Consider the following 115,343-nt stretch of genomic DNA (forward strand, 5'->3'; position numbering starts at 1 on the left):
ATAAATATCTAGAACAGCTTGGCGTCAATGATGCTATCAATATGAGCCCTGAGGATATATCTCAAGCCGTTGTCGATATTGATAATCAAGCGCGTTTTAATCAATCGCAAAAGATGCTACTTAAGCAAGCGAAGAAAGCGGCTTCGAAGAGAGGAACTAAATCACTCTCTGGCGGACTGGCTTTAGCAGGAATGAATGTTATGAACCCAACAATGGGACTACTAGCCGTCAAACCTTAATAACTAAGAATGGCGGGATGCCCCGCCATTTTTAATATAGCGATTAGTCAAACTTAATGCTGATATCTCTTTCGATACTCCACCGGAGTCATACCCACAAATTTTTTAAATAATTCCCTAAAGTAACGCACATCTTCATATCCAACGAATCTAGAAATTTCCTCGACAGTTTGCTTGGTCTTTTCTAATTTATCTTTCGCTGTTGATAGACGAATCTGTTGAATATACTGTATCGGCGTCTGTCCCGTTGCCAGTTTAAATCTGCGTTTCATTTGCCTTTCGCTCAAATGAATATGTTCACTTAACTCAACTATAGAAAACTGTAAGCTATGATGGTTATGCATCCAGTCCTGCAATTGATGAATAAGAGCATCACTGTGCTGACGATATGGGAGAAACTTTGCCAATGATTGTTGCTGTACTTTATTAGTATCGCCAAAAATATGCTGCTGGCACCTACCACGAATAGATAAACCAAATAATTGCTCCACGACGAGCATCATGACGCCATTGTAGCCGTTTGTGCATGAGGTACAGTAATAGTTGCCATCACGAGTCATCTTACGTTCGACACGCAATTTAGTATCGGGGTACATTTCTCTAAAGAGGTTGGCATACTTCCAGTGTGTCGTTGCATTTCGTTTGGAAAGTAGATTAGCTTTGGCTAACGCAAATGCACCTGTGCAGATTGAAATAATAGGGATATCTTTTTCTGCAAATCCTTCTAGCCATTGTAGGGCTTTATCGGAGCAAGCAGTCAGCTCGCTAGTTGGTTCACCCAATGAGCCTACTAGCAAGATATCAGTGTTATTAATACTCTCCATTTTGACTGTTGGAGTAATAATTATTCCACCTTGTGCTGAAATCGGGTTATTATCCTGCGTTACGATATGGATTTCAGGGGGAGCGACCCCTGCAAGGCTGGCTGCTGTAGTCAACGCTTCAATTGGCCCTGTAATTGAAGTGGCCGCCCCTCCGGAAAATGCAAGCGCAGTAAAGGTTATCTGTTTCATAAATACCATTAATAATAGAAGGCTATGAAAATAATCGTGGTGAGGTAGATTATATGTGTCATGTCTTTTTACGGATTACAATTTCAATTGTATATAAGACGCCTTACCTGTATGCGCTCAAGTTGAGGATAAAGGAGCAATCTAAGCACTTTATGAAATAGACAAAAGTCTTTTCATTATTGATAAAAGCTAATATGTCAATGGTTAGTTAGTTTGATGTGGCTTTATTCATAGCGGTAAAGCGAACTTTCGATTATGTAAGTCCTCAACTATTTTGCTTGTTATAGCGTTGTACAGTAAGGCGTCATTCAACGAAACGCAAAGATTAAGCAAGCCTAAAATTAAACTTGAATCGACAAAACGAATAGCAGTTTCATGATAGGCAAAATGTCGCTAATTTGGGACTGTCCCTTTAGTCTGGTTCAGTAAACTAAAATCATGACTAATGTTATGCCTTAAGAAGTGGACCCCAATGGTTGGATACATAACAATCCTTTAAGTGGTTGAGCCAGCTCATGCAACATATCTCTGTCAGCCAAAGTGACTTTATCGGGGTGAAGTCATTGAGTCCCTGATGGCTACGCTCCTCATTATAAAACACCATGCAGTGGCCGATTTCAAGCTCAGCTTCACGGGTCGTGCTACAAGCTCCTCATATTTCAGACTTCGCCATAATCGCTCAATAAAAATGTTGTCGACCCTGCGACCTTCTCCGTCCATGTTAATTCGTATCTCCCGATCGAGCAAATTCTGTGTGAATTCAGTACCACTAAACTGGCTGCCCAGAACGGAGTAAAAAATATGGCGGTCCGTAGTGTTGGAGCGCTTCTTCGAGTGCCTCGATAAAAAAGCTTATATCCACGTTGTTCGATAAGCGCCAGGACAACACCTTACAACTATACTAGTCAATAATGGCAACCAAGTACAGAACCCCTTTAGCTATTGGGATGTACGTAATATCAATAGCCCAAGCTTGGTTCGGATAAGTGACTTCGATATCTCGCAGCAGGCACGGATAAACCTTATGTACTTTGTTCGTCAGTGTCGTGTTTGGCTTGGGATAAATCGGCCCAAGGCCCATATCACGCATGATCCGAGAAATACGCTTACGATTAACGTTATGGCCTTTTTAGCTAGTTCAGTTCGAATACGTCTACTGCCCATGAACGAATGCTGAAGGTGAATTTCGTCAATCATGCGGCGCAATTCAATCTCCTCAGCAGAGAGTTCGAAGTGCTCGGCCTAACGACCGAGCACTTTGGCCAAAAAATAATTTTCCATGGTTAATTGAGTGATTCTGGCGTGTAGGTTTTACTTTTGTGCCAGCTTTATCACCTTTAGCAGCAGATAGTGCCACTTTAGCTTTAAATTCGAGAGAGTGGTTTCTACGTTTTCTGATCATAATCTGTTCCAGTATTGTGGGTACTATCAAAAAACAGATCAATCACTTAAAGTTATGTCCGAAAATTGAGGGTCACTTCTATGGTTACAGGTTGTAGTCTATCCGACAAAAATGAGTTACAAAGGATTTGTAATTACTGTGATCACCAATATACTTTGTCACTACGTTAACTACCGAGCTCATCGATAGTTTTTTCTGATCGAACTTTATTGTTCGAATATGAGTGAAAATAAGTTAAGAACTGAAGATAATGATCAAACTATAAAAGCGAAAAATTCAATATTGGAGCATTTTCGCTATTAAATCGATCAAACTTTATTGTTCACCGACAGCATAGACAATAGAAAGCCCATCTAGAGATGGGCTTTTTTGTGTCTGTTAGTTAACGATCAGCGTTAGATCTAGCTTTCCTGTTATTAAGCATTAAGCATTAAGTGCTTGCTCTAGGTCAGCCAAGATATCGTCAATGTGTTCAATACCGACTGAGAGGCGAATCATCTCAGGTGATACACCCGCTTGTTTCTGTTCTGCTTCGCTTAGTTGACGGTGCGTTGTCGAAGCTGGGTGACACGCGAGAGATTTCGCATCGCCGATGTTCACCAAGCGCTTGAAGATTTGTAGCGCATCATAGAAACGAACACCTGCTTCATAACCATTTTTCAAGCCAAAAGATAAAATGCCAGACGGCTTACCTTGCATGTATTTCTCAGCCAGCGGATAGAACTCAGACGTTGGTAAACCAGCGTAGCTCACCCAACTTACTCTCTCATGTTGCTTGAGATATTCAGCCACTTTTAGCGCGTTTTCTGTGTGTCGCTCCATGCGTAACGACAACGTCTCTAAACCTTGCATCAGCATGAAAGCATTCATTGGCGACAGTGCTGCGCCTGTATTGCGCAGTGGAACCGTTCGAGCGCGGCCAATAAACGCGGCGTCACCAAAAGCCTCGGTATAAACCACACCGTGGTAAGAAGGTTCTGGCTGATTAAATACTGGGAAGCGATCTTTGTACTCTGCCCATGGGAACTTGCCTGAGTCGACAATCACGCCACCCAATGTTGTTCCGTGACCACCAACGTATTTTGTTAGCGAGTGCACCACGATATCAGCACCAAATTCGATAGGTTTACACAGTACTGGAGTCGCTACTGTGTTATCAACAATCACTGGGACACCTTGTGCGTGTGCAAGCTCTGCCACACGTTCTAAGTCGATGATATTCCCCGCTGGGTTACCGATACTCTCACAGTAAACCGCCTTGGTTTTTTCATCGATCAGTGCTGCTAAGCTTTCAGGTTTGTCGTCTTTGGCAAAGCGAACTTCTATCCCTTGATTTGGCAGCATGTGAGCAAATAGAGTGTAAGTACCGCCGTAAAGCTGAGGCGTTGAAACGATGTTGTCACCAATTTGTGCCAACGTTTGAATAGCGTAGTTGATCGCGGCGCTGCCTGCACTCACGACTAAGCCTGCAATCCCGCCTTCTAAGGCCGCCATGCGTTTTTCCAACACATCGTTGGTTGGGTTCATTATACGAGTGTAGATATTGCCCGGTACCGCTAGGTTAAACAGGTCGGCGCCGTGTTGTGCATCATCGAATTCATAAGCAACGGTTTGATAAATAGGAGTCGCAACTGATTTGGTTGTTGGATCGGTTTCGTAGCCGAAATGAATCGAGAGTGTTTCGTCTTTCATGTTTCTTCCCTGAACTATTGAACGATTTATGTACGTTCATATTGCCGTTTTTTCTATAAAAGAAAAGTAAGCTTAGTCACAGAGAGGCAATTGGAATTGTGTGCGGGACGATTCATTGTTTGTAGGAAATATAGCGGTGAGTTGTACCGATCTAGAAAAGCAAAAAGCCAGAGCATGCGTGAACTGTTCTGGCTTTTCTAATTTGGTGGCCCCTCCCAGATTTGAACTGGGGACCGAACAATTATGAGCCAAGCTTTAGCCCTGCAATCAACATAGTACCCTTGCCCCGAATTACTTTGAAATCCACTAGCAAAATCACATCACCTAATTATCCGCATGAATTGCCTGACGTCGACGACGGGTTTGATGGTGATGACTGAGTACGACGATACCGTTGACGATACCGTCGACGACAGGCATAGACCTAAAATTAGGGTGAAGACCGTACCGACGACGCCGTCAACAAAACCTAGGGAAAGTGATTACTGAGGAAATCAGCTAGAGCAAGGGCTAGAGGGAGATTACAGGGCCAGTCTAGAGTGACCGACCCAGCGACTTAGGATTTTAGGTTGGGGATGTGTGGGGAGAGAGGTTTTCCCCAATAATACCCTTGCATAAACTCAACGCCTAAGTTGGTTAAGGTATCTGCCTGTTCTTTTGTTTCAACACCTTCAACAATAACAGTAGCGCCCTCATTTTTAGAAAATGCTATAGCATCAACAAGTGTGGGATCGTCATGTTCCATATAGTTATCTAAAAGGGACTTATCTAACTTAATGTAATCAGGGCTCAATAAGCGGACTCTTTCTTCGTTGGAAAAATCAACACCAAAATCGTCAATAGCAATATGAATACCACAACGTCTGAACTGATCAACACCAGAAATTAAACCTGAGACATGCTTATCTTCAAACTCGGTCACCTCAAATACAATGTCATTCAATAGCAAGTCTTCTTTACGTAATCTATCTATTGCATCTTTTATTGAGGTAGGGTGATTATAAGTCGTTGAAAACATAACAGGCGGAATGTTTATGAAAAGTTTCAATCTATGATGTGATGATTGAGCAAAGTTACGAACATGAATACCAAAGCAAACTGTTCCAAAATTTGTTGTATCAATATCGGACTTCAAAGATTGAAAAAAACAGTATGGGTTTATGCTTTCACCAGTAATTATATTTTTGATCCTAACTAAAGCTTCAACACCTAAATATTGGCCTGTAGAGCATACTATTGGTTGAAATACGCTCTCAAAATAGAAGCCACCGTACTTAGCTACATATAAGCCCTTTACTCGTTCAATAGAGCTTTCGACGTCATATTTTCTAATTAAACAATCCAAAAAAACACCACCATCCACAACATTGACATAGGGTATGTATCATTATTAAGACTAACATCAATTCATAATCTCATATGAAATAAGATAGAAGGAAATTATAAAATTACGAACTAGGTACCATATACGACAATCATCCCTATCTGGCAGGGTAGTTGTCACTGTTAAAATTTAACCAGTTTGGGCGATAAAGAGTAATTGTGTCTCGTATCTCAGTAGAAAGAAAAGAAGCTATATTGAAGAAGCTGTTGCCTCCCTATTCGATGTCAGTGAAAGAAGTATCGGAAGAGGAAGGAATTAGCACTGCGACCTTGTATCATTGGCGTCAGCAACTCAGACGTTCAGGAGCCGCCGTGCCAAATAGCCATACTTCATCAGAGCAGTGGTCTGCTCAAACTAAACTTGCCATTGTCGCTGAAACCTACTCAATGACAGAAAGTGAACTCAGCCAATATTGTCGTGAAAAAGGTCTTTTCCCAGAACAAATCCAAAGCTGGCGCAGCGAATGTATGCAAGGGTTTAAGTCGAGTAAAGAGCAGGAAGCTGAAGCAAAGAAGCAGACTAAAGCTGACAAACTTGAAATCAAAGAGTTGAAGAAAGATTTACGACTCAAAGAAAAAGCACTCGCTGAAACGGCCGCCCTCTTGGTGCTAAGAAAAAAGCTGAGAGCCTTTTACGGGGAAGAGCCAGAGGACGACTAACCTCAACCGATGAAAGGCAGACCATAGTGACTCTTATCCTTGAAGCGAAGCAATGCGGATGTCGTTTAGAGCCAGCTTGCCATGAAGTTCAAATCGACTTGAGAACGTATCGCCGCTGGTACCAGCAAGGTGAAGTGCAAGCTGACAAAAGGACAATATGTCTCAGGCCTGAGCCTGCTAACAAGCTATCTCAACAAGAGCGTGATGCGATTATTGAGGTGTGTAACCGCTCTGAGTTCGCAAGCTTACCTCCGACTCAAATAGTCCCGACACTGCTTGATAGAGGTGAGTATATCGCCTCTGAGTCAAGTTACTATCGGATACTGAGTGCACAGGGGCAACTAAACAAACGAGGTCGTCATAGAAGTAGGCAGAAGCGTGCGAAACCAACAAGTTATACAGCTACAGACTCGAACCAAGTCTATACATGGGATATCACTTACTTACCTTCAAAAGTTCAAGGCCAACACTATTACCTGTATGTCATCGAGGATATCTACAGTCGAAAAATCGTGGGTTATGAGGTGTATGAGCATGAATGCGGTGAGCTGGCGTCACAGCTTCTGCAACGAACGATGATGCGAGAGCAGTGCTTCAATCAAGCGCTGGTTCTTCACTCAGATAATGGTGCGCCGATGAAGTCGTTGACGTTCAAAGCCAAAATGGAAGAGTTAGGTATTACCTCATCGTATAGCCGCCCAAGAGTCAGTGATGATAACCCGTATGTCGAGTCATTGTTCCGTACAGTAAAGTACATGCCTAACTGGCCAACAAAGGGCTTTGAAACTCTCGATAGTAGCCGAAGTTGGGTTGAAGCCTTCGTACGCTGGTACAACACCGAGCACAAGCACAGTAAGCTAAATTACGTTACGCCTTCAGAGCGTCACAATGGAAAAGATAAAGAGATCTTGAAGCTCCGAGCAGAGGTACTACTCGCTGCAAAAGAGCTAAATCCTGAACGCTGGCCAGGTGATATCAGAAACTGTGCGCCTGTTGGTGACGTTCACCTAAATCCAGAAAGAGAAGTTGCTTAATAAGCAAGCAAATGATGACAACTACCTTGAAAAACACCGTCATTGTAGCGCTTATGTTTTGGTTTGATTGATAAATTGTAAGTATCATTATGAGTAGCTCCGTAAGAGTATCTTTGTTTAGAGGCAGACCCAGGGGGATGAAATGTGATCTGCACCAGAAGTGTCGGACACTGAGCTAAGTGAGTACAATCACTAACGAGGTGAACAATGATGACCGATTACCCTCAGTGGTAATCGGTCTGATATCTCTTAAGTGATTTAGGTTAGTAGTCAGCAGCAGTGAACCAAAAAGCTAGAAACGAAGGCTAATCACTTGACTGGTATTCATACTGGAATCGGTAGTCTCAACGCTAGGAGTTGTTCTAGGGCGAATGTCGTATGCGTTAGGGTGAGAGTTTGGGTTAGCGAATGGGTTGGTGGAATCAGATAGAAATCTAGCGTGGGAATCCCGTCGACGACTACGGCAATAGACCTAAAATCAGGGTGAAAGACCGGACTAGGACCGGACCGACGACGCCGTCAACAAAACTTAGGGAAAGTAATTACTGAAGAGGTTAGGTAGAACAAGGGCTAGAGAGAGATTACAGGGCCTGTCTGGTGTGACCGACCCAGCGACTTAGGATTTTAGGTTGGTTGTTCTGGGGGTGATGGTTAGCCCTTTTTAGGAGCAGTCAAAACTGGAGAAATCATGTTGGTTTGTTTTTGAACGGATGGCTGGCTGCTATTAGTTTGTAGTGATTTCGGGGTAAGAATGCTTGGTCTTGAAGATAATGAAGATGCTATACCATCAGAAAACTTTTTGATGAGACTATCACTATCACCATATGCCAAAGTTAGCATACCAAATGAAAATACCAAAACAATGACTTGTGCAATAAGTCCAGAGAAGCCCCCTAATAACCATTCACCACATTTTCGCCATCCAGATTTTTTAGGCGTGTCATCAACTGTAATCTTAAATCTTTCTAAGAGTTCAGCTTTAATTTTAGTTTTTTCTTTTTTTAAGGTTTTTTGAAATTCTTTTCGGTCTTTTTCAAATTGGGCTTGGTTTTTTTCTAAAAGGCTCTGTTTCTTACTTAGCTCTTCCGTTTGGCTTTTTATAAGAGCTTCACCTGCTTTTTGGCCGATTAATTCAACAACAGTAACAGCTTTGGAGCGGAACTGTTCTAGAGAGCTGTTAGTGCGGAGTGTGTCGTCGTGAAAATTGGACAGACGTTTTGTAATCTCTCCTTCATCCAGACCTTCTGAGCGTAAAGATTGACCAATTTCGTCTTTTTGGAATTTATAAAGCGCATACGCTAGCAAACCAATGGGATCATTTTCTGATTTTACTAAAGCGTTAAAAACCCATTTTTTTGCCATGTTGTTTGCAAACCTTAAAATAGCACCGAAAGGTGCTATTTTAGATAAAAACCACAATCAAATCAAAGCTATTTATTAGCTAGTTGCAGCGACCCTGAAAACATTCTGGAAGACTTTTATAGCGTTAAAGCCATTCAAGCGTGGTTCTTGCGATCGTTTCAATTTTTCATCACGTAACAACTCAGAGATATTGATAGAACTAAGGCTTTCAACTAGTTCTAACATTTCTTCCTCAGACAGTGCGGCTTGAGGTGGAGTGGCGATTTTCGCATGGAATTTGCTCATATTGACCTCCTTTGTACGTGTGTGAATTTAGGGCGCAGGATTGTATCCTAACCTAAGTAGAGTTGCAATAAACTCATCGAAGTAGTTTTAATATATATTTAGTATATAAATCTGTCTAGAATAAAAATGTTATTTTTCACAAATAAACAGACACTTAGAGTCTGGTTTGTTTTCAAGCTATTGATGTGAATTGTTTTTTACTTGTGATTGAAGTATTTAATTCAATCACAAGTAAAGTGTACATAGAGCCACTCTATGTCTTTAATCTTGATAGCGGCCGCTTTTTTAAAGATAACAACACCGACTCGCTACTTTCTTCCTTAACGACTCACATCTCCCACCAACTCTGACACATTTGCACTTACTTCTCTTAGCCTAGAACTAGCTAAATGAGCATACCTAGTTGAAGTTTGAGAGCTCTGGTGCCCAAGTAAATGCTGAACATCATAGAGCGTGGCGTTACCACTGTTTATAAGGATCGAAGCGAAAGAGTGCCTGAGGTCGTGTATGCGGAAATCATCATAGATCCCTGCTGCTTTCTTGATTCGGGCGAATGCCTTCTTCGGATGTGCGATAGGTCTACCGGGTGCATCTCCGGCAAAGATATAGGGGTTCTTACGTATCTGAAATCGTCGTTGGTCATGTATTACCTCCTTAGCTAAATTATTGAGTAAAACCGTCCTTGATAACCCCGATTTTGTGTGTGGTAGGAATAGGCTCCAATTGCCGTCGTCGTCGACGGTAAGACAGTCCCACTTAGAGTTAGTAATTTCACCTATGCGCATCCCAGTAAGCAGTGCGAATTTTAAGGCATTCCCTTGGGTGCGATTGGGTTCCTCGTTACATGCCTTGATGTAGGATGAAACCTCTTTGCGGTTCAGGAATCTGTTTCTTAAATTATTCTCCTTGAGTTTCCTTATGTACTGTCCCGGATTCTTGTCCACGAATCCCCACTCCATGGCTAATCTGAACATTCTAAGAACTAGGGACCGCAATCTATTTACCGTGGATGGCTTCCTTGTTTCTAAAACTCCATCGAGTAGCTTTTGAATGTCTTGTTGGCTGATATCGGTGATGCTTTTCTTGCCCCATTTAGGGTAGAAATGTAGCTTTAAGTTACCGAAATCATTCTTAGCTGTTAGTTTGTTCATTCGGGCATACGGTAGGTAATGCAGCTCCGCAAATTCTTGAAACGTGAGTACATTGGATTTTTCATCCCTCATAGCCTTGGGGTCATTACCTAGTGCTATCTCTCGCTTATGGTCATTGGCTATCTGCCTAGCAGTGTTGATATCTAGCGCAGGGTATTCACCAATTTGTAACGATTTCTTTTTCCCGAAATAGGTGTACCTGAATAAGAAGCGCTTTCTCCCTTGTCTGTTGATTATAATTTTCAGGCCACTACAGAGTTCATCCGTATACTCCGTTTCTTTACTTCGACTTGTCGACGGCGTCGGCGGTAGTGAATCAAGTTGGCGTTTATTGAATTTGAATTTACGTGATTGCATTAGTCCCCCTTACTCATCAGAGATTGAGAAATGCTGGTGTGATTCAGTGCGGAGTGCCTTAGACATCAGTAGGTAGATACCCTTGCCACTGTCCTCGACAATGCTTAGGGATATAGAAGCTCCGTAATCTAGAGCATCTTCGAATTCGGTATAGGTTAGGGCCCGTTTCAGTAGTTCGATATCGTCGACGACGACAGCGTTTAGCTCATTAATTGAGGTGAGGAACCAGAGTTCACATTGCAGTTCATCCCATGCCTGTTGGGTTTCCGTTTCATCATGAAATGGTTCTGTGAGTATGGCTTTGACTTGTTCTTGTAGGGTTGTGGTGATTGGTAGGTCGCTTAGGTCTTGAATTTTGGTTAGTTTAATCATAATTAACTCATTGATAATCAGTATCATAGAGTTAATATGTGTTCATCTTATATATTGTTTCGTTAAGTTGTCATGAAGAAAAAATTAGCAAGAATTTGTTGGAATAGTAACGGTTGGAAGTCACCGTCTGGCCCTGACTATAAAAGTAAAGATCCCAACTCATTTGAATGTAAATATGGTTATGGGCATGAAGAATGGCTAGCAGATATGACCAAAGAGATTTCAGGTTATAAGTATGCTTTTTTGCAACCCATTAATACGCCATTAAAAAGCCATCAAGGGAAAGAGTATGAGATATGGTTATTTACAATTAAGAATAGTGAAAAGTTGTGTATAGGTAAGATAAATCAAATCTACTGCCTTACAGAAAAAGAAGCGATATATGCGGTGGAGCAGTATAGAAAAAAAGGTTGGCATCAAGAAATGTGTAGCCAACTCGAAAGGTTATCCATTAGTGCCGTTAACTTTACTGAAGAAAATGCTCTCAATAACTTTAACATTAAGTTTAAACCCGAAGATATTGAGTGGTTCAGCGAGCCAATACATATTACAGATCAGTATAACTGCACTAGATATAACTTGCTAAATATGCATTCTGATATCAAAGGAATAATTGCCGAAGATAGTGATGATCTTGCCATTGACTTATTAGATATCGGCAGTAGCGCTCTATCAGACTCTGAGAAGGAAACCTTGGTAACCGCTAGAATTGGGCAGGGTAAATTTAGAAGAAACGTAATTGATACTTGGGGTGGTGAGAATTGTGCTGTAACACTAACGAACACAAGAGAGATGTTAGTAGCATCGCATATAAAGGCATGGAAAGATTGTGAAACTACAGATGAAAGGCTGGATGGCGCCAATGGGATATTACTTTGTTCTCATATAGATAGGTTGTTTGATTGTCACTTGGTGACCTTTAAATTAAAGCGATCCGAGTATTTTTTGGAGATATCTAAATCGTTAGATCAGAAAGAGTTGACGAGGCTAGGTATAGGAAAAGGTATAGAATTGAATACAGCCATGTTGAAGCCTGAAGATGAAAAAAGGCTGAAGGAGTATATGGATTATCACAATCACATCTATTCGGTTAAGGAAGAACAACGAAAATATAGATAATTGGCCACACCAACCTAAAATCCTAAGTCGCTGGGTCGGTCTCTCTAGACTGGCCCTGTAATTTCTCTCTAGCCCTTGCTCTACCTAACTTCTTCAGTAATTACTTTCCCTAGGTTTCGTTGACGGCGTCGTCGGTCCGGTCCTAGTCCGGTCTTTCAGCTTGATTTTAGGTCTATTGTCGTCGTCGTCGACGGGACTCCCACGCTAGATTTCCATCTGATTCCACTAACCCATTCGCTAACCCAACTTCTCATCCTAACTCATACGAGATTCACCCTAGAACCACTCCTAGCGTTGAGATTACCGATTTCAGTATGAATACCAGCCCAGTGATTAGCCTTCGCATTCTGGCTCTGAGGTTCACTGCTTCTGACGATTAACCTAAATCACTTAAGAGATATCAGACCAATTACCACTGAGGGTAATTGGTCATCATTGTTCAACAGTCATCTGGTTCTAATCTTCGGTGCTGAGTCTCCTGACTGATCTCAGCTAGAACTCCATTTAGGTATCTCATTTATATCTATATAAATTACTGAATGGACAGGATGTTGGTTATATTTTTGTTGGTTTAGTCGAGAAGTTTTTCTGGGCTTCTGTTCTGGTGTTGAGTGGCATGTATTTAGCGAAGAATCTTGCTGTACAGATAAGAGAGGTTACTGATGGTTGATATCAGCCTGAGATAGATTTACGGGTTCTGTGGTGATTAGGTGGAGTGTTTCACTGGCGCTAATGGAATCCTGCTTACAGGAAGTAATCGAAGACCGGATATGGAAAGGACTAGAAAAGATAAAGGCCCATGAATTTCTTCATGAGCCTTATCGGAATTTGGTGGCCCCTCCCAGATTTGAACTGGGGACCGAACGATTATGAGTCGTGCGCTCTAACCACTGAGCTAAGGGGCCGTAGGGCATAGATTATAGGGGAACCATTCAGTGGTGTCTAGACACTATAAGGGTCAATTCCGCTTACATCTTAGCCACTTAAATCACGTAGGCACAAAAAAGGTGAGCCAACGCTCACCTTTTTTATTTTATGCTTAAAAGCTAACCACACTAAAGCGTGTAATTACTCGTCTAGGAAGCTACGCAGAGTTTCTGAGCGGCTTGGGTGACGAAGTTTACGCAGTGCTTTTGCTTCGATCTGACGGATACGTTCACGAGTAACGTCGAACTGTTTACCAACCTCTTCAAGAGTGTGGTCAGTGTTCATATCGATACCGAAACGCATACGCAGTACTTTCGCTTCACGAGGTGTTAGGCCTGCAAGAACGTCTTTAGTTGCGCCGCGTAGGCTTGTTGCCGTTGCTGAATCTAAAGGCAGTTCTAGCGTTGTATCCTCGATGAAATCACCTAGGTGCGAATCTTCGTCGTCACCGATTGGTGTCTCCATTGAGATTGGCTCTTTAGCGATTTTCAGTACTTTACGGATCTTGTCTTCAGGCATTTGCATGCGCTCAGCCAGTTCTTCCGGAAGTGGTTCACGCCCCATCTCTTGTAGCATTTGACGAGAGATACGGTTGAGTTTGTTGATCGTTTCGATCATGTGAACCGGAATACGGATAGTACGAGCTTGGTCGGCAATCGAACGAGTGATTGCTTGACGGATCCACCAAGTAGCGTAAGTAGAGAATTTGTAACCACGACGGTATTCAAACTTATCTACAGCTTTCATAAGACCGATGTTACCTTCTTGGATTAGATCCAAGAATTGTAGGCCACGGTTTGTGTACTTCTTAGCAATCGAAATTACTAGACGTAAGTTCGCTTCAACCATCTCTTTCTTCGCACGACGAGCTTTCGCTTCACCGATAGACATACGACGGCTGATATCTTTAATGCTTTGAACAGTAAGAGACGTCTCTTTCTCGATCATATCCAGTTTTTGGATTGAGCGACGAATATCGTTCTCGTTACGTTTGATCTTTTCTGCGTATGGCTTGTCTGAAGCTAATACTTCGTCCAACCATGCTTCGCTAGATTCGTTGCCAGTAAATAGAGCAATGAAAGATTTCTTCGGCATTTTGCCGTACTCAACCGTTTGACGCATGATTAGGCGTTCTTGAGTACGTACGCGATCCATTGAAGTACGCAGTTCTTTTACCAGGTAATCAAACTGTTTTGGCGTTAGACGGAATTCTTTGAATACGTCTTGCATCATTGTTGTTGCAAGTGTTGCTTTCGGGCTTTCGTGGCCGTATTCATTGATTGCTAGTTGACGGTTTTGGTAGCTAGTTCGAAGTGCTGTGAACTTCTCAAGAGCAAGCTCAGGATCAATACCTGTATCTTCCTCTTCTTCTTCCTCGTCGTCTTCTGCTTTGTCTTCGTCTTCGTCTTCTAGATCAGTTTTAGCAAGTTCTGAACCGATGTGAGTCGCCGTTGGCGCAGCTGTGCCATCGTCGTCTGGGTCAACAAAGCCATTGATTAGGTCTGTTAAACGAATCTCTTCAGCGAGTACGCGGTCAAACTGTTCCAAGATGTATGGAATGGTACCTGGGTATTCAGCAACAGATAGTTGAACGGTATTGATACCATCTTCAATGCGCTTCGCAATGTCGATCTCGCCTTCACGAGTCAGTAGCTCAACCGTACCCATTTCACGCATGTACATGCGAACTGGGTCAGTAGTACGGCCAATCTCGCTTTCTACGCTTGAAAGCGCAGCAGCAGCAGCTTCAGCTGCATCTTCATCTATATTGGCATCGTCATCATTAAGAGCTAGGTCATCAGCGTCAGGTGCAGTTTCTACTACCTTGATACCCATGTCGTTGATCATTTGAATGATGTCTTCTACCTGTTCAGAATCCACGATTTCTGCAGGTAGGTGGTCGTTTACTTCGGCGTAGGTCAGATAGCCTTGTTCCTTGCCTTTAATAACAAGTAATTTAAGCTGTGACTGCGGATTTTGATCCATAGATGATATCCAACTTCAGGTCTGGTGAAGGACGTTGCATTCTCAAATGCAAACCAATTATGTTAACAAATTTATTAAATGCTGACTAATCAAACAGGGTTACGCTTTTAGATCTAGCATTAAAGCTAGTAGCTCCCTTTTTTCTTCGGCTGATAAACCGACGCTTCTTGCTTTGGCCTGCAGGTTTTCAATTTGTTTTTCAACGCACTGGGCAAGTATGTTGTCCAATGAATCTAAAAATATGTCTTCTTGATTGTCTTCGTCGAGGGGGATTTCCCAGCTCGCGAGACGAGACAGAAGAGCCTCATGTTTATTGTGTCGCCAATGCTCTAATAATTGGCCTGTGTTGATATGGGGATGCGCGTGGCATTTATCAAGTACTTCGACGAATAAACTTAGTCCAGGCAACTGTAAGCCTTTGACACTTGATAAATCCGGTACCATATCAGCATAGCTCGGATTTTGGATAAGCAAAGCGATAACTTCTCGCATTGGCGTGCGTTTCAGCTCTTTATGCGGTTGAGGTGTCGGGTTCTTAGTATGAACACGAGCTCGTCTCAGTTGGTTATCAAAACCAGTACGCTCATCCAGTAATTTTTCGAGCAGTTCTTGGAAGTAACTGTCAGGGATTTTGTTAATCAAGGCGCTTGCGTGTGCTCGCAGTGCCGATTTCCCTTCCGTTGTTCCCAAGTTCAACTTGTGTATCTCAATAAGGTTATCGAACAAGTAAGTCGAAAGCGGTGTCGCATTCTGTACCAGTTGTTCGAAGGCTTCTTGGCCATTCTCTCTTATATAGCTATCTGGGTCTTCGCCGTCTGGCAAGAACAGAAACTTGAGCGTATTACCTGTTTTCAGGTACTCAAGCGCATTTTCTAGTGCGCGCCACGCAGCTTCTTTACCTGCTCGGTCACCGTCATAACAACAAACCACTGTGCTGGTTTGGCGGAACAACATTTGAACGTGGTCACCGGTTGTCGAGGTGCCTAGTGATGCCACTGAGTAATCAACACCATATTGCGCTAATGCCACGACATCCATGTAACCTTCAACCACAAGTATTTGCGGCGGTTCACGGTAGGCTTGCAGCACTTCATAAAGGCCGTAAAGCTCTTTACCTTTATGGAAGATAGGCGTTTCTGGTGAGTTCAGGTATTTCGGTGTACCGTCTTCTAAGACACGACCACCAAAACCAATCACTCGACCACGACGATCGCGAATCGGGAACATGACACGTCCACGAAATCGGTCGTATCGGTTGCCTTTATCGTTTTCTATCAACATGCCGCCAGTAACGAGCATGTCTTGAGCTTCTTTTTGTTGGCCAAAGTTCTTACGAACCAAATCCCATTCATCAGCAACGTAGCCAATACCAAACTTCTGTACGATTTCACCAGACAGGCCACGATTCTTTAGGTAATCAATCGCTGGCTTGTTGGCTGAGATTTTCAGTTGAGAGCGGTAAAAATTACTGATGCCGCCCATCAAATCGTAGAGGTTGCGTTTTTGTTCGCTGTTGGCTCTTGGTGCCGTGGATATTTCACCACTGCGCTGTTCTCTAGGAACATCAAGGCCTAAAAATGAGGCAAGTTCTTCAATAGCTTCAACAAAGTCGAGACGTTCGAACTCCATAATGAAGTCGATGGCATTGCCATGCACGCCACAACCAAAGCAGTGATAAAACTGTTTTTCTTGACTTACGCTAAAAGAAGGGGTCTTCTCGTTGTGAAATGGACAACAAGCACCATAGTTTTTGCCTTTTTTCTTAAGTTTCACGCGTGCGTCCACAATATCGACAATGTCGAGACGCGCTAGGAGATCATCGATGAAACTACGCGGGATGTGTCCTGCCATAAAACCTTAGAAAAATGCACTAACTGAGAGTGTGGATAATAATAGTTTGAATAGGTTACAGATACAAACAAGCCGTGCGTTCCGAAGGATTGCACGGCTTGTTGCAATTTGATTTGGGATTAAGCGAGTTTAGAACGAACTAAACCACTAACTTTTCCCATATCTGCACGCCCTTGAATTTGTGGTTTCAAGATAGCCATTACTTTACCCATGTCTTGCATGCCCACTGGTTGAGCTTCCGCGATTGCGCTATCAAGTAGTGCAACAACTTCTTCTTCAGTTAACGGTTGAGGCATAAAGCCTTCAAGTACAGTAATTTCTGCTTTTTCCACGTCAGCAAGATCTTGACGATTTGCTGATTCATATTGAGCAACAGAATCGCGACGTTGCTTAACCATTTTAACTAATATAGCAATTATGTCGTCGTCGTTCAGAGTGATCCGTTCGTCAACTTCACGTTGCTTAATTGCTGAAAGAGCTAAGCGGATAGTGCCAAGGCGCGGTTTGTCCTTGGCTTTCATCGCTAATTTTTGCTCTTCTTTGAGTTGTTCAATAAGAGCCATAACTCAGTCCTTATGGATTAAGTTATTAGTACAGGCGAACGCGACGTGCGTTTTCGCGAGCTAGCTTCTTAGCGTGACGCTTTTGAGCTGCTGCTTTAGCGCGTTTGCGAACTGTAGTTGGCTTTTCGTAATGCTCACGACGACGCACTTCAGAAAGGATACCTGCTTTTTCACAAGAGCGCTTGAAACGACGTAGTGCAACGTCGAACGGTTCGTTTTCACGTACTTTAACTATTGGCATATGCCTTTCACCTCAGGGGTTATTCATTATCGCTGGTCATTCAGTACCAAATCAGAGAAGTTACCCATCGAGCTAACTCTCTATTCGCGTTTGGCCATTAACCAGCTTGATCAAAAATGGTGCGGAATTTTAATCCGATCACAGTGGCTTTGTAAAGCACTTTGTCGATTATAGTCTGTACAATATTTGTTTGAAGAGCTTAGGCAGGGTAATATTGCGCTAATTTCCCATTTTAGACGAAAGCGTGCCGAGAAAATTATGCGCATTATTGGTATTGAAACCTCTTGTGATGAGACAGGAATTGCGATTTATGATGATGAGCAAGGCCTGCTTTCTCATCAATTATACAGTCAAGTAAAGCTGCACGCCGATTATGGTGGTGTGGTTCCTGAGTTGGCATCGCGTGACCATGTTAAAAAGACCATCCCACTGATTAAAGCGGCATTGGCTGAAGCTAATCTGACGTCAAAAGACATTGATGGTGTGGCTTACACTGCTGGTCCTGGTTTAGTCGGCGCTCTACTTGTTGGCGCAACGATTGGTCGCAGTATCGCTTATGCTTGGGGTGTACCAGCGGTACCAGTTCACCACATGGAAGGTCACCTTCTTGCTCCGATGCTAGAAGATAACCCACCCCCATTCCCATTTGTTGCTCTGCTGGTTTCTGGCGGACATACCATGATGGTAGAAGTGAAAGGCATCGGTGAGTATCGAATTCTTGGTGAATCGATTGATGATGCTGCTGGTGAAGCATTTGATAAAACCGCGAAGTTGATGGGCTTAGATTACCCAGGTGGTCCATTGCTGTCTCGTTTAGCAGAAAAAGGCACACCAGGTCGTTTTAAGTTCCCGCGTCCAATGACTGATCGCCCGGGACTCGATATGAGCTTTTCTGGTTTGAAGACATTTGCTGCGAACACCATTCGTGCGAATGACAACGACGATCAGACGCGTGCTGATATCGCTTACGCTTTCCAAGAGGCCGTTTGTGCGACCTTGGTAATTAAATGTAAGCGTGCCTTGGCGGAAACGGGCATGAAACGTATAGTGATTGCTGGCGGTGTAAGTGCCAATAAACAGCTACGTATAGAGCTTGAAGCGCTAGCGAAGAAAATCGGTGGTGAGGTTTACTACCCACGAACTGAGTTCTGTACTGATAACGGTGCCATGATTGCTTACGCTGGTATGCAACGCCTTAAAAATGGTGAAACAGCTGATTTGTCTGTTCATGCCACGCCGCGTTGGCCAATTGACCAACTAGAGCCAATTGCTTAACTAGTAGCAATCGTTCAACGAGAAACAGTCGTTCAACAGCTAAGCACAGAATAAACCAGTGTGTTTCGATAAACGGTCGCCTTGTGCGACCGTTTTTATATCCTAGCTTACCGACTATATGTCGATAAATAATTGCTGATAGAGATTAGGGAAGAAAATGAATAAGTTCACTGTAGATAACCAGTCGATGACGTACCTAGATGAAGGTCAGGGCCCTGTTGTTGTATTCGGTCACAGCTACCTTTGGGATAGTGCAATGTGGCAGCCACAGGTTGAGGCTCTAAAAGCTCAGTATCGCTGTATTGTTCCAGAGCTTTGGTCTCATGGTGAATCACAAGCTGCGCCGAACTCGATGCGTAACCTGAAAGATTACGCTCAACACATTTTAGAGCTACTTGATCATTTAGAAGTTGAAGAGTTTTCCGTTGTCGGCTTATCGGTGGGCGGTATGTGGGGAACAGAACTGACGGAGTTAGCACCAGCACGAATCAAGTCTCTGGTACTTATGGATACTTTCGTTGGCCTAGAACCAGAAGTTGCCCATGCTAAATATTTCAGCATGCTAGACACCATTACTCAAACCAAAATGGTACCTCAACCGATTGTTGAAGCCGTGGTGCCACTGTTCTTCGCCAATGATGCTCAAACAAACTCACCAGCTTTAGTCGAAGGTTTTACTAAACAGCTATCGTCACTCGAGGGTGAGAACGCAGAAGAAGTGGCACGAATTGGTCGAATGGTGTTTGGGCGTCGCGATATGATTGAAGCGGTAGAGAACTTTGCACTGCCAGTTTTGATTGCTGTTGGACAAGAAGACAAGCCGCGCCCGGCACTGGAATCATACCTAATGCATGATTGCATTACGGGCAGTGAATTGGTGATTATTCCTGGAGCTGGTCATATTAGTTCGCTTGAGCAACCAGAGTTTGTTAACTCTATGCTGAAGATGTTTTTAGATAAGCATCTACTGTGAGTTCTTAAAGACTGAATAGTATTGCTCGACTGAGATTTATGTCGGTTTGAATTTATCTCGGTTTAAAAATGATTCGGCTTAGACATGACAGTTTAAGCCGATTTTTTTTGTCCGAGTTTTGGCTCGCTGCCATCGAGGAGGCGGCGGATATTCTGATGGTGGCGCAACACAATCAAGCAACACAGCATCGCGACTGGCAGCGTGTATTGTGGTTTGACTAACCAAGCGTAGAAAGGCGCAAGTAAGACGGTGACCAGTGCCGCTAACGAAGAGTAGCGAAACAAAAATGCTACCACTAACCAAGTCGCCATGATCATGCCTGTTAAATCGAACCCAATTGGGGCGATGGCTCCGAGTGCCGTTGCGACGCCTTTACCACCTTTGAAGTGGAAGAATATTGGGTACATATGGCCAAGACACGCCGCTATCGCGACAACACCTAAAATGATTGGGTCGATTTTGAGATAGTAGCCAAGCCAGACTGGAATGGTACCTTTAAGCATGTCACACAAAAGGACGGCAGCAGCTGCGCCTTTACCGCCAACACGCAGAACATTGGTTGCTCCAGGGTTGTTAGAGCCTACCGTTCGAGGATCAGGGAGTCTTAAAACTCGGCATATCAAGACCGCACTCGAGATTGAACCTAGCAAATAGGCAGCAATGATCATGATGAGAGCCAAAGGGGTCATGTCTGTCCTTAACGGTTATAAGCCTAACGATGGGAAAATAATGCTCAATCCCAGAGTAATTGATATCATATCCGGAATTACGCAAATAATACGTTTTTTTCCCCAATATGGGTATCCGACCTCTAAAAGGACAAGTCATGGCACTGGATAAAGTTTTTATTGAACAGCTAGAAGTAATTACAACGATCGGTGTTTACGATTGGGAACAAGAGATCAAACAAAAACTTGTGCTTGATATTGAAATGGCTCATGACAATCGCCCTGCAGGTAAGAGTGATGATGTTGTCGATGCTTTGGATTACTCGACAGTCAGCACTGCCGTACTTGACCACATTGCGAATGGCCGATTCCTATTGGTTGAGCGTGTGGCAGAAGAAGTCGCTGAACTAATCATGACTCAGTTCTCAGTGCCTTGGATTAAAATCCGTTTAGCGAAGCCTGGCGCAGTGCCTCAAGCAAAATCTGTGGGCGTGATCATCGAACGAGGCCAAGCATGACAGTAGCCTATGTTGGTGTTGGCACGAACATAGACCGCGACAAGCATGCAAAGGTGGCATGGACAGAGCTTCAATCGTTAGGGACGAACCTTAAATGCTCTAAGATCTATCATTGTGAGCCTGTAGGGTTTGAAAGCCATTCGTTTTATAACTTTGTGATAGAGCTCGACACATCACTCTCATTGACTGAATTTTCACAGCAACTTCGTAAAATTGAGTTTAAATGGGGTCGCTCTCAAGATGCTCATAAACTTCAAGACCGAAAGCTCGATCTTGATATTGTGCTGTTTGGAGACGTGGTTTCTGAAAGCGAACCAGAATTGCCACGCAGTGATATCTATAAATATCCTTTTGTAACACAACCACTTTATGATCTCTGTCCTGCGAGAGTGATCCCGCAAGATGGAAGAACCGTCAGTGAAATATGGCAGAAGATGCAGCAATTAGACTCGCTCTCTGTCGTAGATATAAAACTATAATTTTTAAGGTAAGTAATGAGTTATTTTGAAGCGTTTATGTTGGCGTTGGTGCAAGGCTTTACTGAGTTTTTACCTATTTCCAGTTCTGCACATTTAATCCTTCCTTCTGCTGTATTAGGTTGGGAAGATCAAGGCTTAGCCTTTGATGTGGCTGTCCACGTTGGTACTCTGGCCGCAGTCGTTATCTATTTCCGCAAAGAAGTGGTCTCTCTTTTGAGCGCATTCTTTGGTTCCGTGTTTAAGGGTGATCGCAGTAAAGAAGCGAAGCTTGCGTGGATGATCATTCTCGCGACGATTCCAGCGTGTATCTTTGGTTTGTTGATGAAAGATATTGTTGAGCTTTATTTGCGCAGTGCGTGGGTAATTGCGACGACAACGATTATTTTTGGTCTGTTGCTATGGTGGGTGGATAAGAACTCAAGCCTGCGTGATGACGAATACCAAGCGGGTTGGAAAAAGGCGCTGTTTATCGGTCTTGCTCAAGCAATGGCGATCATCCCTGGCACGTCTCGTTCTGGTGCAACCATTACCGCGGCACTGTATCTTGGTTTTACACGTGAAGCGGCAGCTCGATTCTCTTTCTTGATGTCTATCCCAATCATCACCTTGGCGGGTGGTTACTTGGGTCTTAAGTTAGTGACCAGTGGTGACCCAATCCATGTCGGCACTTTGCTGACTGGTGTTGCGGTGTCTTTCATTAGTGCTTATATCTGTATTCACTTCTTCTTGAAGCTTATCTCGCGTATGGGCATGACACCGTTTGTTATCTACCGCCTGATTCTAGGTTTTGGTCTATTTGCTTTCTTGATGATGCAGTAACAAGCGCTTATGCAGCACCCTACAAGTTGAAACGAAAAACCCGCTTAGTCGCGGGTTTTTTAATGCGTGGTAATCAGCATTGTGAAGATCAAATCAATGAGTTGCGAGTTCTGATAACGCGCTCTCAATCGCGGCAGCTCTACGTTTCTCTTGTTCTTCTCGAATATCTTTACCTTGAAAACCATCGGCAATGATCGCTTTGACTTCGACTTGAAGCGCTGCTTGGTAAGCGACTTCAAAACGCGCTTTCTGAGGGTAAGGCTGATCTTCTAATCCTTTACGGCCAGCATGATCGGCTTGGCAGCAAAGCAAGATGTCGTTGAGCCTGTCTGGTTTACGCCAAACATCAAACTTGTTCAAAACCTTGAGGAAAGTAGTGGGCTTGAGCTCGCCAGCGCGATGGATATTTGAGTGTTGCTCACACACTAACAGGGCGAGATCTCTGAATTCATTAGGCACTCTTACTTTTTCACATAGCTTCTTAATGATCTTCAAGCCAGTATGACAATGCATTTTGTGGCTTGGCCATTCGGCTTGTGGTGTGACGCCTTTACCCAAGTCATGCACTTGAGCGGCAAAGCGTACTGGTAACGATGAGCTTAATAGCGCAGCTTGCTGAGCAACCATCAGAGTGTGAATACCCGTGTCGATTTCTGGGTGCCACTTTTCAGGTTGAGGTACGCCAAATAGAGCGTCAATCTCAGGTAAAACGACCGCTAATGCGCCACATTCTCTTAAAATGGAAAGGAACACCTCAGGGTGTGGCGTACTAAGAGACTTGTGCCACTCTTGCCAAACACGCTCCGCCGTAAGATGTGCCAGTTCACCAGATTGAACGATCTCACTCATCATCACCATGGTTTCAGGAGCAATGGTAAAATTGAGATGATGAAGTTTGGCGGCGAAGCGAGCAACGCGGAGTACACGAAGAGGATCTTCAATAAAAGCGTCCGAGACGTGCCTTAGAATGCGGTCATCAAGATCTTGCTGACCATGATAAGGATCGCAGAGCTCACCTTTATCATCCTGAGCGATGGCGTTGATCGTCAGATCGCGGCGCATTAGATCTTCTTCTAGACTGACATCCGGAGCGAAGTAACATTCGAAGCCTGTGTAACCAGAGCCTGATTTTCTCTCAGTGCGAGCCAGTGCGTGCTCTTCTTTGGTTTTTGGGTGTAAAAATACAGGGAAATCTTTCCCGACAGCAGTAAAGCCAAGGCTTTCCATTTCTTGAGGGGTACTTCCTACCACGACCCAATCTCTATCATAGCTATCAATATTGAGCAGCTTATCGCGTACCGCTCCACCGACTAGGTAGCGCTGTAGCCCACGCTCTTTTGGTAGGCTATCGTATATTTGCAACTTATCACCTCGAAATGTTTTATCACTGCTGGACTTTACTGCGAGCAATGGTACTTTCCATTAATCGTAATTATAGGGCAGCACATGTATAAGGAATATTTTGGCTTCGTTGAGATGCCATTTTCGATTGTACCAAATTCTCGCTATTTGTTTTTGAGTCAGCGTCACCAAGAAGCGATGCAGAACCTACAAGCCGGTTTAGGCGAAGGTGGGGGCTTTGCGATGCTTACCGGTGAAGTGGGTACAGGAAAAACAACGGTCGCCAAAGCGATGTTGTCATCACTCGATAATCAGACTCAAGCTGGCCTTATACTTAACCCTACGTTTTCCAATACGGATTTACTGGAAGCTATTTGTGATGAGTTCGAGGTCGAGTACCCTGAACGAGCATCGCTAAAACAGCTCAGCCAAGCGATTCATTATTTCCTGTTGGATAGCCACGCTGAAGGCATTCAAACCTTACTGGTGATTGACGAGGCTCAACATCTCGCAGCCGATGTGTTGGAACAGCTACGCCTTTTAACCAATCTAGAAACAGACAGTCGTAAGCTGTTAAAAGTACTGTTGGTTGGTCAACCGGAATTGCAGCAGCATCTACAGACCACTCAGCTACGTCAGCTTGCACAGCGTATTACGGGTCGTTACCACTTACTGCCTCTTAATACTGAAGAGACAGGCAAGTACATCGCGTTTCGTTTGGAAACGTCGGGTGGTGAGCAGATGCTATTTTCGAATCGTTCTATCAAGCTGATCGCTCAATATACTCATGGTATCCCAAGACTTATCAATTTGGTGTGTGATAAAGCACTGCAGCTAGCTTTTCATGATGGAGAGAAAACGCCCTCGACTGAGACGGTTAACCGATCTTGCCAGCAGATCATGGCCTTTCAGGCTGATGTCTATCATGTTGAAAAACAGCACGCAGTTACCGTCGCGTCAAAACTACTCAAATATGCCGGTTTAGCGACGTTAAGCATTGGCTTGGCCTTGACTACTTTTAACTTTGCCCCGTCATACATAGACGCATGGCTATCGACTAACACTTCAAACGAAGCTAAAACCGAAGTGTTGGCACATGCACAGCGCTTATTGGTGGAAGATACGTCTAAGTTAGCGGCAGAGGCTAACTTAGCAGCAGAGCCGAAGCCTTCAAAGTTTGCACTACCACAAGATATTCAACAGCATTTAATGCAAGGGACTAACCGTTCTCTTGCGATTAAAGATCTCTATACCTTATGGGGATATCAGTCTTCTTTGCGTGATGGTTTGTGTTTAAGTGAACCTCAAAGCGTGTTCGTGTGTGAGCAACAACAGTCCAACCTAATGGATTTGTTGGAGCTTGGGATGCCTGTGGTTCTCAATCTTGAACTCGATCAAGAGCCGGTATTCGCCGTGCTTTATGGGGAGTCTGACGACTCGGTTGAACTCCTCATTAACGAGAAGTTGCTGGTGATGCCTAAACGCTCGTTAGAACAAGTGTGGCAAGGCGATTATGTCGCGATTTGGAAACAACCACTGAGAGAAACCCTAAAAGAGGGTTATCAAGGCGAAGCCGTAACATTATTGGATTTACTGTTGTCGGAAGTGTTAGGTGAAGTCGTTTCAGGAAATGATGTGTTTGATAATGAATTGAAAATGAAAGTCGAAGCCTTTCAAACTTGGCAGGGGATGTCTGTGGACGGCATTGCGGGTAAGCGTACACTGGCAAGATTACAAAGGTTAGCTCAACTGGATTCACCTAAGCTGATGTCACTCGATGGAGGAGCCAGCTAATGTCGCGTATTATGCAAGAGCTCAAACAATCTGAGCTTAGAGGCTATCAAAGCCATCATGTCCCTAATTCTGCTGTGGCGATCAGTAAAAAGAAAGGTTCATCGCTCGCTATGGGGCTTCTTCTACTATTAGTCCCTTCTTTGTTAGTCGGTGGTACGCTGGCTTATCAGTCTTATACTTCCTCTGCTCAAGCGCTCAGCCAGTCGACGGAGACAATGCCTCTTAAGTCTGAAGATAAAGCGACCGCTTCAAAGGCGCCAGTAACGAATGAAACAGTGGCAGTTACACAAGATGAGTCGCTATTTTTGATTCGTACAGCACCTACACATAACGAATTAAAAGTATTGCCGCGCAAAGAGGTGTACGCCCAAGTGAATATCAACAATGCCGCTGATATGCATGACTCGAACGTCATGTTTGCACGAACTGATGTTTCTGAGCCAAATCCAGAGTTAAATTCTGAGCCAAGTACAGAGAGCTTCGAACCTTCATCGCCACAGTCAAGCTCACCTGAGCGCAGCAATGAGTTGCATTCGGACAGTGATTTACTGCAAGGGCTAGACCTCAGTGAGTTACCACCTGATTTAGCATTGAAGCTTGAATCGATTATGGGTGACCAACAAAGCACACCTGAGCCAATGGATTCTAGACCCGCTCGAAGCATGGAATCTCCGGTCATTGAGTTAGAGTATCATGGAAGTAGTTTGTCTGGGGTGCTACCAAAGTTAGACCTACAAACTCATATGTACTCGAGTAGTGAAGCGAAACGTTGGATCAAAGTGAATGGTCATGAAGTGGCACAAGGGGATTGGATTGAACAAGGCATTCAATTGCTAGAGATTAAATCACAGTCGGTGATTATTGAGTTCAATCAGCAGAAGATAGAAATCCCAGCTCTATACGAGTGGAAAGGCTAATTAATAGGGATTAGCGCCGCGACTTGAATATGAAACCAAGACAAATAAAAAGGAGCACCTCGGTGCTCCTTTTTGATATTCGATACTGAATTTACTCTGTTTAGCGCAAGACAAGCCAAACAGGAAAAGCGATCAGCTTACGACCAGCCGTTTGGTGACTTTCTACGACGAGGCATAATGTGCGGAAGGATAAGGCCAAGAAGTAGACCAATACCAGCAACACCACCACCGTACATGAAGTACTTCAGTAGTAGATCATCTTTTTGTGTGTCTAGCTTAGCGCGTAGCTCACGGTTCTCTGTTTGAGAGCTCGTTAGCTGTTGGCTAATCTCGCTGTAGTTTTGCTCAAGTTCAGCAATTTGCTTGTTACGAGAGTCTAGAGAGCTCGCTAGGCCAGCTTTCTCGCTGTCTGCACTTTGGCGAGCATTTGCAAGTTTGCCTTTTACGTCAGTCAGTTCTTTCTCTAACTTAGGCATACGCAAGGCCATGCTTTCTTGTGTGCTTACAAACTTGCTTTCAACCCAACCTTTACGGCCACGGTTGTCTTGAATCTGGGTGTACCCCGTGCTCTTGTTAGTTTGTAGGTAAGTAATCTTTTCACCAGCATCAACACTACCGATGATACGGAATGTGTTGTTTGGGCCGGAATGCATATAAGCAAATAGTTTGTCAGCAATATAACGGTCTTGTGCAAAGGCAGCTGGAGCCGCAAGCATTGCGAGCAAAACTAAGCTAATCAGTTTTTTCACAGTAAATCCCTTAACGATTCAAATTGGGTAGGCGTATGAGTCAGCCTCAATGAGCAAATAATATTTAGTTTCTTTATGCGGTGCAACAAAGAAGGGAGGCAAAGCCTCCCTTTCTGTGCGTTTGAGTCAATAATGAGATGGTATTTACATATCGTTACCGAAGCTCACCGTTTTCTGACGCTAATATTTACTAACGTCAGGGCTATTACATGGTGAACATAGCCTGAATTGCGTAGAAGAACACAACAGCAAGTAGAGCACCTGCAGGTAGCGTTACAATCCAAGAAGCAACGATGTTACGCACAACACCTAGGTTTAGAGCTGCGATACCACGAGCAAAGCCAACACCCAATACCGCACCAACCAATGTTTGTGTGGTTGAGATTGGAAGGCCAGTACCTGAAGCAAGAACAACGGTACATGCAGTTGCAAGTTGAGCTGCGAAACCACGGCTAGGTGTTAGTTCTGTAATACCAGTACCCACAGTCGCCATTACTTTATGACCCATGGTAGCAAGACCAACAACGATACCAAGACCACCTAGTGGAAGAATCCACCATGCGATAGTGCTCTTACCAGAGATTTCACCCATGTGTTCAACCGTTGAAACAACAGCAGACAATGGACCAATCGCGTTAGCTACGTCGTTTGAACCGTGTGCGAATGCCATTGCACAAGCTGTGATAACCATAAGTACGCTGAAGATACCTTCAACGCCTGCAAAGCCATGGTCTTCTTCGCGATTAGCAAACTTCTTCTGAATGTATAAGTAACCGCCAATCATGACTAGAGCAGAAACACCTGCTGCCCATAACCATGCTTCAGTACCGCTTAGGTGAAGACCAACGTGTTTAAGACCTTTCTTGATCGTTACAAGTGCAATGACCATGGTAGTAATGAACATGTACACAGGCACAAAGCACTTAGCGTTAAACAACGGATTTTCTGTATCGAATATCAATCGTTGGGCACTTACAAAAATGAGATAGGCGAAGATGCCGGAAATCAACGGTGTGACAATCCAACTACCCACAATACCTTGAACGCTGTTCCAGTCGACTGCTTCTGTACCTACAGACACACAAGCGAAACCGATGATTGCACCGATGATTGAGTGAGTCGTTGATACTGGCCAGCCCATGTATGATGCTAGAAGCAACCATGTACCAGCAGCTAGTAGTGCAGACATCATGCCGTACACAAGTACATCAGGTTGATGAGCGAATAGAGATGTTTCGATAACACCTTTACGGATCGTGTCTGTTACTTCGCCGCCCGCAAGGTAAGCACCTGCGAATTCAAAGATCATTGCGATAATGATCGCTTGTTTTACGGTTAGAGCTTTAGAGCCTACTGAAGTGCCCATTGCATTCGCAACGTCATTTGCACCAATACCAATAGCCATCAAGAAACCGAAAGCTGCTGCAACAATAATCAGGACAGTGCCGTAGTTAGCAAGGATATCCATCGTAATACCTAGTTGTTTGATAACAAGCGGAACAAATTTAGACGCAAAAAACCGCTCAGCGAGAGAAATACTCAGCGCATAAGTGGTTTGGTTAAAAAGTGCTCTTCGTTATATGGTTAACGTATGATTTAAGATCGAGAAAGCATTACTTCAAGACGAGCGCCGACACGCTGTGCTTGATCTGCAATACCACCAACCCATTCAAGAATCTTGTACAAGAACATGATGTCAACTGGATTCAGACCTTCTTCTATCGCCATAAGCTGTTGGCGTAGTTCGATCTGCATCGCATCCGTGTCATCTTCAATTACATCTAATTGATGAATCATTTCAGCAACGAGTGTTACTTCACGGCCCTTAAAGCCCGTTTCAAGCAATTCGTCTAATTCATTGATTACGTTTTGTGCTTGGTTCGCTGCATCTAGACAACGTTTAACGTAAGCGATGAAGTTCTGTTGCATTGGAGCAGGAATGACAAGTTGACGACCATATACACGGCCAGCAATGTCTTTCGCTAGGTTTGCTAGTTTGTCTTGTTGAGTTAAAAGCTCCAACATGTCGGTGCGATCAACTGGCATAAACAAACCGCGAGGAAGTTTAAGGCGAATTTCACGTTTTAGTACGTCAGCTTCTTTCTCAAGGTGAGAAATTTGAGCTCGAATTTCAGATGCTTTCTCCCAGTCACCTTTTGAAGAAACTTCAAAGAAATTAACTAGGTGAGAACAACATTCGTTCACGCATACTACGTGACGCTGCAAAGGTTTAATTGGGGACTTTGCAAATAACCCCATAATTGTATTTACTGGCATGGTCATCCAACCTAATAAATAATAACCTTAAAACAACATACACCATATTCATGGTGAAATGTTAAGCGATGGCTACAAAGTCGCGCATGTTAACCTAATCAATGTCTCATTAAAACTGTTTTAGATCATCATAAGGGCGATATTTCTGACTTGCTGACTTTTCAAATTGGCAATATCCTGTCCCTATCTTCACAGAAAGGTATAACTATGGAAACCGAGATAGAACTGAAGTTTTTTGTTTCTCCTGATTTTTCAGAGACTTTACGCAATAAAATTGCTGAAACTAAAGTACTTCAGCACAGTTGTCGTGAGCTAGGTAACATCTACTTTGACACCCCTGACAACTGGCTACGCAAGCACGATACAGGCTTGCGTATTCGACGTTTTGATGACGTATTTGTACAAACCGTTAAGACCGCAGGTCGCGTGGTTGCTGGCCTGCATCAAAGACCAGAATACAACGCAGAACACCACAGCAATGAGCCTAAGTTATCCTTACACCCTGAGGATATTTGGCCAACAGGTAAGGACATCGAAACCTTACAAGCAGAGCTGACGCCTTTGTTCTCTACCAATTTCACTCGTGAACAGTGGCTGGTGGGTATGCCTGATGGCAGCCAAGTTGAAGTGGCATTTGACCAAGGTTTTGTCGAGTCAGGTGGCCTACAAGAGCCCATTTGCGAAGTCGAATTAGAACTTAAATCAGGTCAAACCGATGCTCTGTTTACTTTGTCTCGTCAATTCTGCGAGCAAGGTGGCATGCGTTTAGGCAATCTTAGCAAAGCGGCTAAAGGTTATCGTCTTGCTCAAGGTTATCAAGGAGATGAAGTGACTCCTTTAACATTAGTTGATACTGGCAAAACGGATACTGTTGAATCGTGTTTCATTCAATCTTTAGAGCATGCTCTCGCTCATTGGCATTATCACGAACAGATTTTCACTGAGCGCCAATCAATCGAAGCGCTGCATGAGATCAGTCACTCGCTAAGCTTTATCCGTCAAACCTTCACTATTTATGGTGGCATCGTTCCAAGACGCGCGAGTGCTATTTTACGTCAGGAATTAAAGTGGCTTGAGCAAGAGCTCGATTGGCTGAAAAGCTATGACCACTTCGAAGATTTTCTGGAAGATAAAGGCCACGTGCTGCGTAAACTTGATGCGCGCAAGTTCTTAGTGGCTGAGCTGAAAGAGATGCAAGAACAACTTCCTGATCGTGAAGACCTGCTTACCTTGTTGAGCTCTGCTCGTTATACCGGTTTGTTGCTAGACCTAAGCCGTTGGATCTTGTCTCGTGGCTGGCAACCATTCTTAGATGAGAAAGCGCGTGAGCAAATGGGGCGTGGTATCGAATGGTTTTCGGTGCAGCAACTCGATCGTACATGGGCAGACCTGATGGAAGCTTTCCCGCCAGAGCGAGTTATGACCAGCCAAGCGTATATTGATCAGCAATACCGTTTGATGCGTAATCTATATTCTGGCGTCGGTTTCGCGAGTTTGTATGATGACGATGAGCGCAACAGTTTCCGCTTGCCATGGGCGGATATGGTACAAGGCATTGATGACCTACTAGCACTGAAAACATTAGAGCCTTTGACTGAAAAGTTAGAAGGCGATGAGAAGGTTCAGCTAGAGCGTTGGTTGGCTCGTCAAGAGGTGTCTATCCTGCATGCGATGGAGCAGACGCGCCAAATCAGTGTCGAAGTTGAGCCATACTGGCAAGACTAGACTCCATACCTGTATCAAGATAAGTATGAATTTTTAAATAGGGCCTCGGCCCTATTTTTTTGTTTGTTGCTCGAGCTTCTCTAGTCGTTCGAGGATTTTCTGTTGCTGCTCTATGATCTTTTCAAGATGCTTCTCTTTGTTTTCAGCCCGTAGATTCTCATGATGAGTAGGAGAGGTGATTAAAGAGGTAATCAAGCCCGAAATCATACCAAAAACACCCACACCGCAAACAATCACCAGAGACGCCACTAATTTTCCTGAACTCGTTACTGGGTAATGGTCACCGTATCCCACAGTACTAATGGTAACGAAAGCCCACCATAAAGCATCTTGGCCAGTGGTAATGTTGGCATTAGGGTCCTTGTGCTCTAACAGAAGTATTGTTCCGGCACCTATGGTTAAGAGAATGACCAACAGCAGAATGATCGAAGCGAGAGTGGTCTCTTTTCGATTTCGAAATAGTTCTCTGAAAACACGTTTACCCGAGCGCAGAACAAGAATTACCCGCAAGATCTGAAAAATGCGAGCGAAACGAAGCGGTTCGACCATCGGGATGCTTGCTAAGAAATCGATCCAGTGTACTTTTAGGTAATCTTTCTTGTTTTGTGATCTGAATAGATCAATTGTGAGCTGAAAAAGAAAAACACTACAGATTATAAAATCGAGGCCGATAAGGACTTGTTTCGATTCTTTATCAATCGGTGCAAACAATAAGCCTGAGATCACACATAACGCTAAGAAAGAGAGAATCAGTGATAATAAGCTCATCGGCTTGGTTGTGTCTTTGATACTATTTAACATTCATACGAGGCTCAAAATAAATCGCGAACTTTGACTGAAGTAGCCATCTCGCGGATATAGAAGTCATCAATATATAAGAGTTAATGGAGAACTGACAATGACTAAACTGTCATTCAAGGCGTGGGAAAGGGTAATCTCTGACGTTCGTCTCGTTCCAAAAATGGTCATGCTGATGATATTCAGCACTATCTTGATCATTTCGAAGCAGCTATGGGACGCGAGCACGTTTTACGATTCATTACTTGCAGTAACGAACAATGCTCAAGTTGCACAGCAGCATTACGAGACTTACCTAGTTCAAGTGGCTTGGCAAACAGCCTTGATGATCATTGTGTTTGTGGTTCTTCTATTAGCCGCGGCGCGCGTTATGTTGCGCCAAACTCAATACCTAAATGATGCAATCAAAACTATGGCAGACAAGAACCTGTCAGTGCCAATTCATATGGATTGTAAAGATGAATACGGCGATGTAGCTCGTGAACTAGAGAAAACACGAGTTCAGTTGCATGACATGGTTAAAGCTCAGATTGCGTCTTCAGATGAGCTGTTTGCTCTGACGGAAGTGATGACAATCAGCATGTCAGAAACCAAAGACTCGGCTCAAGAAGAGTTCAATGAGATCGATCAGTTAGCGACAGCTATGAGTGAAATGAGTTCTACCGTACAAACTGTAGCTGAGTACGCACAAAGTGCTTCTTCATTGACTGAACAAGCATCAGGCCAAGCATTGACGGGTCAGAAGTTCGTTCAAGGTTCTGTTTCTAAGATGAGTGAGCTATCTTCAGACATCGCGGCCTCTGCAGCAGCGGTAAACCAAGTCGAAGAGCGCGTTGATTCAATCGGTAGCGTTGTAGGCACCATCCAAGGTATTTCAGAACAAACCAACTTATTGGCACTAAACGCAGCGATCGAAGCGGCGCGTGCGGGTGAAGCCGGTCGTGGTTTTGCCGTGGTTGCTGATGAGGTTCGTAACCTTGCACAGCGTACTCAGCAAGCAACCGTCGAAATTCAAGATATGATCAGCCATCTACAAAGCAGCGCTAACTCTGCGGTAGAGCTAATGGAAAAGAGTGTTGTTGAAGCGGCTGAAGGTGTAGATCTAGTGACCAATGCTGGCTCTGAACTTGATGGCATCGTGAGCCAAGTGAACCAAATCAATGACATGAACTTCCAGATTGCGACAGCTGCAGGCCAGCAGAGCAGTGTTGCGGAAGAGATGAGTGTTAACCTGACCAATGTTCGTGAGCTTGTTGAAGCTTCAGTTATGGTGGTCGGTGAGCTTCTAGAGACCTCTCAGCTTATGGAAAGCAACGCGCAAGAACTGGACGGTAAGATTAAGCAATTCAAGGTGTAGCCTTAATTTCTCAATCCCTATTGTTAGTGCCTGTTTTCTAGAGAGAAAGGTCTAACTCGATAAGTTAACCGATAAAACGCCCACATTACTGATGTGGGCGTTTTTTATTGGCGTAACTTTGGTATAACTTATCTTGTACCAATCGTAGTAAATAACTGGTCACCCTAGCTTGTTAAAAATCTCGATAACAGCGTTAGAATTTTTGAATGTAGAATAACTACTTATCGAAACTATTTATTGAAAAGAGCAGCCTTGTTCTCAAGCTTTTTTCCTACGCTATCTCTGAACACTTACTTGCTGTGATTGGTATTAGTTATGAAAACTCGTTATTGAAAAACTGACCCAACAAATTGATTGTTCGCGCGCAGCTTATACAAGGAAGAAACATGCCATTGCCTTCTCAACTCGTCACTCATTCGCAGTCAGCTTTTGAGCAATTATTAGAGCACCAAAGTGAAGCCATTAATGCGTGGTCTGAGCCGCTAATTGAAGACCTTAAACATGTCTTAGGATTAAGCTGCTTTATCGGTGATTGCTTACAACGTGACACGATCTTATCGACGACTCTACCGGATATGTTGGAATGTGAGGAGCGTGCAGAAGGGTATCGTCGACGATTGGCTGAGCTGCTTTCAGATTGCACTGACGAAATGAGCGGCCAACGAGTGCTGCGTCAATTCCGTAACCGAGAGATGACCTATATTGCATGGCGTGACTTTATGGGCTCTTGGGAGCTTGAACAGAGCTTAAGTCATCTCTCTATGTTGGCTGAAGCGATGATCTTCGAGACTTATCAATGGCAATACGATATTTGTTGTAAAGAGTGGGGCACTCCTTGCAATGAGCAAGGCGAAGCGCAACCTATGTTGATCATTGGCATGGGCAAGCTCGGTGGCGGAGAGCTTAACTTCTCTTCGGATATCGACTTGATTTTTACCTACCCTGAAAATGGTGAAACACAAGGTGCGCGACGAAGTATTGCCAATGCACAGTTCTTCACTCGCTTAGGGCAACGTATTATCAAAGCGCTCGATCAACAAACCTTTGATGGGTTCTGTTATCGCGTCGACATGCGCCTACGTCCATTCGGTGAAAGCGGCCCATTGGTGATGAGCTATGCTGCGCTGGAAGATTATTACCAAGAGCAAGGCCGTGACTGGGAACGCTACGCGATGGTTAAGGCGCGAGTTATGGGCTGTGAAATGTATCCTCAGTACCAAGAACTTCGCCAGATGCTCCGTCCATTTGTGTTTCGTCGTTATATCGACTTCAGTGCTATTCAATCGTTAAGACGCATGAAGTCGATGATTGGCAGTGAGGTTCGTCGTCGTGGCTTATCGAACAACATCAAACTGGGTTCTGGTGGCATCCGCGAAGTGGAGTTTATTGCTCAAGTCTTTCAGCTGATCAGGGGCGGCCGTGAGCCAAGCCTTCGTGGACGAGGTCTACTTGAAACGCTAAGTGCTATTGACGATCTGAATTTGCTTGAGAGTGAAGAGGTAGGCCATTTACGTGATGCCTATCTGTTTCTACGCCGTCTTGAAAACCTATTGCAAGCTATGGGCGACAAGCAGACCCAAACCTTGCCTGACAATGATCAAGAGCAATTACAGCTAGCGATAGCGATGCAATTTTCTGATTGGGGTGGTTTGATTGACACGATCCGTGTACACATGGCGAATGTACACACCGTATTTGAAGACTTGATTGGGGTTGATGAAGAAGACGCGAACCCAATTGCGAGTCACTTTAGTGAACTGTGGGATATGGCCCACAAACCAGATCTGATTGAGCAAGTGTTAGAACACGATATTGCAATCGCTAGCCCTACTGAAGCAGCAAAAACGATTATCCAGTTTAAAGCTGACTTGGCTAAAAAGACACTTGGTCCACGTGGACGTGAAGTGCTCAATCGTTTGATGCCTAAAGTATTCCAAGCATTATATACCGCCAAAGATGCCGAGTTTGGCTTGTCACGCGTATTGCATTTACTGCAAAAGATAGTGACTCGAACCACCTATCTAGAGCTACTTGATGAACATCCTGCTGCTCTGACTCAGTTAGTTCGTTTATGTACAGCCAGCCCGATGATCTCGGAACAGCTTGGCCGTTATCCTATTCTTTTAGATGAACTTATCGACCCTCAGCAACTCTATAATCCTGTACCATTAGAGTCGTATAAGACAGAGTTACGTGATTATCTTGCTCGTATTCCTGAAGATGATATGGAGCAACAGATGGAAGGTCTGCGTCAGTTTAAGCAGACTTGTATTCTGAGAATTGCTGCCGCAGATATTGCGGGCGCTTTACCTGTCATGAAGGTCAGTGATCACCTTACCTATTTAGCGGAAGCTATTGTTGAGGCGGGTGTTAACCAAGCGTGGCTGCAAGTGTCAGCTAAGTTCGGTGAGCCCACTCATGTAAAAGACCGAGAAGGGCGCGGTTTTTCGGTTATCGGCTATGGCAAGGTCGGCGGTTGGGAGCTGGGCTATAACTCAGACCTTGATATTGTCTTCATGCACGACTGTCCGGTACACATCTATACTGATGGTAAGAAAGAGATTGATGGACGCCAGTTTTATCTAAGATTGGCACAGCGCATCATCCATATTTTTTCGACAAGAACCGCTTCCGGAATTTTGTATGAGGTCGACACTCGTTTACGTCCTTCAGGTGCGTCTGGCCTGTTGGTTAGCCCTACAGATGCGTTTGATGAGTATCAGCACCAAGACGCTTGGACATGGGAGCATCAAGCTCTGACTCGCGCTCGTATGATCTATGGCGATGAACTATTGGCGTCTGCGTTTAACAAAACGCGCCACGAGGTGTTGTGCTTACCGCGCGATGAAGCAACGCTTAAAAAGTCTGTTGTGGATATGCGTGAAAAGATGCGCGGGCATTTAGGCGGAAAAAAATCTGACCGATTTATGCTTAAACAGGATGCGGGTGGTATTACTGATATCGAGTTCTTAGCTCAATACTTAGTCTTGAGATACAGCAACGAAAAACCTAAGCTCACTCGCTGGTGCGACAATGTACGAATCTTTGAAAGCTTGTTGTCGCAAGGGATTATGGGTGAGCAACAAGGCGTTGTATTAACCAATGCGTATACGACACTGCGCGATGAAATTCATCGCCGAAACTTACTCAATCTAGATGCAGACGTAGCGATTGATAAATTTGAAATGGAAAGAGAGCATGTTGTTCAAGCATGGAAGCAATGGATAGAAGTTTAACCCTAGTTATTACTTGCATGACACCGTGTCTATTACGGTAAGCGTTTGCTAATTTTCTATGGTTTAGCCTCTGTAATCAGTGTGCTAGACTCTAACCAGATTCGATTTTTGGAGATCCATAATGAAACCAATTCTACCTGACTACAGCCAATCAGGCGTTCTTGTTGTTGGTGACGTAATGCTTGACCGTTACTGGTATGGCCCAACTGGCCGTATTTCACCAGAAGCACCTGTACCCGTTGTGAAAGTAGAAAATAACGAAGAGCGTCCTGGTGGTGCTGCCAACGTAGCAATGAATATTGCCTCTCTTGGTGGGCATGCTCATATCGTTGGTTTGACTGGAAAAGATGAGCCTGCTGAGGTGTTAAAAAACACCCTAGGTGCACTAAAAGTTAAATGTGATTTCGTTGAGTTAGAAGACTATCCAACCATCACTAAATTACGAGTGATGAGTCGAGGACAACAGCTAATCCGCCTTGATTTTGAAGACAAATTTGAGAACACGGATCCCGATCTTATTTTGTCTCGCATGGAGCAAGCGCTTCCTAATGTACGTTCGGTGATCCTATCTGATTACGCTAAAGGTGCACTTGAGCACGTCCAGAGCTTTATCCAAAAAGCACGCGCAGCAAAGGTTCCGGTATTCATTGACCCTAAAGGCGCTGATTTGGAACGCTACCGCGGTGCAACTTTGCTTACGCCAAATATGGCTGAGTTCGAGCTGGTTGCGGGCAAAGTAAAATCTGAAGAAGAAATGATCGAAAAAGGACTCGCGTTAATCGAAGAGTTTGATTTCGAGGCTTTGTTGGTAACGCGTAGCGAACATGGTATGACTTTGCTTCGCAAAGGTTTGGAGCCATTCCACTTGCCTACTCAAGCGAAAGAAGTGTATGACGTTACTGGTGCTGGCGATACTGTTATCTCAGTATTGGCTGCGTCTGTTGCTGCTGGTAAGCCATTGGATGAGGCGTGTGCATTAGCGAACGCTGCAGCTGGTGTCGTTGTTGGTAAGCTAGGTACGTCAACGTTATCTACTATAGAGCTAGCGGAAGCGATTCATGGTAGCCAAGACACAGACTACGGTGTGATCTCTGAAGCAGCCCTAGTTGAAGCGGTTAAGCGAGCTCGTGCGAAAGGCGAGAAAGTGGTTATGACTAATGGCTGCTTTGATATTCTGCATGCCGGCCATGTTTCCTACATGAACCACGCGGCTGAGCTAGGCGATCGTTTGATCGTTGCCGTCAATACGGATGATTCAGTGAAACGTTTGAAAGGCCCTGGTCGCCCAGTGAACCCAACCGATCGTCGTATGGCGGTATTGGCTGGCTTAGGTGCGGTTGATTGGGTTGTTCCGTTTTCTGAAGATACGCCTCAACGTTTGATCTCTGAAGTATTGCCAAGCATTTTGGTAAAAGGTGGTGATTACAAACCTGAAGATATTGCTGGCGGTGCGGAAGTGATTGCGGCTGGTGGCGAAGTGACAGTGCTTAACTTTGAAGATGGTTGCTCAACGACTGAAATCATCAAAGCGATTAAAGGTGGCCGAGGTTAACCCTTAGCCTCCTAGCCTCAAACCTTTAGCTTCAAGCGTATAGTCAGATTGTAAATCTAGCTTTTGATAGATAATAAAAATGCCGCTCAATGAGCGGCATTTATATAACTGCAATCTAATCACTTTATTAAAGACTCTGATTAGAGTCTTTAATTAGGATTTCATAATTACTTGCTTGCTACTTTTAGACCTGCGTTTACATCAACGATGTCTTGCTCGCTTAGTGTACCAACCGCTTGACGAAGCTGAAGCACACTTAGGATGTAGTTGTAACGAGCATCTGAAAGGTTTTTGTTCGCATCGTATAGACGACGAGTCGAATCTAGTACGTCAACGATAGTACGAGTACCCACATCAAAACCAGCTTCTGTTGCTTCTAGAGCAGACTGAGCTGAAACCACAGATTGTTCGTAAGCGCGTAGAGCACCGATCGAAGCTGTGATGTTGTTGTTGAATGCACGTACGTCTTTTACAACGCTACGGTAAGTTGCTTCTAGATCTTCACTTGCTGCAACGTAGTTGTATTCAGCCTGTTTAGTCAAAGAAGTTGTGTTACCACCCGTGTACAGAGGTACAACTAAGTTCAAACCAATGTTCAGGTTATCAGCATCGTAATCTAGAGCGCTGTTTGAGCTGTTAGTTTGTTCTGCAAGGCCATAGTTGCCATCTAACGTTAGGCTTGGCAGGTGACCAGAGCTTGCTAGAGAGATGTTGTCTTTAGCGATGTCTTGAGAAATACGCGATGCTAGAAGGCTCAGGTTCTTTTGCTCTGCTTGTTCAACAAGTGCAGATGCAGATTCAGAAGACTTGCTTGCCGAGAAACGATCAGTATCTAGGATGCTTAGGTTAGAGTGTTCTTGACCTGTAATCTCACGTAGACCTTCGTAGTTATTAATCAGAGTATTCTCTGCTAAAACTTCGTCAGCCAATACGCCATCGTACTGAGCTTGCGCATCATGTACATCAGTGATTGCTGAAAGACCTACTTCAAAACGTTGCTTGGTTTGCTCTAGTTGACGAGCCACCGCGGCTTTTTCTGCACGAACAAACTCTAGATTATCCTGAGCTCGAAGTACTTCGAAGTATGCTGTCGCAACACGAAGGATCAAAGCTTGTTGCTCTGCCGCATACGCTGAATCAGATTGACGAGCCGTTTTCTCTGCCGTGTCTAGTGTGATCCATGAAGAGCGTTGGTATAGCTCTTGGCTAAATCCAATGCCAACCCCCCATTGGTTGTTGTCATTGCTATTATCATTGCGGTCACCACGGTTGATATCGTAGTTTGCTGTTAGATTAATTTGCGGTAACAAAGAGCTACGGCTTGACGTTACTGCTTCAAAAGCGGCATCGCGCTGCGCTGCTGAACGAAGAAGTTGTGGATCGTTTTGTTTTGCTTGGTCGTAAACTTCAGCTAGCGTATCAGCAAAAGCTGACGAACTCAGGCTGCCAATTGCTGCACTGATAAATAGTGGAAGCAGTTTTTTCATTTTCCTATTCCTGCCTTTAATGGAATTTTCTTTAAAAGAGTTTAACCCAATTTGGTGGTAATTTACTCGAAACTTTGCACTTTTTTACATTTAACTGTCCACCTGTGCAATATTTTTTTCTTAAAACTTAACTTTAATTATAAAATTTATATAAAAAGTTGAACCTAATCCTTGGTAGTTAACTCGGACAATGAGTAAACTGTAACGATCACTTAGTGAGGTGCCAAATGCAACAGTATGACAATCAACGACATGAGTTTACTCCGCAAGATGTGGAAATAGTCTCAAAAGAGACGCTGTTTCGTGGTTTTTTCAAAATGGTTAAATATACATTCAAGCATAGGTTGTTTGAGGGAGGCTGGAGCCAACCAATAGAACGAGAGATGTTTGAGCGTGGACATGCTGCCGCTTTGCTACCTTATGATCCTGTGCGTGACGAAGTCGTGATCGTCGAACAGATCCGTGTAGGTGCCTTACAGCATGAGAACCCATGGCAATACGAAATTGTTGCTGGGATCACTGATACCGATGAATCACCACAAGATGTCGCTCGTCGTGAAGCAATGGAAGAAGCTGGAGTCGAAGTCGGATCTGTATTGCCGATTACTTCGTATTACCCTTCATCTGGCGGTTGCTCAGAAAAGCTCGATGTCTTTGTTGGCTGTGTTGATGCAACGACAGCCAAAGGGGTACACGGATTGGACTACGAAGGTGAAGACATTCGTGTGCAAGTGATGAGTCGTGGAGCGGCTTATCAGTTGGTAAAAGACGGTATGTTTGAAAATGGCGCCACGATCATTGCGCTACAGTGGCTACAATTGAACTACCAAGAATTACAGTCAGAGTGGATAGATTAACGTCATGCCAAATATAGCAGTCAAAAAACCGTATCATGTTGATCTTGCTGAATTGATGCGAGTTTACGAGACTAACTATGCCAAACTTAACGCTCTGTTACCGGTTGGGCATGAGGTTGGTGACGTTCGCTGTTACCAAGCCGTTAATATGGTGTATCAATTGACAGTGAATGAGGTCACAAAATACACCACTTTAATAGATATATGTCAGAGTGACGCGATGCCAGTGTTTCCTTTGCCAAAAATGTCTGTCAGGCTATATCACGACGCTCGAGTTGCAGAAGTGTGCGCTAGCGGGGATTTTTCGCGAGTTAAAGCGAAATATGACTACCCCAACACTAAGCTTTTGCAAAAGGACGAGAAATTTCAATTGAATAAATTTCTTGGGGAATGGTTAACGTTTTGTTTAAAAACGGGTATAAGCCGAACCCCAATTACCTTTTAATTGAACCTACTTAAACAACACTTTTAAAGTCTAAACAGTAACGTATCTGGATTTGTTATTTTGGAATTATCACACACTTCAAAATTTGATGAGAGCAGTATTAAGCTTGTGCAGCTAACGGATACGCATTTATTTGCGCCGAGCAATGGCAGCTTATTAAGCATCAACACTCAAGATAGCTTTCGTGCTGTAGTCGATGGCATTGTTAGCCACAACTTTGACTATCAAGCGATCTTAGCTACCGGCGATATTTCGCAGGACCACAGTGCTGAGTCGTATCAAAAGTTTGAGTCGGGAATTGAACCTTTGGCAAAACCATGTTACTGGTTGCCAGGGAATCACGACTTCAAACCTAATATGGGCAGTGTATTACCATCGCCACAAATTCAATGTGTTGACCATGTTCTGCTAGGCGATAACTGGCAGATGGTCATGCTGGACTCGCAAGTGGTGGGTGTACCTCACGGGCGCCTTAGTGATCAACAGCTTGACCTACTAGAACAAAAGCTGACTGAATTCCCTGAGCGCCACACCTTGGTTTTGCTGCATCATCATCCTTTACTGGTCGGTAGTGCGTGGCTTGATCAACATAACCTGAAAGATGCTGAGCAGTTTTGGGATGTGGTTCAACAGCACACCAATGTGAAAGCGGTACTTTGTGGTCACGTTCATCAAGATATGAATCGCAATCATCATGGTGTACAAGTCATGGCAACCCCATCGACTTGTGTTCAATTCAAACCAAACTCGAACGACTTTGCTGTTGATACATTATCTCCAGGCTGGCGAGAGATTGAATTGCACCAAGATGGCACGGTTACGACAGAAGTTCGCCGTTTACCTCATGGGCAATTCCTTCCTGATTTTGCTGCAGAAGGATACTAATGTCTGATTCTAATAAGCAAGTCGGTAAGCCATCATTGCTGCTCTATATTCACGGTTTTAACAGTTCGTCACGTTCCCACAAAGCGAATGTGATGGCGGATTACTGTGCTGAGCATCGTACTGATATTAAAGTCGTTACCCCTCAACTGCCGAGCTTCCCTCAACAAGCTGCACTTCATTTGCAGCAGCTGGTGGAGCAATATAAAGATCAATATCAGATCGCGTTAGTCGGTAGTTCGTTGGGTGGTTATCTTTCAACATGGTTAAATAGTCATTATGGTTTCAAGGCGGTGGTTGTAAACCCAGCCGTGAAGCCGTATGAGCTTCTGGCTGATTATTTGGGTGAGCAAGTAAACCCATACACAGATGAACGATATGTACTGGAAACAAAGCATATCGATGAACTGAAGGCGTTAGAGGTTCCGGCTATCGCTAAGCCGAGTGACTTCTGGTTACTTCAGCAAACGGAAGACGAAGTTCTGGATTACCGACAAGCGGTAGAGAAGTACCAAGGTGCGACACAGACAGTAGAAGAGGGCGGGGATCATAGCTTTGTTGATTTTGAACGTTACCCACAACAAATCGTCACTTTTCTAAACCTCTAATCTGTTTCATCAACAGAGTGATTTTCTCTTGTTTGCCTGTTATTTCATCTATCAATGGTGAAATATCATAGTTTGATGTCTTAGTTTTTGAACTAGCTTGACATCATTACTCAGCTTCCAGACTATATTCCCCAATACTTCGCTCGTTCGCTCTACTATGAAGGTTCATAGTAATGATTCTGCTTTAGTGAAACTAGAGCCAGCGAACAGACGCAAACTTTTTGAGTAAACTCCGTATTATGACTGAACAATATAATGCAAAAGACCTCGAGGTACTTGAAGGTCTCGATCCTGTGCGACACCGCCCAGGTATGTATACAGAGACAGAAAGGCCGAACCACCTTGCCCAAGAAGTCATTGATAACTCGGTCGATGAAGCATTAGCGGGACACGCTAAGAAAATTAAAGTCGTGCTTCATGCTGACCAATCATTAGAAGTTACCGATGACGGCCGTGGTATGCCGGTTGATATCCACCCTGAAAAAGGGATCTCGGGTGTTGAGCTGATTTTAACTAAGCTCCACTCAGGCGGTAAATTCTCAAATAACAACTACAAGTTTTCAGGTGGTTTGCACGGGGTAGGTATCTCGGTAGTAAATGCACTGTCTAAACGTGTAGAAGTGACGGTTCGCCGTGAAGGGCAAGTGCATGAAATTGCCTTAGAAGGTGGTCATGCAGTAACTGAACTGACTGTTATTGGCACTTGTGGTCATCGCAATAGCGGTACATCGGTTCACTTCTGGCCCGATCCTAAATACTTCGATAGCTCTAAGTTTTCGGTTTTACGTCTTGTCAATAATCTGCGCGCGAAAGCAGTACTTTGCCCAGGTTTAGAAATCACTTTCATCGATAAAGTGGGCGGTGAAGAACATAAGTGGTACTACGAAGACGGCCTAAAAGACTACCTTGCTGAAGGCGTGAAAGGTTACACATTATTGCCTGAAGAACCTTATGTTGGTGAGTTCGTAGCTGAAACGGAAATGGCGAACTGGGCAATTATCTGGCAGCCAGAAGGCGGTGATATGATCACCGAGAGTTACGTGAACTTAGTACCAACCAAACAGGGTGGTACGCACGTAAACGGCCTTCGCCAAGGTCTGCTTGATGCGATGCGTGAGTTCTGTGAATTCCGTAACTTGCTGCCTCGTGGCGTTAAGCTAACGGGTGATGACATCTTTGACCGTTGTTCTTACGTTCTATCGGTGAAGATGCAAGATCCACAATTTGCTGGTCAAACGAAAGAGCGTCTATCTTCTCGTCAAACCGCTGCATTTGTTTCTGGTGTGGTTAAAGATGCGTTCAGCTTGTGGTTGAATGAAAAGCCTCAGCTAGCAGAACTACTGGCAGAAGCGTGTATTGCTAATGCCCATCGTCGTATGCGCGCAAGCAAAAAGGTTGTACGTAAGAAAATCGCTTCAGGTCCAGCACTGCCGGGTAAGCTAACCGACTGTTCAGTCCAAGACTTAAGCCGCACCGAAATCTTCTTCGTGGAAGGGGACTCGGCGGGTGGTTCTGCTAAACAAGCACGTGATCGTGAGTTCCAAGCGGTAATGCCACTGCGCGGTAAAATTCTCAACACGTGGGAAGTGTCTGCCGACCAAGTTCTGGCTTCACAAGAAGTCCATGATATTTCGGTTGCTCTGGGTATTGACCCTGACAACGATGATTTATCAGGTTTACGTTACGGTAAGATCTGTATTCTTGCCGATGCGGACTCGGATGGTCTTCATATCGCTACACTGTTATGTGCACTGTTTACTCGCCACTTCCATGCATTGGTTGAAGCGGGTCATATCTATGTGGCAATGCCTCCTCTGTATCGTATCGATTGCGGTAAAGAAGTGTTCTACGCACTCGATGACGCAGAGAAAGATGGTGTACTTGAGCGACTATCGCAGAAAAAAGCCAAGATCAACGTACAACGATTCAAAGGTCTGGGTGAAATGAACCCACTTCAGTTACGTGAAACTACGATGGATCCAAACACTCGCCGCCTTGTTCAGTTGACTATTGATGACAACGACGCAACTAACGAGATGATGGACATGCTGCTTGGTAAGAAACGTGCAGATGATCGCCGTTCATGGCTACAGACTAACGGTGATATGGCCGAGGTATAATGGATGTCTAACGAAATTACATACGATGGCGTTGAACAATTGCCGATGCGCAAGTTCACCGAAGATGCCTATTTAAATTACTCAATGTACGTGATCATGGATCGTGCATTGCCTTATATCGGAGATGGCTTGAAGCCAGTACAGCGTCGTATCATCTATGCGATGTCTGAATTAGGCTTATCGGCTGCATCGAAATATAAAAAATCAGCTCGTACGGTTGGTGACGTTCTAGGTAAGTATCACCCACACGGTGATTCAGCTTGTTACGAAGCCATGGTATTGATGGCGCAACCATTCTCTTACCGCTACCCATTGGTGGATGGTCAAGGTAACTGGGGTGCTCCCGATGACCCTAAATCATTTGCTGCGATGCGTTATACCGAAGCAAAACTGTCGAAGTTTGCTGAAGTTCTGCTTGGTGAATTAGGTCAGGGAACCGTTGATTGGCAACCCAACTTTGATGGCACGATGAAAGAGCCTCAGATGTTGCCAGCACGCCTTCCCCATATCTTGCTTAACGGCATCACAGGTATTGCGGTTGGTATGGCGACCGACATCCCGCCTCACAATGTCCGTGAAGTGGCGAACGCAGCGATTCATTTGATTGATACGCCGAAAGCTGAACTTCCAGATGTGATGGGTTTCATTCAAGGCCCAGATTACCCGACAGAGGCTGAGATTATTTCGCCAAAGTCGGACATCGAAAAGATCTATCGTACAGGCCGTGGCAGCATCAAGATGCGCGCGGTATGGCACAAAGAAGGCTCTGATATTGTTATCACCGCTCTTCCTCATCAAGTGTCTGGTGCGAAGTTACTTGAGCAAATCGCGAACCAAATGCGTGCTAAAAAGCTACCAATGGTTGACGATCTGCGTGATGAATCTGATCACGAGAACCCAACACGTATCGTCGTAGTTCCTCGCTCGAACCGCATCGACTGTGACCAACTGATGAGTCACCTATTCGCTTCGACAGATCTCGAGAAAAACTTCCGCGTTAACTTGAACATGATTGGCTTAGACAATCGTCCTCAAGTGAAAGGCTTAGTTCAGATTCTGAAAGAGTGGATTGAGTTCCGTCGTACGACCGTTCGTCGTCGTTTACAGTACCGTTTAGATAAAGTACTGGCTCGTTTGCACATCTTAGAAGGTTTACTTGCTGCTTACCTAAACATCGATGAAGTGATTGAGATCATTCGAACAGAAGACGAACCATGTCCTGTCCTGATGAACCGTTTCAACATTTCTGAAATTCAAGCCAATGCGATTCTTGATATTAAACTTCGTAACTTAGCTAAGTTAGAAGAATTTAAAATCCGAGCTGAGCAAGAAGAGCTGGAAGCTGAACGTGAGAAGCTTGAAAAGCTACTAGGTTCAGAGCGTCGCTTGAATACGCTGATCAAAAAGGAGATCCAAGCCGATGCAGATAAATACGGCGATGACCGTCGTTCACCATTGATTGAGCGTGCTGAAGCGAAAGCGCTAACAGAGCGTGATTTAGTACCAAGCGAACCAATTACGGTTGTGTTGTCTGAGAAAGGTTGGATTCGTCATGCTAAAGGGCATGAAGTTGACGCTGAAGGTTTGAACTACAAATCAGGTGATAAATTCTTAGCGAGCGCTAAGGGTAAGAGTAACCAACAAGCGGTGTTCCTCGGCAGTGATGGCCGAAGCTACTCTCTTGAGTCTCATTCATTACCGTCGGCCCGAAGCCAAGGTGAGCCAATTACAGGCCGCCTGAACGTTAGTCCGGGTACTTCGATTCGCCAAGTGGTAATGGGAGAGAATGAACAGCTATGGTTAGTCGGCTCTGATGCTGGATACGGTTTTGTTTGTAAGGGCAGTGATCTACTATCGAAGAACAAGAGCGGTAAAGCGTTAGTGAACTTACCACAATCTTCAGAAGTGATGCTGCCAAGCCCAATTGCTGACCTTGAAAGCAACCAGATTTTGGCGATTACTAACCAAGGTCGTATGTTGTTGTTCCCAATTAAAGACCTGCCGCAGCTTAGCAAAGGTAAGGGCAACAAGATCATCAACATTCCTTCTGCGAAAGCGAAAGAGCGTGAAGAGTTTGTGTCACACTTGATGGCAATCCCTGAGAATGCGACGCTGACTATCTATGCGGGTAAACGTAAACTTGGTTTGAAACCATCAGACCTTGAGAGCTTCCGAGGTGAACGTGGTCGTCGTGGTGGTTTACTACCAAGAGGTTTGCAACGCGTGACTCGCATTGATATCGAAGATCCAAGCGAATCATAGAGACGTTTACTATCTTGATTAGATAAGATGATTAGATAAAAGAAAACCCAGCCTGAGAGCTGGGTTTTTTGTATCTGTATTTTTATATGTGTACTTTGGCGGTTTGAATTGCGCCCGTAATGTTAAATGCTACAAGCGTGTGTCTTCGGCAATCGTCACTTTAAGTGTTTCGTTTTTGCCTTGGCGTAAAATGCCCACATCGATTACTGTACCTGGTCTTAGGTCGGTAACAATGTCCATGACGCTTTGGCGTCCATTAACTTGGGTGTTGTTGATGCTGACAATAATATCTTGAGCTTCAAAACCTGCATCGGCTGCTGGACCGTTCGGGTCAATACCCAGTACCACTATGCCACCAATGTTTTTATTGCCTAATAGGCGTGATGTCACTGAGTTAATATCTTGTCCATCAATGCCGATGTAACCACGTATTACACGCCCATCAGCGATGATTTTTTGCATGATCTTATTGGCAAGTGGGTAGGGGATAGCAAACGAAATACCGTAGGTTTCCATATCGGTTGCTTGTTGGAAAGAGGCGGTATTGATTCCGACTAGTTCGCCTTGTGAGTTAACAAGAGCACCGCCAGAATTACCTTCATTGATTGCCGCATCGGTTTGAATAAAGGCTTGATGACCATCGGCACTGATTGAAGAGCGACCGGTTGCTGAGATAATACCAAAGGTCGTCGTTTGACCTAGGTTGTATGGGTTACCGATAGCCAGTACCACATCGCCCACGTTTGCTGTGTAATCTTGGTTCAGTGGAATCACCGGTAAGTTGTCACCGCTGACTCGAAGTATCGCAATATCGGTGCGTTTGTCTGAACCAACTAACTGCGCGGCGGCAATGCGACCATCTTGTAAGGCAACCACAATTTGGTCAGCCTGAGCCACTACGTGGAAATTGGTAATGATGTAGCCTTTTTCGCTGACAATCACCCCTGAACCCAAACCTTGAGTCAGTAGTTTGTTGCGATCGCTTTCTGCGTATTTACGGCTATAGATATTGACCACTGCGGGTGCCGCGCGGCGTACAGCTTGGTTAAATGAAATCTGAAGAGAGCCGATGTTATCGACTTTAGGGCTCGTGACGTCAGCAACAATCGCCGGTCGTAAGCTCGGAAATGCGAGAAGAATAAGCGCCGCTGAAACGAGTCCAAGGGAAATAGAACGAAATAGAAAGGACAGCATGTTTCCCTCTTCACAAGTAAGGTGTGAAGTCTCCACCGATGGATGGACGACTTAGTTACCAGTGAAGCATAGCATTTTGATTGATCTAAAGAAAAGGGAGACTGAGTAAGTTTAAAGCAAACTTACTGAGCCTCCCTGTAATTACGTTGACGTATGATTATCGAATAACTAGATAGATAGTCCTGTCGCCACGTTGGATATTTAGCGCTAATACGCTCGGCTGTTTCTCAAGAATTTCTCTAAATTCAGCAAGGTTCTTAACGGTTTGGCGATTGACGCCAATAATGATGTCGTCTTTGAGAAGCTGATAAGCTTCTGCTGGCGAGCCTTGAGTAACACTCGAGACTTTTACACCTGTCGCTGAGTCGCTCTCGTTGGTGTTGGTCAGCTCTGCGCCTGCAAGCCCTTCATGAAGCTTTTCAGCTTGCGTCTTGCTATTGGTGGATTCGCCAAGGGTCACATCAAACTTTTTGCTTTTTCCATCGCGGATAACCCCGAGTTCGATCTGCTTGCCTGCGCCTAATGTGGCCACTTTCGCTCTGAGCTCACTAAAGGTATCAATGCGTTTGCCATTAATAGAGACGATAATGTCTCCGGCTTTAAGTCCCGCTTTGTCTGCTGCGCTATCAGGGACAATTTGACTAACAAAAGCCCCTTTGCTTGATTCATAGCCGAGTGCTTCAGCTAATTCAGAGGTGACTTCTCCGCCTTGAACACCCAGCATGCCGCGTTTTACTTCACCGAAATCGAGGATCTGTTCTGTCAGGTTTGTCATCATATTGGATGGAATTGCAAAGCCGATACCGACATTGCCTCCGTTAGGGCCTAGGATGGCCGTGTTGATACCAATCAGTTCACCGTTAAGATTCACTAATGCACCTCCAGAGTTGCCACTGTTAATCGCGGCATCGGTTTGAATGAAGTTCTCGAAGTTCTCTAGATTGAGGCCGCTACGGCCTAACGCTGAAACGATACCGGATGTCACGGTTTGGCCAAGTCCAAATGGATTACCGATAGCGACACTGAAATCGCCGACTCTTAGCTTGTCTGAATCTGCGACTTTTATCTGGGTCAGGTTCTTGGCTTTCTCTAATTTGAGCAATGCGATATCAGACATCTGGTCGCCACCGATCAGCTCTGCATCGTACTCTCGACCATCATGAAGTTTTACTTTGATATCGTCGGCGCCATTTATAACGTGATAGTTAGTGACGATATGGCCTTTTTTAGCATCAATGATGACACCAGAACCTAACCCGCGGAATGGGCGCTCTCGTGTTTGCTCGGGGCCAAAAAAGAATTGGAATTGTTCAGGGATTTGCTGACGTTGTACCTGTTTGCCTTCTACGGCAATACTAACCACTGCGGGGGTCACTTGTTCAAGCATGGGTGCCAGGCTCGGTAATTGTTCATTACTCACACTTAATGGCAGTGCGGCGGTTGCTTGAATTGGGGCGATGATTGAACTTAAGCTTAAAGTCAGTACTGATAAAGCAAGCAAAGGTTTTTTCATCATAAACTCCTCTCTAGTTAAGGCCTTATCCCTCTCATATTTGCTATAGATATGAGAAGTTTCAAATGACCTGAGTGAAAGTTATGACTCAAAAACCTTTGTAAAGTTCAAGAAGTGTTAAATGTTTACGATGCTTTTGCTGTGACTACATCAGGAGCATCAATGATTTCTTTCTTCTGTTCTTTAAATAAACCGGTTGCACCATTAGCGTAATCTTTTGGTTGTTCCTCAAGAGCTGCCCCTTTAGTTGAAGGCTTGTCTTGCGTCTTATCCGAATGGGCAGCGGCTGTTTTGACAAACGGGTTGTCTTGCTCTGGCAGATTCGGAATCAGCTCTGAGCTTGTTTTTTCCATGTGTTGATAAAGCTTTGTGTAGTCCTTACCTAAGGTATCTAACATTTCGGCTGATTTAGCAAAGTGGTCAGCAAGTTCTTGTCGTTGCTGTTCAAGGGCAAACTTTGCACCGTCTAATTCTTTCTGTACGTTCTTTTGTTTTTTGTATTCAGGCGTCATAAGACGAGAAATAGCGACCCCTAAGATAACTCCGACTAGTAAACCGGCGACGGCATACATCCAAGGCATAACAGCTCCTTATTATTGTTTTTTAACATGTTTGTTACTGCTTAGTTACACGTGATACGGCTCCATGGTACTATGAGAAAGCCGCAGTATAAAGAGAAATGCGTGTGCGCTAGATAGCAGTTTAGTGTTGCTTTATTCATCGCACCAAACCATCTCTCGTGCTGTTTGGGTGCCTTTTTCTTCGCTATCTGATATCGCTTTCATTGTGGAAATGTCGTCATGAATCCCGTTAAAAAATACGAACAAGATATAAAAGAACATGGATTTCAAAGAGATCCAGCACAAGAGCAAGCCGTTAAATCTTTAGATGAACTCTTTCATCAATTTCAAGATTACATGAATACTCCAGTTCCTCAACTTACGCGATTCCAGAAATTGCTAGGTAAAAAGCCCGAGTTGCTAGAGCCTCCCAAAGGCCTCTATTTTTGGGGCGGTGTAGGGCGTGGCAAAACTTACCTAATGGATACGTTTTATGAAGCCTTACCGACCACTAAAAAAATGCGAGTTCATTTTCACCGCTTTATGTATCGAGTTCATGATGAGCTGAAAGCGCTCGGTAATGTGAGTGATCCGTTACCGCTAGTGGCTGACAAGCTAAAGCAAGACGCCGACATTATCTGTTTCGATGAGTTCTTTGTTTCAGACATTACAGACGCCATGATCTTAGGGACTTTGTTCCAAGAACTATTTGCGCGTAACGTTATCTTGGTGGCGACTTCTAATATCCCACCTGCAGATCTTTATCGTAATGGCTTACAACGTGCACGTTTCTTACCGGCGATTAAGCTGATTCTAGAAAACTGTTACATCCTTAATGTAGACAGTGGTATTGATTATCGACTGAGGACCTTAGAGCAAGCTGAGATCTATCATTATCCATTAGATAACCAAGCTAATATCAATCTAGAGAAATATTACGCGCAGTTGGTTGGTGAAGATAAAGAGAAGCTCAAGCAGATCGAAGTCAACCATCGCCAATTGGATGTCATTGAAGCGAGTGATGGTGTATTGCATGGTACTTTTGCACAACTTTGTCAGTCGGCTCGTAGTCAGAATGATTACATCGAACTGTCTAAGGTTTACCACACGGTTTTATTAGCGGATGTTTTACAGATGGGGGCGACATCAGACGATGCGGCGAGGCGCTTTATTGCGTTAGTCGATGAGTTTTATGAGCGCCACGTAAAATTGATAATTTCAGCGGAAGTTGAGTTAGAAAAATTGTACACCAATGGCCAGCTAGAGTTTGAGTTTAAACGTTGTCAGTCGCGTTTAATCGAAATGCAGAGCCATGAATATTTGGCAAAAGAACACTTAATTTAGCTCTTATTATCTCGAATACGAAAGAGAATTAAAAAAATCGTGATTTTGTTCAAAAAGAGGTGATTTTTTCTTCGCTCTTCTCTATAATCCTGCGACCTACCGTTACTGCGGGCCTCTAGCGATGAGTAAAATCACGTTATGCCAAGAGTTTTCCAACACTCGAAGGGGTGATGAATGGTAACTCTTAGACAGTGGGAATACGCGAGTATTCCTTAAGTGTAAATTTTTTAAATAGGTAATTATTAGCATGAAAACTTTCGTTGCTAAACCAGAAACTGTAAAACGCGACTGGTATGTTGTAGACGCTGAAGGCAAAACTCTTGGCCGTCTAGCAAGTGAAATCGCTTCTCGCCTACGCGGCAAGCACAAAGCAGAATACACTCCTCACGTAGACACTGGTGATTACATCATCGTTGTTAACGCTGAGAAAGTTGCTGTGACTGGTAACAAAGCTAAGGGTAAGGTTTACTACCGTCACTCTGAGTTCCCAGGTGGTCTTAAGACTATCACTTTTGAAAAGCTAATTGCTAAGAAACCAGAAATGGTTCTTGAACTAGCAGTTAAAGGTATGCTTCCACGTGGTCCTCTAGGCCGCGCGATGTACCGTAAGCTTAAAGTATACGCTGGTACTGAGCACAACCATGTTGCTCAACAACCACAAGTACTAGACATCTAATTGGGGATTAAGACAATGGCAGAGAATCAATACTACGGCACTGGTCGTCGCAAAAGCTCAGCAGCTCGTGTTTTCATCAAACCAGGCTCTGGTGAGATCGTAATCAACAAGCGTAGCCTTGATGTTTACTTCGGTCGTCCAACTTCTCGTATGGTTGTTAAGCAACCTCTTGAGCTAGTTGAACTAACTGAGAAACTTGACCTTTACATCACTGTTTCTGGTGGTGGTATTTCAGGTCAAGCTGGCGCAATCCGCCACGGTATCACTCGTGCTCTTATGGAATACGATGAAACTCTACGTCCTGCTCTACGTGCAGCTGGCTATGTTACGCGTGACGCTCGTTGCGTTGAACGTAAGAAAGTTGGTCTACGTAAAGCACGTCGTAAACCTCAATTCTCTAAGCGTTAATTTTTCCTTACCGAAAAATACACGCGACCAGTTTTATTACTGGAATTGTGGTTCAAAGCTCGGCTATATGCCGGGCTTTTTGTCTTTCTGGTCCCCGCTAAACGCTTTCCCCCCCTCGTTTTATTCCCAAATTCTTATATTTTGAAAGCTTTTGTAACCCAATGTGCGCTTTGCCTCATGATTGTTACAAAAAGGTAGCTTTATCTTGTCAAAAAGTAGGGTTTTATTTATCATTTGCCGTCAATAAATAGAACTAAATACATATTTTGTTAGCCATGCTCTTTATTCGGAATTATTTCAATCCATAAGGAGCAAATGGGAGAATGTTTGGATGAGCAACGCGCCTTTAAATAACGGTCGCAGGCGTTTCTTAACCGCAACAACAGCCGTTGTTGGTGGTTTAGGAGCAGCTGCTGTAGCCGTGCCTTTTATTAAATCATGGAATCCGAGTGCTAAGGCGAAAGCTGCAGGCGCGCCGGTGGAAGTTGAAGTCAGTAAGTTAGAACCGGGACAAATGGTTCGAGTCGAGTGGCAAGGCAAGCCTGTATGGGTTGTACGCCGAGCTGAATCGGTACTAGAGAACCTAAAAGCGATCGGTAGTCAACTTCGTGACCCTCAATCTGAGACTGAACAACAACCTGAATACGCACAGAACGAGTTTCGTTCGATTAAGCCGGAATTCTTCGTTGCTGTTGGTTTCTGCACACACTTAGGTTGTTCTCCAACTTACCTGCCAGATTCTTTCGCAGAACAGGTTCAGGGCGTTAAGTCTGGTTTCTTCTGTCCTTGTCATGGTTCAAAGTTTGATATGGCAGGTCGAGTATTCCAAGGCGTACCGGCTCCATTGAACCTTGTTGTACCAAAGCATATGTATTTGAGTGACACGAAGATCATGATCGGTGTCGACGAGGGAGACGCATAATGCAAGGATTGCTTGATTGGGTAGAAAAACGTCTACCCGCGATGAATGCTTACAAAAAGCACTTATCTGAATACCCAATGCCTAAGAACTTTAACTTTTGGTACCTTTTCGGTTCTTTGGCAATGTTGGTCCTGGTAAACCAAATCCTTACGGGTATCTGGTTAACAATGAACTACGTGCCGTCTGGTGAGGGTGCGTTTGCTTCTGTTGAATACATCATGCGTGATGTGGAATACGGTTGGTTACTGCGTTACATGCACTCGACTGGCGCTTCTGCGTTCTTCGTGGTTATCTACCTGCATATGTTTCGTGGTCTAATCTACGGTTCTTACCAAAAACCTCGTGAGCTACTTTGGATCTTCGGTATGTTGATCTTCTTAGTGCTTATGGCTGAAGCTTTCATGGGTTACTTACTACCATGGGGTCAAATGTCTTACTGGGGTGCTCAGGTAATCATATCTCTGTTTGGTGCAATTCCTGTAATTGGTGATGACCTAACGCTTTGGATCCGTGGTGACTACATCATCTCAGGTGCAACGCTGAACCGTTTCTTCGCACTGCACGTTATTGCTCTACCAATCGTACTATTGCTGCTTATTGTACTTCACGTACTAGCGCTACACGAAGTGGGTTCGAATAACCCTGACGGTATCGAAACTAAGCTTCCTAAAGGTACGATGGGCGACGACTACAAGACTCAGTTCCCATTCCACAAGGATTACACCAAGAAATACGACATCATCGACTCTATTCCTTTCCACCCGTACGGGACGGTGAAAGATATGGTTGGTGTTGCTGGTTTCCTATTCTTGTTCTGTTACGTGTTGTTCTTTAACCCAGAGATGGGTGGGTACTTCCTTGAGCCGCCTAACTTTGAAGCTGCAAACCCACTGAAAACACCTGAGCATATTGCTCCAGTTTGGTACTTCACGCCGTTCTACGCTGTACTTCGTGCTGTTCCCGACAAACTGATAGGTGTAGTTGCAATGGGTGCATCTATTGTTGTGCTATTCCTACTGCCATGGTTCGACCGTTGTAAAGTGCGTTCTTACCGCTACCGTAGCAAACTGCATTTGATTAACATCATCCAATTCACAATAAGCTTTATTGCGCTTGGTGTGCTTGGTGCGCTTCCAGCAACGCCAACGTATACGCTACTGGCTCAGATCTTTAGCTTAGGTTATTTCATGTTCTTCGTTCTACTGTGGTTCTACAGTAAAAATGAAGCGACGAAACCATTACCAGAAAGGGTGACATTCAAATGAAAAAGTGGATTGTAATTTTATTTGCTATGTTGCCGTCACTGGCGATGGCAGCGGGTGCAAGCGTACCACTAGACAAAGCAAACAATGATTTAACAGATAAAGCCTCATTGCAAAATGGCGCTAAGATGTTCATGAACTACTGTTTTGCTTGTCACTCAACGCAGTACCAGCGTTATGAACGTGTTGCGAATGATTTAGAGATCCCTGTAGATCTAATGAAGGAAAACTTGATCTTCGACCCTGAAGCGAAAATCGGTAGCTTGATGGTTAATGCTATGCCCTCTGATCAAGCGGCAAGTTGGTTTGGTGCTCCACCACCAGACTTAACATTGGTTGCTCGTGTTCGTGGTGCGGATTGGCTATACACGTACCTCCGTACTTTCTATGCAGATCCGTCTCGTCCATTTGGTGTGAACAACATTGTTTTCCCAAGTGTTGGTATGCCGCATGTTCTTGAAGAGCTACAAGGTATCCCAACGCCAATCTACGATACTCACATGGTTGATGGTGAGGAGGTAAAGGTTGTTGTTGGTACTGAAACGGACGGTTCTGGTGAACTAAGCACTGGTGAGTATGACAACGCGGTTCGCGATCTTGTTAACTTCCTAGTTTACTCGGGTGACCCAGTACAACTTGAACGTCATGCTATGGGGTGGTGGGTAATGGCCTTCTTGGTAATCTTCACTATCGTTGTGATTTTACTGAAGAAAGAGTATTGGCGTGATGTGCACTAATTGTGCTATAATACTGTGCTAATTCCCAAATTATGTTAACGTTCAATGGAGGCTTTAGGCCTCCATTGTTTTTATTTAAAGTGTACTGGAGGGCTCCATGGCTGTAGCTGCCAATAAACGTTCTGTAATGACTCTTTTCTCAAGTGCTTCTGATATGTATAGCCATCAGGTGCGCATTGTTCTTGCTGAAAAAGGCGTAAGTGTTGAAGTTGAGTTAGTAGATGAAAAAAATCTACCAGCAGAGCTTGTTGAACTGAACCCGTACAAATCAGTACCTACCCTTGTTGATCGTGAGCTTGCACTATATGACTCAAAGATCATCATGGAATATCTAGATGAGCGCTTCCCTCATCCACCATTAATGCCTGTATACCCGGTTGCACGTGGTAATAGCCGTCTAATGATGTACCGCATTGAGCGCAACTGGTATTCAGTTGCAGAGAAGATCGTTAAAGGCAACGCTGAAGAATCAGAAGCTGCTCGCGTTAAACTGCGTAACGACCTACTGACTCTTGCTCCCATCTTCGCTGAGTATGAATACTTCATGAGCGAAGAGTTTAGCCTAATTGATTGCTACCTTGCTCCGCTACTATGGCGTTTACCTGAGCTTGGTATCGAACTGATTGGTCCTGGTTCTAAAGAGCTTAAGATTTACATGAACCGCGTATTTGAACGTGATTCATTCCTAGCTTCTCTAACGGAAGCTGAGCGTGAGATGCGACTCGTTCGCTAAGCGTTTATGGATATTTCTAATATGACACCACGCCGACCATACATGCTTCGCGCATTCTATGATTGGTTGGTTGATAACGAATTAACTCCTCACCTTGTTGTTGAAGCAACATTACCAGGTGTGAGAGTTCCAGAAGAGTTTGTTCAAGATGGTCAGATCATTCTGAACATCGCGCCTCGTGCGGTTGGGCAACTTGAACTGAGTAACGAAGCTGTTACGTTCAGTGCTCGCTTTAGTGGACGTCCACACTCTGTGATCGTTCCTCTGTATGCAGTACAAGCGATTTATGCTCGTGAGAATGGTGCTGGTACCATGTTTGAACCTGAAGAGGCTTACATGGAAGCGTTTGAAGAAGGGATTGAAGAAAGTCCATTTGAAGAACCAGAAAAAGGCCCGTCTTTGAGTGTAGCAACGGCAGACGTTGATGCGGAAGAGCCTGACTCAGATCCTGAGCCACCTCGTCCAGCAAAAGGTCGACCAAGCCTTCGTGTTATCAAATAGCGTTATTTTTAAATAACTCCAAATACAAAAAAAGCAGCGATTTATCGCTGCTTTTTCTTTTTGGTGCGCCGAGCATGGCGTTGATCTAGGAGGTGAAAGTCCTCTACGGGCTCAGTCGAGCGAGAACCGTTAGCCTATGCAAGGGTGTTCACCGTGAGGTGAAATCTGAAGGAAGCAAATGGCAAAACTTGGTTGTGACGAACAGAAATCTGATAGTAGGCCATTACAACTTGGGCAACCTAGCCATAGATAGAATAGTCCAATGCCTCGACGGGAAGTGTGTAGTGGTAAATCAGGCACAGCCAAGGGAAAGAACAACGCCTTACCTCGGGAGATCTTATTGTTTGTCTCAATAGAGACTAATACAGCAGTGATGTTGTGTGATGGACAATAAGAAGTCAGCAGAAGGCATAGTACTTTGAGAATGTACAACTCAAAGGAAGGCCTGAACTGAATATATCAAGAAGCAGTCACTAGACACTCAATCATGTGGAGTCATAGCAAGATGAAACTCATCTCTACGTCCCAAAGGGCAATACCGCAAGTAAAGCTCATGGATACGAAGAATGACAAGCATGGTCGGCGTAGACAGGAGGGCGAGTCTTGGTGACCTCAACTTCGTTGATGGAGCAAATTTGCTCTTCAACCAATTTGAATCAAGCTCTTAGACGCGTGAAGAAGAACAAAGGGTGTGCAGGAGTCGACAAGCTCGACATCAACGCCACTATCTCAAGACTTCGACAGGCATCAAACGGGCAAGAGCTTCGCCAGATTCTTCTGGATGGAAGCTATCAACCTCAATCTGTTCTTGGTGTAGAAATCCCCAAAGCTAGTGGTGGCGTAAGGCAATTAGGTATCCCAACAGTCCTTGATAGGGTAGTCCAACAGGCAATCACATCAGTGCTGTCATGTATCTATGAGCCGAAGTTCTCCGACAATAGTTACGGGTTTAGACCCAACCGCAGTGCGCACCATGCATTGGCGGCCGCCAGTCGCTACATCCGAGAGGGTCGAGGTTATGTAGTAGATATAGACCTAGCAAAATACTTCGATACAGTGAATCACGATAGGCTAATGCACAGGCTGTCACAAGATATTGCTGATAAACGCGTGTTAAAGCTAATTAGGTCATACCTACAGGTAGGCATAATGCGACATGGACTAGTTGAGCAGAGACAACGAGGCACACCCCAGGGTGGGCCATTATCTCCGCTACTATCAAATATTGTATTAGATGAACTGGATAAAGAGTTAGAGCGTAGAGGGCATAAGTTCTGTCGATATGCAGATGACTGCCAAATCTACGTGCGTAGTGAGGAAGCCGCTCATCGAGTCAAAGAGTCGATAACGGAGTTCTTGGAGCAGAAACTAAAGCTGACGGTAAACCGTAAGAAAAGTGCAGCAACGAGAGTGACAAAGCGAACTTACCTAAGCCATCGCTTCCAGATAGACGGAACAATCGGGATATCGAAGACGGCACAAGCTCAAATGAAGAAGCGAGTACGTCAGATAACGAAGCGAAATCGAGGACGAGAGTTACAGGTGATAATCACGGAGTTAACTCAATATCTAAGAGGATGGCAACACTACTTCAAGCTTACTGTTCGTAAAAGTGCAATGCAGCGCTTAGATGAATGGATACGGCGTAGACTAAGGTGCTACCGACTAAAGCAGCGCAAACGCAGACACAGCATAGCGACATGGTTACAGCGACAAGGTGTAACGGAGCGTAATGCGTGGAAGCTAGCGATGTCAGATAAGGGTTGGTGGCATCTAGCTTTAACGCCACAGGTTAATCACGCCATGCCAATAAAATGGTTCGAGGGGTTGGGGCTGTACTCATTAAGAGATGGGTACGAGTCACTGAAAGTATATTCGGAACCGCCGTATGCGACCCACGCTTGTACGGTGGTGTGAGAGGACGGAGGCTGCGAGGCCTCCTCCTACTCGATTGCTTTCTGGTTTTTATTCGCCTGATTCATTTCGTTAGGCTTAACCAACCAACCAACCAACCAACCAACCAACCAACTAACCAACTAACCAGCGAACCAGGTTAGCCAGTCGAGTCCTCTCAAGTGAACTCAGCGATCGTTAGTTTACTGAAGCGTCTTCTTCACCATATTCGAAAGCTCGAATCACCTGCTTTACACCTGAAACATTACGAGCAACTTCTGTCGCGATATCAGCATGCTCTCGAGAGACTAACCCAAGTAAAAATACCTCTGAATCTTCAGTGATGACTTTAACCTTAATGCCGTTGAGATCTGCGTTTGCAAGAAGGGCTGATTTCACCTTAGTGGTGATCCAACTGTCGTTACTAATGGCACTGATGGTCAATGGCTCTTTTACTCGAACCTGATTATGGATGCTCTCTACGCCTGCCACTTCTTTGGCCTGGCTTTCAAACGCGCGACGTTCTGAGTCAGTGGTCGCTTGCCCCATCAATACAACCGAACCTCGGTAAGAGCTCGCAGTGATACGAACGTTGCCTCGATATGGTTGTTTGTTGGTGATGGCCGCGACTTCAAATTCGATATTGTTGTCGTTCCAAATTTGTTTGTTGGTTCGTGTATCAGTGACTAAGTTCGCTGTGGTTGCTGCACCAGCAATGAAAATGCCAGCGCAACCAGATAGGGAAAGTGTAAGTAGCGAAACACTAATCAGCTTCAACAGCCTCATAGAGGTTAATGATTTCATTGTGATGCTCCGTTTATCACTCTTCGTGAGCAGGGAAGAGTACTTGGTCGATTAGGTCACATAGGCAATGCATTGTCACCATGTGAACTTCGTGAATGCGTGCTGTACGGTGTGAAGGGATACGAATTTCTACATCGTGTTCGCCAAGCAAACCTGCCATTTCACCGCCGTCTTTACCAGTAAAGGCGATGATAGTCATATCACGAGTTACCGCCGCTTCCATCGCTTTGATGATGTTCTTGCTGTTACCGCTGGTCGAGATAGCCAGTAAGATATCACCGGTTTGACCAAATGCACGCACCTGCTTAGAGAAAATCTCTTCATAGTGGTAATCGTTAGCAACGGCCGTCAACGTCGTATTGTCTGCCGTTAGCGCCATTGCTGGCAGGCTAGGGCGTTCTGTTTCAAAGCGGTTTAATAAGCACGATACAAATTGTTGAGCATTAGACGCAGAACCACCATTACCACAACAAAGAATTTTGTTTCCGTTGAGCAGGGTTGCAACCATTGCTTGTGCAGCATGCGTAATTGCGTCAGGCAGTGCTTCGGCAGCAGCAATCTGGATCTGAATACTTTCTGTAAAACTTTCTTTAATGCTGTCTAGCATGTTTATCCTTGGGTAATTGCGTTTTGAATCCAGTTGATATCGTCATTTGGGCCTTCGATGGCGACGATATCAAATCGGAAGTCTGTAGAGTGTACTGACAGGCCTTGCTGCATAAGCCAGATATTGGCTGTTTTAAGCAGCTTGTGCGACTTCTTTGCTGTCACCATTTCAGCGGCATGTCCGTAGCGTGTTTGCTTGCGGTATTTTACCTCAGTAAACACAATCGTATTGTTATGGCGCATTATAAGATCAATTTCGCCACACTTTGCTATGAAGTTTTCTTCAATTAGCGATAAACCGTGGCGAATTAGGTAGGACTTTGCCACGGCTTCGTATTTATCACCCACTTGTTTGTGGGTGATTGTTGGTTTGGAGAGAAACTTACGGCTAAAAAGCCCCATGCTCTGCCCAACTGATTTCACGTTGTACGATACAATTGTTGTCGATAGTCAGCACACCGGTTTCACCTGGAATGCTGTAACCTTGAACGGCTTTCATCTGTGGAAGCGCATCCATTAGGTAATAAGCATCCATTCCCAACGCTTGCAGACGTTTTTGGCCGTTTGAGTTTGAAGGCCATAGGTCATTTAGCTCTTTGTTGAGCTCGTTCTTACTCTCAACTAATAGTGGGATGTCGCTGTAGAATACACCTGTTAGGTCTTCGTACTGCTTATCACCGCTGTTGCTGCGTGAGTTGGAGAACAAGGCTGGTTGGTCAGCATCTGGGTTAATTGCCACTTCAATGAAAGGCTTAATTAACGTGAGTTCTGAGTTCTTCGCCACAATGTAGACCGAGTCGATATCACGACGACTGCGTGGCTCAGTTTCTAGGTCCAGATTAAGGAGGCCATCCATTTGAGCGATACGCTGCTGGCTTTCTTGTAGTCCGAATACCTGATTCACGTTGCGTTGAAGTTGGCGCTTGTCAGAGAACATGGTAATCGCGACTTCGTTGTTGCTGTACTTTTTCCACTCTGCCTTAAAGGCTTGCTCAACTCGGTCACCTAGGCGTCCCTTTGGTGCTAGGATAAGCGGATACTTATAGCCTTGAGCAAAAAGATGTTTTGCTGCTTGAGCGACTTCTTGTTCTGGCGATAGAGCGAGATAGCAGATATTAGTATCAGATTCTAGCTGCGTTGGAATGTTCAAAGCTAATGCAGGAATCGAGTTCTCGTGATTTTTCTGCGCTTGTTGAAGCTTGGTGATGTTGCTCTTAATCAGCGGACCAACAATGAAATCAACGTTGTTTTCTTCCAGTGTTGCTTTAATTTCAGCGGCACTTTGTACGTTGGTATCCATAACAGTCAGCGTTGCATCTGCTTCGCGCTCTTTGTCATTCATCATTGCAAAGATAAAACCGTCACGAACGAGTTGCGCTTGCTTGCCGTACTTACCTGTTAAAGGCAGTAATAGCACAGTGCTGGTTGGTTTGCTTATCTCTAGCGCCAATATGTTAGTGATCGCTTGAGGTGTGTAGGTTGCTGCAGGGTGGCGAGGGTTCTCTGCTAACCAGTCAGACAGTGTTTTCTGTAGATCTGGAAGGTTTGAGTTGAGCGTCTTCATGTAAATAGATAGCTGTAACCAGCCTGCTAAGACGTCTTCGTTAGGAGATGTTTTAAGCTCTAGAATTTCATATTGAGAATAGCTATTCAGGTTCTGCCAAATACGGTCGGCCGTTTGCTGATGGATTTCTTCATCAGCATCTACATACTCTGAATAAAGCACTAACTCACGGCTCGCTTCGAAATATTCTTTCTTCATCTCTGAAATATTCGCGCGTAGCTCGTGATAATCTTTCCATTGCTCGTTAGGCAGTTTCCACCACGGTTGGAAATTAAGTTGGCTATAGGCTTGGTCTGGTTGTGAGTTATTCACGAATAACTGCGCACGAGCCAGTTGCCACTCTGCTTGTTGCACTTCACTAAGCTCTTGCTTTGCTATGCGTTTGATAAGCAGAGTCGCTTGATCGGTTTTTCCAGCTTGCACAGAGGCTTTAAGTGCCATGATTAGCCAATCGTTTTGCAGGCTTCCTTTGTTGCTATCCGCTTGTATCATGTAACTTTCAGTTGATTGCGCTGGATCGAGTGTAATATCAACACGCGTTGGTGCTTGAGGGCCTGAAGAACAAGCCGCCAACGTAATTGCTAATGCAATTGGAGTGAGTAAGCGTGGTACACTGAGTCTCTTATGGTTCATCGTTGCCATGAGTTCTTTAAATTCCGTATCAATTTGTATCTATATTAATCGTTGAAGTGATGGTAAACAAATGACAGATAACAAAACCTTGCTCACAGAGAGCCCAACTCTCTATATTGTGCCAACCCCAATCGGAAATTTGGGAGATATCACTCAAAGAGCAATTGAAATTTTATCAAGTGTCGATGTTATTGCAGCCGAAGACACACGCCACACGGGTAAGCTGCTTGCTCACTTCAATATATCCACCAGAACGTTCGCTTTACATGATCATAATGAACAAACTAAAGCGCAAGTTCTAGTCGAAAGGTTATTAGAAGGTCAGTCTATCGCATTAGTCTCTGATGCGGGTACTCCTTTAATCAGTGACCCAGGTTACCATCTTGTATCACAATGTCGTCAAGCGGGTGTGAGAGTTGTGCCACTTCCTGGTGCTTGTGCTGTGATTACCGCACTCAGTGCGTCTGGTTTGCCGTCTGATCGTTTCAGCTTTGAAGGTTTCTTGCCGCCAAAGAGCAAAGGTCGTAAAGACAAGTTCTTAGAGATCGCAAAAGCAGAACGCACGTGTATCTTCTACGAATCTCCGCATCGTATTACGGATTCTCTACAAGACATGCTTGAGATCTTAGGCCCAGACCGTGAAGTTGTGTTGGCGCGTGAGCTGACTAAGACATTTGAAACCATTCAAGGGTTGCGACTCGGTGAGCTTATTGAGTGGATTGAAGAAGATTCGAACCGTAAGCGCGGTGAGATGGTGTTGCTGATTCATGGTCACCGTGAAGAAGCGAGCACAGAGCTGCCAGACGAAGCAACCCGCACGCTGGGTATTTTAACCAAAGAGCTGCCCCTTAAAAAAGCAGCGGCGATGACGGCAGAGATCTACAACCTGAAAAAGAATGCTTTATACAAATGGGGCTTGGAGCATCTAGACAACTAGAGTGCGCTTTATAGAGTAGTTAACTTGTATTGAAAAGCTTCTGAGGAGTGACGGTAATACCATCGCTCCTTTTTTCGTGTCTATATTGTGTGAAATTTGTGCACTTACTTAACGGTTTGGAGCATATTTGTGATCTCGCTAGACACTGCACATTAATCTCTATACAATCCGCCTCCGGAGTTGAACGGGTAATCGCTGCTTTGCTGATGTCCTTCGGGAGACTGACGTTGAGGTCCTTCGGGAAACTGACGTTGAAGTCCTTCGGGAGACTGGTAGAGGGGAGGAACGTCCGGGCTCCATAGAGCAGGGTGCCAGATAACGTCTGGGGGGCGCGAGCCCACGACAAGTGCAGCAGAGAGAAGACCGCCGATGGCCTCATTTCTTCGGAAGAGGCACAGGTAAGGCTGAAAGGGTGCGGTAAGAGCGCACCGTGCGGCTGGCAACAGTTCGTAGCAAGGTAAACTCCACCCGGAGCAAGATCAAATAGGCCCTCGCATTGCGCTGCTCGCGTATGGGGGCGGGTAGATTGCTTGAGCCTGTGAGCGATTGCAGGCCTAGACGAATGGTTACCGCCGCGCAAGCGGAACAGAACCCGGCGTATGTGTCAACTCCACCTATATAAAGAACCCATCATTACTTAACGGTAGTGATGGGTTTTTTGCTTTATATTGACGTAAATTATTTAGATTTCCTTAGAATCCTTCATCCTGATATGAGCTTGGGTCAAAAATTCCCAAAGCCTATACATAATATGGTGGAGATACAGCGCGAAATCAGTACACTAAAACGTTAATAGAACAAATTATTGCCTAACTAACGGCTCAATCCACTCACTGAGAAGACTATGACAGAAGCATTCAAACATATTTCAGTATTGCTTAACGAATCTATTGACGGACTTGCGATCAAACCTGACGGTACCTACATCGATGGTACTTTTGGCCGTGGTGGTCACAGCCGTACAATCCTGTCTAAATTGGGCGAGAATGGACGACTCTTTAGTATTGACCGCGATCCACAAGCGATTGCTGAAGCTCAGAAGATTGATGATCCCCGTTTTACAATTATCCATGGCCCATTCTCGGGTATGGCTGAATATGCAGAACGTTATGACTTAGTCGGTCAAGTGGATGGTGTTTTACTGGATTTAGGTGTTTCTTCACCACAGTTAGATGATGCTGAACGTGGCTTTAGCTTCATGAAAGATGGCCCGTTGGACATGCGTATGGATCCAACAACGGGTATTCCTGTTTCTCAGTGGTTAGTTGAAGCGGATCTTGATGATATCACTTGGGTTATTCGTGAATTCGGCGAAGACAAACACGCTCGTCGTATCGCGAAAGGCATCATTGCTTATCAAGAGAACGAAGAGAACGAACCGTTAACGCGTACTGGTCAACTGGCTAAGCTTATCTCAGATGTTGCTCCAAAAAGCTTTAAAGAGAAAAAGCACCCAGCGACACGTGCATTCCAAGCGTTTCGTATCTATATCAACAGTGAACTTGAAGAGATCGATACCGCACTGAAAGGCGCTGCAAGCATTCTTGCTCCTCAAGGTCGTATCTCTGTTATCAGCTTCCACTCTCTTGAAGATCGTATGGTGAAGCGCTTTATTCGTAAAGAGAGCCAAGGGCCACAAGTTCCTCACGGTTTACCGCTAACAGAAGATCAAATTAAAGCTTTAGGCAGTGCCGATCTAAAACCAATTGGTAAAGCGATCAAGCCTTCTAAAGATGAAGTAGATGAGAATACTCGTTCGCGCAGTTCAGTACTACGAATCGCAGAAAAGCTATAGTCAATGAAGACCTCCAAACCTAACTTAGCCAAGATAATATTTTTTGATTTGATCTCCGTGGGTAAAGTCCCGTTGGTGCTTCTTATCTGTATCTTCGCAAGTGCGATGGGGGTCGTTCTTACGACACATATGTCACGTCAGGCTATTACGCAAAAAGACACGGCATTAGTGGAGCGAGAACAGCTTGATGATGAGTGGCGAAATTTAATGCTTGAAGAGACGGCTCTGGCTGAACATAGCCGCGTTCAAGCATCGGCAAAACGAGAGCTAGACATGAAACGTCCAGACTCTGACAAAGAAGTAGTGATCACACTGAAATGACTGGCAAAAAGGAAAAAGCACCCGCGAAAACCGTTAATAAATCAACGAAAGAGCGAGTGAAGAGCGAAAAGGATTCGGATCCAGTTCTTATTAAATGGCGTTTTAACGTCTTGATTGCTTTCGTGTTTTTTGCCTTTGCTGCACTCGTAGGCCGTGTGGCTTACATCCAAATCATAGAACCAGATAACTTAATTCGTCAGGGCGACCTTCGCTCGGTACGTGTTAAAGCAATTCCTTCCGCCCGCGGCATTATCTCAGACCGCAATGGCGAACCGCTTGCTGTGAGTGTTCCAGTTGAAGCGGTATGGGCCGACCCGAAAACCATTTTCGATAAAAACGGTATGGCGCAAATTGATCGTTGGTATGCTTTGGCCGATGTACTTGGCTTAGAACGCCAATCGATGATCGATAAGATCTCTCGCAACAAATCCCGTCGATTTATTTACCTGCAAAGACAAGTTAGCCCTGCAATGGCTAAGTATATTCGCGAGCTAAAGCTAGTGGGTGTTGGCCTGAAAGCAGAATCTCGACGTTATTATCCTGCAGGTGAAGTCAGTGCACACCTTATCGGAGTGACCGGTATTGACGGGCACGGTTTGGAAGGCGTTGAACGCAGCTACGACAAATGGCTCACGGGTGAAGCGGGTAAGCGAACGATTCGTAAAGATCGCTATGGACATGTTGTTGAAAATATTGCCTTAGAAGAGCGTGAAGAAGGCAAACCTCTTGAGTTAACGATCGATCAACGACTTCAGGCGATTGCTTATCGCGCGGTTAAGCAGGCCGTGGCCGATCATAAGGCGACTTCAGGCTCTGCTGTACTACTCGATGTAAAAACGGGGGCTGTGCTAGCCATGGTTAATGCCCCTTCTTATAATCCGAATAACCGTGCTGACTTACAAAGCTTTAAGATGCGTAACCGCGTGATTACTGATGCTTTTGAGCCCGGTTCTACTGTGAAGCCTTTTGTGGTTCTGGCAGCGCTAGAAAATGGTACCGCGGATCCTGATACGGTGATTGATACGGGTAATGGCATCATGCAGATTGGTGGCAGTCGTGTACGTGATACATCAAAAGTAGGTAAGGCTGATCTAGCTTTAATTCTCAAAAAATCGAGTAACATCGGCGTAGCGAAATTGGCACTTAATATGCCACTGGAAGCTTTACTTGGCATGTACAGTTCTGTTGGTCTAGGCGAGATGTCTGGGCTCAATTTAGTGGGGGAAACGAGCGGTATTTTCCCGAATCGTCGCCGATGGTCTAAGTTTGAAATTGCGACCTTAGCGTTCGGTTATGGCTTAGCGATTACTCCGCTTCAATTAGCCCATGCATACGCGACTTTAGCTAATAAAGGCGTTTATGAGCCTATTCATATTATTAAAAGCAACGACCAAGATCTTTCTAAGCAAATCATTAAGCGCGAGAACGCTGTACTGGTTTTGAATATGCTAGAAGGGGTGACTCAAAAAGGCGGTACGGCGACAAGAGCCGCAGTTCCGGGTTATCGAGTCGCAGCAAAAACAGGTACATCTAGAAAAGCAATTTCAGGCGGTTATGGAGACGAGTATTTTGCCTATACCGCTGGTATCGCTCCAGTCAGTGAGCCTCGAGTATCTTTGGTTGTGATGATCAATGAACCTCAAGGTGACCTTTACTATGGAGGTTCCGTCGCTGCCCCCGTTTTTTCTGAAATCATGAAGGGGGCATTGCAAATACTTAATGTCCCTGCTGATGAAAACAAGTTTCAAGAATAGAGCTAATCAGGATTCAATATGAGTAATAGCCTAACGCTGTCATCTTTACTTTCTCCTTGGGGAGACTTTCGCTCTCCTGAGTTGGAGTCGATTGCTGTTGAGCAGTTGGAGTTGGATAGCCGAACCATCAAGGAAGGTGATATTTTTGTTGCCGTAATCGGACACCTTGTCGACGGTCGTCGGTTTATCGACAAAGCCGTTTCTCAAGGTGCGAAAGCCGTCATTGCACAAGCTGGCGATGACAAAGCTCATGGCTTGGTTGAGTGGCTAAACTCGGTTCCTGTGGTTTATGTTTCAGACTTAAACTCAACACTTTCTGAATTAGCTGGCCGTGTTTATTCTTCTCAAGCGACCAAATTGATTGGTGTCACGGGCACCAATGGCAAAACCACCATCACCCAGTTGATTGCTCAATGGCTTGATCTCGTCGGCCAACGTTCAGCGGTAATGGGCACGACAGGTAATGGTTTCTTAGGCAATCTAAAAACCGCCGCTAATACCACTGGCAGTGCCATCGAGATACAGCGCACACTGAGTGAGTTAGCTGCAGAAAAAGCGGTGTATACCGCAATGGAAATCTCCTCTCATGGTTTGGTGCAAGGTCGAGTAAAGGCTTTGGACTTTGAGGTTGGTGTCTTTACTAACTTGAGTCGTGATCATCTTGATTATCATGGCACGATGGAAGAGTACGAATTGGCTAAGAAGAGCCTTTTTACTCAACACAAATGCAAGCATGCCGTCATTAATGTGGATGACAAAGTGGGTAAAGCTTGGATGTCAGATTTGTCCAATGGCATAGCCGTTTCATTGTCACCGCTGACGGGCTATCAACAATCGGTATGGGCGTCTGATGTCGCTTATGCAGAAACCGGTATTCAGCTGTCTTTCGATGGTAGTTGGAGACAAGGGAAGCTTTCTGTTCCACTGATTGGTCAGTTCAACGCATCAAATGTACTGGTTGCTTTTGTGACTCTGCTTTCGTTGGGTATCGACAAGCAAACCTTGGTCGACACTGCGCCTCAGCTTCAACCTGTCATTGGCCGAATGGAGCTTTTCCAAGTTCCGAACAAAGCAAAAGTGGTTGTCGATTATGCTCATACGCCCGATGCGCTAGAGAAAGCATTGGCAGCACTGCGCGTGCATTGCTCTGGGCAACTGTGGGTAATCTTCGGCTGTGGTGGTGATCGCGATACTGGTAAGCGCCCAATGATGGCAGCGACCGCCGAGCAGTTCGCCGATAAAAGCATTATTTCAGATGACAACCCTCGCAGCGAAGATCCTGATTTGATTGTTAAAGATATGCTGGCTGGCCTAAGTAAACCTGAATCTGCATTTGTCGAGCACGATCGCTATCAAGCGGTTAAGTTTGCTCTAGAGCAGGCTGACAGCAATGACATTATTCTTTTGGCAGGTAAAGGCCATGAGGATTACCAAGTATTGAAAGACAAAACGGTACATTACTCAGACCGAGAGTCTGCGCTACAACTTTTAGGTATTTCATAATGATTGATGTATCACTCGAGCAGATTTGTTTTGCTGTTAATGGAGAGCTGATTGAGCATTCAGAAACGAGTCATCACAATACAGTGATCAACGCAGTTTCTACCGACACGCGTACAGTTGAAGACGGCGCGCTGTTTGTTGCTATCGTTGGTGAGCGTTTCGATGCGCATGACTTTTGTCATCAAGCCGTTGAGGCAAACGCGAGCGCGCTGTTAGTCGAACGAAAACTTGACCTAAATATTACTCAAGTTGTTGTCGAAGACACTAAACTTGCTTTAGGTCAGCTAAGTGCTTGGATTCACAAACAATGTGACGTGCCAACCATGGCGATTACAGGCAGCTGTGGCAAAACGACCGTGAAAGAGATGGTGGCGAGCATTTTACAGCAGCGTGGCAAGGTGCTGTTTACGGCAGGTAACTTTAATAATGATATGGGTGTGCCTTTGACTTTGCTACGCAGTGAACCAAGCGATGACTATGCAGTGATCGAATTAGGCGCTAACCATATTGGTGAAATTGCCTACACCACGCAGCTCGTTAAACCACAGGTTGCCTTGGTGAATAATGTGGCCGCGGCTCACTTAGAAGGCTTTGGTTCTATTGATGGCGTAAAACAAGCGAAAGGTGAAATCTTTCAGGGGCTTGCTGCCGGTGATACTGCTATTGTTAATTTAGAGAGCAATGGTGGTGACTTTTGGAATGAAGTACTCGCGGATAAAACGGTACTGACATTTTCTGAGAGTAACCGTGAAACCGACTATTTTGCTGAAAATATCGAAATCAACGACCAAGGCGAAGCTTGCTTTGATATACAGACGCCATTAGGTGCTACGGCTGTTGAACTTGGTATTATTGGGCAGCATAACGTGGCGAACGCATTGGCGGCTGCAGCGTTGAGCATTCAATTTGGTGCAACGCTTGATGAAATAAAAAATGGTTTAGCAAACCTTATCTCGGTCAAAGGACGAGTTGAGGTTCAACAATTAAGTCAGAATATCAAGCTGATAGATGACAGCTATAACGCTAGCGTGCCTGCAATGAAGGCGGCAGCTAAGCTGCTGTCGAGCTTTAAAGGTCAACGTTGGTTGATTTTAGGCAATATGGCTGAATTAGGCGACGAAAGTCTTGCACTTCACCGTCAAGTCGGTGAATATGCTGCCCCATTCGCTTTTGAGCATGTACTCACTTACGGTGATGATACCAAGGTGATTAGTGAGGTCTGTAATGGTACCCACTTCGCAACGCATCAAGCGATGATCGCACACATAGAGCAGCACTTACGCTTGCCGAATAACGCGTCACACACCTTGTTGGTCAAAGGCGCAAATAGTGCAGGAATGAGTAAAATAGCCGCTGCTTTAAAGGAGAACTTTTCATGATAATTTGGCTTGCAGAGTTACTACAGCCATACTTTTCTTTTTTCCGTTTGTTCGAATACCTATCGTTTCGAGCCATCGCGAGTATTTTGACAGCCTTAAGTCTGTCGCTGTGGATGGGACCTCGTTTAATTGAGCGTCTGCAAATGCTACAAATTGGCCAAGTTGTTCGTAATGACGGCCCTGAATCTCACTTCAGCAAACGTGGTACGCCAACCATGGGCGGTGTGATGATCCTTGCTGCGATCATTATTACGGTATTGGTGTGGGCCGATCTTTCTAACCCTTACGTTTGGGCTGTATTAGTTGTACTTGCTGGTTATGGCACGGTTGGCTTTGTTGATGACTACCGTAAAGTTGTTCGTAAGAACACTGATGGCTTGATTGCGCGTTGGAAGTACTTCTGGCAATCGGCTATTGCACTAGTTGTGGCGTTTGCTCTGTATGCTCACGGGCATGATACTGCGGCAACTCAATTGGTTGTTCCTTTCTTTAAAGATGTGATGCCACAACTTGGTTTACTGTATATCGTACTAACTTACTTTGTTATTGTGGGTACCAGTAATGCGGTAAACCTAACGGACGGCCTAGACGGTTTGGCTATTATGCCAACGGTTATGGTGGCGGCTGGTTTTGCTGTGATTGCTTGGGCGACAGGTAACGTTAACTTCGCGGCGTACCTCCACATTCCATATATCCCATACACATCTGAGCTGGTTGTGGTTTGTACCGCTATCGTGGGTGCAGGTCTTGGTTTCCTATGGTTTAACACCTACCCAGCGCAAGTATTCATGGGCGATGTTGGTTCTTTAGCACTTGGTGGTGCACTAGGTGTGATTGCTGTTTTGGTTCGCCAAGAACTGGTACTGGTTATCATGGGCGGTGTGTTTGTAATGGAGACCTTGTCAGTGATTCTGCAGGTGGGCTCTTACAAATTGCGTGGTCAGCGTATTTTCCGCATGGCACCGATTCATCACCACTACGAACTGAAAGGTTGGCCAGAGCCGCGTGTAATCGTGCGCTTTTGGATCATCTCAATGGTGTTAGTATTGGTTGGCCTAGCGACACTGAAAGTTCGTTAATCCTGTATGAGTCTCTTGATGAGAGGCTCTTTAAAACTATTAAGAGCATCTTGTTTAAATGGAACGTTGGCAAAATATTCAAAATGTAGTGGTTGTGGGGCTCGGTATTACCGGGCTCTCTGTCGTTAAACATCTCGTAAAATATCAACCTCACACTTATGTGAAGGTGATTGATACTCGAGAACTACCACCAGGCCGAGAATCTTTGTCTGAATCGGTAGATCTGCATTCTGGTAGTTGGAATAGCCAATGGTTAGCGGAAGCTGATCTAGTGGTTGCTAACCCGGGTATCGCCTTAGCGACCCCTGAAATACAAGATATTATTCAAGCGGGAACTCCGGTTGTTGGCGATATTGAACTGTTTGGCTGGGCGGTAGACAAACCCGTCGTGGCAATAACAGGCTCCAATGGTAAGAGTACGGTGACCGATCTAACGGGTGTGCTTGCTAAGGCTGCCGGTCTTAACGTTGGCGTTGGTGGCAACATCGGTATTCCTGCCTTAGACCTTCTTGAGCTTGATGCTGACTTATATGTCCTTGAGCTTTCAAGCTTTCAGCTAGAGACAACATCCAGTCTAGATCTTGCAGCGGCGGCCTTTTTAAACTTGTCAGAAGATCATATGGATCGCTATCAAGGTATGGCCGACTACCGTGACGCTAAATTAAGAATTTTTAATAATGCTCAGTACGCGATTGTAAACCGCGAAGACAAAGAGACTTATCCTGACCACACGATGTCATTGGTGACATTTGGACTTGATGACCAAGAGTTTGGCGTATCAATAGTCGATGGCATCGAATGGCTAGTGGATAACGGTAAGCCAGTACTTGCTACCCAAGATTTAACATTGGTTGGACGTCATAACGTGGCGAATGCGTTAGTCTCTTTAGCATTGTTGAAGCAAGTTGGTATTGATTACAGCAAAAGCCTTGAAGCTCTGAAAACTTACAATGGTTTAACGCATCGTTGCCAAGTAGTGGCTGACAAACACGAAATTAAATGGGTTAACGACTCGAAAGCGACCAACGTAGCCAGTACATTAGCCGCTCTGTCGGGATTAGAGTACCAAGGTGCTTTATATCTCTTGGTTGGTGGTGTGGGCAAAGGCGCTGACTTTAGCGAGCTTAAACCCGTGTTAGCGCAATTAGACCGTGTTCAACTGTGTTGCTTTGGTGAAGATGCTGCGCAATTTATGCCATTACATCCATCGGCGAAGACGTTTGATACCATGCGTGACATCATCGAGAGTATCTCTGCACAACTGGTGTCGGGTGACATGGTGATACTGTCTCCTGCGTGTGCAAGCTTCGATCAATTTAATAACTTCATGGCGAGAGGTGATGCGTTCACTGAACTTGCTCATGAGTATGCCTAACGTATTGAAGGACTAACATTCAGTGCAAAGAGTGAAAGAGATTAATCAATCTATTTGGCAATGGCTTAACCGTGCCACACCAGAGGCGCTTTACGATCGTCAGTTGGTATGGATTGCTCTTGGACTGATGCTAACGGGTTTGGTAATGGTAACGTCGGCTTCGTTTCCAATCAGTGCTCGTTTAACCGATCAGCCGTTTCACTTTATGTTCCGTCACGCCATTTTCTTGGTGTTAGCGTTAATCGTATCCAGCGTAATACTTCAAATCTCAATGAAGCGTTGGTTTCAATACAGCATGTATCTATTGGGCTTATCGTTCTTTTTACTGGTCGTGGTATTGGCTGTCGGTAAGTCGGTTAATGGTGCATCGCGCTGGATTCCGCTTGGACTGTTTAACTTACAACCGGCCGAAGTCGCTAAATTATCGCTGTTTATTTTTATGGCAGGCTACTTGGTTCGAAAACAAGACGAAGTGAGAAAAACCTTCTTCGGTGGTTTTGGTAAGCCAATTATGGTGTTTGGTGCCTTTGCAGTATTACTCCTTGGCCAACCCGATTTAGGTACCGTTGTTGTAATGCTGGTTACCTTATTTGGCATGCTATTTATCGCGGGCGCCAAGCTTTCACAGTTTATAGCCTTGATGGTGGCGGGTATTGCCGCGGTCGTCGGCTTGATTGTTATTGAACCCTATCGTGTTCGACGTGTGACCTCATTCTGGGAACCTTGGAATGATCCGTTTGGTAGTGGCTACCAGTTAACTCAATCACTGATGGCATTTGGTCGCGGTGACTGGATGGGGCAAGGGCTTGGTAACTCGGTTCAGAAGTTAGAATATTTACCAGAAGCACACACCGATTTTGTGTTTGCTGTGTTGGCTGAAGAGTTGGGCTTTGTTGGCGTGACTTTAGTGCTGATCCTTATTTTTAGTTTGGTGCTTAAAGCGATCCTAATTGGTAAGAAAGCTTTCGAAAACGACCATTTATTCAGTGGCTACCTTGCCTTTGGTATTGGTATTTGGTTTGCATTTCAGACGCTTGTTAACGTAGGTGCCGCTTCAGGTATCGTTCCAACCAAAGGTCTAACATTGCCATTGATCAGTTACGGTGGTTCAAGTCTTATCGTCATGTCAGTTGCGGTTTCAATGCTATTACGCATTGATCACGAATGCCGAATACAACAAAAAGAACAAGCCGACAATCAAAACGAATTAGTAGAATAAGAATCTAACGTGATGAAAAAAAACAAAAAACTTTTAGTGATGGCTGGTGGTACTGGCGGTCACGTTTTCCCTGGCTTAGCGGTGGCTAAAAAGCTTCAGCAACAAGGTTGGGAAATTCGCTGGTTAGGAACTGCGGACAGAATGGAAGCAGATCTGGTACCAAAACATGGTATTGAGATTGACTTCATTAAGGTGAAAGGTCTGCGTGGTCAAGGCATTAGCAAGCTAATTAAAGCGCCATTCCAGATTATTAATGCCATACTTCAAGCAAGACAGCACATCAAAACATGGCAACCAGATGTGGTGCTTGGAATGGGGGGTTACGTGAGTGGCCCCGGTGGCATCGCGGCATGGTTATCCGGTATTCCTGTAGTTTTGCATGAACAAAATGCAGTGGCAGGTTTAACCAACCAATGGCTATCTAAAATTGCTAAAAAAGTATTCCAAGCTTTCCCAGGTGCTTTCCCTGCAGCAGAAGTTGTAGGGAACCCAGTACGTGAAGATGTTGTTGCCTTAACTGAACCCGAGCAACGCATGACAGAGCGTGACGGTGATATTCGTATCCTAGTAATGGGTGGCAGCCAAGGTGCTAAAATTCTTAACGATACCTTACCAGTTAGCATGGCCCAGCTTGGTGAAGGTTTTACTGTGATGCATCAAGCCGGTAAGAACAATCAACAACAAGTGATTGAACAATACAAATCACATTCTGTAGATAATGTTCAAGTGACTGAATTTATTGATGATGTGGCGCAAGCTTATGAGTGGGCAGATCTATTAGTGTGTCGCTCAGGTGCATTAACTGTATCTGAAGTGTCTGCAGCAGGCGTGGGTTCTATCTTCGTTCCGTTTATGCACAAAGACAGACAGCAAGCGCTGAATGCCGATCACCTCGTTGAATGTGGCGCGGCGTTAATGATTGAACAGCCTCAACTGACGGCTGACAAGCTAGCGAATACTATCGCTCAGCTTGATAGAAATGAATTAAAAATGATGGCAACAAAAGCTCGTCAGGCAGCCAAGCTTGATGCGGATGTGACCGTCGCTGAAGCGATTAAAGCTTTAGCAAAATAATGAGATTGAATTGATGACGATTGAACATACCCAAGACTTAGCGCAAATCCGTGCAATGGTGCCAGAGATGCGCCGTGTTAAATCTATCCACTTCATCGGTATTGGTGGCGCAGGAATGAGCGGGATTGCTGAAGTCTTGCTTAATGAAGGCTACCAGATCACGGGTTCTGACATTGCTCAAAACCCAGTGACCGATCGTTTAGTTAGCAAGGGTGCGACCGTTTATATCGGTCACCAAGCAAGTAACGTTGCTGATGCTAGTGTGGTCGTGGTTTCAACTGCTATCAACGAAGAAAACCCAGAGATTATTGCCGCTCGTGAAGCGCGCACACCTATCGTTCGTCGTGCTGAAATGCTGGCTGAACTGATGCGTTTTCGTCATGGCATTGCTGTGGCAGGTACGCACGGTAAAACAACGACCACTGCGCTAGTGACACAGATTTACTCGGAAGCGGGTTTAGACCCCACCTTCGTAAACGGTGGTTTGGTAAAGAGTGTGGGTACGAATGCTCGTCTAGGCTCGAGTCGTATTCTTATTGCTGAAGCCGATGAAAGTGATGCGTCATTCTTACATCTGCAACCAATGGTGAGTATCGTTACTAACATTGAAGCGGATCATATGGATACCTACGGCGGCGATTTCGAAACGCTAAAGCAGACGTTCATCGATTTCTTACACAATCTGCCATTCTACGGTCAGGCTGTGATGTGTGTTGATGATCCGGTAGTACGTGAGCTTATTCCTCAGGTGAGTCGCCAAGTGATTACTTACGGCTTCTCAGAAGATGCGGATATCCGTATTGAAAACTACGTACAAGAAGGCCAACAAGGCAAGTTCACAGTGGTCCGTGAAGGCAAAGCTAACCTAGATATTACGTTGAACATTCCAGGTCGCCATAACGCACTGAACGCATCAGCGGCGATTGCGGTTGCGACGGAAGATGACATCAGCGATGAAGCTATTCTTAAAGCAATGGCGGGAACGGAAGGCACTGGCCGTCGTTTCGATCACCTTGGTGAATACGAAACGGGTAAGGGTATTGCAATGTTGGTTGATGATTACGGTCACCACCCAACCGAAGTCGATGTAACGATTCAAGCTGCTCGTAGTGGCTGGACAGACAAACGTCTTGTGATGATTTTCCAACCGCACCGTTATAGCCGTACTCGCGATCTGTATGATGACTTCGCGAACGTTCTTGAACAGGTAGATGTTCTAATCTTATTAGATGTGTACTCAGCTGGTGAGAGACTGATTGCAGGGGCTGACGGACGCTCGTTGAGTCGAACTATTCGTGGGCGTGGTAAGATTGATCCGATCTTCGTTGCTGATATCAACACGCTGCCATCAGTTCTAGCCAACGTCATTCAAGGCGGTGATCTTGTTTTAACACAGGGTGCAGGTGATGTTGGTCGTGTTGCTAAGCAACTCGAATCGTTACGGTTAGACATTAATAATATGCAGAACTCGTAGCAGAATACTGTCTACAGACTGTGGTCAATCGCTCACTTCTTGCGATTGACCTAAAATTGACCAAAAATCTTATTATCAACGTTTGATAGTTTGATTTTGCTCAGTATAATTCATAGGTTAAAGTAAGTGCTTTTACCTCTATTACGAAGATAGGGAATAGAATTGCGAACCAACGACAGGGAATGCGGGCTTTGGTAGAAAGTACTTTTAGCGAAAACCGCCACCTATTCAGCTTACCATCGCTCAAGAAACACGCCTTAGGCGGGTCTTTTTTAGTCGTGGTATTGCTATTCATTGGGTTTCTTTTCTATACCATACTGACTTGGATGTGGGACGATCAGCGATTGCCTCTTTCCAAAATAGTACTTCAAGGCGACTTAACTTATGTAACGGCTGGTGATGTTCAGCATGCTTTTGGCGAGTTAGAACATATTGGTACCTTCATGTCGCAAGATATTGGGGTGTTGCAAGACAGTTTAGAGGCGTTACCTTGGGTATCTGTGGTCTCGATTCGTAAACAGTGGCCAGACACAATAAAAGTATTTTTGACTGAATACCAAGCGGCAGCAATCTGGAATGGCAACATGCTGCTCAACGAAAAAGGTCAAGTGTTTAATGGCGATATCGGCCTGTTGAAGGGCGATAGAGTTAAGCTTTATGGCCCGGAAGGGACCAGCCAAGAAGTGATAGCAAAATGGCGACAGATAACTCCTTTGATTAACAGTCTGGGGTTAACCGTTACCTCGCTCGTTCTCAATGAGCGTCGTGCTTGGCAAATAATCCTAGATAACGGTATCCGTTTAGAACTAGGTAAAGATTCTTTAGATGAGCGTGTTGAACGCTTTATTTCGCTTTATAACGAATTAGGAAGTAAAGCGAATCAAGTGAGCTACATCGACCTCAGGTATGATACGGGAGCCGCTGTAGGCTGGTTTCCAGAGCAAGAGTTAGAAGAGAGCAGAAATGACTAAGACCGCAGATGACAACATAATCGTTGGTCTTGATATAGGCACTGCGACCATATCAGCTCTGGTTGGTGAAATACTGCCTGATGGTCAAATCAATATCATTGGTTCAGGGCAAAGCCCATCCAGAGGTATGGATAAAGGTGGTGTAAACGACCTAGAGTCGGTAGTGAAGTCGGTTCAGCGAGCGATTGATCAAGCAGAGTTGATGGCTGAATGCCAAATCAGCAATGTATTTATCTCGCTGTCCGGTAAGCATATCGCAAGCCGAATTGAAAAAGGCATGGGCACTATTTCAGATGAAGAAGTGTCTCAAGACGATATGGATCGAGCGATCCATACCGCGAAATCGATTAAAATAGGTGATGAGCAGAGAATTCTGCACGTGATTCCACAAGAGTTTACCATCGATTACCAGGAAGGCATTAAGAATCCACTTGGTTTATCTGGTGTTCGAATGGAAGTCAGTGTTCATCTAATTTCTTGCCATAGCGACATGGCGAGAAACATTATTAAAGCTGTTGAACGATGTGGTCTCACTGTAGAACAAATCGTGTTTTCAGGACTTGCCTCAAGTAATGCGGTAATTACTGACGACGAGAGAGAGCTTGGAGTATGTGTTGTTGATATTGGTGCTGGTACGATGGATATTTCCATTTGGACTGGCGGCGCACTGCGACACACAGAAGTCTTTTCCTATGCAGGAAATGCAGTAACCAGTGATATTGCCTTCGCTTTCGGCACGCCAGTGAGCGATGCTGAAGAGATAAAAGTAAACCATGGTTGCGCTCTGAGTGAACTCGTAAGCAAGGATGATTCTGTTAACGTCCCTAGTGTAGGTGGCCGTCCATCGAGAAGTTTGCAACGACAAACTTTGTCGGAAGTGATTGAACCACGTTACACTGAACTTATGGGCCTCGTTAACCAAACTATTGATACGGTTCAATTACAGCTACGAGATGAGGGTATTAAGCACCACCTTGCAGCTGGCGTCGTTCTCACTGGTGGAGCGGCACAAATTGACGGATTGGTAGAGTGTGCGGAACGTGTTTTCTGCAATCAAGTTCGAGTTGGTAAGCCATTAGAAGTTAGTGGCTTAACTGATTATGTTAAAGAGCCGTATCATTCTACGGCGGTTGGTTTACTTCATTACGCAAGAGATTGTCAGATAAGTGATGAAGGTGATTACAGCGAACCTAAGCGTTCAGCACCTTCTATGTCAGGTTTATTTGGTAAATTGCGTAATTGGATACAAAAAGAGTTTTAACCTGAGTTGCAGGAAAAAACGGAGATAACACATGTTTGAACCGATGATGGAAATGTCTGACGATGCAGTAATTAAAGTCGTTGGAGTGGGTGGCGGTGGCGGTAACGCTGTTGAGCACATGGTACGTGAGTCAATTGAAGGCGTAGAATTCATCAGTGTTAACACTGATGCTCAAGCCCTTCGTAAAACAAGCGTGAGCAGCGTGATCCAGATTGGTGGTGATATCACTAAAGGCTTGGGCGCTGGTGCAAACCCACAAGTAGGCCGTGATGCAGCTCTCGAAGATCGAGAAAGAATTAAAGAAGTTCTAACTGGCGCCGATATGGTATTTATCGCAGCTGGTATGGGCGGTGGTACAGGTACAGGTGCTGCTCCAGTTATTGCTGAAGTTGCGAAAGAGTTGGGTGTGCTAACGGTTGCTGTTGTAACTAAGCCATTTAGCTTTGAAGGCAAAAAGCGTTTAGCGTTTGCTGAGCAAGGTATCGAAGAGCTTTCTAAACATGTGGATTCTTTAATTACGATTCCAAATGAAAAGCTACTTAAGGTACTTGGCCGTGGCGTAACACTGCTAGAAGCTTTCGCAAGTGCAAATGATGTACTTAAAAACGCTGTGCAAGGTATCGCTGAGCTAATTACTCGCCCTGGTATGATCAACGTCGATTTCGCGGATGTTCGCACTGTGATGTCGGAAATGGGTCATGCAATGATGGGTAGCGGTATCGCAAAAGGTGAAGACCGTGCTGAAGAAGCTGCTGAAACGGCAATTTCTAGCCCACTATTAGAAGACATCGACCTAGCTGGTGCTCGTGGCGTTCTTGTTAACATCACAGCTGGCCTAGATATGCGCTTAGATGAATTCGAAACTGTGGGTAATACAGTTAAGGCATTCGCTTCTGATAACGCAACGGTTGTTATTGGCACTTCTCTAGACCCTGATATGACGGATGAAATCCGAGTAACTGTTGTTGCAACAGGTATCGGCACAGAGAAAAAACCAGACATTACTTTAGTTGCTGGTGGTAAAGCAAAAGTAGCGCCAACGTCTCAACCTCAAGTTACTGTTCAAACAGCAGCAAAAGTGGAAGAGAAAGTGGCACAACCATTGCAGGAAAAAACTGAGGTAAAACCTCAAGTTAAACCACAGCCAACAACGTCACCTGTTTCTTCAGGTACAGGCGCTAGCCAGAGTGCTGCACCTAAAGCTGAGAAAGAGAGCGGATATTTAGATATCCCAGCATTTTTACGACGTCAGGCTGATTAACAAATACCCAAAATTTGACTATCGTCGAATTAATGGTAAAATTCGCGGTCGGTAAATACTGACCGTGATTTGTAGCACTGATAACGAGGCAAGCAGATGATCAGACAACGTACTCTGAAAGAAATTGTGAAAACAACTGGTGTGGGTCTCCACTCTGGTCGTAAAGTCACACTTACTCTTCGCCCGGCAGCTGCAAATACAGGTATTGTTTATCGTCGTACAGATGTAAATCCACCTGTAGATTTCCCAGCTGATCCAGCATCAGTTCGTGACACTATGCTATGTACCGCTCTTGTTAATGACGAAGGCGTACGTATCTCTACAGTGGAGCACCTTAACGCAGCTCTAGCCGGAATGGGTATCGACAACATTATTGTTGAAGTAGATGCTCCAGAAATTCCAATTATGGATGGTAGCGCAAGCCCATTCGTATACTTGCTACAGCAAGCGGGTGTAGAAACATTGAATGCAGCGAAGCGTTTTATTCGAATCAAGAAACCTGTTCGTTTTGAAGATGGCGATAAGTGGGCAGAATTTGTCCCATTTAACGGCTTCCGAATGGATTTCGAAATTGAATTCAATCACCCTGCGATCGAGTCTGATGAGCAACGTTTGTTGTTTGATTTCTCATCACAAGGTTTTGTGAAGCAGATTTCTCGCGCTCGTACTTTCGGTTTTATGCGCGATATTGAGTACCTTCAGTCTCAAAATTTGTGTTTGGGTGGTAGCTTTGATTGTGCAATCGTACTGGACGAATACCGAATTCTTAATGAAGAAGGCCTTCGTTTCGACAATGAGTTTGTATCTCATAAAGTATTGGATGCGATTGGTGACCTTTACATGTGTGGACACGCTATTATTGGTGAGTTCCGTGCATACAAGTCAGGTCACGGCCTAAACAACCAACTTTTACGCGCAGTTCTTGCTGACGCAGAAGCTTGGGAATGGGCAACATTCGAAGAAGAAGCTGGCTCTCCAGTTGCTTTCGCAGAACCAGGTATGGTTCTAGCGTAATTGTTGTTTACAACAATATAAGATTTCAAAAACCAGGTCATCGGCCTGGTTTTTTTGTATCTATTTTCCAGATACAGTGTCGTTAACCTCCGGAAATTGCTGGCCAATGGGCTACAGTCTGCTTAATCCATCAGCAATTAGAAAGAAAAGTTCCAAGCACATCAAACAAATGGTGTTCTAAATGGTCGTTAGTGTGAAAATTACTTACACTAAAGGGCATTAATTTTAACTCAAGCCTTGAAAACTCTACTCTCAAGTACAATATCAAAGATACTAGATTTATCTCAGTATCCTTGGTTAGTAAATGAAAACTAGTTTATAGCTAGTAGAGACTGACGGCATTTAAAATAGATCGCGGACGATCTGAGAACGAAGAGATTCCAAGCACATGATTACTAAGCTGCTGACAAAGGTAATTGGCAGTCGCAATGACAGAACACTGCGCCGCCTTAGAAAAATTGTAAAAGAAATTAATAACTACGAACCAACGTTTGAAGCACTTTCTGATGAAGAGCTAAAAGAAAAAACGGTTGAGTTTCGTGAGCGCTTAGATAAAGGTGAATCGTTAGATCAACTTCTACCTGAAGCATTCGCTACGGTACGTGAAGCGTCGAAGCGTGTTTATGGCATGCGTCACTTTGACGTGCAAATGATTGGTGGCATGGTTCTAAATGCTGGCCAAATTGCAGAGATGCGTACTGGTGAAGGTAAGACACTTACCGCAACACTACCAGCTTATCTAAACGCGCTACCAAGCAAAGGTGTTCACGTAATAACGGTGAACGATTACCTAGCGAAGCGTGATGCGGAAACAAACCGTCCATTATTTGAATTCCTTGGCATGACTGTTGGCGTGAATGTGGCAAACATGGCTCCGCCAGAGAAAAAAGAAGCGTACCAAGCTGACATCCTATACGGAACAAACAACGAGTTTGGTTTTGATTACCTTCGTGACAACATGGCTTTCCGTGCTGAAGACCGAGTTCAACGTGAGCGCTTCTTTGCTGTAGTCGATGAGGTTGACTCAATCTTAATTGATGAAGCTCGTACTCCGTTAATTATCTCTGGCCCAGCTGAAGATAGTTCTGACCTTTATACGCGCATTAACACTCTAATTCCTTCTCTAGAGCGTCAAGATAAAGAAGATTCAGAAGAGTACCGTGGTGAAGGTCACTACACCATGGACGAAAAATCAAAACAGGTTCACCTGACTGAAAACGGTCAAGAATTTGTAGAAGAACTAATGGTCAAAAACGGCTTGATGGAAGAGGGTGACACACTTTACTCTCCAACCAATATCAGCCTATTGCACCATGTGAATGCTGCGCTTCGTGCACACGTATTGTTTGAGAAAAACGTCGACTACATCGTTACTGAAGAAGGCGAAGTGGTTATCGTTGATGAACATACTGGTCGTACTATGCCAGGTCGTCGTTGGTCTGAAGGTTTACACCAAGCTGTTGAAGCTAAAGAAGGTGTAAAGATTCAGAATGAAAACCAAACATTAGCATCGATCACATTCCAGAATTTCTTCCGCCTGTATGAAAAACTGTCAGGTATGACAGGTACTGCTGATACAGAAGCGTTCGAATTCCAGTCTATCTACGGCCTAGAAACGGTGGTTATCCCAACCAACAAGCCTATGGTTCGTAACGATATGCCAGATGTGGTTTATCGTACTGAAGAAGACAAGTTCAATGCGATCATTGAAGACATCAAAGACCGTGTAGCGGCTGGTCAGCCATCACTGGTTGGTACAGTTTCTATCGAGAAATCTGAACTGCTGTCTAACGCATTGAAAAAATCAAAAATTAAGCATAACGTTCTAAATGCTAAGTTTCATGAAATGGAAGCTGAGATCGTTGCACAAGCTGGTATGCCTGGTGCGGTAACTATCGCAACTAACATGGCCGGTCGTGGTACCGATATCGTGCTAGGTGGTAGCTGGCAGGCACAAATTGAGAAGCTAGATAATCCAACGAAAGAGCAGATCGACAAGATCAAAGCTGATTGGAGAATCATCCACGATAAAGTACTTGAGTCAGGTGGTCTGCACATCATTGGTACTGAGCGTCATGAATCTCGCCGTATCGATAATCAGCTACGTGGTCGTTCTGGTCGTCAAGGTGATGCGGGTTCTTCTCGTTTCTACCTATCAATGGAAGATTCTCTGCTACGTATCTTTACGTCTGATCGTATGGCTGGTCTTATCCAAAGTGGTATGGACGAAGGCGAAGCGATTGAATCTAAGATGCTGTCTCGCTCAATTGAAAAAGCACAACGTAAAGTGGAAGGTCGTAACTTCGACATCCGTAAGCAACTTCTTGAGTACGATGATGTAGCCAATGACCAACGTAAGGTTGTTTATGAGCTACGTGATGAGCTGATGAGCTCAGATGACATCAGTGAGATGATCGAACACAACCGTGAAGATGTACTGGCGTCAGTCATCGATGAATACATTGCTCCTCAGTCGCTTGAAGACATGTGGGATATCGCAGGTCTGCAAGATCGTCTCAAGAATGATTTCGATCTAGACTTTGATATTCAAGGTTGGTTAGACGAAGACGATAAGCTTTATGAAGAAGCATTGCGTGAGCGCATTCTTGGTATGGCAGTAGATACGTACAAACAGAAAGAAGAAGTGGTTGGTGCTCAAGTACTGCGTAACTTCGAGAAGTCTGTGATGCTACAAACGCTAGACGGCCTTTGGAAAGAGCATTTGGCTGCGATGGATCACCTTCGTCAAGGTATCCACTTACGTGGTTATGCTCAGAAGAACCCGAAACAAGAGTACAAGCGCGAGTCGTTTGAACTGTTTGAAGGTCTACTCGATGTACTGAAAACAGATGTTGTTACCATCCTTTCTAAAGTTCGCGTCCAGCAACAAGAAGAAGTTGAAAAGATGGAAGCTCAACGTCAAGCTCAAGCTGAACAAGCGGCGCGTCGTGCACAAGCACAACATGCAACGGCTGAAAACCAGCTAGCTGACGATGAAGCGGATGCGGCATCTCCACAAACGGTAGTACGTGATGAGCGTAAAGTGGGCCGTAACGAACCATGCCCATGTGGAAGTGGCAAAAAATACAAACAGTGTCACGGTAAAATTGACTAATGCTTTGCTGTAATGGCTGATAACTTCGTCGGCGATGCTCATTTACACTTGTAAACTCCGCGTCGCCTCCTCGTTCTCAACCAATACAGCTTTGCCTAAATATAGTTTTGATTAAAGAGTCGCTTAGGCGGCTCTTTTTGTATGTAAATTTCATGGCTTACCTTTAATGGGAGGGTAAGTCGTCATTCCCTATAGCGAGGAACGAGCGCAATAGGGAATCTCGTTTGATAATTAGGCTCGCGCTGTTGTATTAGATCTCCAGCTCAATCATTCCTCCTTCTTGAGTATGATTTATTGAGGGGCAGCGTGAGCAAAGCGTTTTATTAAGGAGCACCATCATATGAAAAGAATCCATATTGTAGCGGGCATTATCTTCAACCAAGATAAGTCACAAGTATTTATTACTAAGCGCCCAGATGATAAGCACAAAGGCGGTTTCTGGGAGTTTCCTGGCGGTAAAGTAGAAGTGGGTGAAACCATTGAGCAGGCGATGGCTCGTGAACTTGATGAAGAGATCGGTATCAATGTGATTGAACAGTCTCTGTTTGAACACCTTGAGTTTGATTACAGTGATAAGTCACTTAAGTTTGATTTCATCCTTGTGACTGATTTCGAGCAACAGCCTTATGGTAAAGAAGGACAGCAAGGTGAATGGGTCGATCTTGAATCATTGAGCCAATACGCGTTCCCTGAAGCAAATGTGCCAATTTTAGAGCGAGTAATAAAAGAGTTTTCGTAATTGCTAGCCTGAGTTTGAGATTGTTGTTAGTTTAAAGAGATTAATCGAATGAAGGTTGCTGCGACAGATGAGCAGTGACGGTAACCAAAACAATGGAGATATTCGCAGTGGTAAGAATTGCAATTGCAGGAGCAGCTGGCCGTATGGGTCGTAACTTGGTGAAAGCCGCTCACCATAATTCAGAAGCAAGCGTTGGTGCTGGTTCAGAGCGTCCGGAGTCATCTTTGGTTGGTGTTGACGTTGGCGAGTTATGCGGTGAAGGTCGTTTTGACGTGGCTCTAGTTGATGATCTTTCGAAAGCGATTGAAGAGTTTGACGTGATCGTCGACTTTACCGCACCTGTGAGCACATTAGCGAATATTGAACTTTGTAAGCGTCACGGTAAAAAACTGATCATCGGCACTACTGGTTTCTCTGAAAAAGAAAAGCAGGTTATCGATGCAGCATCAAAAGAGATGTCTATTGTAATGGCACCAAACTACAGCGTTGGTGTGAACCTAGTATTTAAGCTACTAGAAAAGGCCGCTAAAGTGATGGGCGATTACTGTGATGTTGAAATCGTAGAGGCTCACCACCGTCATAAAGTGGATGCACCGTCAGGTACTGCGATTGGCATGGGCGAAGCGATTGCCGGAGCGATGGGCAACGAGTTAAACGATGTCGCTGTATGGTCACGCGAAGGCATTACGGGTGAACGTACGAAAGATGAGATCGGTTTTGCGACAATTCGTGCTGGTGACATCATTGGTGAGCATACCGCTATGTTTGCTGATATTGGCGAGCGCGTTGAAATTACCCATAAAGCAACGGATAGAATGACCTTTGCCAATGGCGCAATCAAGGCAGCTGTTTGGCTAAATGACAAGCCAGCAGGCTTTTATACCATGACGGATGTGCTTGGTTTGAATGATCTGTAAATAGATATTTATGCGCTGGCAATTTCCGGCGCTTTCTTTATTTACCCCTTTTCCCCACTTAAACTTCTTTTGGTTACTTTCTTCTTATTCTCTAATCTTCCTGATTAGAACTGCATTTAGCTACTGTTTATGTTGGCTTGGTTGTTGTTTTTAATTCAAACCTTTAAATGTATGTGTTTACTCTTTGTATTTATCGATTGCTTTTTGTTGGTGATATTTTTGTTACTCAATAGCGGGTGAAAATGGCGGATGGAAATTAGAAAATCGTAATATTCCTATTAATAGAGTATGAAAGTTGAACTTTTGAAGCTTTGGTAAGGGAAGTTGAATTAGTTCTTAAAAATGTTTAATTTCTTTTGCGTTAAATGTTGACACGTATCACGCAGATCACTAAAATACCGCCAATTTGTCTAATTTCCATAAACACGCAGTTTTTGGTGTTGCAGGAAGGTGGATTTGCAAATTAAATCAATTTTAATGCATTTTTATTTCTGGAGGTTGTCTTGAAGAAGTCAGCACTACTCGTCCTAGAAGATGGGACAGTATTTCACGGTGAAGCCATTGGCGCTGTAGGTTCTGCAGTTGGTGAAGTCGTTTTTAATACCTCGATGACGGGGTACCAAGAAATCCTCACTGATCCTTCCTATTCTCAACAAATCGTTACCCTTACTTATCCTCACATTGGCAATACCGGAACCAATTCCGAAGATGAAGAATCTTCTTCAATCCACGCTCAAGGCCTTGTGATTCGCGATCTCCCTCTAATCGCTTCTAACTTCCGTAATGAACAATCCCTTTCTGATTACCTTAAGTCGCAAAACGTTGTTGGTATCGCTGATATCGATACTCGTAAGCTGACGCGTATTCTTCGTGAAAAAGGTGCTCAGAACGGTTGTATCGTAGCGGGCTCTTCAGTAAACGACGGAAATTTAGATGAAGCTTTGGCTCTAGCTAAAGCAAAAGAATTCCCTGGCCTGAAAGGTATGGACCTTGCGAAAGAAGTTACAACAAAAGAAGCGTATCAATGGAAACAAGGTTCGTGGACGCTTACGAGTGGACTTCCTGAAGCGAAAGCAGACTCTGAATTGCCATACCACGTTGTTGCTTATGACTTCGGCGCAAAACGAAACATCTTACGAATGCTTGTTGACCGCGGCTGCCGCCTAACGGTTGTTCCTGCTGAAACTTCAGCAGAAGAAGTACTTGCTCTGAACCCAGACGGTGTTTTCCTTTCAAATGGCCCTGGTGATCCAGAACCATGTACTTACGCCATTGAAGCGACAAAAGTGTTCCTAGAAAAAGGTTTACCAATCTTTGGTATCTGTCTAGGTCACCAGATTCTTGCTCTTGCGTCAGGCGCTAAGACAGTGAAGATGAAGTTTGGTCACCACGGTGCAAACCACCCGGTTAAAGACTTAGATCGTGATGTTGTGATGATTACTTCACAAAACCACGGCTTTGCTGCTGACGAAGATACGCTTCCAGAGACACTACGAGCGACTCATAAGTCTCTATTTGATGGTTCTCTACAAGGTATCCACCGTACAGACAAACCAGCATTTAGTTTCCAAGGTCACCCAGAAGCAAGCCCAGGTCCAGAAGATGCGGCGCCGCTATTCGACCACTTCATTGAATTAATTAACCAGTCTGTTGCAAACAAACAAGACAAAGCGTAATCCGGAGTAGTAGATAATGCCAAAACGTACTGACATTAAAAGTGTTCTAATTCTAGGTGCTGGTCCGATTGTTATCGGTCAAGCATGTGAGTTTGATTACTCTGGTGCACAAGCTTGTAAAGCACTTCGCGAAGAAGGTTACCGAGTTATTCTTGTAAACTCGAACCCTGCGACAATCATGACTGACCCAGACATGGCTGATGCGACTTACATCGAACCTATTCAATGGGAAGTGGTTCGTAACATCATCGCTAAAGAGAAGCCAGATGCAGTTCTACCGACAATGGGCGGCCAAACTGCACTTAACTGTGCGTTAGATTTAGAAAAATACGGCGTACTTGAAGAGTTCGGCGTAGAGATGATTGGCGCAACGGCTGACGCTATCGATAAAGCTGAAGACCGCTCTCGTTTTGATAAAGCAATGAAATCGATTGGTCTTGAGTGTCCAACGGCTGATACAGCGAAAACGATGGAAGAAGCTTACAAAGTTCAAGAAATGGTTGGCTTCCCTTGTATCATTCGTCCATCGTTTACGATGGGTGGTACAGGCGGTGGTATCGCTTATAACAAAGAAGAATTTGAAGAAATTTGTCGTCGTGGTTTGGATTTGTCTCCAACCAACGAACTTCTAATCGATGAGTCACTTATCGGTTGGAAAGAGTACGAGATGGAAGTGGTTCGCGACAAGAACGACAACTGCATCATCGTATGTGCGATTGAAAACTTTGACCCAATGGGTATTCACACTGGTGACTCGATCACAGTGGCTCCGGCTCAAACGTTAACAGACAAAGAATACCAACTAATGCGTAACGCTTCTCTAGCGGTACTGCGTGAGATTGGTGTTGAAACAGGTGGTTCAAACGTACAGTTTGGTATCAACCCGAAAGATGGCCGTATGGTTATCATCGAGATGAACCCACGTGTATCTCGTTCTTCTGCACTTGCTTCTAAAGCAACAGGTTTCCCAATCGCTAAGATTGCAGCGAAACTGGCTGTTGGCTTTACGCTAGACGAGCTAATGAATGACATCACTGGCGGCGCAACGCCAGCATCATTCGAACCAACAATCGACTACGTAGTCACTAAGATTCCTCGTTTTAACTTCGAGAAATTTGCAGGTGCTAACGACCGTCTAACGACGCAAATGAAGTCGGTTGGTGAAGTTATGGCTATCGGTCGTAACCAACAAGAATCTCTACAGAAAGCACTTCGCGGTCTAGAAGTTGGCGCAACTGGTTTTGACGAAATGGTTGATCTAGATGCACCTGACGCTCTAACGACGATTCGCCATGAGCTTAAAGAAGCTGGTTCTGACCGTATTTGGTACATCGCAGATGCTTTCCGTGCTGGCATGTCAGTTGATGGTGTATTCAACCTAACGCAAATTGACCGCTGGTTCCTAGTTCAAATCGAAGACATTGTTAAACTTGAGCAAGAACTTAAAGCGAAAGGCTTTGCTGGTCTGAATAAAGACGAACTAATGAAGCTTAAGCGTAAAGGTTTTGCTGATGCTCGCCTGTCTAAGATTCTAGGTGTGGCAGAAAGTGAAATTCGTCGTCTACGTGACCAATACGATATTCACCCAGTCTACAAGCGTGTAGATACGTGTGCGGCTGAGTTCTCTTCTGATACAGCTTACATGTACTCATCTTACGATGACGAATGTGAATCGAACCCAACAGACAAAGAGAAAATCATGATCCTAGGCGGCGGTCCAAACCGTATCGGCCAAGGTATTGAATTCGATTACTGTTGTGTACATGCATCTCTAGCACTACGTGAAGATGGCTACGAAACAATCATGGTTAACTGTAACCCCGAGACAGTTTCGACAGACTACGATACGTCTGACCGTCTGTACTTTGAACCAGTAACTCTGGAAGACGTACTAGCAATCGTTCGTGTTGAGAAGCCAAAAGGCGTTATCGTTCAGTACGGTGGTCAAACACCACTGAAACTGGCTCGTGAGCTTGAAGCTGCTGGCGTACCGATCATTGGTACTAGCCCAGACGCAATCGACCGTGCTGAAGACCGTGAGCGTTTCCAAGTCGCTGTTGACCGTCTTGGCCTTCTACAACCAGAAAACGCGACAGTTACAACAATGGAGCAAGCGGTAGAGAAATCTCGCGAAATCGGCTTCCCATTGGTTGTTCGCCCTTCTTATGTTCTTGGTGGTCGTGCGATGGAAATCGTATACGACGAGCAAGACTTACGTCGCTACTTCAACGAAGCAGTAAGTGTTTCAAACGAATCTCCAGTGCTACTTGATAGCTTCCTAGATGATGCAATTGAAGTCGACGTTGATGCAATTTGTGACGGTGAGCGCGTTGTTATTGCGGGTATCATGGAGCATATCGAACAAGCAGGTGTTCACTCTGGTGACTCAGCATGTTCTCTTCCTGCTTACACGCTAAGCCAAGAAATCCAAGACGTAATGCGTGAGCAAGTTGAAAAGCTAGCGTTCGAGTTGGGTGTTCGTGGTCTAATGAATACGCAGTTTGCTGTTAAGAACAACGAAGTGTACCTAATCGAGGTTAACCCTCGTGCAGCACGTACAGTACCGTTTGTATCGAAAGCAACAGGCGCAGCAGTCGCTAAGATTGCAGCTCGTGTTATGGCGGGTCAATCGTTAGAGTCTCAAGGCTTTACGAAAGAAATCATCCCACCATACTACTCAGTGAAAGAAGTTGTTCTTCCGTTCAACAAATTCCCTGGTGTTGACCCATTATTAGGCCCAGAAATGCGCTCTACTGGTGAAGTTATGGGTGTTGGTGCAACGTTTGCTGAAGCATACTCTAAAGCTGAATTGGGTTGTGGCAACATCTACCCAGAAGGCGGCCGTGCACTTCTTTCTGTTCGTGAAGGCGACAAAGAGCGCGTTGTTGACCTAGCATCTAAGCTATCGAAGCTTGGCTACCAACTAGATGCAACACACGGTACTGCAGTTATCCTTGGCGAGGCGGGTATCAACCCACGTCTAGTAAACAAGGTACACGAAGGTCGTCCTCATATTCTTGACCGTATCAAGAACAATGAGTACACGTACATCGTGAACACTGCGGCTGGCCGTCAAGCGATTGAAGATTCTAAAGTTCTTCGTCGTGGCGCACTGGCTGAGAAAGTGAACTACACGACTACGCTAAACGCTGCATTCGCGACTTGTATGGCGCACACTGCAGACGCGAAAACGTCAGTAACTTCAGTTCAAGATCTACACGCACAAGTTAAAGCTTCTCAAGCTTAATTGACTCACGTGTATCGCTGTTAAGCGGATATAAATGCTCAAAGCCCACTCTTCGTAGTGGGCTTTTTTATGTCTGTTATCTGGCGCCGGTTAAATGATGAAAATCTGGTGATGACTAAATGATGAAAATTTGGAATAGGTTACAATCTTGTGTTTCGTTGTTGATTGTTTGCTCACGGTGGTAAGTTGTCGCTTCACGAGAATTTAAGGCGTTGGGTATATGGAAATCACTCTAGAAATATTGGCTATCTTGTTTGTTGTTGCAACGGCGGCAGGCTTTATTGATGCAATGGCTGGTGGCGGTGGGTTGTTGACTCTACCTGCATTGCTCGCGGCAGGAGTACCACCAACGCAGGCATTGGCCACCAACAAACTTCAAAGTTCTTTTGGTAGTTTCTCCGCCAGTTGGTATTTCGTACGCAACGGTATCGTGAACATAAAAGAGATGCGTCTTGCCATTCTTTGTACCTTTATTGGTTCTGCGATTGGCGCTGAGTTAGTGCAGCATATTGATGCGAGCTTGCTGACCAGCATGATCCCATTACTGCTTATTGCCATCTCTCTCTACTTCCTATTAGCACCACAAACCAGAGCGTCTGAGGGCAAACAAAAGATCTCTGAGGCGATGTTTGCTTTGTGCATTGGTGGTGGTGTTGGCTTCTACGATGGATTTTTTGGACCAGGAACGGGCTCTATTTTCACGGTTTGTTTTGTTGCTATCGGCCATTTCTCTTTAGTGGATGCCACAGCACGTACTAAGGTTCTTAACTTCACCTCGAATATAGCCGCATTGATCTTCTTTATTATTGCTGGTTTACCCATTTGGGAATTGGGCTTAGTAATGGCGGTTGGTGGCTTTATGGGCGCTCAGCTTGGCGCTAAAGTCGTAGTGACAAAAGGGCAGAAGTGGATTCGCCCCCTTGTGATCGTGATGTCGATGTTAATGGCATCTAAACTGCTTTGGGAACAGCATCAACAATGGATTCTATCAGTATTTTAACTCGTGGAGACTGATAGCTGTTTGGCCTTACACAGATATGAATCGGTCGAATTAACCCCTCTAACTCTGGAAAGCTAAACAAGTATTGAGGCTCAATATTGAGTGTCTTTACAATTGAGAGCGGGATCAAAGCGGGCCCTGTCCCACCTAACGCTAACTGGGCTGCAGCAGTGTAGGCATCCATCTCCATCAAGGGTTTGATGCCGAACTTTTCAAGCACAGATAACTGATACGAGTTTGCTGGATTCGTCATGTCGTTGGTAATGACTAACGGAGGAAGTTCCGTCAGTGGTGCTTGGCTGACAATGTAGAATGGTTCGTCAAATAGGTGAAAGGTCATCAGCCCATGATGTGGAGGCAGTAAGCCAGCGCACAGCCCCAGGGTCGCCTTTCCCGATTGCACTCGCTCGATAATTCTTGGGGTATGGTTAGTGGTGATGGTGATGTATTTATCTTGCAGGATAAATTGCCCTATCATTTTTCCTAAATAACCTGCGATCAAAGATTTAGAGCTATCTAAGGTAATAAGGGTTGTGTCTTCCAACTCTTGTTGCTCATAGATAAGCCCTCTAAGTTCATTGAATGCTGGTCCGATACCCTCGATTAATGCAATCGCGTCTGGCGTCAGTTTGATCTGTCGGCCACTTGGCTCTATGAGTTTTTTGCCTAGCTTCTTTTCTAAATTCGCAATCCGTTTGCTGACCGCTGATTGGCTGATATAAAGCAAGCTTCCAGTGCGGCTCATGGTTTTGGCTTTACTCAAAACCAAGAGAGTTTCGATTCCTTCGAGTAGCATTTGATGATATTCATGAAAGTTGGGAATGATTGAACTAATTTACCTTAAACCCCCTTCATTCTCTAGTCTTGAGCCCATAGATATTTAACAAGCTAGGAGCTTTGAAGCTAGCTCATTAGTTAATTAGCAAGTTAGTTCGGTTCTCTTAACTAGACTCGCGATGCGTTGGCCAAAATACAAAGCGGTTTTAAGATCATTGCTGTTAATGTGACTATTCGTGCTCTCAGCCGTCTGATCATCACTGGCGACTAGACCAATACTTGAACCTGTGCGATTCAAACCTAAATCATCGATATGCTTTGAGATATCAATCCCTGCCCAAACCATACCATGCTGACAAGCCAGAGTGAAAAAGCTTAACAAGGTTTGTTGTTGCTCGCCGTTAAGGCTACCTCCTGTGGTAAACCCAGCTGCGAGCTTATTTCGCCATGCTTTCTTAGAGTAGGTAGTACTACTCGCATCCATAAAGCTTTTAAACTGAGCAGCTGGCGAGCCCATATAAGTCGGAGCACCAAAGATAATCGCATCACAGCTATCTAATGCTTTGAGCTTATCGTCATTGTCATACCTTCCTTCGATTACTTCAGAAGAGAGGACTTCAATGAGCAGTGCTGAGTTAGATTGTTGAGTGTTAACACCTTCAGCGATTGTCTCTGCGACTTGCTTAGTCGCTCCATTCTTAGAGAAGAAAACAATGCCTACTTTATTGATACTCATCTTAAACTCCCTATTATCAGCGTTAGTAAATAAAATTATTTATAAAGTAATTTGCATACTAATATAGCTTGCTAATTGGATAAGTAAACAAAAAACCTTATTAACTTGTAAGCTAAGAGCTAAGAGCTAAGAACTAACAAGCTAACTAAATTGAGAATAAGTTGATAGGGGATCATTGAAGGGTGAAATTGAGGGTACAGTGATTTAAAACGGAATTAAAAAAGGCTCCTTTGCGGAGCCTATTTCTATTTTGTAACGCTAGCCTATTTGATTGCGAAGGTAGGCAATGACAAGTGCCAGCGAATAGCGCCCAGCCTAATCAATAGTGTCGTGAACACGCCGGCTAAAAAGGCCGTTTCTGAGTCGTGCCCCATGCTAATTGCCATGGTATGGAAAGCGCCGCCAATGATACAAGCCGTTGCGTAGACTTCACTTCTTAGGATCATTGGAACTTCACGAGCAAGTACGTCACGGATAATGCCGCCACCGCAGCCTGTGATCACACCCATGATGATAGCAACTAATGCAGAATCTTGATAAATCAGCGCTTTTTCTACACCAATGCCAACAAATACCGCTAAACCGATCGCATCACATACTGGCAGGATCCACCATGCCAGACGCTTGGGGCGTCGTACTATAATCATGGTCAGCAAACAGGTGGTGATGATGACCCAAAGGTAGGTGGTATCGGTGATCCAAAACACGGGAGTTGCACCCAATGCCATGTCACGAATCGTACCTCCGCCAATCGCGGTTACGCTACCTAAAACGGCGACACCAAAGGGATCCATCTTAAGACGGCCTGCGACAAATACGCCTGAGACAGCAAAAATGGCAGTGCCAAATAAATCGATAATATAAAGCAACATGGAGTCCATGATACTGGCGCTCTTATGGTTGAAATTGTAGGGACAGTTCGGTGGCGAATTGTACGAAAAAACGCAGCAAATAGTTAGTGATTTTGCCTAGCTCTATCGAAGAAATCGCATACTTGTTGGATCGCTTTCAAAGTTCTCGTCGTCGGGCGATTAATCCAATCAGAGTTGAGTGACCAAATCTGATTTTGAGCGACTGCCGGGATCTCATCTTCCCAAGTTTGCCACATGGTTTCATTCTCAATCGCGTGCTGAGAAGTGAAGATCACTTGCGGCTTCCTTAACACAACTTGCTCAATGCCAACTTGCGGGTAAGGGGAGGTGCTGTCTTCAAAAATATTGTGGCCACTACAAAACTCAAACACCTCACTTGGCCAGTGTCCTTGAGCGACGGTGATGATCGGCTTTTCACTGAGCTGATAAAAGTAACTTACTGGCTCAGCATCTTTATATTTTAGTCTCAACGCGTTGAGCTGCTCTTTGTATTGCTTGGCATTATTCTCTCCAACATTCGGATCACTGGAGTATTGGCTGAGTTGCTCGATATTGGTCGCAATGCTGTCTAGGCTTTTGGTTTTAGGGTAGTAAATATTAAATCCAAACTGCTCCAGTTTCGCGAGTTCTCTTGGCGGATTCCCAGCAGGCCACGCGAGAATCAGGTCAGGTTGCAGGGCGATGATTTTCTCAACCTTGATGCCTTGGTAACTCGCCACTTTCTCTAGCTTGTCTGCTTGTGGTGGATAATCACTTCGCTCACTCACCGCGATAAGATTGTCACCTAAACCAGCACTGTAGGCGAGCTCAGTGGCGTGAGGAGCAAGGCTGATGACGCGCTCGGCAGTCGCGAAGGAAATGGGAGTCCATAAACAAAAGCTGAGACTGAACGCGAGAGCGGTACATCGTATAACGAGTTGAGAGGGTTTCACTTTAAATCCCTTGGTGAATAATAAGTAAGACTAGGCTTTGTATGAATATCCAGATAGCGATGCGGCCAAAAACCAGCTTTTTAACCTGAGATAAATGCAGGGCTGATGGAGCGATTCTGCCGCCTAATTTGGCGCGAATGGCTTTGGTGTTATCGTAAATCGCAGGGCCGCCCAATGATAGCTCAAGTTTATTGCCAACAGCGGTAATTAACCATGCTGGGCCGGGCAGTGGCCAAGAGCGACTCTGTACTAACATGGTCCTGAACGTGTGCGTTGCTTTATCACCACATACGATCATCAAAGCAAATAAGCGCATGGGTATAAATTCTAGGATAGCGACGATCTTGATTGCCGTTGAGCCGAATGGAGAAAACCGCTTACGACTTGGTGACCACGCACGCGCTAACTGAACAACAAGGCGATACATTAAAGCCGCAATTCCACCACCAATGGCGTACCAGAATAAAACACATACCACATTGCGAGCGTAACCCATGATGATGGTTTCAGCAGCGGCTTTGCCAAGCCCAAGTGATGACAGTGATTCGGTTTGACGATTGACAACCGGAGCCAGTAACTGACGAGCGGCAGCTTTATCTTCTCGACCAAGCGCTTTGATCAGATGATTTGCTAGCTTTTCATTATTGCGCCAATCAATCGCCAGTAATAACAGCGCTAATTCAAACAGTTGAGATTGCCAAACCAATGGTTGCAGTGCCAATAGAATTACCAGAGTCGGCAGTACCATTACGCCCCAGGCTAATGTGCCCGAGATTAAGCTTTGGGAATAGTTTTGGTTGTTATTAACCTTGCTTGCTAAAAGCTCAGCAAACTTATGCCATAAGGTCGTAGGGTGTGCGGCATGGGGGATAGGTAAAATCAAATGAAAAAGCAGTGCTCCCCACATTACAAGGAGCACGCCATTTGCAAATACCTGATCAAACAGTGTTTGCATGTCTAGTCGCTTACTTTAGTAGGGCAACCATCTTGATAACCATTTCAGAAGAGCTTTGTGCCGCTAGTGGCAGGAACTCTTCGAAGCTCATTGGTGACTCTTTGTCTGCAACGTCAGAGATTGCACGAACAACCACGAATGGTACTTGGAATTGGTGACAAGCTTGAGCGATAGCAGATGCTTCCATCTCTACAGCAACGACAGATGGGAAGTGCTTGCGGATGAACTCTTGGCGTTCTGCTGTGCAAACAAATGCGTCGCCAGTACAGATAAGACCGCGAACGGCGTGCTTATCTTCCATTTGTGCTAGTGCTTGTTCAGCAACAGCCATCAGTTTGTCGTCCGCTGTGAACGCTGCAGGTTGACCTGCCATTTGGCCGATTTCGTAACCGAAAGCTGTAACGTCGGCATCGTGATGACGAACTTCAGTTGAGATAACCACATCGCCAAGGTTCAGTGTTGAATCAAAACCGCCAGCAGAGCCCGTGTTTAGTACTACGTCTGGCTGGTATTCGCTTAGTAGGATTGAAGTACCCACTGCAGCGGCTACTTTACCAATACCTGATTGAAGCAAAACAACGTCAACATCATTTAGCTGACCAGAGAAAAAGGTACAACCGCCTTTATTAACTTCAGTAATGTCTGAAATTGCTGCTTTTAGGATCGCAACTTCTTGCTCCATTGCGCCAATGATGCCGATTTTCATGTGTAGTCTCTTAATAAAAAATATTTAAACAGTAGAGCGAAATTGTAGCATGGAAGAGAAGTGTCGAGCGACTGCCCTAAGGCACTTCTCGTACGAATAGCAGCGATTTATCTGCGTATTCTTTTATCTATTTGATTAGGCCTTCGCTGTTTAGGCTTGCGCGAAGTTGATCCGCTCGCTTTCGGTTGACACCAAAATCAGAATGGCCAGTGCGAGACTCTGAACGCACGATCAGTTTGCCATCAGTGATCTTAAGCTCTAAGTCATCGACAAAGCGCATGATGCGAGAAGTACATTCAATACGCAGGTAATCTTCGGTTTTACTGGCGGTTTTTGCGCCCGGTAAAGTCAGAGCGACTTGCTCAATGGCATCAAGGTTTGCTGAATCGGATAGTTCGTATGCAGCCAAAGCATGTTGTTCACGGTCATCTTGTGTTGATACGCAATTTGGTTTATCACCACAAGGTGATGAGGTTCTGTCTTTCATATCCGTGATTCCTTGGCTGCAAGCGGTTAATGTTAAAAGTGATAGCAAGAGGAGAGCGGCTTTTTTCATAGTGTTTCCTATGTCTTGTTTTTAATTCTAATTGTAGTTATCGGAATTGGCTTGTTTGCTGTTTTTTGTTGTGCTTGTGATAAACGTATCGAACTTAAAAAAGGATCCATAATTGGATCCTTTTTTATAGTAACGAACTGAGTAATAAAGGAAACCCACTCACACTTCTAGGTAATCTAATATCCCTTCTGCGGCTTTACGGCCTTCATCGATAGCGGTTACCACTAAGTCAGAGCCGCGAACCGCGTCGCCACCGGCAAATATTTTGCTGTTGGTGGTTTGGTACTGAAACTCTTGCTGACCAGGCGCTTTAATACGGCCCCATTGATCAAGCTCGACATCGAAAGGTTCTAACCATTCCATAGCGTGAGGTTGAAAACCAAATGCCATGATCACAGCATCGGCTTCAAGAATGTGCTCACTGCCAGCAACTGGTTCTGGGCGGCGACGGCCTGCTTCATCAGGTTCGCCTAAGGCGGTTTTCACGACTTTAACGCCAGCAACATGCCCAGAACTATCAAGCTCTAAGCTGATAGGCTGCAGGTTAAACTTGAACTTCACGCCTTCTTCACGTGCATTCTTCACCTCACGGCGAGAGCCCGGCATGTTGGCCTCATCTCGGCGATAAGCACACACCACATCGGCCGCACTCTGACGAATAGAGGTTCGAACACAGTCCATCGCCGTATCACCACCACCAAGCACGACGACTTTCTTACCTTGCATATCGATGAATGGGGTTGGATTTTCAAGCTCCATAACCTTGTAGGTATTAGAAATCAAGAATGGCAGAGCATCATAAACACCCGGAGCATCCTCATTATCTAGACCTGCACGTATGTTTTTGTAAGTGCCTACGCCAAGGAAAACAGCGTCGTAATCATCGACCAGCTCTTTAAGTTGAATGTCTTTGCCAATCTCGGTATTCATTCGGAATTCAACGCCCATCTCGCTAAAGATGCGGCGACGATTCTCCATGATACCTTTCTCAAGCTTGAATGATGGAATACCAAAAGTGAGGAGACCACCTATCTCTGTGTAACGATCAAAGACAACGGCTTTCACTCCATTGCGTACCAAGATATCAGCTGCCGCAAGACCAGCTGGGCCCGCACCGATGATTGCGACCTTTTTATCGGTCCATTCAACGTGAGACATGTCTGGCTTCCAACCCATCTCAAAGGCTTTATCGGTAATGTACTTTTCAATGTTACCTATGGTGACGGCACCAAAATCGTCATTGAGGGTACAAGAGCCTTCACACAAGCGGTCTTGAGGGCACACACGGCCACATACCTCTGGCAGGCTGTTGGTCTGGTGAGACAGTTCAGCGGCTTCGATAATACGTCCTTCATTGGCAAGCTTAAGCCACTGAGGGATGTAGTTGTGAACTGGACATTTCCATTCACAATAAGGGTTACCACAATCTAAACAGCGGTCTGCTTGGGCTTTGGCTTGCTGTTTAGTGAAAGGTTCGTAGATCTCTACAAACTCAATTTTACGTATCTTGATTGGTTTCTTCGCTGGGTCTACGCGATTCACATCAATAAATTGGTATACATTCTGGCTCATTATTGGCTCCTTCCAATTATTGCGCTTGAACACGAAGTTCAGCTGAGCTGCGGCTTTGGTGACCGAGCAAGGTGTTTAGATCCGCCGTCTTTGGTTTCACTAGATAGAACTTTGGAATCCATTCATCAAAGTTCGCCAGAATAGCTTCAGCGTGTACTGAGCCTGTTTCTTCTAAGTGCTCAGCAATTAAGCCACGCAGATGTTCTTGGTGGATATATAAGTCAGATAAAGAAAGCGCCTCAACTGACTCGTTGTTCACTCGGCCTTGGAAGTCTTCGTTCTTATCCATGACATAAGCGAAGCCTCCGGTCATACCTGCACCGAAGTTGACGCCAGTTGCGCCAAGAATGGCAACAATACCGCCCGTCATGTATTCACAAGCGTTATCCCCCGCACCCTCAATTACGGCAACCGTGCCTGAGTTACGTACGCCAAATCGTTCGCCCGCCGTACCTGCGGCAAACAACTTGCCTCCGGTTGACCCATACAAGCAGGTGTTACCTATGATGGTCGCTTCGTTACAAGTAAATGCAGTGCCTTGGTGAGGTTTGATAACTACCTTACCGCCAGCCATGCCTTTGCCAACATAGTCATTGGCATCGCCTGTTAGGTGCAGCTCAACGCCACCTGCGTTCCAAACAGCGAAAGATTGGCCTGCAGTACCATCGAGATACAATTTGATTGGTGAACCTGCCATGCCTTGGTTGCCATATCGCTTAGCAATTTCGCCAGAGATACGTGCTCCTATCGAACGGTCTGTATTAATAACGTTGTAGTAGAGGCTGGTGGATTGTCTTTTCTCAATCGCATCGAGTGCATCGTCTAGAATCTGCTGGTTGAGCTGAGCCTTATCAAATGGCGCGTTTGGTTCGGTCCAATACAGAGGGTGACCCTCTGGTGATACCGGAGCTTCCAGTATTGATGAGAGATCCAATTTACTCTGTTTTGCAGTTAGGCCTTCAACAGCCTCCAGTAAATCTGTGCGTCCAATTAGGTCTGTGAGTTTTTCTACACCAAGCTCTGCAAGGTGTTGGCGAACTTCATCGGCTAAGCCTGTAAAGTAGTTCACCACCATGTCTGGTAGCCCTTTGAAGTATTCGCGGCGCAATGTCTCATCTTGAGTCGCGACGCCTGTTGCACAGTTATTGAGGTGGCAGATTCGTAAGAATTTACAACCCATTGCGACCATTGGTGCGGTACCAAAGCCAAAGCTTTCAGCACCTAAAATTGCGCCTTTGATAACATCTAGGCCGGTTTTTAAACCACCATCGACTTGCAGGCGAATTTTATGACGAAGCCCATTGGCGACGAGTGCTTGTTGAGTTTCGGCTAAGCCAAGCTCCCAAGGACAACCTGCGTATTTCACCGAGGTCAGTGGGCTTGCTGCGGTCCCACCGTCGTAACCGGAGATCGTAATCAAGTCGGCATAAGCTTTCGCTACACCTGTGGCAATGGTGCCTACACCCGGTTCAGATACTAACTTCACTGAAACCAAGGCTTTAGGGTTAACTTGTTTGAGGTCGAAAATGAGCTGCGCCAGATCCTCAATAGAATAGATATCGTGATGTGGAGGAGGAGAGATCAGAGTCACGCCTTGAACTGAGTATCTCAGCTTGGCTATTTCTGCTGTGACTTTATGACCCGGCAGCTGACCGCCTTCTCCTGGCTTCGCACCTTGCGCGACCTTGATTTGTAGAACATCCGCATTGGTTAAGTAATGTGGCGTCACGCCAAAACGACCAGAAGCTATCTGCTTGATGCGCGAGTTACGATCAGTACCGAAGCGTCGTGGATCTTCACCACCTTCACCAGAGTTGGAATAACCACCTAAGCGGTTCATCGCCATGGCTAGTGCTTCGTGAGCTTCGGGGCTCAAGGCACCAATCGACATGGCCGCGGAGTCAAAGCGCTTAAAGAGATCGCTACTCGGCTCTACTTGCTCTAGAGGCAGAGGTTGATCGGCTTTTTTGAGGCTCATTAAGTCGCGCAGCATAGCAGCAGGACGAGCATTAACTTGCTTCGCAAAAGATTGGTAGTCGGATGTTTCACCTGTCTTTACGGCGGTTTGCAAGGTACTGACTACGTCTGGGTTATAGGCGTGGTATTCGCCGCCATGTACGTATTTGAGTAAGCCACCATGTTCCAGTGGTTTACGTTTAGTCCATGCTTTACGAGATAGGTTATAGATATCTTGTTGGAAGTCACTAAAGCTAGCGCCTTGGATACGAGTCGTTACGCCACGGAAACACAAGTCAACGACATCGGTATGTAAACCGACCGCCTCAAATAACTGCGAGCAGCGATACGAAGCAATTGTCGAGATACCCATCTTTGACATGATCTTATACAGACCTTTGTTGATGCCGTTCTGGTAATTTTGCAATGCAGTGCGATAGTCTTTATCTAATGAACCATCGTCCAACATCTTACCCAGAGCTTCATAAGCGAGATATGGGTAAACCGCGGTAGCACCGAAGCCAAGCAGTACGGCAAATTGATGTGGGTCACGTGCGGTTGCTGTTTCAACTACGATGTTAGCATCACAACGCAGGTTGGTGTCTGCAAGTCGAGTTTGCACCGCACCGACCGCCATGGCTGCTGGGACTGGTAGCTTACCTTTCTCTAAACCTTTGTCAGAAAGCACAACTAAAACAGCGCCGTCGCGTACTTCTTTAACCGCACGATCACACAAGTCGTTGATTGCTTGTTCGAGATCTTTTTCTGCTGGATCATAGTGCATGCTAAGAATCGCATGACCGTAATGCTTTTGATTTAATTGCAGAAGTTGCTGCATATCAGAATAAAGCAGAACGGGTGAATCAAACGTCACACGGTAAGCATGCCCATCGGTTTCACAGAACACATTCATCTCTTGGCCGATACTGGTGGCTAAAGACATAACGTGTTTTTCACGCAAAGGGTCAATCGGTGGATTGGTTACTTGAGCAAACTTCTGACGGAAATAGTCGGTGATTAGGCGTTCTTTAGAAGACAGCACTGCCATTGGCGTATCATCGCCCATAGAACCGACGGCTTCTTGTCCCATGTCACCGAGGACACGCAGTACTTGGTCTGACTCTTCGTTGCTCATCGCAAACTGTTTTTGATAGGTCTTTAGGGTGTCATCATCAAAATTACGTTTACCGACTTGGTCATCTGCTAGTGCGGAAAACGGTGTTAATTTGTGAACGTTCTTATCCATCCACTCTTTATATGGGTGACGGCCTTTAAGATCATTGTCGATCTCGTTCGATTGCCATAGCTTACCGCGACGAGTATCAATAACGAGTAATTCACCAGGTCCGACGCGTCCTTTCTCTGCCACTTCGTCTGGTGCATAATTCCAGATACCAACTTCGGATGCCAAGGTGATTAGGTTGTCTTTGGTGATGACATAGCGAGCAGGGCGTAAGCCGTTTCTGTCAAGGTTACATGCAGCATAACGGCCGTCAGACAGTACGATACCCGCAGGGCCATCCCATGGTTCCATATGCTTGGAGTTGAAATCGTAAAAGGCACGAAGCTCAGGATCCATGTCTGGGTGGTTTTGCCAAGCGGGCGGCACAAGCATACGCATCGCTCGGAATACATCCATACCACCAGCAAGGAACAGATCGAGCATGTTGTCTAAGCTTGAGGAGTCTGATCCTGTCTCATTCACAAAAGGTGCGGCCGTTTGTAAATCGGGCAGCAGCGGTGAGGAGAACTTATAGGCGCGAGCCTTGGCCCACTGACGGTTGCCTTCAATGGTATTGATCTCACCATTGTGCGCCAAATAGCGGAATGGTTGAGCCAATGGCCAACGCGGCTGTGTGTTGGTCGAGAAACGCTGGTGGAACAGACATATAGCTGATTCCATACGTAAGTCAGCAAGATCGAGGTAAAATCGCGGGAGATCGGCCGGCATACACAAGCCTTTGTAGACCATGACTTGTGTTGAAAGGCTACAAATATAAAAATCTTTGTCTTCGGTGAGCTGCTTTTCAATTCGGCGACGAGCAATGTATAGGCGTCGTTCGATATCGCGTTCACGCCAACCAGCGGGAGCGGAGATAAACACTTGCTGAATATTGGGAACAGAATCTTTGGCGATTGGACCTAATACGTCGGTGTTGGTGGGCACGACACGCCAGCCAGCCACGGTTAAAGTCTCTTGAGCGAGCTCTTTATTGACGATGTCTTGCGCCGATTGTGCTTTGATTGGATCTTGGCTGAAGAAAATCATGCCGACAGCGTATTGCTTGCCGAGCTTGAAGTTATTCTCTTCAGCAATAATTCTGAGATAAGAGTCTGGCTTCTGTAGCAATAAGCCACAGCCATCCCCGGTTTTACCATCCGCGGCGATACCCCCACGGTGTGTCATGCGATCGAGGGCTGAAATAGCAGTTCGCACCAACTTATGACTAGGTTGGCCTTCCATTTGCGCTATTAAACCAAATCCACAGTTGTCTTTTTCAAGACTAGGATCATATAGAGCCATTGCAATTCTCCCTTTTGCTTCGCTGTCATCCAGACAGTAAATGACTAACTATTCATGTACTTGTTATTTTTATGAACTTATAGTTTGTTTTTAGCTAGCTAAAACGTTATTGGTGGTGTTAACAAAACCGATTGGTTTTATTTTCATCAGCTTTACAACGTATAGCTAATTGTGTTTAAGGTCAAGTTCATGGTTAATTATCATGTGTAAACGCGATTAGCCACGTAATAACCTAAAATAGTCGATGAAGATCAATGAGATATAAAAGCTGGATGTTAACGAGATTTAACATGTGTAGCAGGAGTGATTAAGAAAGAGTGGAAGGCCAGATAGAAAAAAGGCTAGCATCGAGTGCTAGCCAAATATAAAAGTTAGGAAGGGTGTTGCTTTTTCCCTAGGCTAACGTCAACGACACTAGCCCGAGAAATATTATGCGGAAAGCATGAGTGAATCAGCTTTCGCTTCTAAGTTTGAGTTACCCATTAAGAAGTCATCAACGGCAATTGCACATTCACGACCTTCATTAATACAGCGTACAACCAGAGACTGGCCAGTACGCATATCACCAGCAACGAAAACGCCTTTCTGGTTCGTCGCATAACCTTCTGAAGCTACGTTACCGCGCTCGTCCAGTTTAATGTCTAGCTGTGCCGGTACACCTGTTGGCTCTGGGTGTAAGAAGCCCATTGCTAGGAATGCCATGTCACAAGGGATAACACGTTCAGAGTTTGCTACTTCATCAAAACCCGGACGTTCACCTGGTTTCGCATCTTGCCAAACGATGTCAGCAATGCGAAGTCCGGTTACATTTTCGTTATCGTCAGAGATGAACTCTTTAGTCAGGATGTTCCAATGACGTTCACAACCTTCTTCGTGAGAAGTGGTGGTCTTCATGATCATTGGGTATTGAGGCCAAGGCATATTGGCAGGGCGTTGCTCTGGTGGGATCGGCATGATCTCAACCTGAGTAATGCTTGCTGCTTTATGACGGTTTGATGTACCCACACAGTCAGAACCCGTATCACCACCACCGATAACCACAATGTGCTTATCTTTAGCGTGAAGCTCTTCTGTTTTAAGGTCTAAATCGTTGGCACGGCGGTTGTTTTGAGCAAGGAATTCCATGGCAAAGTGAACGCCTTTCAACTCACGGCCTGGAATTGGCAAGTCACGTGGAACCGTAGAACCGCCGGTTAGCAATACCACATCAAACTCTTGGCGTAGCTGTTGAGCATTAACATCAACACCGATGTGTTGGTTTACTTTAAACTCAACGCCAGCTTCAGCCATTAGGTTGATCTTACGATCAATCACGTCCATACCCAGTTTGAAATCTGGGATACCGAAACGCAGTAGGCCACCCACTTTCTCGTCACGCTCAAATACCGTCACAGAGTGACCGGCACTGTTTAGTTGCTCAGCAGCGGCTAGACCAGCAGGACCTGAACCGATAACTGCTACTGTTTTTCCTGTACGTGAACGAGGTATTTTAGGTTTTGCGTACCCTTCACGGTACGCAGTTTCTACAATTGTTTTCTCGATATTACAGATAGTGATTGGGTCTTGGTTGATACCAAGAACACAAGCACTTTCACAAGGAGCAGGGCACACGCGACCTGTAAATTCAGGGAAGTTATTGGTAGAGCTTAGAATGTTCCAAGCTTCTTCCCAGCTGTCACGGTAAACCGCATCATTGAATTCTGGGATGATGTTACCAATCGGACAACCGCTGTGACAGAAAGGTACGCCACAGTCCATACAACGAGAGGCTTGAGTATTGATCTTTTCACCAAACTTTTCGTTAAGTACGAACTCTTTGTTGTCTTCAATTCGAACTGACGGGTCGAGCTTCTTTGGAAGCTCACGACCGTGTTCTAAAAATCCAGTAGGCTTACCCATTATACTGCCTCCACTTCTTCCGTTTGTGCCTGTTGTGCTTCAGCTTTACGCTTTTGAAGAACCGCTTTGTAGTCACGTGGCATTACTTTAATCAGTGATGCAACACTTGCTTCAAAGTTATCTAGGAAAGACTGAGCAACTTCACTTCCTGTGAATTCAACATGCTTAGTTAGCATATCTAGTAGAAGATCTTTATCTTCTTGTTCAATTGGATCTAGGTCGACAAGTTCTGCGTTGAGCTTGGTTTCGAAGTCGCCGGCTTTATCCCAAACATAAGCGACACCACCACTCATGCCTGCAGCAAAGTTACGGCCTGTTGAACCAAGGATAATTGCCGCGCCACCTGTCATGTATTCACAACCGTGGTCACCAACACCCTCAACAACAACCTTCGCACCAGAGTTACGAACACAGAAACGTTCGCCAGCCATACCGCGAATGAAAGATTCACCTGAGGTTGCACCGTAGAAACATACGTTACCCACCACGATATTATCTTCCGCAACGATAGTAGATTTCGCATCTGGGTATAGTACCAACGTACCGCCAGACAGACCTTTACCCCAGTAATCGTTCGCGTCGCCTTCTACTTCGAACTTAACGCCTTTAGCAAGGAATGCTCCGAACGATTGACCTGCACTACCGTGGAACTTAACGTTCATTGGCTGTGGTAAACCTTGGTCTTTGTAAACCTTCGAGATTTCGTTAGACAGCATCGTGCCTGCTGAACGGTCCGTGTTGATGATAGGGAACTGAGAGGTAACCGCTTCACCTTTCTCAAGCGCTGGGATTGCAGCCTGAATCAACTTACGGTCTAGAACGTCTTCAAGATTATGATTTTGTGTTGTCTGGTTGTAGATACCATCTTCTGCACGAGCCTGCTCAATGTGCAGTACCGGTGTTAGATCTAGGTTCTTGTACTTCCAGTGACCGATGTCATCACGAACTTTAAGTTTGTGCGATTGACCAACCATTTCGTCGATAGAACGGAAGCCAAGTTCAGCCATTACTTCACGTAGACCTTCAGCCATGTATTGGAAGAACGTTACTACGTCTTCTACGCGGCCGTCGAAACGCTCACGAAGAGTTTTGTTCTGTGTTGCGATGCCAACAGGACATGTATTCTTGTGACACTTACGCATCATGATACAGCCTTCAACAACTAGAGCAGCGGTTGCTACGCCCCATTCTTCAGCGCCAAGTAAGGTAGCGACTGCAAGGTCACGTGGTGTTTTCATCTGACCATCAGATTGAACCACGATACGGTTACGTAGGCCGTTTTTCAGTAGTGTTTGGTGAGTTTCCGCTAGACCCAGCTCCCAAGGCAGACCGGTGTGACGGATAGAAGACATCGGAGATGCACCCGTACCACCATCAAAACCTGCGATAAGTACGACGTCAGCTTTCGCTTTCGCTACACCTGATGCAATCGTACCTACGCCAGCTTCTGATACGAGCTTCACGTTGACACGGCCATTACGATTCGCATTTTTCAGGTCGTAGATTAGCTGAGCCAAATCTTCGATTGAGTAGATATCGTGGTGTGGCGGCGGAGAAATAAGACCGACGCCAGGGGTCGAGTGACGTGTTGCACCGATCCAATCATCAACCTTATCACCCGGTAGTTGACCACCTTCGCCAGGTTTCGCACCTTGAGCCATCTTGATTTGCAGCTCATCAGCGTTAGATAGGTAGTAAGACGTTACACCAAAGCGACCAGAAGCCACCTGTTTGATTGCTGAACGTTCCCAGTCACCGTTTTCTTTGCGTTCGAAACGTGCTGGATCTTCACCACCTTCACCTGAGTTTGATTTCGCGCCAATGCGGTTCATTGCAACAGCCAGTGTTGAGTGAGCCTCATGTGAGATTGAACCAAAGCTCATTGCACCCGTTGCGAAACGTTTAAGGATTTTTTCAATAGGTTCTACTTCTGCTAGAGGAATAGAGCCTGCTGGGTTTTTGATGAAATCAAGTTGGCTACGCAGTGTTGCTGCGTTGTCGCCTTGAGCATCCACGGCGTTCGCGTACTTTTTGAATTGACCGTAATCTTTGTTACGCGTCGATTCTTGAAGTAGAGAAATTGTCTCTGGGTTGAATAAGTGTTTCTCACCACGTTGTTTCCACTGGTAAACACCACCAACATCAAGAATCTGTGCTGGGATTTCACGAGCTGGGTAACCAACACGGTGACGAACTAGGACTTCGCGTGCGATATCATCGATCGTTAGACCTTGGATACGAGAAACCGTACCTGTGAAGTATTTTTCAACCACTGATTTGCTGATACCAAGAGCTTCAAAGATTTGAGCACCGTGATAAGACTGCAGCGTAGAGATACCCATCTTCGAGAAGATTTTCAGTAGACCGCCGTTAACACCTTTACGGTAGTTATCGAATAACTCACGTGGATGTACGTTTGGATCTAGTTTCTTGGTACGTTGCAGTTCAACAATCGTTTCGATAACTAGGTATGGGTTAACTGCGTTCGCACCGTAACCTATAAGCGTTGCAAAGTGGTGTGTCTCACGAGCGTCGCCCGTTTCAACAACGATGTCACACTTAGCACGTAGGCCTTTACGGATTAGGTGGTGGTGAACCGCACCAACGGCCAGCATTGCTGGAATAGCAGCGTGGTTAGAGTTAACCGCACGGTCTGTCAGTAGGATGATAGAGTAACCATCAATCACCGCGTCTTCCGCGTATTGGCAGATACGCTTAAGTGCGCGCTCTAACTTACCCTGGTCGCCATTTGCTTGGAATACGATATCCAGCGTCTTCGCTTGAAGGTGCTCGTTATCGATTGCACGCAGTTTTTCTAGCTCTGAGTTAGAAAGTACAGGAGACTCAAGCTCTACTTTTTGACAGTGTTCAGGTGTTTCAGCAAGTAGGTTCTGATCTTTACCTAGGTAAGTGTTCAGAGACATAACCATACGCTCACGAATCGGGTCGATCGGCGGGTTAGTTACTTGTGCAAACAACTGTTTGAAGTAGTTTGAAAGGTGCTGCGATTGGTGAGAAAGAATCGCTAGCGGCCAGTCAGCACCCATTGCAGAAAGTGGCTCGTAGCCCGTTTTCGCAAGAGGTAAAATGATTTCGTTAACTTCTTCAGAGCTTACACCAAACGATTGTTGTTTGTGGAGAAGTTTCTCTGGAGAAGGTTGGCTAAATTCGTTGCTCGCATCCGGTAGCTTTTTCAGGCTCAGAAGGTTCTCTTCAACCCACTTTTCGTAAGGTTGTGCTTTAGCAATACTATCTTTCACTTCTTCATCAGAAATGATGCGGCCTTGCTCAAGGTCAGCAACGAAGATACGACCAGGCTGTAGACGACCACGGTACTCAACGTTTTCAGGTGCAATCTCAACAACACCAGACTCAGACGCCATCACTAGGAAGTCGTCTTTCGTTACTGTGTAGCGAGAAGGACGTAGACCGTTACGGTCAAGTGTCGCACCTACTTGAACACCATCGGTGAAACATACAGATGCTGGGCCATCCCATGGTTCCATTACGTTTGCGTGGTACTGGTAGAACGCGCGACGAGTTGGGTCCATGTTTTTGTTTTCTTGCCATGCTTCCGGGATCATCATCATCAACGCATGTGGCAGAGTACGACCTGAAAGAACAAGTAGCTCAAGCGCCATATCGAAGTTTGATGAGTCCGAGCTACCTTCCTGACAGATAGGAAGCAGCATGTCGATTTCAGCTTGTGTAAATAGATCCGATTCTAGGATTGCTTCACGTGCTTTCATCCAGTTCAGATTGCCGCGAACCGTATTGATTTCGCCATTATGCGCGATATAACGGAAAGGCTGAGCTAAACGCCAACGTGGGAATGTATTGGTAGAAAAACGAGAGTGTACAAGTGCTAGAGCTGTCACCATGGTTGGGTTTTGCAGATCTAGGAAGTACTGAGGAACTTGTTCTGTTGTTAGCTGACCTTTGTACACCAATGTCTTGTAAGACATAGAGTTGATGTAGAAGTCATCACCAATGTTTGACACGCTTTCTAGGCATACACGAACCGTATAGTTACGCAGAACATACAGCTTGCGTTCAAGCTCTTCTGGTGTCGTACCAGGGCCGCCAGAGATAAATACGTGTTCAAATTGAGGTTCAGTGCTAAGTGGGTCAGCACCAATCATTGAATTGTCAGTTGGAAGTTCACGGTAGCCGATAACTTCTAACTCAAGGCGTTGTGCATTGCGCTCTAAAATATCGCGACACTGTGCACGTTTGTGTTCATCTTTAGGGAAAAGTACAACACCAACACCATATTTTTCAAAAGATGGCAGTTTAATTCCAAGCTTAACGGCTTCTTCTAGTAAGAATTCGTGCGGCTTCTGTAGCAGGATACCTGCACCATCACCAGAACACGGATCACAGCCTTGGCCGCCACGGTGTTCCATACGGGCAAGCATATTGAGTGCTTGAGTTACTACATCATGAGATTTGCGATTCTTTAGATGCGCAACAAAACCGATACCACAAGCGTCATGCTCCAGTTCAGGAGTATACAGACCCTGTGAGTTCTGCTCTTGATCTACCATAGATACATCCTTCCAGTTAAATCTAGGCGCAACTTATTTGTATAAAGTTAGCCTTGTCCTTTTATATTTATGGGTCTAAACCTGCCTATGCTGGCGGTTTGAATCCTTTCCGTATCTCGCAGGAAAAGTATTGCGAGAAAAACAATCCTTGGTGATATCCGTTTATTTTTAGCCACAAACTAGTGGATTATATAGGTGGGATATGGATATCACCGATTTATTAACAAGTTTTTGTTGTAAGTAAATAAACAAAAATAGCCAATATGTGTAAGTATCCTACAATTTTGTCTAGGCGAATTGCAATGAAAGTTGACTCATGTAGACCATTTTTTTCGTTTTATTTTGAATTTAATGTCTAACAAATGTGCAGCATTAGGCAAATAGAGCCGATTTTTTGCATGTTTATTGATATTTGATAGATTGCTCGCAAAAGGCCTTGAGTAAACTAATTGGTTGAATTTTGCAGGGGTGTAATTTTTTTTCAGAAATAGACTGATATTCATTCTTATTTACTTGAGCACTTTCAAAATATGAAATTACACGAGTTGGTTAATACTATCGGCCAAGACCTTCATCGCCGTTATGGCGAAAAGGTTCACAAACTGACACTGTACGGTGGCTTTAGCTGCCAAAACTGCGACGGAACCATTGGTCGCGGAGGCTGCACTTTTTGTAACGTGGTGTCTTTTGCCGATGAGCAGACTCAGGTTCAAAGTATTGCCGACCAGTTAAAAGATCGAGCGGATGAAATTGCTCGTGCCAAGAAGTCTCTGGCTTATTTTCAGGCTTACACGAGCACTTATGCTGAGGTGCAAGTGCTCAAGAGTATGTATGAAGAAGCGCTAAAAGCACCGGGCGCCGATATCGTGGGGCTCTGTGTTGGTACAAGACCTGACTGTGTGCCTGATTCAGTTTTGGAATTGTTGGCTGGTTATGTTGATAAAGGGGACGATATCTGGCTGGAGCTCGGCTTACAAACTGCAAAAGCTCGATATCGAACATGAAGACTCGGCAGTTTCTGAACTCGTGACAGTAAGTATCGGTATCATCTCTTATATTCCGACACCGAATGATGAAATGGATTCTGCGGTTGCCTTGGCTGATAGTGCGTTGTATCAAGCTAAATACGACGGTATAAACCGTTCGATGGTACATCCTTCCTCAATTCGATAAGCGCATTTATCTCTTGCTGCCCCTCTATTTATCCCACTTATCTGTTTTAAACAATATAACGGTAGCTCTCTTGCTGCGTGTGATGTAGCTAGCTTACCTCCTCTCTTTAAACAGGGTAGAATATTACTAGTCTTATCGCATGGAGCGCTAAATGAAACCCATGAAAAATCTTGCCCAGTATTACGTTGATCTACTCGTAAAACTGGGGATTGTCCGCTTTTCTATCTTACTCGCCCTAGCGCTTGTTGCCCTTGCTGTTGTTGTGCAAGTGGGTATTACCCTTGCACTTAAAGGTAATGTTGATGATATCGACATTGTCCGTTCGGTTTTCTTTGGTCTGGTGATTACCCCTTGGGCGGTTTATTTTCTTTCTGTGGTTGTTGATCAACTTGAAGAATCTCGTCAAAGGTTGGCTAAGTTAGTCTCTAAACTTGGCGACATGCGTGAGCGTGACCAAGAGCTCAATAACAAACTCCAGCTTAATATTGAAAAGTTGAATCAAGAAATTGAAGAGCGTGAAAAAGCAGAGGAAGCACGTGCTGAAGCGATGCAAGACCTTGAGAACGAGGTGTTTCAACGTGAACGTACTCAGCTTGAATTGGCTGAACGCACCGCACTGCTGCGCTCATTTATCGATGCCTCTCCCGACCTGATTTATTATCGTAATGAAGATGGTGTTTTCTCAGGTTGTAACCGTGCGGTTGAAGAGTTGACGGGAAAAACTGAGAAAGACTTGGTGGGCTTAACTCCTTGGGATGTTTATAGCAAAGAGATCGCTCAACAGGTTATTGAAACCGATAAGAAGGTTTTTGCCGACAATCAGGCACTGACCTATGACCAATGGTTGGAATACCCTGATGGTCGTAAGAGCTACTTCGAGCTACGTAAAGTGCCTTTCTACAGTAAAGATGGCCGCCACCTGGGCTTAGTGGGTTTTGGTCGCGATATTACGGAACGTAGAGAGCACCAAGAATCACTAGAGAAAGCCAGTCGCGACAAGACCACTTTTATCTCAACGATTAGTCATGAACTAAGAACACCACTCAATGGCATCATCGGCTTGAGCCGCATGTTGTTGGATAGCCAGTTGACCACTGAACAGCGTAAACACATGCAAACCATTAAGGTGAGTGCGGTGACGCTGGGTAATATCTTTAACGATATTATCGATATGGATAAGTTTGATCGCCGTAAACTAGAGTTGCTCCCAACCCCGATCAACTTCGAAGATTTCGTTGCCGAGATGGAAAGCATCTCCGCTCTGATGGCAGAACAGAAAGGCTTGCGATTCGATCTGGAAAGGTTATCGGATTTGCCAACCTCAGTTAAAGTTGATGGCACACGCCTAAGACAAGTGCTGTGGAACTTGGTCAGTAATGCCATGAAGTTCACCAAAGATGGTGGTGTGGTAATGACAGTCAGCGCCGACATTGATGGCGACTTTGCCAACATCACAATGGAAGTCGAAGATACGGGAATCGGTATACCTGAAAGCGAAGTCGATAAAATTTTCGCGATGTACTATCAGGTGAAGTCTGGCTCTGACAATCTGCATGCGGTGGGCACAGGTATTGGTCTTGCGGTATCGAAGCAGCTGATTAATATGATGGACGGCGATATTGACGTTACCAGTGAAGAGGGCTTCGGCAGTACCTTTACGGTTTCTATTCGTGTGCCGGTGAATCACGATACTCAGGCGCTGATTAAGACGCCAAGAAAGCAGTCGAACCTTAAGATCTTCATGGTCGAAGATATTGAACTCAACATTACGGTCGCTCGTTCTCTGCTTGAAAGCTTAGGTCATGAAGTCACGGTGGTGATGACAGGGCAAGAGGCACAAATCGTTTTCCATCCAGAAGACTATGATTTGGTGTTGCTGGATATCCAACTGCCAGATATGACAGGCTTCGATATTGCTCAGTACTATCGAGAGAAATACAGCAAGCTGCCGCCTTTAGTCGCCTTAACGGCCAATGTTTTAAATAATAAACAAGAGTATCTGCAAAAAGGAATGGATGAAGCGATCAGCAAACCACTATCGGTGAAAGCCATCCAAGACGTGATATCCAAATTTATTGAGAACAAATCTGAAGTGATAAAAAAAGTAGAGGTTATTAAGCCGGTTGTTTCTTCGATTGATACCACTTTGCTTGATATTGATATGCTAGAGTCTTATGTTGACATTGTTGGACCGAAACCGGTTTTGGATAGCATCGCGATGTTTGAAGATATGATGCCGGAGTATATGGAAATATTGAATTCCAACATGGTCGCGAAAGACCAAGCCAGTATCGTTTCTGAGGCGCACAAGATCAAAGGCGCGGCAGGTTCTATTGGTTTGAAACGCATACAGCAAGTTGCTCAGAAAGCTCAGTCTCCAGATATGCCTGCTTGGTGGGATAATATTTCAGATTGGGTCGATGAGATTAATAATGAATACCAGAATGACATTGAAGTCCTAAAAAGTTGGTTAAACCAAAGGTAGAAGAATAATGAAAAAATTAGCATTCGCCGCATGCGTTGTGGCATTAGCGGGTTGTTCTGCACCACAAGTAGAATGGCAGCAAGGTAACCAAGTAGAAGTATCTGCAGCGACAGTCACAATGAAAAGCAACCTTTGGTTGAACAAGATGCCGACGATTGGAGAGACTCAAGATAAGACTCTCCATGGTGCCATTTACCTAGAATCGACTTCAGAACTGCCAGCAACACTTGCGGTTGAGAGTGTTACGGTCAAGCAGGGTGCAGATACTCTATTGGTGACAGCTGACGATCTTGATTTAAGAACGCACAGTGAAACTCAATGGGAAGTCGCTTTTATATGGCAGCTAGAGATCGACAGTGGCAAGCCTGTTGATGTTGCGGTTGAACTGAAAGATGGTGAAACGGTGAAGTGGCTGGTGGAGAAAGACGTTAAGGTTGATACGGTTTACTAAAACCTTAGCGAACAATGAACAATAAAAAAGGGAGAATGCGTTGGCATTCTCCCTTTTTAATAACTATTGATTGCGCCTCTACTGTTAAAAACACTAAATGCTAAACGACTAGAAACGCGAATCGAATTAGTCTTCTAGGTCACCACAAAAACGGTAGCCTTCACCGTGAATCGTTGCGATGATTTCTGGCGTACCAGAAACTGATTCAAAGTGCTTACGAATACGACGGATTGTTACGTCTACAGTACGATCGTGCGGCTTAAGCTCACGGCCGGTCATCTTCTTAAGAAGGTCTGCACGTGTTTGGATCTTACCTGGGTTCTCACAGAAGTGAAGTAGAGCACGGAACTCTGAACGAGGTAGCTTGTAGCCTTCGCCATCTGGGCTAACCAGAGAGCGACTGTTGATGTCTAGTACCCAACCGTTGAACTCGTACTTCTCAACGCTACGTTTTTCTTCTTGAACAGAGCTTGTGCTCATTGAACGGTTAAGAAGGTTACGTGCACGAATAGTCAGTTCACGAGGGTTGAAAGGCTTAGTGATGTAGTCATCAGCGCCGATCTCTAGGCCAAGGATCTTATCAACTTCATTATCACGACCCGTTAAGAACATAAGCGCTACATTTTCTTGCTCACGTAGTTCACGCGCAAGTAGTAGGCCATTCTTACCAGGAAGGTTGATGTCCATAATTACAAGGTTAACTTGGTTGTCAGATAGCACTTGGTGCATCTCTTCACCGTCGCTAGCCTCAAAAACAGCATATCCCTCTGCTTCAAAAATACTCTTTAGAGTGTTACGAGTTACTTGCTCATCTTCAACGATAAGAATCTGCGGGGTTTGCATTTGGCGGTACCTAAATTTGTGACGAAACTGTGCTAATAGAATAAATTCTAGGCAAAAACATAACATACAGGTAATGTAATTTTGATGATAACTTAAAGTTTTCAAAAAAACACTTACTTCCAGCTATCTGCCTTCCTTGAAGTATTGCCCAATAACGTAGATCCAGTACGCCTTTCAATCATTCTGTTAGTGATTGAAGTGGATTCTATAATGTTAACAGCATGCTAACAACGCGAGAATGTTAATTCCATTCACTTTATTGATTTACATCAATTGCCGTATTGCAACAAACTTTAATAGTATGGCTACAACTTAACCAATGTTCTGGTGATTATTTAGCAGCAAAACTAGAATGATTATTTGAGATAGTTCTCACATCTCGTTTGCTAAAGACCAGACTTTGAAACAAGGAAGCTGAAAGCTGTCCTTAGAGTCTAGTAGATAAATATGCGCAATCAACTCTAATTCAATATTAAATTGAGCATAGAACAATGAAAACAAAGGATTAATTCTAACAACATATAAAAGCATAGAGGTACACCCGCATTAGCCGGCAACGCCTTACTCACGGAGGATATATGCACGATATAACACCTGATTTGTGTGACGAGTTTGAAAGCAAAGTCACTTTACTGAACATGCCATTACAGAATTTCGGCCAACGTGGTATGTTCTGGGGAAAAATTGTAACAGTTCGTTGTTATCACGATAATTCCAAGGTTCGTGAGGTTTTAGAGACCGATGGCTGCGGTAAAGTACTTGTCGTAGACGGTAATGGCTCGTGTCAAAAAGCGTTACTTGGCGACCAATTGGCGATTCTAGCCATAGAAAATGGTTGGGAAGGCGTCATTGTGAATGGTGCGGTTCGAGATGTAGCGATGATGGCGCAGATGGATCTTGGTATTCAAGCTCTCGGAGCCTCTCCATTTAAAACCGAGAAGCACGGTGTTGGGCAGGTTAATGTCACGCTCACGGTACATAATCAACTGATTCAACCGGGCGATTATATTTATGCTGACTGGAACGGTGTCTTAATCTCAACTGAGTTATTGATGGAATCCTAATAACTGAATTGAATGGTGTGAGGTTTATATTAAGAGGGGTTGAGAGCTTCTGAATTGA

91 protein-coding genes, 1 tRNA gene, 1 other RNA gene and 3 pseudogenes (1 of these 96 cut by a window edge) are annotated in these 115,343 nt (G+C 44.8%); 56 read left to right on the forward strand and 40 right to left on the reverse strand.

Going from position 1 to position 115,343, the window contains the following annotated elements:
• Positions 1-239: the 3' end of a hypothetical protein gene (locus tag ACMAZD_RS02670; RefSeq protein WP_435248467.1), read on the forward strand. 1,651 nt of this gene lie to the left of the window's left edge; 239 of the gene's 1,890 nt are visible here — the last part of the coding sequence; the start codon falls outside the window, past its left edge; it ends in the stop codon at positions 237-239.
• Between the two features lie 53 nt (positions 240-292).
• Here the strand turns inward: ACMAZD_RS02670 and ACMAZD_RS02675 are convergent, their stop codons facing one another.
• From ACMAZD_RS02675 to ACMAZD_RS02690, 4 genes and pseudogenes are all read right to left on the reverse strand, one after another.
• Positions 293-1,252, reverse strand: coding sequence for a GlxA family transcriptional regulator (locus tag ACMAZD_RS02675; RefSeq protein WP_435248468.1), 960 nt, complete (start codon positions 1,250-1,252; stop codon positions 293-295).
• 550 nt (positions 1,253-1,802) lie between these two features.
• Positions 1,803-2,567 (reverse strand): annotated as a pseudogene (locus tag ACMAZD_RS02680) (IS3 family transposase); the annotation flags it as partial.
• 510 nt (positions 2,568-3,077) lie between these two features.
• On the reverse strand, positions 3,078-4,346 hold the full coding sequence (locus tag ACMAZD_RS02685; protein WP_435248469.1) for an O-acetylhomoserine aminocarboxypropyltransferase/cysteine synthase family protein: 1,269 nt from the start codon (positions 4,344-4,346) through the stop codon (positions 3,078-3,080).
• Between the two features lie 556 nt (positions 4,347-4,902).
• Positions 4,903-5,709 (reverse strand): EAL domain-containing protein, encoded by an 807-nt coding sequence (locus tag ACMAZD_RS02690; protein WP_435248470.1) that lies wholly within the window; start codon positions 5,707-5,709, stop codon positions 4,903-4,905.
• 179 nt (positions 5,710-5,888) lie between these two features.
• Between ACMAZD_RS02690 and ACMAZD_RS02695 the strand changes: the two genes are divergently transcribed.
• Positions 5,889-7,423 (forward strand): IS3 family transposase gene (locus tag ACMAZD_RS02695; RefSeq protein ID WP_435247041.1). Its coding sequence is split into 2 segments (ribosomal slippage): positions 5,889-6,342 and positions 6,342-7,423, totalling 1,536 coding nucleotides; the frame shifts between segments, so codons are not numbered across the junction.
• 651 nt (positions 7,424-8,074) lie between these two features.
• On the opposite strand, the gene ACMAZD_RS02700 is transcribed toward ACMAZD_RS02695, so the two are convergent.
• From ACMAZD_RS02700 to ACMAZD_RS02715, 4 genes are all read right to left on the reverse strand, one after another.
• Complete coding sequence (locus ACMAZD_RS02700) at positions 8,075-8,785, reverse strand: hypothetical protein (RefSeq protein WP_435248471.1); 711 nt, start codon at positions 8,783-8,785, stop codon at positions 8,075-8,077.
• 75 nt (positions 8,786-8,860) lie between these two features.
• Positions 8,861-9,070 (reverse strand): hypothetical protein, encoded by a 210-nt coding sequence (locus ACMAZD_RS02705; RefSeq protein ID WP_435248472.1) that lies wholly within the window; start codon positions 9,068-9,070, stop codon positions 8,861-8,863.
• A 320-nt stretch (positions 9,071-9,390) separates the two neighbouring features.
• The gene (locus ACMAZD_RS02710; protein ID WP_435248473.1) at positions 9,391-10,578 is read right to left on the reverse strand and encodes a tyrosine-type recombinase/integrase; all 1,188 of its coding nucleotides are present in this window, start codon (positions 10,576-10,578) and stop codon (positions 9,391-9,393) included.
• Between the two features lie 9 nt (positions 10,579-10,587).
• Entirely contained in the window at positions 10,588-10,950 is a 363-nt protein-coding gene (locus tag ACMAZD_RS02715; RefSeq protein ID WP_435248474.1) for a hypothetical protein, read from the reverse strand.
• Positions 10,951-11,022: 72 nt separating this feature from the next.
• Here ACMAZD_RS02715 and ACMAZD_RS02720 point away from each other — a divergent pair, with 72 nt between their 5' ends.
• The gene (locus ACMAZD_RS02720; RefSeq protein WP_435248475.1) at positions 11,023-12,069 is read left to right on the forward strand and encodes an HNH endonuclease; all 1,047 of its coding nucleotides are present in this window, start codon (positions 11,023-11,025) and stop codon (positions 12,067-12,069) included.
• 829 nt (positions 12,070-12,898) lie between these two features.
• Here ACMAZD_RS02720 and ACMAZD_RS02725 read toward each other — a convergent pair.
• From ACMAZD_RS02725 to rpsU, 5 genes are all read right to left on the reverse strand, one after another.
• Positions 12,899-12,974, reverse strand: a tRNA-Ile gene (locus tag ACMAZD_RS02725).
• 163 nt (positions 12,975-13,137) lie between these two features.
• Complete coding sequence (rpoD, locus tag ACMAZD_RS02730) at positions 13,138-14,982, reverse strand: RNA polymerase sigma factor RpoD (protein ID WP_435248476.1); 1,845 nt, start codon at positions 14,980-14,982, stop codon at positions 13,138-13,140.
• A gap of 99 nt (positions 14,983-15,081) precedes the next feature.
• Positions 15,082-16,833 carry a DNA primase gene (dnaG, locus tag ACMAZD_RS02735; RefSeq protein ID WP_017102947.1) on the reverse strand — a complete coding sequence of 584 codons (1,752 nt, stop codon included), beginning with the start codon at positions 16,831-16,833 and terminating at the stop codon, positions 15,082-15,084.
• A gap of 119 nt (positions 16,834-16,952) precedes the next feature.
• Positions 16,953-17,396 (reverse strand): GatB/YqeY domain-containing protein, encoded by a 444-nt coding sequence (locus ACMAZD_RS02740; RefSeq protein WP_435248477.1) that lies wholly within the window; start codon positions 17,394-17,396, stop codon positions 16,953-16,955.
• Between the two features lie 25 nt (positions 17,397-17,421).
• Entirely contained in the window at positions 17,422-17,637 is a 216-nt protein-coding gene (gene rpsU, locus ACMAZD_RS02745) for a 30S ribosomal protein S21 (RefSeq protein ID WP_004396009.1), read from the reverse strand.
• Between the two features lie 258 nt (positions 17,638-17,895).
• Between rpsU and tsaD the strand changes: the two genes are divergently transcribed.
• Positions 17,896-18,912, forward strand: a complete 1,017-nt coding sequence (gene tsaD / locus ACMAZD_RS02750; RefSeq protein ID WP_010434613.1) for a tRNA (adenosine(37)-N6)-threonylcarbamoyltransferase complex transferase subunit TsaD — start codon at positions 17,896-17,898, stop codon at positions 18,910-18,912.
• Positions 18,913-19,069: 157 nt separating this feature from the next.
• Positions 19,070-19,885: an alpha/beta fold hydrolase gene (locus ACMAZD_RS02755; protein WP_435248478.1), complete on the forward strand. Its 816-nt coding sequence runs from the start codon at positions 19,070-19,072 to the stop codon at positions 19,883-19,885.
• Positions 19,886-19,977: 92 nt separating this feature from the next.
• Here ACMAZD_RS02755 and plsY read toward each other — a convergent pair whose 3' ends face one another.
• The gene (gene plsY / locus ACMAZD_RS02760) at positions 19,978-20,574 is read right to left on the reverse strand and encodes a glycerol-3-phosphate 1-O-acyltransferase PlsY (RefSeq protein WP_009847793.1); all 597 of its coding nucleotides are present in this window, start codon (positions 20,572-20,574) and stop codon (positions 19,978-19,980) included.
• Positions 20,575-20,711: 137 nt separating this feature from the next.
• Between plsY and folB the strand changes: the two genes are divergently transcribed.
• Genes folB through ACMAZD_RS02775 form a run of 3 tightly spaced genes read left to right on the forward strand, consistent with a single transcriptional unit; the run spans position 20,712 to position 22,369 of the window.
• Positions 20,712-21,071, forward strand: a complete 360-nt coding sequence (gene folB / locus ACMAZD_RS02765) for a dihydroneopterin aldolase (protein ID WP_108091704.1) — start codon at positions 20,712-20,714, stop codon at positions 21,069-21,071.
• Positions 21,068-21,550: a 2-amino-4-hydroxy-6-hydroxymethyldihydropteridine diphosphokinase gene (gene folK / locus ACMAZD_RS02770; RefSeq protein WP_435248479.1), complete on the forward strand. Its 483-nt coding sequence runs from the start codon at positions 21,068-21,070 to the stop codon at positions 21,548-21,550. The genes folB and folK overlap by 4 nt, the downstream gene beginning before the upstream one ends.
• 15 nt (positions 21,551-21,565) lie before the next feature.
• A complete protein-coding gene (locus ACMAZD_RS02775; RefSeq protein ID WP_435248480.1) occupies positions 21,566-22,369 on the forward strand; it encodes an undecaprenyl-diphosphate phosphatase in 804 nt (267 codons plus the stop codon).
• Positions 22,370-22,462: 93 nt separating this feature from the next.
• Here the strand turns inward: ACMAZD_RS02775 and ACMAZD_RS02780 are convergent, their stop codons facing one another.
• On the reverse strand, positions 22,463-23,779 hold the full coding sequence (locus ACMAZD_RS02780) for a multifunctional CCA addition/repair protein (protein WP_435248481.1): 1,317 nt from the start codon (positions 23,777-23,779) through the stop codon (positions 22,463-22,465).
• A gap of 36 nt (positions 23,780-23,815) precedes the next feature.
• Between ACMAZD_RS02780 and ACMAZD_RS02785 the strand changes: the two genes are divergently transcribed.
• Both ACMAZD_RS02785 and ACMAZD_RS02790 read left to right on the forward strand, forming a co-directional pair.
• Positions 23,816-25,504, forward strand: coding sequence for an AAA family ATPase (locus ACMAZD_RS02785; protein WP_435248482.1), 1,689 nt, complete (start codon positions 23,816-23,818; stop codon positions 25,502-25,504).
• Positions 25,504-26,421 (forward strand): general secretion pathway protein GspB, encoded by a 918-nt coding sequence (locus ACMAZD_RS02790; protein ID WP_435248483.1) that lies wholly within the window; start codon positions 25,504-25,506, stop codon positions 26,419-26,421. Before ACMAZD_RS02785 ends, ACMAZD_RS02790 begins: the two co-directional genes overlap by 1 nt.
• Before the next feature lie 137 nt (positions 26,422-26,558).
• Here ACMAZD_RS02790 and ACMAZD_RS02795 read toward each other — a convergent pair whose 3' ends face one another.
• The 3 genes from ACMAZD_RS02795 to ACMAZD_RS02805 all read right to left on the reverse strand — a co-directional run bounded on the left by ACMAZD_RS02795 (position 26,559) and on the right by ACMAZD_RS02805 (position 29,447).
• The gene (locus ACMAZD_RS02795) at positions 26,559-27,170 is read right to left on the reverse strand and encodes a TIGR04211 family SH3 domain-containing protein (RefSeq protein WP_435248484.1); all 612 of its coding nucleotides are present in this window, start codon (positions 27,168-27,170) and stop codon (positions 26,559-26,561) included.
• Positions 27,171-27,375: 205 nt separating this feature from the next.
• Positions 27,376-28,638, reverse strand: a complete 1,263-nt coding sequence (locus ACMAZD_RS02800; RefSeq protein WP_435248485.1) for an inorganic phosphate transporter — start codon at positions 28,636-28,638, stop codon at positions 27,376-27,378.
• 128 nt (positions 28,639-28,766) lie between these two features.
• Positions 28,767-29,447 (reverse strand): TIGR00153 family protein, encoded by a 681-nt coding sequence (locus ACMAZD_RS02805; RefSeq protein WP_192889926.1) that lies wholly within the window; start codon positions 29,445-29,447, stop codon positions 28,767-28,769.
• Between the two features lie 207 nt (positions 29,448-29,654).
• Here ACMAZD_RS02805 and ACMAZD_RS02810 point away from each other — a divergent pair, with 207 nt between their 5' ends.
• A complete protein-coding gene (locus tag ACMAZD_RS02810) occupies positions 29,655-31,172 on the forward strand; it encodes a CYTH domain-containing protein (protein ID WP_435248486.1) in 1,518 nt (505 codons plus the stop codon).
• 51 nt (positions 31,173-31,223) lie between these two features.
• Here the strand turns inward: ACMAZD_RS02810 and ACMAZD_RS02815 are convergent, their stop codons facing one another.
• The gene (locus ACMAZD_RS02815; RefSeq protein WP_435248487.1) at positions 31,224-31,973 is read right to left on the reverse strand and encodes an ion transporter; all 750 of its coding nucleotides are present in this window, start codon (positions 31,971-31,973) and stop codon (positions 31,224-31,226) included.
• A gap of 97 nt (positions 31,974-32,070) precedes the next feature.
• Between ACMAZD_RS02815 and ACMAZD_RS02820 the strand changes: the two genes are divergently transcribed.
• The 3 genes from ACMAZD_RS02820 to hldE all read left to right on the forward strand — a co-directional run bounded on the left by ACMAZD_RS02820 (position 32,071) and on the right by hldE (position 38,115).
• Positions 32,071-33,327: a methyl-accepting chemotaxis protein gene (locus ACMAZD_RS02820; protein WP_435248488.1), complete on the forward strand. Its 1,257-nt coding sequence runs from the start codon at positions 32,071-32,073 to the stop codon at positions 33,325-33,327.
• A gap of 386 nt (positions 33,328-33,713) precedes the next feature.
• Positions 33,714-36,563 carry a bifunctional [glutamate--ammonia ligase]-adenylyl-L-tyrosine phosphorylase/[glutamate--ammonia-ligase] adenylyltransferase gene (glnE, locus tag ACMAZD_RS02825; protein ID WP_435248489.1) on the forward strand — a complete coding sequence of 950 codons (2,850 nt, stop codon included), beginning with the start codon at positions 33,714-33,716 and terminating at the stop codon, positions 36,561-36,563.
• A gap of 121 nt (positions 36,564-36,684) precedes the next feature.
• The gene (gene hldE, locus ACMAZD_RS02830) at positions 36,685-38,115 is read left to right on the forward strand and encodes a bifunctional D-glycero-beta-D-manno-heptose-7-phosphate kinase/D-glycero-beta-D-manno-heptose 1-phosphate adenylyltransferase HldE (RefSeq protein WP_435248490.1); all 1,431 of its coding nucleotides are present in this window, start codon (positions 36,685-36,687) and stop codon (positions 38,113-38,115) included.
• 167 nt (positions 38,116-38,282) lie between these two features.
• On the opposite strand, the gene tolC is transcribed toward hldE, so the two are convergent.
• Positions 38,283-39,602, reverse strand: a complete 1,320-nt coding sequence (gene tolC, locus ACMAZD_RS02835) for an outer membrane channel protein TolC (protein WP_435248491.1) — start codon at positions 39,600-39,602, stop codon at positions 38,283-38,285.
• Positions 39,603-39,829: 227 nt separating this feature from the next.
• On the opposite strand from tolC, the gene nudF reads away from it, so the two are divergent.
• From nudF to parC, 6 genes are all read left to right on the forward strand, one after another.
• Entirely contained in the window at positions 39,830-40,459 is a 630-nt protein-coding gene (nudF, locus tag ACMAZD_RS02840; RefSeq protein ID WP_435248492.1) for an ADP-ribose diphosphatase, read from the forward strand.
• Between the two features lie 4 nt (positions 40,460-40,463).
• Positions 40,464-40,904 (forward strand): DUF1249 family protein, encoded by a 441-nt coding sequence (locus ACMAZD_RS02845; protein WP_004736016.1) that lies wholly within the window; start codon positions 40,464-40,466, stop codon positions 40,902-40,904.
• A 60-nt stretch (positions 40,905-40,964) separates the two neighbouring features.
• Positions 40,965-41,789, forward strand: coding sequence for a 3',5'-cyclic-AMP phosphodiesterase (gene cpdA, locus ACMAZD_RS02850; protein ID WP_435248493.1), 825 nt, complete (start codon positions 40,965-40,967; stop codon positions 41,787-41,789).
• On the forward strand, positions 41,789-42,394 hold the full coding sequence (gene yqiA / locus ACMAZD_RS02855; protein WP_435248494.1) for an esterase YqiA: 606 nt from the start codon (positions 41,789-41,791) through the stop codon (positions 42,392-42,394). The genes cpdA and yqiA overlap by 1 nt, the downstream gene beginning before the upstream one ends.
• Before the next feature lie 239 nt (positions 42,395-42,633).
• On the forward strand, positions 42,634-44,514 hold the full coding sequence (parE, locus tag ACMAZD_RS02860) for a DNA topoisomerase IV subunit B (protein ID WP_435248495.1): 1,881 nt from the start codon (positions 42,634-42,636) through the stop codon (positions 44,512-44,514).
• Positions 44,515-44,517: 3 nt separating this feature from the next.
• Positions 44,518-46,776, forward strand: coding sequence for a DNA topoisomerase IV subunit A (gene parC / locus ACMAZD_RS02865; RefSeq protein ID WP_435248496.1), 2,259 nt, complete (start codon positions 44,518-44,520; stop codon positions 46,774-46,776).
• 129 nt (positions 46,777-46,905) lie between these two features.
• On the opposite strand, the gene degS is transcribed toward parC, so the two are convergent.
• The 3 genes from degS to zapG form a co-directional block, all read right to left on the reverse strand.
• Positions 46,906-47,970 (reverse strand): outer membrane-stress sensor serine endopeptidase DegS, encoded by a 1,065-nt coding sequence (gene degS / locus ACMAZD_RS02870; protein ID WP_435248497.1) that lies wholly within the window; start codon positions 47,968-47,970, stop codon positions 46,906-46,908.
• 157 nt (positions 47,971-48,127) lie between these two features.
• On the reverse strand, positions 48,128-49,483 hold the full coding sequence (locus ACMAZD_RS02875; RefSeq protein WP_435249316.1) for a Do family serine endopeptidase: 1,356 nt from the start codon (positions 49,481-49,483) through the stop codon (positions 48,128-48,130).
• Between the two features lie 125 nt (positions 49,484-49,608).
• On the reverse strand, positions 49,609-50,064 hold the full coding sequence (gene zapG / locus ACMAZD_RS02880) for a Z-ring associated protein ZapG (RefSeq protein WP_435248498.1): 456 nt from the start codon (positions 50,062-50,064) through the stop codon (positions 49,609-49,611).
• A 219-nt stretch (positions 50,065-50,283) separates the two neighbouring features.
• Between zapG and zapE the strand changes: the two genes are divergently transcribed.
• The 9 genes from zapE to ltrA all read left to right on the forward strand — a co-directional run bounded on the left by zapE (position 50,284) and on the right by ltrA (position 58,543).
• Positions 50,284-51,387: a cell division protein ZapE gene (gene zapE, locus ACMAZD_RS02885; protein WP_435248499.1), complete on the forward strand. Its 1,104-nt coding sequence runs from the start codon at positions 50,284-50,286 to the stop codon at positions 51,385-51,387.
• A 247-nt stretch (positions 51,388-51,634) separates the two neighbouring features.
• Positions 51,635-52,063 carry a 50S ribosomal protein L13 gene (gene rplM / locus ACMAZD_RS02890; protein ID WP_010434689.1) on the forward strand — a complete coding sequence of 143 codons (429 nt, stop codon included), beginning with the start codon at positions 51,635-51,637 and terminating at the stop codon, positions 52,061-52,063.
• Between the two features lie 15 nt (positions 52,064-52,078).
• Positions 52,079-52,471, forward strand: a complete 393-nt coding sequence (gene rpsI, locus ACMAZD_RS02895) for a 30S ribosomal protein S9 (protein WP_004740758.1) — start codon at positions 52,079-52,081, stop codon at positions 52,469-52,471.
• Positions 52,472-52,802: 331 nt separating this feature from the next.
• Positions 52,803-53,393 (forward strand): ubiquinol-cytochrome c reductase iron-sulfur subunit, encoded by a 591-nt coding sequence (gene petA, locus ACMAZD_RS02900; protein ID WP_435248500.1) that lies wholly within the window; start codon positions 52,803-52,805, stop codon positions 53,391-53,393.
• Positions 53,393-54,658: a cytochrome b gene (locus tag ACMAZD_RS02905; protein WP_435248501.1), complete on the forward strand. Its 1,266-nt coding sequence runs from the start codon at positions 53,393-53,395 to the stop codon at positions 54,656-54,658. Before petA ends, ACMAZD_RS02905 begins: the two co-directional genes overlap by 1 nt.
• Positions 54,655-55,392 (forward strand): cytochrome c1, encoded by a 738-nt coding sequence (locus ACMAZD_RS02910; protein WP_435248502.1) that lies wholly within the window; start codon positions 54,655-54,657, stop codon positions 55,390-55,392. Before ACMAZD_RS02905 ends, ACMAZD_RS02910 begins: the two co-directional genes overlap by 4 nt.
• Positions 55,393-55,489: 97 nt before the next feature.
• A complete protein-coding gene (gene sspA / locus ACMAZD_RS02915) occupies positions 55,490-56,125 on the forward strand; it encodes a stringent starvation protein SspA (protein ID WP_009848943.1) in 636 nt (211 codons plus the stop codon).
• A gap of 21 nt (positions 56,126-56,146) precedes the next feature.
• On the forward strand, positions 56,147-56,626 hold the full coding sequence (gene sspB / locus ACMAZD_RS02920; protein ID WP_102434658.1) for a ClpXP protease specificity-enhancing factor: 480 nt from the start codon (positions 56,147-56,149) through the stop codon (positions 56,624-56,626).
• Between the two features lie 624 nt (positions 56,627-57,250).
• Positions 57,251-58,543, forward strand: coding sequence for a group II intron reverse transcriptase/maturase (gene ltrA / locus ACMAZD_RS02925; protein WP_435249317.1), 1,293 nt, complete (start codon positions 57,251-57,253; stop codon positions 58,541-58,543).
• Between the two features lie 174 nt (positions 58,544-58,717).
• On the opposite strand, the gene ACMAZD_RS02930 is transcribed toward ltrA, so the two are convergent.
• The 4 genes from ACMAZD_RS02930 to ACMAZD_RS02945 are packed head-to-tail and all read right to left on the reverse strand — an operon-like array spanning position 58,718 to position 62,135.
• Positions 58,718-59,323 (reverse strand): BON domain-containing protein, encoded by a 606-nt coding sequence (locus tag ACMAZD_RS02930; RefSeq protein ID WP_435248503.1) that lies wholly within the window; start codon positions 59,321-59,323, stop codon positions 58,718-58,720.
• Between the two features lie 16 nt (positions 59,324-59,339).
• Positions 59,340-59,930, reverse strand: a complete 591-nt coding sequence (locus tag ACMAZD_RS02935) for a phosphoheptose isomerase (protein WP_435248504.1) — start codon at positions 59,928-59,930, stop codon at positions 59,340-59,342.
• Positions 59,931-59,932: 2 nt separating this feature from the next.
• Complete coding sequence (locus tag ACMAZD_RS02940) at positions 59,933-60,331, reverse strand: YraN family protein (RefSeq protein ID WP_435248505.1); 399 nt, start codon at positions 60,329-60,331, stop codon at positions 59,933-59,935.
• Positions 60,318-62,135, reverse strand: coding sequence for a penicillin-binding protein activator (locus tag ACMAZD_RS02945; protein WP_435248506.1), 1,818 nt, complete (start codon positions 62,133-62,135; stop codon positions 60,318-60,320). Before ACMAZD_RS02945 ends, ACMAZD_RS02940 begins: the two co-directional genes overlap by 14 nt.
• 61 nt (positions 62,136-62,196) lie before the next feature.
• On the opposite strand from ACMAZD_RS02945, the gene rsmI reads away from it, so the two are divergent.
• The 22 genes from rsmI to ACMAZD_RS03055 all read left to right on the forward strand — a co-directional run bounded on the left by rsmI (position 62,197) and on the right by ACMAZD_RS03055 (position 91,237).
• The gene (rsmI, locus tag ACMAZD_RS02950) at positions 62,197-63,063 is read left to right on the forward strand and encodes a 16S rRNA (cytidine(1402)-2'-O)-methyltransferase (RefSeq protein ID WP_435248507.1); all 867 of its coding nucleotides are present in this window, start codon (positions 62,197-62,199) and stop codon (positions 63,061-63,063) included.
• Between the two features lie 176 nt (positions 63,064-63,239).
• An RNA gene (gene rnpB, locus ACMAZD_RS02955) (RNase P RNA component class A) lies at positions 63,240-63,679 on the forward strand.
• A gap of 228 nt (positions 63,680-63,907) precedes the next feature.
• On the forward strand, positions 63,908-64,858 hold the full coding sequence (rsmH, locus tag ACMAZD_RS02960) for a 16S rRNA (cytosine(1402)-N(4))-methyltransferase RsmH (protein WP_017084764.1): 951 nt from the start codon (positions 63,908-63,910) through the stop codon (positions 64,856-64,858).
• Positions 64,859-64,861: 3 nt separating this feature from the next.
• On the forward strand, positions 64,862-65,179 hold the full coding sequence (ftsL, locus tag ACMAZD_RS02965) for a cell division protein FtsL (RefSeq protein ID WP_017056040.1): 318 nt from the start codon (positions 64,862-64,864) through the stop codon (positions 65,177-65,179).
• A complete protein-coding gene (locus tag ACMAZD_RS02970; RefSeq protein WP_435248508.1) occupies positions 65,176-66,933 on the forward strand; it encodes a penicillin-binding transpeptidase domain-containing protein in 1,758 nt (585 codons plus the stop codon). Before ftsL ends, ACMAZD_RS02970 begins: the two co-directional genes overlap by 4 nt.
• Before the next feature lie 18 nt (positions 66,934-66,951).
• Entirely contained in the window at positions 66,952-68,436 is a 1,485-nt protein-coding gene (gene murE, locus ACMAZD_RS02975) for a UDP-N-acetylmuramoyl-L-alanyl-D-glutamate--2,6-diaminopimelate ligase (protein ID WP_435248509.1), read from the forward strand.
• Positions 68,436-69,815, forward strand: coding sequence for a UDP-N-acetylmuramoyl-tripeptide--D-alanyl-D-alanine ligase (locus tag ACMAZD_RS02980; RefSeq protein WP_435248510.1), 1,380 nt, complete (start codon positions 68,436-68,438; stop codon positions 69,813-69,815). Before murE ends, ACMAZD_RS02980 begins: the two co-directional genes overlap by 1 nt.
• On the forward strand, positions 69,812-70,894 hold the full coding sequence (gene mraY / locus ACMAZD_RS02985) for a phospho-N-acetylmuramoyl-pentapeptide-transferase (protein ID WP_435248511.1): 1,083 nt from the start codon (positions 69,812-69,814) through the stop codon (positions 70,892-70,894). The genes ACMAZD_RS02980 and mraY overlap by 4 nt, the downstream gene beginning before the upstream one ends.
• A 58-nt stretch (positions 70,895-70,952) precedes the next feature.
• Positions 70,953-72,269: a UDP-N-acetylmuramoyl-L-alanine--D-glutamate ligase gene (murD, locus tag ACMAZD_RS02990; RefSeq protein WP_435248512.1), complete on the forward strand. Its 1,317-nt coding sequence runs from the start codon at positions 70,953-70,955 to the stop codon at positions 72,267-72,269.
• Between the two features lie 22 nt (positions 72,270-72,291).
• The gene (gene ftsW, locus ACMAZD_RS02995) at positions 72,292-73,488 is read left to right on the forward strand and encodes a cell division protein FtsW (RefSeq protein ID WP_435248513.1); all 1,197 of its coding nucleotides are present in this window, start codon (positions 72,292-72,294) and stop codon (positions 73,486-73,488) included.
• 12 nt (positions 73,489-73,500) lie between these two features.
• Positions 73,501-74,562, forward strand: coding sequence for an undecaprenyldiphospho-muramoylpentapeptide beta-N-acetylglucosaminyltransferase (murG, locus tag ACMAZD_RS03000; RefSeq protein WP_435248514.1), 1,062 nt, complete (start codon positions 73,501-73,503; stop codon positions 74,560-74,562).
• Between the two features lie 13 nt (positions 74,563-74,575).
• The gene (gene murC / locus ACMAZD_RS03005; protein WP_435248515.1) at positions 74,576-76,036 is read left to right on the forward strand and encodes a UDP-N-acetylmuramate--L-alanine ligase; all 1,461 of its coding nucleotides are present in this window, start codon (positions 74,576-74,578) and stop codon (positions 76,034-76,036) included.
• 191 nt (positions 76,037-76,227) lie between these two features.
• Complete coding sequence (locus ACMAZD_RS03010; protein WP_435248516.1) at positions 76,228-77,007, forward strand: cell division protein FtsQ/DivIB; 780 nt, start codon at positions 76,228-76,230, stop codon at positions 77,005-77,007.
• Positions 77,000-78,268 carry a cell division protein FtsA gene (gene ftsA / locus ACMAZD_RS03015; RefSeq protein ID WP_435248517.1) on the forward strand — a complete coding sequence of 423 codons (1,269 nt, stop codon included), beginning with the start codon at positions 77,000-77,002 and terminating at the stop codon, positions 78,266-78,268. Before ACMAZD_RS03010 ends, ftsA begins: the two co-directional genes overlap by 8 nt.
• 31 nt (positions 78,269-78,299) lie before the next feature.
• On the forward strand, positions 78,300-79,529 hold the full coding sequence (ftsZ, locus tag ACMAZD_RS03020) for a cell division protein FtsZ (protein ID WP_435248518.1): 1,230 nt from the start codon (positions 78,300-78,302) through the stop codon (positions 79,527-79,529).
• A gap of 96 nt (positions 79,530-79,625) precedes the next feature.
• On the forward strand, positions 79,626-80,543 hold the full coding sequence (gene lpxC / locus ACMAZD_RS03025) for a UDP-3-O-acyl-N-acetylglucosamine deacetylase (RefSeq protein WP_435248519.1): 918 nt from the start codon (positions 79,626-79,628) through the stop codon (positions 80,541-80,543).
• Positions 80,544-80,931: 388 nt separating this feature from the next.
• Positions 80,932-83,658 (forward strand): preprotein translocase subunit SecA, encoded by a 2,727-nt coding sequence (secA, locus tag ACMAZD_RS03030; RefSeq protein ID WP_435248520.1) that lies wholly within the window; start codon positions 80,932-80,934, stop codon positions 83,656-83,658.
• 340 nt (positions 83,659-83,998) lie between these two features.
• The gene (gene mutT, locus ACMAZD_RS03035) at positions 83,999-84,397 is read left to right on the forward strand and encodes an 8-oxo-dGTP diphosphatase MutT (RefSeq protein ID WP_435248521.1); all 399 of its coding nucleotides are present in this window, start codon (positions 83,999-84,001) and stop codon (positions 84,395-84,397) included.
• 92 nt (positions 84,398-84,489) lie between these two features.
• On the forward strand, positions 84,490-85,314 hold the full coding sequence (dapB, locus tag ACMAZD_RS03040) for a 4-hydroxy-tetrahydrodipicolinate reductase (RefSeq protein ID WP_435248522.1): 825 nt from the start codon (positions 84,490-84,492) through the stop codon (positions 85,312-85,314).
• Between the two features lie 503 nt (positions 85,315-85,817).
• Positions 85,818-86,990, forward strand: coding sequence for a glutamine-hydrolyzing carbamoyl-phosphate synthase small subunit (carA, locus tag ACMAZD_RS03045; protein ID WP_435248523.1), 1,173 nt, complete (start codon positions 85,818-85,820; stop codon positions 86,988-86,990).
• Positions 86,991-87,006: 16 nt separating this feature from the next.
• Entirely contained in the window at positions 87,007-90,237 is a 3,231-nt protein-coding gene (gene carB / locus ACMAZD_RS03050; protein WP_435248524.1) for a carbamoyl-phosphate synthase large subunit, read from the forward strand.
• A 220-nt stretch (positions 90,238-90,457) separates the two neighbouring features.
• On the forward strand, positions 90,458-91,237 hold the full coding sequence (locus tag ACMAZD_RS03055) for a TSUP family transporter (protein ID WP_286295570.1): 780 nt from the start codon (positions 90,458-90,460) through the stop codon (positions 91,235-91,237).
• Here ACMAZD_RS03055 and ACMAZD_RS03060 read toward each other — a convergent pair.
• The 11 genes from ACMAZD_RS03060 to gltB (ACMAZD_RS03110) all read right to left on the reverse strand — a co-directional run bounded on the left by ACMAZD_RS03060 (position 91,188) and on the right by gltB (ACMAZD_RS03110) (position 109,269).
• Positions 91,188-92,033: a LysR family transcriptional regulator gene (locus ACMAZD_RS03060; RefSeq protein WP_435248525.1), complete on the reverse strand. Its 846-nt coding sequence runs from the start codon at positions 92,031-92,033 to the stop codon at positions 91,188-91,190. The genes ACMAZD_RS03055 and ACMAZD_RS03060 overlap by 50 nt on opposite strands.
• 123 nt (positions 92,034-92,156) lie before the next feature.
• Positions 92,157-92,750, reverse strand: a complete 594-nt coding sequence (locus ACMAZD_RS03065) for a flavodoxin family protein (RefSeq protein ID WP_435248526.1) — start codon at positions 92,748-92,750, stop codon at positions 92,157-92,159.
• 263 nt (positions 92,751-93,013) lie between these two features.
• The gene (locus ACMAZD_RS03070) at positions 93,014-93,631 is read right to left on the reverse strand and encodes a TRIC cation channel family protein (protein ID WP_017106808.1); all 618 of its coding nucleotides are present in this window, start codon (positions 93,629-93,631) and stop codon (positions 93,014-93,016) included.
• A 74-nt stretch (positions 93,632-93,705) separates the two neighbouring features.
• Positions 93,706-94,554 (reverse strand): vitamin B12 ABC transporter substrate-binding protein BtuF, encoded by an 849-nt coding sequence (gene btuF / locus ACMAZD_RS03075; protein ID WP_435248527.1) that lies wholly within the window; start codon positions 94,552-94,554, stop codon positions 93,706-93,708.
• A gap of 1 nt (position 94,555) precedes the next feature.
• Positions 94,556-95,509 (reverse strand): cobalamin biosynthesis family protein, encoded by a 954-nt coding sequence (locus tag ACMAZD_RS03080; RefSeq protein WP_435248528.1) that lies wholly within the window; start codon positions 95,507-95,509, stop codon positions 94,556-94,558.
• Positions 95,510-95,519: 10 nt separating this feature from the next.
• Entirely contained in the window at positions 95,520-96,215 is a 696-nt protein-coding gene (gene mtnN, locus ACMAZD_RS03085; protein ID WP_435248529.1) for a 5'-methylthioadenosine/S-adenosylhomocysteine nucleosidase, read from the reverse strand.
• 127 nt (positions 96,216-96,342) lie between these two features.
• Positions 96,343-96,771 (reverse strand): DUF1499 domain-containing protein, encoded by a 429-nt coding sequence (locus tag ACMAZD_RS03090; RefSeq protein ID WP_435248530.1) that lies wholly within the window; start codon positions 96,769-96,771, stop codon positions 96,343-96,345.
• A gap of 159 nt (positions 96,772-96,930) precedes the next feature.
• The gene (locus ACMAZD_RS03095) at positions 96,931-98,343 is read right to left on the reverse strand and encodes an FAD-dependent oxidoreductase (protein WP_435248531.1); all 1,413 of its coding nucleotides are present in this window, start codon (positions 98,341-98,343) and stop codon (positions 96,931-96,933) included.
• A 16-nt stretch (positions 98,344-98,359) separates the two neighbouring features.
• Positions 98,360-102,823 (reverse strand): glutamate synthase large subunit, encoded by a 4,464-nt coding sequence (gene gltB / locus ACMAZD_RS03100; protein ID WP_435248532.1) that lies wholly within the window; start codon positions 102,821-102,823, stop codon positions 98,360-98,362.
• A gap of 429 nt (positions 102,824-103,252) precedes the next feature.
• A complete protein-coding gene (locus tag ACMAZD_RS03105; protein WP_435248533.1) occupies positions 103,253-104,722 on the reverse strand; it encodes a glutamate synthase subunit beta in 1,470 nt (489 codons plus the stop codon).
• On the reverse strand, positions 104,722-109,269 hold the full coding sequence (gene gltB / locus ACMAZD_RS03110; RefSeq protein ID WP_435248534.1) for a glutamate synthase large subunit: 4,548 nt from the start codon (positions 109,267-109,269) through the stop codon (positions 104,722-104,724). The genes ACMAZD_RS03105 and gltB (ACMAZD_RS03110) overlap by 1 nt, the downstream gene beginning before the upstream one ends.
• Positions 109,270-109,799: 530 nt before the next feature.
• On the opposite strand from gltB (ACMAZD_RS03110), the pseudogene ACMAZD_RS03115 reads away from it, so the two are divergent.
• From ACMAZD_RS03115 to ACMAZD_RS03130, 4 genes and pseudogenes are all read left to right on the forward strand, one after another.
• Positions 109,800-110,252: pseudogene (locus ACMAZD_RS03115) on the forward strand (TIGR01212 family radical SAM protein); the annotation flags it as partial.
• A gap of 1 nt (position 110,253) precedes the next feature.
• Positions 110,254-110,442 (forward strand): annotated as a pseudogene (locus ACMAZD_RS03120) (diguanylate cyclase domain-containing protein); the annotation flags it as partial.
• Between the two features lie 151 nt (positions 110,443-110,593).
• Positions 110,594-112,927 carry an aerobic respiration two-component sensor histidine kinase ArcB gene (gene arcB, locus ACMAZD_RS03125; RefSeq protein WP_435248535.1) on the forward strand — a complete coding sequence of 778 codons (2,334 nt, stop codon included), beginning with the start codon at positions 110,594-110,596 and terminating at the stop codon, positions 112,925-112,927.
• A gap of 7 nt (positions 112,928-112,934) precedes the next feature.
• A complete protein-coding gene (locus ACMAZD_RS03130; RefSeq protein WP_435248536.1) occupies positions 112,935-113,378 on the forward strand; it encodes a hypothetical protein in 444 nt (147 codons plus the stop codon).
• Positions 113,379-113,504: 126 nt separating this feature from the next.
• Here ACMAZD_RS03130 and arcA read toward each other — a convergent pair whose 3' ends face one another.
• Positions 113,505-114,221 (reverse strand): two-component system response regulator ArcA, encoded by a 717-nt coding sequence (arcA, locus tag ACMAZD_RS03135; RefSeq protein WP_435248537.1) that lies wholly within the window; start codon positions 114,219-114,221, stop codon positions 113,505-113,507.
• 372 nt (positions 114,222-114,593) lie between these two features.
• On the reverse strand, positions 114,594-114,752 hold the full coding sequence (locus ACMAZD_RS03140) for a ribonuclease activity regulator protein RraA (RefSeq protein ID WP_435248538.1): 159 nt from the start codon (positions 114,750-114,752) through the stop codon (positions 114,594-114,596).
• A gap of 47 nt (positions 114,753-114,799) precedes the next feature.
• Between ACMAZD_RS03140 and ACMAZD_RS03145 the strand changes: the two genes are divergently transcribed.
• Positions 114,800-115,285 carry a putative 4-hydroxy-4-methyl-2-oxoglutarate aldolase gene (locus ACMAZD_RS03145; RefSeq protein WP_435248539.1) on the forward strand — a complete coding sequence of 162 codons (486 nt, stop codon included), beginning with the start codon at positions 114,800-114,802 and terminating at the stop codon, positions 115,283-115,285.
• The last annotated feature ends 58 nt before the right edge of the window (positions 115,286-115,343 follow it).

It is taken from the genome of Vibrio sp. nBUS_14 (genome assembly GCF_051201655.1).
GTDB lineage: Bacteria > Pseudomonadota > Gammaproteobacteria > Enterobacterales > Vibrionaceae > Vibrio.

Coding starts and splice junctions, on each gene's coding strand:
- ACMAZD_RS02800 (WP_435248485.1), bottom strand. CDS start 28,638: ATGGATATCCTTGCTAACTACGGCACTGTCCTGATTATTGTTGCAGCA.
- mraY (WP_435248511.1), top strand. CDS start 69,812: ATGATAATTTGGCTTGCAGAGTTACTACAGCCATACTTTTCTTTTTTC.
- ACMAZD_RS02810 (WP_435248486.1), top strand. CDS start 29,655: ATGGAAACCGAGATAGAACTGAAGTTTTTTGTTTCTCCTGATTTTTCA.
- rpsI (WP_004740758.1), top strand. CDS start 52,079: ATGGCAGAGAATCAATACTACGGCACTGGTCGTCGCAAAAGCTCAGCA.
- ACMAZD_RS03140 (WP_435248538.1), bottom strand. CDS start 114,752: ATGCTTTTATATGTTGTTAGAATTAATCCTTTGTTTTCATTGTTCTAT.
- ACMAZD_RS02805 (WP_192889926.1), bottom strand. CDS start 29,447: ATGCCAGTAAATACAATTATGGGGTTATTTGCAAAGTCCCCAATTAAA.
- ACMAZD_RS02930 (WP_435248503.1), bottom strand. CDS start 59,323: ATGAAATCATTAACCTCTATGAGGCTGTTGAAGCTGATTAGTGTTTCG.
- ACMAZD_RS03130 (WP_435248536.1), top strand. CDS start 112,935: ATGAAAAAATTAGCATTCGCCGCATGCGTTGTGGCATTAGCGGGTTGT.
- murE (WP_435248509.1), top strand. CDS start 66,952: ATGAGTAATAGCCTAACGCTGTCATCTTTACTTTCTCCTTGGGGAGAC.
- ACMAZD_RS02820 (WP_435248488.1), top strand. CDS start 32,071: ATGACTAAACTGTCATTCAAGGCGTGGGAAAGGGTAATCTCTGACGTT.
- murC (WP_435248515.1), top strand. CDS start 74,576: ATGACGATTGAACATACCCAAGACTTAGCGCAAATCCGTGCAATGGTG.
- ACMAZD_RS02715 (WP_435248474.1), bottom strand. CDS start 10,950: ATGATTAAACTAACCAAAATTCAAGACCTAAGCGACCTACCAATCACC.
- ACMAZD_RS02785 (WP_435248482.1), top strand. CDS start 23,816: ATGTATAAGGAATATTTTGGCTTCGTTGAGATGCCATTTTCGATTGTA.
- rpoD (WP_435248476.1), bottom strand. CDS start 14,982: ATGGATCAAAATCCGCAGTCACAGCTTAAATTACTTGTTATTAAAGGC.
- ACMAZD_RS02710 (WP_435248473.1), bottom strand. CDS start 10,578: ATGCAATCACGTAAATTCAAATTCAATAAACGCCAACTTGATTCACTA.
- tsaD (WP_010434613.1), top strand. CDS start 17,896: ATGCGCATTATTGGTATTGAAACCTCTTGTGATGAGACAGGAATTGCG.
- zapG (WP_435248498.1), bottom strand. CDS start 50,064: ATGCCTTGGATGTATGCCGTCGCCGGTTTACTAGTCGGAGTTATCTTA.
- folK (WP_435248479.1), top strand. CDS start 21,068: ATGACAGTAGCCTATGTTGGTGTTGGCACGAACATAGACCGCGACAAG.
- tolC (WP_435248491.1), bottom strand. CDS start 39,602: ATGAAAAAACTGCTTCCACTATTTATCAGTGCAGCAATTGGCAGCCTG.
- ACMAZD_RS02875 (WP_435249316.1), bottom strand. CDS start 49,483: ATGAAAAAACCTTTGCTTGCTTTATCAGTACTGACTTTAAGCTTAAGT.
- ACMAZD_RS03145 (WP_435248539.1), top strand. CDS start 114,800: ATGCACGATATAACACCTGATTTGTGTGACGAGTTTGAAAGCAAAGTC.
- ACMAZD_RS02755 (WP_435248478.1), top strand. CDS start 19,070: ATGAATAAGTTCACTGTAGATAACCAGTCGATGACGTACCTAGATGAA.
- dnaG (WP_017102947.1), bottom strand. CDS start 16,833: ATGGCAGGACACATCCCGCGTAGTTTCATCGATGATCTCCTAGCGCGT.
- murG (WP_435248514.1), top strand. CDS start 73,501: ATGAAAAAAAACAAAAAACTTTTAGTGATGGCTGGTGGTACTGGCGGT.
- ACMAZD_RS02675 (WP_435248468.1), bottom strand. CDS start 1,252: ATGAAACAGATAACCTTTACTGCGCTTGCATTTTCCGGAGGGGCGGCC.
- ACMAZD_RS02935 (WP_435248504.1), bottom strand. CDS start 59,930: ATGCTAGACAGCATTAAAGAAAGTTTTACAGAAAGTATTCAGATCCAG.
- ACMAZD_RS02845 (WP_004736016.1), top strand. CDS start 40,464: ATGCCAAATATAGCAGTCAAAAAACCGTATCATGTTGATCTTGCTGAA.
- nudF (WP_435248492.1), top strand. CDS start 39,830: ATGCAACAGTATGACAATCAACGACATGAGTTTACTCCGCAAGATGTG.
- rpsU (WP_004396009.1), bottom strand. CDS start 17,637: ATGCCAATAGTTAAAGTACGTGAAAACGAACCGTTCGACGTTGCACTA.
- rsmI (WP_435248507.1), top strand. CDS start 62,197: ATGACAGATAACAAAACCTTGCTCACAGAGAGCCCAACTCTCTATATT.
- ACMAZD_RS03065 (WP_435248526.1), bottom strand. CDS start 92,750: ATGAGTATCAATAAAGTAGGCATTGTTTTCTTCTCTAAGAATGGAGCG.
- hldE (WP_435248490.1), top strand. CDS start 36,685: ATGAAACCAATTCTACCTGACTACAGCCAATCAGGCGTTCTTGTTGTT.
- parE (WP_435248495.1), top strand. CDS start 42,634: ATGACTGAACAATATAATGCAAAAGACCTCGAGGTACTTGAAGGTCTC.
- ACMAZD_RS03055 (WP_286295570.1), top strand. CDS start 90,458: ATGGAAATCACTCTAGAAATATTGGCTATCTTGTTTGTTGTTGCAACG.
- ACMAZD_RS02700 (WP_435248471.1), bottom strand. CDS start 8,785: ATGGCAAAAAAATGGGTTTTTAACGCTTTAGTAAAATCAGAAAATGAT.
- rsmH (WP_017084764.1), top strand. CDS start 63,908: ATGACAGAAGCATTCAAACATATTTCAGTATTGCTTAACGAATCTATT.
- ACMAZD_RS03105 (WP_435248533.1), bottom strand. CDS start 104,722: ATGGGTAAGCCTACTGGATTTTTAGAACACGGTCGTGAGCTTCCAAAG.
- ACMAZD_RS02775 (WP_435248480.1), top strand. CDS start 21,566: ATGAGTTATTTTGAAGCGTTTATGTTGGCGTTGGTGCAAGGCTTTACT.
- ltrA (WP_435249317.1), top strand. CDS start 57,251: ATGGAGCAAATTTGCTCTTCAACCAATTTGAATCAAGCTCTTAGACGC.
- gltB (WP_435248532.1), bottom strand. CDS start 102,823: ATGGCTCTATATGATCCTAGTCTTGAAAAAGACAACTGTGGATTTGGT.
- secA (WP_435248520.1), top strand. CDS start 80,932: ATGATTACTAAGCTGCTGACAAAGGTAATTGGCAGTCGCAATGACAGA.
- rplM (WP_010434689.1), top strand. CDS start 51,635: ATGAAAACTTTCGTTGCTAAACCAGAAACTGTAAAACGCGACTGGTAT.
- glnE (WP_435248489.1), top strand. CDS start 33,714: ATGCCATTGCCTTCTCAACTCGTCACTCATTCGCAGTCAGCTTTTGAG.
- parC (WP_435248496.1), top strand. CDS start 44,518: ATGTCTAACGAAATTACATACGATGGCGTTGAACAATTGCCGATGCGC.
- gltB (WP_435248534.1), bottom strand. CDS start 109,269: ATGGTAGATCAAGAGCAGAACTCACAGGGTCTGTATACTCCTGAACTG.
- ACMAZD_RS03095 (WP_435248531.1), bottom strand. CDS start 98,343: ATGAGCCAGAATGTATACCAATTTATTGATGTGAATCGCGTAGACCCA.
- ftsL (WP_017056040.1), top strand. CDS start 64,862: ATGAAGACCTCCAAACCTAACTTAGCCAAGATAATATTTTTTGATTTG.
- carB (WP_435248524.1), top strand. CDS start 87,007: ATGCCAAAACGTACTGACATTAAAAGTGTTCTAATTCTAGGTGCTGGT.
- mtnN (WP_435248529.1), bottom strand. CDS start 96,215: ATGAAAATCGGCATCATTGGCGCAATGGAGCAAGAAGTTGCGATCCTA.
- arcA (WP_435248537.1), bottom strand. CDS start 114,221: ATGCAAACCCCGCAGATTCTTATCGTTGAAGATGAGCAAGTAACTCGT.
- ACMAZD_RS02720 (WP_435248475.1), top strand. CDS start 11,023: ATGAAGAAAAAATTAGCAAGAATTTGTTGGAATAGTAACGGTTGGAAG.
- arcB (WP_435248535.1), top strand. CDS start 110,594: ATGAAACCCATGAAAAATCTTGCCCAGTATTACGTTGATCTACTCGTA.
- dapB (WP_435248522.1), top strand. CDS start 84,490: ATGGAGATATTCGCAGTGGTAAGAATTGCAATTGCAGGAGCAGCTGGC.
- ACMAZD_RS02685 (WP_435248469.1), bottom strand. CDS start 4,346: ATGAAAGACGAAACACTCTCGATTCATTTCGGCTACGAAACCGATCCA.
- sspB (WP_102434658.1), top strand. CDS start 56,147: ATGACACCACGCCGACCATACATGCTTCGCGCATTCTATGATTGGTTG.
- plsY (WP_009847793.1), bottom strand. CDS start 20,574: ATGACCCCTTTGGCTCTCATCATGATCATTGCTGCCTATTTGCTAGGT.
- folB (WP_108091704.1), top strand. CDS start 20,712: ATGGCACTGGATAAAGTTTTTATTGAACAGCTAGAAGTAATTACAACG.
- ACMAZD_RS02910 (WP_435248502.1), top strand. CDS start 54,655: ATGAAAAAGTGGATTGTAATTTTATTTGCTATGTTGCCGTCACTGGCG.
- ACMAZD_RS02705 (WP_435248472.1), bottom strand. CDS start 9,070: ATGAGCAAATTCCATGCGAAAATCGCCACTCCACCTCAAGCCGCACTG.
- petA (WP_435248500.1), top strand. CDS start 52,803: ATGAGCAACGCGCCTTTAAATAACGGTCGCAGGCGTTTCTTAACCGCA.
- ACMAZD_RS02970 (WP_435248508.1), top strand. CDS start 65,176: ATGACTGGCAAAAAGGAAAAAGCACCCGCGAAAACCGTTAATAAATCA.
- ACMAZD_RS02945 (WP_435248506.1), bottom strand. CDS start 62,135: ATGGCAACGATGAACCATAAGAGACTCAGTGTACCACGCTTACTCACT.
- ACMAZD_RS03060 (WP_435248525.1), bottom strand. CDS start 92,033: ATGCTACTCGAAGGAATCGAAACTCTCTTGGTTTTGAGTAAAGCCAAA.
- yqiA (WP_435248494.1), top strand. CDS start 41,789: ATGTCTGATTCTAATAAGCAAGTCGGTAAGCCATCATTGCTGCTCTAT.
- ftsA (WP_435248517.1), top strand. CDS start 77,000: ATGACTAAGACCGCAGATGACAACATAATCGTTGGTCTTGATATAGGC.
- ACMAZD_RS03080 (WP_435248528.1), bottom strand. CDS start 95,509: ATGCAAACACTGTTTGATCAGGTATTTGCAAATGGCGTGCTCCTTGTA.
- mutT (WP_435248521.1), top strand. CDS start 83,999: ATGAAAAGAATCCATATTGTAGCGGGCATTATCTTCAACCAAGATAAG.
- ACMAZD_RS02740 (WP_435248477.1), bottom strand. CDS start 17,396: ATGGCTCTTATTGAACAACTCAAAGAAGAGCAAAAATTAGCGATGAAA.
- ACMAZD_RS03070 (WP_017106808.1), bottom strand. CDS start 93,631: ATGGACTCCATGTTGCTTTATATTATCGATTTATTTGGCACTGCCATT.
- ACMAZD_RS03090 (WP_435248530.1), bottom strand. CDS start 96,771: ATGAAAAAAGCCGCTCTCCTCTTGCTATCACTTTTAACATTAACCGCT.
- ACMAZD_RS02790 (WP_435248483.1), top strand. CDS start 25,504: ATGTCGCGTATTATGCAAGAGCTCAAACAATCTGAGCTTAGAGGCTAT.
- zapE (WP_435248499.1), top strand. CDS start 50,284: ATGAATCCCGTTAAAAAATACGAACAAGATATAAAAGAACATGGATTT.
- ACMAZD_RS02815 (WP_435248487.1), bottom strand. CDS start 31,973: ATGTTAAATAGTATCAAAGACACAACCAAGCCGATGAGCTTATTATCA.
- sspA (WP_009848943.1), top strand. CDS start 55,490: ATGGCTGTAGCTGCCAATAAACGTTCTGTAATGACTCTTTTCTCAAGT.
- ACMAZD_RS02940 (WP_435248505.1), bottom strand. CDS start 60,331: ATGGGGCTTTTTAGCCGTAAGTTTCTCTCCAAACCAACAATCACCCAC.
- degS (WP_435248497.1), bottom strand. CDS start 47,970: ATGCTGTCCTTTCTATTTCGTTCTATTTCCCTTGGACTCGTTTCAGCG.
- murD (WP_435248512.1), top strand. CDS start 70,953: ATGGAACGTTGGCAAAATATTCAAAATGTAGTGGTTGTGGGGCTCGGT.
- ACMAZD_RS02980 (WP_435248510.1), top strand. CDS start 68,436: ATGATTGATGTATCACTCGAGCAGATTTGTTTTGCTGTTAATGGAGAG.
- ACMAZD_RS02905 (WP_435248501.1), top strand. CDS start 53,393: ATGCAAGGATTGCTTGATTGGGTAGAAAAACGTCTACCCGCGATGAAT.
- lpxC (WP_435248519.1), top strand. CDS start 79,626: ATGATCAGACAACGTACTCTGAAAGAAATTGTGAAAACAACTGGTGTG.
- ftsZ (WP_435248518.1), top strand. CDS start 78,300: ATGTTTGAACCGATGATGGAAATGTCTGACGATGCAGTAATTAAAGTC.